The sequence below is a fragment of the Ensifer adhaerens genome (assembly GCF_028993555.1).
In the GTDB taxonomy this organism is placed as follows: Bacteria; Pseudomonadota; Alphaproteobacteria; order Rhizobiales; family Rhizobiaceae; genus Ensifer; species Ensifer adhaerens_I.
This window is the reverse complement of the sequence record NZ_CP118611.1, coordinates 2610440-2723179: the sequence shown is the minus strand read 5'-3', so window position 1 is coordinate 2723179 and position 112740 is coordinate 2610440. Positions and strand designations below refer to the sequence as shown.

Below are 112740 nucleotides of genomic sequence, written 5' to 3'. Positions count from 1 at the left end.
CGGCGATTTGACAACCGGGTGAACATTGACGCCGAGGCGGTTTTCAGGCCGGCCGCCGGGCGAAGGCTTCGACGAAACGCGTCAGGCTTTGCTCGACGAACTCCGTGACGGGGACCTGCGGATCGAAACTCCACCACAGCAGCGAACCCTGCCATTGCGCCGCCATCAGGAGGCCGAGCCCAGGGGCCGCGGCGGGAAGTCCGGCAAGACACTCGTCGAGCACGCCTGAAAGCACGTCGCGCCATCTGGCACCGCGGGCACGCAGCAGCGGATCGCGCAGATCTTCCCGGAGAATCCGGAGGTCGTCGGCATAGGATTCGATGCCGCCATAGTCACCGGAAAGGCCGACAAGGAGCGCGATCGCTCCTTCCGGCGTTCGCTGCACGCTCGCCATCAGTGCTGTCGTTTGTCCATCCAGACCATCCCAGGCCTGCACGAGCGCTCTCTGGATCAGCCGCGGCTTGTTGTCGAAGCGCTGCACCAGGGTCGCGCCCGAAAGACCGGTCCTGGCGGAAAGAGCCGCGAATGTCAGGCCATCAGGCCCTTCCGCCCGCATGATCGCAAAGGCAGCGTTCAGAACATCTTCGTCGGACATCGTCTTCGGGCGTGGCATCTTGACTCTCATTTATAAACGAACAATCATTTATATATCATAGCAGCTACCGAATGCCAGACGGCGATGGCGCCGCCAAGGAGGAAAACATGTCTCTTGAAGGAAAAGTCGCTCTGGTTGCCGGCGCGACACGGGGTGGCGGGCGCGGCATCGCCGCCGAACTCGGCGCCGCCGGCGCCACCGTCTACGTCACCGGCCGCACCACGCGGCAACAGCAATCCGAGTATCGGCGGCCCGAAACGATCGAAGAGACGGCCGACATCGTCAGCGACCTCGGCGGCAAGGGCATCGCCGTTCAGGTCGACCATCTGCAGCCGACACAGGTCAAGGCACTCATCGACCGCATCCGTAGCGAACAGGGACGGCTCGACATTCTGGTCAACGACGTCTGGGGCGGCGAATTGCTGTTCGAATGGAACAAGCCGGTCTGGGAGCACAATCTGGAAAATGGTCTGAAGCTGCTGCGCCTGGGCGTCGACACCCACCTGATCACCGCCCACTACGCCCTACCGCTGATGATCGAAAGGCCGGGCGGTCTGCTGGTCGAGGTGACCGACGGCACCGCCGAGTACAATGCCGAAAACTATCGCCTGTCGCCCTTCTATGATCTCGCCAAAGTTTCGGCCAATCGCATGGCCTGGGCGCATGCCAAGGACCTCGCGCCGCATGGTGCGACCTCGGTTTCGATCACGCCGGGCTGGATGCGTTCGGAGATGATGCTCGAGCATTATGCCGTCGACGAAGACAACTGGCGCGATGCCACGAAGGACCAGCCGCATTTCGTGATCTCGGAAACGCCGCGCTTCGTCGGTCGCGCGGTGGCGGCACTCGCGGCAGACCCGGAGAAGGCCCGCTGGAACGGTCAGTCGCTGTCAAGCGGCGGACTGGGTCAAGTCTACGGCTTCACGGATCTCGACGGCTCTCGACCGGATTGCTGGCGCTACATGCGCGAAGTGATGGAAGCAAACAAACCGGCCGACGCCACCGGCTACCGCTAAGCGAAGGATGCGGCTCGTAAAAGGTACGCGACGGCTCCAGCAAACTTGAAACGACGCGCCGCCTCCTATAGTCGGAGTTTCAGGCAACCACGCGCGCCGCCGCCCCGCACAAGGAGGCGGCAGCGCTATCGAGTGTTATTGAAAATGGCATCGCGGGATCGTTATTCAAGAAAGCTGGAATGCGCGAAATGCGGAGCGTCCGGTTTCGCCGAAGCGTCTGAAAATGACAAGGCGAAGGGCGGCAACCGCGGCTTTCTCATCGACGTGATGCCCAAGGGCTTTTCGACCGAGCGCACCTCCCCCGATCCCGCCAAGCACATGGTCCGTTGCCGCTGCGGCAACGTCTTTGCCTTCAAGCAGAAGACCGTCTACGCCCCCGGCAGCGAACCGCGGGACTGACGCGTCGGGACGATTTGGACGCCCGCGTTGAGAAAAAATTCACCATCTTGTCTCAACATCGACCCAATCGGCGGGCAGCTATGGCGGCGCGCGTTCAAGTATTGTTGATCGCGAGCGCCCGGGACACGGGCTTGCAGCCAAGGCTGCCACCGCTTAATCGCTGAACTTAAAGCTGAGCCGAAATGCGTCGAACGCATGTGGCCGGCAACGACGCCACACGAAGGATGCTTGGTGGCGACAGCATTTCCAGGAGCCCGCATGCGGCGCGAGACGACAAAGAGCCCTTCTTCCGAAACAGCCCAGACGGCCGGTTTTTTGGCGCAAGTGCACCGGATACGGCATGCTCTGGCGATCGGGGCAATGGCGCTTGCCCTTTCCGGCTGCACGGCGCTCGATGCCGACGACGTGCGCGAACCGCCGCCGATTCCGGCCAAGCTCATTGCCGCGATGGCGAAGAACGGCAGCAAGCCGGAAAGCCCGGTTCTGGTGCGTATCTTCAAGCAGGAAAGCGAACTGGAAGTCTGGAAACAGAACAAGCAGGGGCAGTTCGCTCTCTTGAAGACCTATCCGATGTGCCGCTGGTCGGGCAAGCTCGGCCCCAAGACGAAGGTGGGCGACCGCCAGGCGCCGGAAGGTTTCTACCATGTCTCGGCTGGCATGCTGAATCCGAAGTCGCAGTATTTCCTGTCCTTCAATCTCGGCTATCCGAACCGGCTGGAATCGGCGCTCGGCTATACCGGCGAAGCGCTGATGGTGCACGGCGCCTGCTCGTCGTCCGGCTGCTACGCACTGACGGACCAGGGCGTCGGCGAGATCTACTCCGTCGTCCAGCGCGCACTTGCTGGCGGCCAGGGCACCTTCCAGGTGCAGGCCTATCCGTTCCGCATGACGGCCGAGAACATGGCCAAGCATCGCGGCGATCCGAACTTCGAGTTCTGGAAGAACATCAAGCAGGGCTACGACATCTTCCAGACGACGAAGCGCCAGCCGAAGGTTTCGGCCTGCGGTCGCCGCTATGTCTTCAACACCGAGTTCGCCGATGGCGAACCGTCCGATCCGCTCGCCGCCTGCCCGGCGGTGACGGCAACGCCTGATGCTGGGCTTGTCGCAAAGCTGCAATCGGAGGACGCCAAGCTCGCCGGCCTGATGGCAAATCAGACGTCGGCCCCGCTCAGCGCCTATGTCGATGGCGGCATGCATCCGAGCTTCCGGGCGCTTCTTGAGAAAAACGGCGCCGAAAAGCTGGCCGCCAAGATCTCGGGAACTAAGTATCCTATTAGCCGACCCGAAGCGGCGCTGGCGGATCCCTACGCCGGCCTGTGATCGTTCGTCGGCTGGCGACGCACAATTGACTCAATGGGTCGATTGCATCGCCAGGAGCGAACAAGAGGACGATCGAGGGTTCCATGCCTGAAAGAGAGATCCGCCGCCGCACCTTCCTGCAACTCTCCGCGGGGATCGCGGCCGCCGGATTGGCTGGCTGCGCGTCGACCCGACCGACGGTGACGCGCTCCTATGCGCCCGAACCTGTCCCGGACACGAACGCCTTCCTTGCGGACATGTATGGCGAGAAGCCGAACGAGGCATATCCGCTGCCGGCGATCCCCTACGAGAAGATCGACTCCCGCTTCTATCGCCAGATGGTCGCCGATCCCACAGGCGAGAAGCCGGGCACGCTGGTCGTCGACGTCGGCAGCCACTTTCTCTACCGGGTCTACGAGGGCGGCCAGGCGATGCGCTACGGCGTCGGCCTGGGGCGCGCCGGCTTTGCCTGGGCAGGCCGCGGCGTCATCCAGTACAAGCGCGAATGGCCGCGCTGGAAACCGCCGAACGAGATGGTCGCGCGTCAGCCCGAACTGCAGCAATTCAGCATCGAGGCCGGCGGTATGGATCCGGGCCTCAAGAACCCGCTCGGCGCCCGCGCCATGTACATTTTCCAGAATGGCGAGGACACGCTGTACCGCATCCACGGCTCGCCGGAATGGTGGACCATCGGCAAGTCCGTGTCTTCGGGCTGCGTGCGCATGATCAACCAGGATGTCGTCGATCTCTACAGTCGCGTGCCCAACGGCACGCCGATCGTCGTCGCCGACCTCACGGGCGGCGGCATGGTAGAGTCGCAGCCGATGCCGCAATCACAACCAATTCCGGACTCTCAACCCCTGCCTCAGTCGCCGGACTATATGCAGATGGGACCGGACGGACTGCCGCTGCCTCAGCCGCTCTGAGGCAACCCGTCCGGCCAAAGCCAGGGAATCCGTAGCGCGTCAGAGAACGAGCAGCGGAGTCTTGCCTCTGACCCGATTGTAGAGATCGATCGCGTCCTGCTGCAGCATGCGGACGCAACCGGCAGAGGCGTTCTTGCCGATCGAGCGCCACTGCGGCGAGCCATGGATACGGTAGAGCGTATCCTGACCATTCTGGAAGATATACATGGCGCGGGCGCCGAGCGGATTGTCGAGACCCGGATCCATGCCGCCGGCATCGATCCCGTATTTCTTGAGATGCGGCTGGCGCGCGACCATGTCGTCCGGAACGGTCCAGCGCGGCCACTTGCGCTTCCAATGCACCACGGCGCGCCCCTTCCAGGCCCGACCGGCGGCACCGAGACCGACGCCATAGCGAATGGCGCGACCACCCGGCAGCACGTAGTAGAGGAACATCGTCTGGGTATCGACAACGATCGAATAGGGCGGCTCGTTCGTCGCATAGTCCACTTCCTGGCGCAGGAACTGCGGCTTGATCTCCGTGTACTGGATGCCCGGCACGTCGTAGCCTTCGTCCTTCACCGGCGCATAGATCGTCGCATAGTCAAAGGTCTTCGTCGGCGCGCCCGCAGCATCGGCCGCCTTCTCCGGCGAGCCACCGTCGCCGGCGATCGGCTCGATCAGCTTCGGCTTCGGTTCTGGTTTCGGGATCTGCGTGCAAGCGCTCAAGACAGAGCTGGCGATCACCGCGAGCAGCGAGCGGCGGGACAAATTCATCGACACTTTATTCTATTCCAGGTTGGGGATTTCGGTTGGAAATGTTCCAAGGAGAGGCCCAAGGCTGTTGGGCCGAACCGTGACCGAAATGTGGTGAAAATCATTCTTTGGCGTGGATCGCCGCTTGCCGAGGACACTCGTTTCCGCAGTGTTGCAGAATTCCCGCGCCACCTCTGTTGGCTGCCTTATCCAATGGCCAGATCGCCCTTCGTGGGATCCGGAATGACGACGATGGTGCTGCCGTCGCGAACCTGATCGTAAAGATAGACGACATCCTGATTGATGAGGCGAATACAGCCGGAGGAGACCGCCTTGCCGATCGAATGCGCCTCGGGGCTGCCGTGGATGCGATAGAGCGTGTCCTTGCCGTCCTTGTGAATGTAGAGCGCACGGGCGCCGAGGGGGTTCCTGATGCCCGGCGGCATGCCGCCATTGGCGATGCTGTAGGGCGCGAGTTTCGGCTGTCGCGCGACCATCTCGTCGGGCGGCGTCCAGCGCGGCCATTTGCGCTTGTGGGCGACGATCGCCCGGCCGGACCAGGCGAACCCCTCGCGGCCGACGCCGATGCCGTAGCGCATCGCCCGCCCGCCCGGCAGCACGTGGTAGAGATATTTCGCCGGCGTATCGACGATCAGCGTGCCGGGCCGCTCGTTGGTCGGATAGTCCACTTCCTGCCGCCAGAACTTCGGATCGACCTCGGCGACTTTCACCTCGGGGATCGGAAACTCTTCGTCCGGCAGCGCGTAGTACATCGGCGGCACGGTCGGCCCGGGCGCGGCTCGGACGGGTGTTGCCGCCGCTTGCACTATCGCCGGCGTTGGACGCGCCGTCGCGCATCCAGTGACGAACAGCGAGGCTGCCCCGACAAACAAGCTGCGGCGCGTGAGCGTGATGCCGGTCTTGTGATCGGCCGTGGATGGAGAAAGCTCGTTTGGTTCGGTCATATCGGGCATTCAACGATTCGATTGTTTCAATGCCGCTTCAGAGGGAAGTCCTACCTTAAGGCTGCCTTAAGGGAGCGACTTAAGAGTTCTGCTCTCAGAAATGTGAGGAATAGCAATGCGAGTCCTGATCGTCGAAGACGACGATATCCTCAGAGACGGGCTGAAGGTTGGTCTGGCCCTGGCCGGCTTCACCACCGATGCCGTCGGCACCTGCGACGCGGCGGCGACTGCGCTCGCCGCCAACAGCTTCGACGCGATCGTGCTCGACCTGATGCTGCCCGATGGTTCCGGCATGGATATCCTCAAGGATCTGCGCTCCAGCCAGAATGACACTCCCGTGCTGTTGCTGACGGCGCGCGACACGGTTCGCGATCGCGTGGCCGGTCTCGACACCGGCGCCGACGACTATCTCGGAAAGCCCTTCGACCTCGACGAAGTGGCCGCACGGTTGCGGGCGCTGTCCCGGCGGTCTACCGGCCGCGCGACGGCTGCGCTCGAATGGGCAGGCTTGCGGCTCGATCCCGCCCGGCATTCGGTGGAACAGGCCGGCAAGCCGGTACAACTGTCGCGGCGCGAGTATTCGATCCTGCACACGCTGATGGCACACCCAGGCGTCATCTTCTCGAAAACCAAGCTCGAGGACAGGCTCTACGGCTGGCAGGAGGAGATCGAAAGCAACGCCGTCGAGGTCCACATCCATCATTTGCGCAACAAGCTCGGCCCCGGCCTGATCGAAACCGTGAGAGGCATCGGCTACCGGCTGGGTGGGGCCGGCTGATGCGGTCGCTGCGCACCCGGCTCTTCGCCATCCTCTTGATCACGACAGGACTGCTGTGGCTCTCGGCGACGGTCTGGATCTTCCTGAGCACGCGCGCCGAAGTGGAGCGTGTGCTTGACGCCCGGCTGATGGAGGCCGCGCGCATGGTGAATTCGCTGATCGTCAGCCCCGACATGATGAAGGAAGAAGGCGACGCTGACGCCGACCGCCCGGCACAGAGCGCGATCAAGATCCCGCTGCTCGAGCATCCGCATTACGATCGGCAGCTCTCCTGCCAGATCTGGTCGCTGGACGGCACGCTGATCGGCAAGTCGGACAGTGCGCCCGACACGACGCTCGCGCCGCATGCGATGGGCTTTTCGGAAACCGTCATCAACGGCGAGACCTGGCGGGTTTTTGCGGTTGAGAATGCCAGCCTCGGCGTGCGCGTTCTCGTCGGCGACAACCTTCGCATCCGTGACCGGCTGGTCAACGATCTGGTCAAGGGCCTGCTGCTGCCGGCCCTGTTGATCATCCCGCTGCTTGCAGTCTTGATCTGGCTCAGTGTCGGACGCGGGCTGGCGCCACTCCGCAAACTTGCGGGCGATCTCGCCGCGCGGGAAGCCTCGGATCTGCACGCGATCGAAGATGTCGGCACGACACGCGAAATCAGCCCGGTGTTGAAGTCACTGAACGGCCTCTTCGCCCGCGTCGCCGGTGCCCGCGAGCGCGAACAGAACTTCATCGCCTTTGCCGCCCACGAGCTGCGCACGCCTCTCGCCGGCCTCAAGACGCAGGCCCAGGTTGCGCTTGCCAGCGACGACGACGAAATCCGCGAGAATGCACTCGGCCAGATCGTCGCCGGGGTCGACCGAACGGGCAAGCTGGTGCGGCAACTGCTCGACATCGCCTCCGTCGAGGCCTCCGAGAGTGCCAAGCCAGCGCGAGCCTTCAATGTCGGCGAAGTATTGACGGGCCTGAGGGCCGAACTCGCCAGCCAGGCTCACCGGGTCGACGTCGCCATCGACCCGCACCTCTTCGGCGTGAAGATCGACATGAATCCGGGCCTCTTTCGCCTGGCGGCGCGCAACCTCCTGGAAAACGCCATCAACCATTCGCCGACTGGCGCTACAGTCTCCTGTACCTGCGAGACGAAGGCCGGCCGCCTCGTCATTGTGGTCAACGACACGGGCCCCGGTATCCCCGACGAGGAGATGCCGCATGTGACCGAGCGCTTCTTCCGCGGCCGCTTCAAGACATCGGTCGGCAGCGGCCTGGGCCTAAGCATCGTCGAGCAGGCGCTCGCTCGTACCGGCGCGCAACTCGAACTCCGCAACCGGAAAGGCGGCGGTCTGGCGGCCCGCATCGTGCTGCAGCAAAGCCTCATCCGGTGACCGGCTTCAGGGCCGAAGCACAAATCTAGCTCGAAAGGAGGCGTTGACCTCAGGATCAGGCGTGACACGCTCAGGCCGGGGTTCACATCGGCCATCCGCGAGAGCTCAATCTCCGGATGGCACGAACCGAAAGGAGAAAGTCATGGCAGCGAACGGCAGCTACAACGGAAAGTGCTTCTGCGGCGCGGTCGAGATCGAAGTGAGCGGCGATCCGGCCGCCATGGGCTTCTGTCATTGCAATTCGTGCCGGACGTGGTCGGCGGGACCAGTGAATGCCTTCACGCTCTGGCCGCCGGAGAAGGTCCGCATCGTCAAGGGCGCAGACAGTCTTGTCGGCTATCAGAAGACCGCGACGAGCGTGCGCAAATGGTGCAAGGCCTGCGGCGGTCACCTCATGACCGAGCATCCGCTCTGGGGCGTGACGGACGTCTATGCGGCCGTTATCCCGGCACTGCCGTTCAAACCCGCGCTCCACGTCAATTATCAGGAAACGGTGCTGCCGATGAAGGACGGCCTGCCCAAATATCGCGACTTCCCGCCGGCATTCGGCGGCACCGGAGAATTGATCGCGGAATGATTCAGGCCGCCGCCGGAGCGGTGCTCGCCAGATAGTGCTGGAGGGCAGTGCGCGTGTTGACGAACAGGCGATCGGGGCCGAGCTGATCGGCAAAACCGGAGGCTCGCACATAGGCGAGCACGTCCGGGTTCAGCTCGGCCAGCCAGACGGTGACCCCGTGTTCGCCGATGCGACGTTCGCCCTCCATCATCATCTGCAGTGCAGAATATTCGATATCGAAGACCCGGCTCATGTCGAGCACGAGAACTTTGGGCTTGTGCTTGGCGACCAGCATCTGCGCCTGGTCTGCCACCTGCTGGGCATTGGCGAAGAACAGGCGACCCTCGGGCCGAAGGATCAGCAGCCCTTCGAACGTCTCGTCGTCAGGATGATCCGGCGACAGCGGCCGGAGCCGGTCGGCGCCGCGCTTGCGGCCAAGGACATAGACCTTCGCCGATGCCGCCTGGCGCGCCAGTCCGATGAAGGAAAGCACGATTGCGACGATGATGCCCTGCAGCGTCCCGAAGAACAGGACGCCGAGGAAGGCGGCCAGCGCCCATTGGAATTCCATTCGCCGGACCTTGCGGACCGACCAGAAATCCGCCGGTTTGATAAGCCCCATCGAATAGACGATGACGATTGCCGCCAGGACCGCTTGCGGCAGGAGACCGAGCAGCGGCGCCAGCACCAGCATCGTGGCAGCCGCTGCCGCAGCGGTGACCAGCGACGCCACCTGCGAATGTCCGCCGACAGCGCGAACGACAGCCGTCTGTGATGTTCCGCCGCCGGCACTCATGGCTCCGAACAATGCGCCACCAAGGTTTGCAGCGCCCGTTGCCAGCAGTTCGCGGTTCGCCCTGATCGGCGGGTCGGAAGGTGCGGCAAATGCACGTCCGGCGGCGATGGTCTCGGTGAAGCTCATCAAGGCAATCCCGAGAGCACCGGGCAGAAGCTCTTGAACAAGACCGAGGCTCGGAAGCGTGATCGAAGGCAACGACTGCGGAATGAAGCCGACGGTGGAGACACCAAGCGCCTTGAGGCCAGCGAACCAGGAGAGCGCAATGCCTGCCGCCACCGCCAGAAGCGGCGCCGGCGAATGCGGCCAGAGCCGTTCCATCGCAAGAAGCGCCACCAGCGCCGCAGCCGCAATCGCGAGCGTCAGCAGCGAGGTCTCGGACAGGTGGCCGGCGATGGTGAGGATATCCCGGAAAAAGCCCTCCTTGGTAATGTGGAGGCCAAGCAGCTTCGGCACCTGGTCGAGCACGATGACGAGGCCGATGCCGGCCTTGAAGCCAATCAGGACTGGCGAGGAGATAAAATTGGCGACGAACCCGAAGCGAAGAACCGAAGCCAGGATGAGAAGCCCACCGGTCATCGCCGTCAGCGTCGCCGTTGCCGTTATCAACTTGCCGGGATCGCCATCCGGAACAGCAAGCCCGAGCTGTGTTCCGGCGAGAATGGCAAGGGTCGTGGTCGACGAGACGCTCAGCACTCGGGAGGTGCCGAGAAGCGCGTAGATGATCATCGGAACGAAGGCGGTGTAGAGGCCGACACTGACAGGGAGACCGGCGACCGTGGCATAGGCCATCGCCTTCGGCAGAACCACGGCAGCAGCCGTGAGGCCTGCTATCACGTCGAGCCGGAAACCCGCGGGGACACCGCGACCGTCGCCGACAAGCGAATGCTCGTTCGATGCCATCCGGACTATCCTCTGGCAGGAGCTTTCATGAAGTCATTCTAAAGCGATAGCACCGGGTAAAATCGCTTGCAAGGAACGCCCCAACTATACGTCGGGCGTCGCTTGTCTCCCACAAAAGCTGGAGCTGGCGGGCCGCTCGACTTGCGGATATCTTGAGGACGGCGCGTGCCGGGGCGAGAGTGGATTTCAGCGGCAGGGAGCAAGCCCAAGACTGGTCGTCGCGGGACATTCGGGACGTTGGCATGGCTCGCCTCCCGACCCCTACGAGAGGGAGAATTTGCGTGGCGGAATCTCATCGCAGGCGCCAGACAAAAAGAATGCGGCGCCTGTTCTTCGTCAATCTCTACCAGCAACTTCAGCTGCTCTGGCCGATCTTTTCCGCAGTCCTGATCGTGATGACCGGTTCCGGCGTCATCATCGGCCGCATCGAGGAATGGCGGCTCGACGAAGCCCTCTACTTCACCTTTGTCACCGGTCTGACGATCGGCTACGGCGACCTCACACCCAAACATCTGAGCGCGCGGCTGCTGGCTCTGGTGATCGGCTTTTCCGGTATCGTCCTGACCGGCCTCGTCGCGGCGATCAGCGTGCAGGCGCTGGACGCAACCAGCAACGATGAAGCGGACGATCGCTGAGGAGAGCGGACTGGCCATGCAGGTCCACTCCCCCGCGCAATCCTACCGCCGCTCAGCCGGCCACGAACCGCCCCTCGGACACGATCTCGGAAAGTGCCTTGCGGGGGCTCGGCTGTTCGCGCTGCTGCAATGCCTCCGGAAGCAACGCCTTGTCGCCCAGGCGACCGACCGCGACAGCCGCTTCGATCCTGTAGTTTTCGGGAACTTCTAGTTCGGTGCGGGCGCGGTCATGGTCGATGCCGGCCATGCCATGCGCCTGCCAGCCGGAATGGGCCGCCTGCAGGGCGAGCGCGCCCCAGGCCGCGCCCGTATCGAAGGAATGGGTGTAGGAGGGCACTTCTTCGCTGGCGCCCGGCGGCAGCAGGGAGGTCTTCGACAGCACGAAAATCAGGGCCGAGGCGTGCTGCGCCCAGCTGCGGTTGAACTCGTTCAGAAGGCCGAGCAGCTTTTCCCAGTCCTGCCCACCGCGACGGGCATAGACGAAATGCCACGGCTGAGCGTTGTAGGCAGACGGTGCCCAGCGGGCGGCCTCCAGAATTTCGAACAGTTCGGCCTCGGAAATCTCTTCGCCCGAGTAGGCTCGTGGCGACCAGCGTTCGAGAAAAAGCGGATTGATCGCGTGATCCGCGATCCGTGAGTTCACATGCAATGTCATGAGGATGGTCCATTCATCGGCGACGTCTGGCCGCCGTTCGGGTTGGTCATTGGCGGCCGAAGCTTTCGTATCGGTCGCAACGACTTTTCAAGGTCGAGATCTCATCGGAGAGTTCGGCGATACGGTCCTTGAGTTCATTGGCCGTCCCGTCCTCGAAGTCGTCGAAACCGAAACAGTCCCGCGCCTCGTGAAGCTCAAGACGGCCCTGCAGGACCTCGCGAATTGCGCTCAAACGCTCAAATTGCCGCAGCATACTCATCTCGGACCTCATTTCTGCCGGTCACCGCAATCCGCGCCGACCGGAGGGCGTTACTGCCCAGCTCGATTCCTGATCGAGCCTCTCCGAGATTATCCACTCAAATAGTAGATTAAAGGAATTCTGACCCAAAGAGCGGGCGAGACGTGGAAAACTGCTCCGCCTTTGGCCGACGTGAGAGCCGCGAGTGAAGGGGCAATGAAATGGAGGAAAAGACCGCCGTGATGGTGACGCGCTCAGCGGCATGGGCGGACCTGGGCGATGGGAGGCGCGCCCAGGTCCAAAGCGATCAAGCGGTCGGGAGGTCCTGCGCATCGGGGCGATTGCCATCGAGGAAGCCCATGTCCCGCTTCAGGTGGTCCGACAGGTCTCTGACGTCGACGACGTCCAACACTCTGCGCTTCCGGGCAAACAGAAGCGCCAGCCAGGAGTGCGTGGAAAAATCGCTTGTCGACGAAAAACTACGTACTTGAATGGTTGTCATAGCCGTCTTCCTCTTCATCAATCCGTCTAATGGACGGACCTTGAAAATGGTTATGAACAGCATCACCTTCCAATCGAATATCGCGTACCATGCATAAGGCCATTTAATGCATAAGGCACTTCCGCTCCCGCCATTGACGGCGGTCCGCGTCTTTGAGGCGGTCGCCCGGCATGGAAGCTTCACCAAGGCCGCAACCGAGCTCGGCATGACGCAGGCCGCGGTGAGCTACCAGATCAAGGTTCTCGAGGATCGGGTCGGCGCACCCCTGTTTCTGCGCCGCCCACGACAGATCGCACTGACCGAAGTGGGGAAACGGCTCGCTCCGGCGGTCACGCAGGCTTTCGAGCAGCTCAGCGAAGCCTATGTCACGGCGCGCGGCGGTGCCCAGGGGACGCTTGTCATCAGTACGATAGCGACGTTTGCCTCCAACTGGCTGGCGCGGCGCCTTGGCTCCTTTCAGATCGCCCACCCTTCGCTTGCCGTCCGCCTTCAAACGGAACCTCACCTTGTCGATTTCAGCCGCGAGGAAGTTGACATCGGCATTCGCTCTGGCCGCGGCGACTGGCCGGGGCTTGTAGCGCACCGGCTTATCAATGCCGACTTCACGCCGATGCTCAGTCCGGGCCTGGCGGCAAGCATCGGCGGGATCAACGAGCCGTCCGATCTCCTGCGTCTGCAGCTGCTCGACCCCGGCGATCCCTGGTGGGCAAAATGGTTTGCGACCGCCAATGTGGCTGCCGAGGGCCTTTCAAGTCGGCCTGGAGCCAGCATGGGCGCACAGGTCTACGAGGGAAATGCGGCAGTCGCCGGCCAGGGCGTGGCGATCCTGACGCCCGCCTTCTTTGCGGCCGAACTGGCCGACGGGCGCCTCGTCCAGCCCTTCGAACTGCTCTGCAACGACGACCTGGCCTACTGGCTGGTCTATCCCAAGACGCGGCGCAATTCGCCGAAGATCAGCGCCTTCCGCCAATGGATCCTCGGCGAAATCGGTACATCATCGCGCTGAAGCTGCGGCCGAGATGTGTACCCGCACCGGATTGATCTGCCGTGGAATCTTAAAACAGCCCGGAACTCTCAGGCGTGCCCGGGAGTTGCATTCCCGAAGCGCCCATTGTGAGGGCGTGCGGGAGCGGAGATGCAACGCGAGCCGACGGAACAATCCCGTTCAGCCACGGAGAACGCCTGGTGGACCGTGTATCGCGGCGATGGACCAATCATCGGCACCGCGATCCACAACGGGCATGCCATGCGCGGCGACGCCCGGGCGTTGGTGGCGCTGGCTGACCAAGAAAGGCTGCGCGAGGAGGATCCGTTCACGGAGTTCATCATCCGCGACCTCGCCAACCGCATCGTCGTCCACCGCTCGCGCTTCGAGGTCGATATCAATCGTGCCCGCGCACGCGCCATCTACCTCCAGCCCGCACAGGCCTGGGGCCTTTCCGTCTGGCGGGAGCAGCCGTCTGCCGAGTTGATCGAAACATCCCTTGCCGTCCATGACGAATACTACGCCATGCTGCGGTCGATGCTGACGGCAATCGAGCGCCGCCATCAGCGCTTCATCGTTCTCGACGTGCACAGCTACAATCATCGGCGCCAAGGACCGGAAGCCGAACCGACCGATATCGCCGAGGCGCCCGAAATCAACATCGGCACCGCGTCCATGGATCGGGCCAAATGGGCCGACGTCATCGACACGCTGATTTCGGCTGTCGGCGCCACCACGATCGCGGGCCAGCCCGTGGATGTGCGCGAGAACATTGCCTTCCAGGGGCGCGGGGAACAGACGCGCTTCGTCCACGAGCACTTTCCCGAAACTGGCTGCGCGATCGCAATCGAGTTCAAGAAGACCTTCATGGACGAGTGGACCGGCAAGCCGGATCTCGAAGCGTTGAGGTCGCTGCGCACGCTGGTCGGATCGCTCGTTCCGGTCCTGACTGAGGCGCTGGCGAGGCAACGATGACCGACGGGAGACCCATCCTCGCGCACTCTGATCGCGAGTCGCTCGATGAAGCCATAACCCGGCTGAAGGATGGTCGCGCCGTGCGACGGGATTTCCGCGAGGGTGGGAGACTGCACATCGACCGCCTGCTCCCCTTCCTCTGCGTTCATGTCGCCGCCGGGCGCGAACAGCCTGTCGCGCGCGACATCGCCCAGGCGAATGCGGCCTATCTTCTGGCTCCGAGCGCCGATATCGCCGATATCGTCATCGAACGGGTCGGCCGCGTGATCGAAGAACGCCTGGGCATGTTCATCGTCCTCGAATTTGCCGAACTCGAAAGCGATGACCCGCCCGCCAAGGACGCCCCCTTCCTGCTGCCCTTCCTCATCGAGGTGGTCGCCGGGGAAAGCGGCGCCGAACAGGTTGCCGCGAAAGCACTGATCGAGACGGCGGCGACGATCGAGGGAAAGTTTCGAACCCCGCATGTGACACTTGTCGGACGACGGCCGGATGTACCGGTAAGCCGAAAGGCCCTTGCGCTCGACTATCCGCATCTCACCGTGCGCTTTGCCCCGATCTATTGCGAACCGGGCACCCGCCGCATCTACCCGCAATTGCGCGAGCGGCTGGTCGCAAGCGTCTTCGATGCCGGGCTTCGCGCCATTGCGGCCTTCGTGCGCGCCCGGTCCGACGACTTTCGGCTGCCGACGCACCGCGCCTTCGGCCGCAAGGCCTTCGTCGATGCAGTGGTGCGTGCGGACCGCGGCATCGACGAGATTGCCTCGGGCTTCGATTTCCTGCTCGCGGTGACGCCGATCAACGCCGAGGCTGCCTGGGCCGAATTTGCGTCAAGCGGCTTTTCGAAAAGCCCGCGCCTCTACTACCGCCCGTTGACGCTGCAGATCGAAGCGGCCAAGCGTAAACTCTTCACTCTCAATTTCGAGCATCTCGAAGATCCGCTGCTCTATGCCCTCTATCGGGAAAAGCAGCAGGAGATCGACCTACAGCTTTCAATGATTTCCGCGCGAGAGACCCGGACGTTCGTCGAGTTTGGTCGCGCCCTCTACGGCCCGGTGGAAGGCGAACTTCTCAACGCCGCCATCGACATCCTTGCACGAACCGGGGCCGATGACGGGGTGTCACCGACATCTGAAGCCAAGCGCAACTGCGACCACATAAGGGAACGTGCCCAGGCGATGATATCGACCTATCGGCGCCAATCAGCCGATTTCACCGCGTCCGTCGAAATTCGCGACGACCTGCCAGCCGGCCTGCTCGTCTCGCGTGGCCAATTGCTGATCGCCCGAAGCTCGGCGCTTGACCCTGACCGCGTGGAGGCGCTGCTCAACCATGAAGTCGGCGTGCACCTTCTGACCTATTTCAACGGCTCGGCACAGGGGCTCAGGATTCTACGTTCCGGGCTTGCTGGTTATGAGGGCATGCAGGAAGGGCTCGCCGTCTTTGCCGAATACTTGAGCGCCGGGATGACCACGGATCGACTGCGGGTGCTTGCGGCGAGGGTCGTCGCTTGCGCAGCCCTGCTCGACGGCGCCCTGTTTCCGGACACCTACCGGCTGCTCGTCGACGACCACGGTTTCGGCACCGCCGAGGCCTTCAACATGACGCTGCGGATCTATCGCGGCGGCGGTCTCGTCAAGGACGCGATCTACCTGCGCGGTCTGCTGGAGCTTCTCGACCATCTTGCCGATGGCGGCAGTCTCGAGCCTTTCTGGATGGGCAAGATCGCCGCGTCGCATTTCGGTGCGATCCAGGAACTCAATCTGCGCGGCCTCCTCGGTGCCGCGGCCGTTCGCCCTATTTTTCTCGACGACGTCAAGGCGCGCGACCGACTGCAGCGAGCCCAGCGGGGAATGACCCCGCTCGACATGGTCGCAGACTAGGAAAGCCGATGCGAATTGCCTTTCTCGTCAACTCGATCGAGGGTGAAGAGACCTTCTACGCGACGACATCGCTTGCGCTTGCAGCGCTCGCCCGCGGCCACGAGATCACCTACGTCACGCCCGGCGATTTCGTCCTGAGGCCGGATAGCCGGCTAATGATCCACGCCCTCGACCTCGGTACGGCAAAGCCGCGCAAGGCCGAAACCTTCATTGCTGCTTTGCGCAGCGGTGCCACACGGCGCGTCACCCTGGATATCACCGAGATCGACGTTCTGTTTCTGAGGAACGACCCGTCGGAAGACACCGGCCCACGTTCCTGGGCCGCTCAGGCCGGCGTCATCTTCGGGCGGCTTGCAGCCGAGCGCGGGGCAATCGTCGTCAACGATCCGGACGGACTGGCTCGGGCACAGAACAAGCTCTATCTCCAGGACTTCCCCGAAATCGTTCGACCGACCACGCTGATCTCGAAACAGATCGAGGAGATCAGGGCCTTCGTCGACGCGCATCCCGAGGGTGTCATCCTGAAACCGCTGCAAGGTTCCGGCGGCAAGAACGTCTTCAAGGTCAGCTCCAGCCACGAGACAAACCTCAACCAGATTTTCGAGGCGGTCAGCGAGATGGGCTACGTGATCGCGCAGGAATATCTGCCGGCAGCAACCGAAGGCGACGTCAGGCTGTTCCTGATGAATGGCCGGCCGCTCAAGCGAGGCGATACCTACGCTGCGGTTCGGCGCATCCCGGCGGAAGGCGAGCTGCGTTCCAACATGCATGTCAACGGCAGGCCGGCACCTGCGGTGATAACGCCCGAAATGCTCGCCGTTGCCGAACAGATGCGCCCCAAGCTGGTGCGCGATGGCATGTTTCTCGTGGGGCTCGATGTGGTCGGCGACAGGCTCGTCGAGGTGAATGTCTTCACCCCCGGAGCCTTACCCGAGATCGCCGAACTCACCTCGATCGAATTCAGCGAGGATATCGTGGTGGCGCTTGAGCGAAAGCTCGACATCAAACGGGCCAATGGCGGCGTGCTCTCCAATCGCGAGCTTGCAACCCTGTGACCTAGTGCTCGCACGACAGGCCCGCGACCGGGGAAATCCTGCCTTTCGCACTGTCAAAGCCCTGTCCGCGCGGTATAAGCGCCGCGCAGACTGGCATCCTCGTGCTCCCAAGCGAAGATCACAGCCTGCCGCCGGCGCGTCCCAAGCGACGCCCTCCCGAGGCCCAAGCTCCGGCGTCAACAACATCATAAGGTTAAACCATTGGCAGGTATCATCACCAAGGGCGCCGAGCCCACGCGCGCGGCCTCATCCGCGTCACCCGACGCGGCGGGCTATCGATTTGCCCTCTTCGCGCTCACCTCACTGTTCTTCATGTGGGGCTTCATCACGTGCCTGAACGACATTCTGATCCCGCATCTGAAGAACGTCTTCTCGCTCAACTACACGCAGTCGATGCTGATCCAGTTCTGCTTCTTCGGCGCTTACTTCATCGTCTCACTGCCCGCCGGCGCGCTCGTCAAGCGCATCAGCTACAAGTGGGGGATCGTGCTTGGGCTCGTCATCGCCGCCATCGGCTGCGCTCTCTTCGTCCCGGCGGCAAGCTACCGCATCTATGCGCTGTTCCTCGGTGCGCTCTTCGTCCTGGCAAGCGGCATCACGCTGCTGCAGGTCTCGGCCAACCCCTATGTGACGGTGCTTGGCCCGCCGGATACAGCCGCGAGCCGGCTGACGCTGACCCAGGCCTTCAACTCGCTCGGCACGACGCTCGCCCCGATGTTCGGTGCGACACTGATCCTCTCGGCCGCCGTCGTTGCCACAGCCGACGCGTCGCCGGAGCAGGTGGACGCTCTGAGGCTCGCCGAAGCAAGCGCAGTCAAGATGCCCTACATGCTTCTTGCCGCCGCCTTCCTGCTGCTTGCGGCGCTCTTTGCCGCCCTGAAGCTGCCGACCGTCGAAGTGCATGACGAGATCGAGCCGATCACCGACGGCAAGTCGGCCTGGCACTACCGCCACCTGGTTCTCGGCGCCATCGGTATCTTCGTCTATGTCGGTGCGGAGGTCAGCATCGGCAGCTTCCTCGTCAACTTCCTGAACCAGCCCGATATCGCCGGCCTCTCTGAGGCCGAAGCCGCCCATTATGTGATGTATTTCTGGGGCGGAGCGATGGTCGGCCGGTTCATCGGCGCGGTTGCGATGCGTTTCGTCGACGACGGCAAGGCGCTGGCCTTCAACGCCGCCGCGGCGATCGTGCTGTTGCTGCTCACCGTCTTTGCCGGAGGCAGCGTTGCCATGTGGTCGGTTCTGGCGATCGGGCTTTTCAACTCGATCATGTTTCCGACGATCTTCAGCCTGGCGCTCTACGGCCTCGGGAAATACACGAGCCAGGGCTCCGGCATCCTGTGCCTGGCGATCGTCGGCGGGGCGCTGTTACCGCTCGTTCAGGGCGGCCTTGCCGATACGATCGGCATCCACCTCGCCTTCCTGATGCCCGTCGTCTGCTATGCCTACATCGCCTTTTACGGCCTGAAGGGGCACAAGCCGACCTGACCTCACAAGCCGCACTTCGCCGCCTCGGCGGCGAAGTGCTCTCCAGCCTCTTGAAATGGCGCAGTTCACGTTTTCGTGGAGTTGCTTTGTCGCCTAGAGCGACTCGTCGACGATGACGACCGGGCGCCCCATCGAGCAAGCTTCCACACGCGCCTCGACGCGGTAGACGGAGCGCAGCATGTCCGCAGTGATGACCTCATGGGTCGGACCACTCGCCAGCACCGATCCGCCGCTGATGACGATCGTGTCGTCGCAATAGCGCAGCGCATGGTTCAGATCGTGCAGCGCTATCAGCACCGCCATGCCCGACTGTGCCGACAGGCGCTTCATGAAGTCGAGCACTTCGATCTGGCGGAAGAGATCGAGCGCCGAGGTCGGCTCGTCCATCAACAGCACTTCGGGCTTGCGCACCAGGGCCTGGGCAATGGAGACGAGCTGACGCTGGCCGCCCGAGAGTTCGCCGAGCCCGCGAAAGGCGAGGTCGGCGATCCGCAATTCGCCGAGCACCCGGTCGATTTCCGAGAGTTCGGCATCCTTCACCTTCCAGCCCGATCCCTGCTTGGCCGACAGGAGCACCGATTCATAAACGGTGAGCACGGCATTCGCGCCCGTATCCTGCGGCATGTAGCAGATGCCTTCGGGTCCCTTGACCGTGTCCGAAAGGTGGACGGTACCAGGCCCTGACGTCAGGTTCGCGATGCGCTTGAACAGCGTCGACTTGCCGGCGGCGTTGGGACCGATCACTGCCGTCAGGCCACCGCCCCGGAGCACACCGGTGTTAACGTCCGACAGCACCGTTCGCCGGCCATAGTTCGCGCCGACGTTATCCAGCGACAGGCTTACCATGCGCGCCTCCTGTTGGTGAAAATCAGCACGAAGAAGAAGGGCACGCCGACAAGCGCGGTGATGACGCCGATCGGCAGCACAGCGCCCGGGATCAGCATCTTGCTGACGACGGAGGTGACGGAAAGCAAGAGCGCGCCGCAGAGCACCGAGGCCGGCAGGAAGAAGCGCTGATCCTCGCCGACCAGCATGCGGGCGATGTGAGGACCGACGAGGCCGACGAATCCGATCGTGCCGACAAAGGAGACCGGAATTGCCGCAAGCAGGCTGACCGTCATCATCGCTTCGAGCCTTAGCCGGCGAACATTGATGCCGAAGCTCGCCGCCTTGTCGTCGCCGAGCCGAAGCGCGGTCAACGCCCAGGCGTGCCTTGCAAAGAGCGGCAAGGCGAAGAGGAGTACGGCGCCGGTGATCCAGACCTTCGGCCAGGTTGCCTTGGTGAGGCTGCCCATCGTCCAGAACACGACCGCGGCCAGCGCCTGTTCGGAGGCAAGGTATTCGAGCAGCGACAGCGCGGCATTGAAGGTAAAGACGAGTGCGATGCCGAGGAGCACGATCGTTTCGACCGTGACGCCGCGCATGGTGGAGGCGAAGTGGATGAAGAGCGCCGCCAGCATCGCCATCAGGAAGGCGTTGATCGGCACCATGTATTGGACAGCGACCGGAAAGACCGCGACACCGGCAACGAGGCCGAGGGCCGCGCCGAAGCCGGCAGCGGCGGAAATGCCGAGCGTGAACGGACTTGCCAGCGGGTTGGCGAGGATCGTCTGCATCTGCGCACCGGCGACCGACAGCGAGGCTCCGACCGTGACCGCCATCAACGCGATCGGCATGCGGATATCCCAGATCACCACCCGGAGCTGGTCGCTCACCGTTTCCGGACCGAACAGCGCCGCCAGCACATCGGCGAGCGGGTAGTTCGCAGGGCCAAGCGCCATGTCGACCGCGACAGACGCAAAGAGCGCGGCCAGCAGACAGAAGATCAACACCAAACGGCGCAGGACGAGCGCGCGGTAACGCCCTCGTCCCTCAATGCCGGAAACCTGGTCGGTCATGGCAACCATCACTCACCACCCTTCGGAAACGAGGCGAAGTAGCCGGGGCGATAGGTCACCGGCAGGAACTTCTCGTGAAATTCTCGGAACGTCCGGTCCGGGTCGAGGTCGGCAAAAAGTTCCGGATGGAACCACTTGGCAAACTGCTGGATCGGAATGAACTCGTAGGGCGCGCCGTAGAACTGATGCCAGACGGCGTGCACGTTATTTTCCTTCACCGCCTTTAGGCCGGGGAAGCCCGGGCGCTGCATCAGGCCACGCAAACGCTCCACGGCCGCCGCCGTATCGGCACCGCGACCGACGCTGACGAACTGGTTGAGATCGGATTCGGCCGACCAGTTGCTGCCGGTGATGATGACCTGGTCAGGATCGCTGACGATCAATTGCTCGGGATTGAGGTCGCCGAAGGTGCCCTTGATCACATCCGAGCCGATATTGTGGCCGCCGGCCTCTTCCACCATCTTGCCGAAATTCGCCGGTCCGAACGTTCGGCAGCAGACGACGTCGCCGGTGATGCCGGGCGAACGCTCGATGAAGACCTTCGGGCGCGCGATTGCCCCCGCTTTCTGCAGGCGGTCCGTCACCAGCGCGATCTGGGCGTTGCGGTATTCGATGAATTCGCGCGCCTTCGTCTCGGCACCGAAAAGCTGGCCGAGGATTTCCACCGACTTCTCGCTGTTGGCCGCCGGATCGACGCGGAAATCGAGGTAGACGACGGCAATTCCAGCGGCCGCAGCCTTATCGAAGAAACCCGATTCCTCCACCGCCTTCTCGGCTTCGAGGTTCAGGGTCAGCACGTCGGGCTTCAGCGCAATGGCCGCTTCGAGGCTGAAATCGCCCGAGGGGATGTAGCCGAAGCGTGGCAGCTTCTCGATCTCGGGGAAACGCTCGACATAGGCGGCGTAGGAATCCGGATCCTTCTTCAGGAGATCGTCGCGCCAGCCGACGATCGTGTCGAAGACATGCTCGCCTTTCAGCGCCGCCGCGACATGGATCTGCCGCGCCTCGCCGAGCAGGATGCGCTTGGCGGGTAACGCGATTTCGACCTTGCGGCCGGTGACGTCGATGATTTCCGCAGCGCTGACGGGCAGTGCCGTAAGCAAGATCGCCGCGATCATCGCCGCAGCGATTTTCCTGAAGATCGACATGGTCATTCCTTTCGATCGTGACGCCGCTGCTGCTTCTTTAAATCGCATGCGATTTAAAGACGAAAACATGCAGCAATTCAAAGTGCTACGGCGACCTTTGCGCGTCTGCTAAGACGCGCGGCGTCGTAGAGACCTCCCCCTCCGGCTGTCGGTCTGCTTACTTGCTGGTCGTCAATGAGACGAAGTATCCGCTCTTGTAGGGAAGCGGCAGGAAGCGCTCATGCAGCTCCTTGAACGTCGCTTCCGGATCGAGGTCGGCGAAAAGATCCGGATGCAGCCACTTGGCGATCTGCTGGATCGCGACGAACTGATAGGGGTTGTTGTAGAACTGGTGCCAGATGGCATGGACCTGGCCGTCCTTGACCGCCTGCACGCCGGTGAAGGCCGGGCGCTTGGTCAGGTTTTCAAGCTTGCGGGCCGCTTCCTTTTGATCGGCGCCATAACCGACGCCGACCCAGGCGCCGCCCGGCACGTAACCCTGCCAGTTGCCGCCGGTGATGATGATCTGCTGCGGGTTTGCGGCGATGATCTGCTCCGGATTGACCGTGCCGAAGGTGCCGGGAATGATGTCCTTCGCCATGTTCACCCCGCCGGCGAATTCGACCATCTTGCCGAAATTCTCGTTGCCGAAGGACATGCAGCAATCGTCGGAGTACCCGCCGGCGCGCTCGACGAAGACCAGCGGCTTCTTCGGGTTGGCCTTTGCCAAAGCGTCGGTCACCTTGGCGATGCTTTCGGCACGGAACTTGATGAACTCCTCGGCCTTCTCTTCCTTGCCGAGCAGCTTGCCCATCACGCGCATGCTCGGCTCGGTGTTTTCCATCGGCTTTTCGCGGAAGTCGACATAGACGAGCGGAATGCCGACCTTGGCGAGCTTTTCGATATAACCGGCCTCTTCCGTCGCGGTCTTTGCATCGACGTTCATCAGCACGACATCGGGCTTCAGCGCCACCGCCTGCTCGATGTCGAAGGTGCCGTCCTTCATCCCGCCGAAGGTCGGCAGCTTGGCGATATCAGGGTATTTCTCAAGATAGGCGGCGTAGCTTTCGGGATCAGCCTTGGAAAGGTCGTCACGCCAGCCGACGACGCGCCTGAATGGATCGTCACGGTCAAGCGCACCGAGGAAATAGATCTGGCGGCCTTCGCCGAGGATGACATGTTCGACCGGTACATTGACCTCGACATCGCGGCCGGTCACGTCTTTCAACGTCACGACATCAGCGAAGGCGGCCGTTGAAAAAAGCACGCAAAAACCCGTGGCGGCCACAGCCACCCTGTTGAAAAACCGCATTGTTTTCTGCTCCGCTGGGAAAATCGTGGCGATCTAATGTTTCATGACTTTATTAGTCAACATTTATCTTTTAGAACGCCTCCAAACAGAGACGGCGGTATCGACATGAGCGACGTAACGGATCGGCGGAACTACAACCTGCGGGATGAGATCAAGGCCTACTGGTCGGAGCGTGCCGCAACCTTCGATCTATCGCCGGGGCACGAGATCTTCTCGGAGGAGGAGCGCGCGGCCTGGCACGCGTTGTTTCTGCGCCACCTCGGACCGGGCGCCGGCCGCGCCGCGTTGGACCTTGCAAGCGGGACGGGCGTCGTCTCGCATCTGCTCGACGAACTCGGTTTCAAGGTGCAGGGTCTGGATTGGGCCGAACCCATGCTCGAACGCGCCCGCGAAAAGGCCCGCAAGCGTGGCCGCTCCATCCGCTTCGCCCTCGGTGACGCTGAAAATACCATGGAGCCCGACGGCCATTACGACGTGATCGTCAACCGGCATCTGGTGTGGACGCTCGTCGATCCGGCCGCAGCCTTTGCCGAATGGTTGCGTGTTCTCAAGCCCGGCGGCACGCTGCTGATCGTCGATGGCGACTTTGTGAACACCACGGCGCTCGAGCGGCTGTTCTCAAAGCTCAGCGCCTGGGGACAACGCCTCGGCCTCTTCAGGGCGGAAACGCCGACTGGCTCACCGCAGATGATGGCGACGCATCGCAGCATTCTCTCCCGCGTGCATTTCTCCAAGGGCGCCCGCGCCGAGGCCGTCGTCGAACTTTTGCAGAAGGCCGGCTTCGTCGACATCACGGTCGACAGGGACCTCCGCGAGATCCATCGCACCCAGGCCAGGAACTGGAATGTCTTCAAGGGTCTGGCACGGCAGTCCCAGCATCGCTACGCTGTTCGGGCGGAAAAACCCTAGCAAAATCCTGCCATTGGGATTGCCCGATACCGGCTGATCCCCCACATGATGGGACGGAGTTTCGACAGCCCTGTCGTGAACGATCAACTGGAAAAGGTAAGAAGAATGCGCACTACAATCTTGTTGGTAATGGTTCTGGGCCTCGCCGCATGCTCCCAAACCGGCGGTGGCAGTTACAGCGGGGACTACGAAAACGGCGACGGTGACTATTATCCCGGGATCGTCGCTCCAAAGTAGATCGTGACTCACCGTAAACCGTGATCTGGCATCCCCTCCCGCCGACATTGTGCAATCTTGCGATTGGCGGGGTGGGTTCTCAACAGCCCGTCACTGGCAAATGGCGCCATGCGGTGCACTTGCGGAAGGACGGCGCAGGATCGCCCGCCGGCGTATTGCCGCCTGCCATTCTAGCCGCCAATCCGCTCCGCCAAACGCCGCAGGCCTGGGATGTCCTTCAGCGTCAGCTTCTGCCGCCCGCCCTGGACGAGGCCCTGCCCTTCCCAGGCGCTGAGGATACGCGAGACCGTGTGCAGCGTCGTCCCGGTCATTTCGGCGATATCCTGGCGCGAGATCGGAAAGTCGATGCGGATGCCGCCGCCGTCGGGTTTGCCGGCCTGTTCGGCGAGCCGCAGCACCGTGTGTGCGACGCGGCGCTCGACCTCTTCCGTCGACATTTCACGAATGCGGGTGTGCGCCTCGTCGAGACGCTGACCGATCGTGTGCATGGCGTTGACGGCGAGGTGGGGATTCTTCTCGACGAAGACGTTCCAGAGCTCCGTCGGCCAGGCGAGAACCAGGCTCTCGGTCGCCGCCGTCGCCGTTCCCGGATAGTCGCTGCGCTGCAGCGCACGGGCAAAGCCGAAGAGGTCACCGGGATTGACGACCCGGACGATGATCTGCTGCCCGTCCTTGGTGACCTGGGTCACCTTCAGCCGGCCGTGCAGCAGCAGGAAGAAGAAATCGGCCTGCGCGCCCTGTTCGAACACGGCTTCGTTCTGCGGAACGCGCCTAACCGTGGCGCGCGTCAGCAGCGAATCCAGTTCCGTGTCGCTCATCTTCTGGAACAGAGGGAGCGATTTGACGAGTGTGCGATCGAGTGCAGCCACTTTGGCCCTACATCCTGCCGTTTGAGTTGCCTTGATCTAGCACGACCCGGGACCTCGCAAAAGGACTAGCGCGCCGAACTCCCGGCCAGGCGCGCAATGGTCGCCGCAGCACCTCGATTGCCACATGTTTTCACCCCTAGACCGGTGACGATCTAAGGGCAAAAACATGGATTGCATCCTACGCAGCCTGAGGCGTGAAAGCCCCGGCGGTTCCGCCGGCCGCGTCATCACCCGGCGCCATGGAGCCGGCGCTCGAAGGCGTAGAGGAAGCCCGAATACCAGCGGCCGTCGCGCACCAGCCGAAAGCCGAGATTGTCCGGCGGTACGCCGACGGCGCAGCCGCCGCTCTTCGGATCACGGATGAAGAAGCTCATCGACGCCCGGTGCTTGCCGTTAACGACGAAGATGCCGCAGGCAGGCGCCTCCTTCAGAACCTCGCCATCGTCACCTATGGTGACGCGGCGATGGCAGGTCTCGGTCCATTCCCAGACATTGCCGTCCAGGTCGGCAACGCCGTACTCGTTCTCGCCGAAAGCGCCCGATGGCTGCGGCAGCGGGTTCTTCGCCCGCTGCCGGCTCGCCTCGCGCTCGTAGTCCGCCAACCAACGCAGCGCCGGATTGTCCTTGCTGCCGTCGATTCCGAGCGCATCGTCGGGAAACTTCGACCCGGCGGCAAAGGCCCATTGCCGGTCGGTCGGTAGGCGCCAGACCTCACCGGTCTTTCTGGTCAGCCACGCCGCATAGTCGTTCGCGTCCGTATAGTTGACCCCGGTCATCGGTACGCCCGCCAGGCCTGCGCCGTGACCGCCCTCCGGCTGCTGGCAGCCGCCGTCGGTGATGCAGCGTTCAAAATCCTGGCGCGTCACCTGGTACTTCATGATCTCGAGCGGCTGATCGAGCGCCGCGACGACGATCGGCGCATCGACGGCAAAGCCGTTCTTGAGGAAGTGTCCCTCTGCCCGATAGCTCATTTGCCGCGGTGCGATCGTCACGGTCATGGGCGGCCTGATCGACAGGTCGACGCCGTCCTTGAGATCATCGAACAGCCCCACCTTCGCCGAAAGCACACCACCGATTGCGGCCAAAAGGACGGCCGGCGCTGCGAGCGAGAGGAGCGAAACCGCAGATTTCTTGTTGCTGGGCATGGGATGTCTCCGGGGAAAGGGCACGCGCTGACGAGCGCGTGCCTTGTTCGCGCGTGGGGCCGCGCGGTTCGGCCCCACGGTCACCTTGCTTCAGCCGTCTACATCGACGCCGGCTTGACAACCGAAGTCATGAGGTCGTCGTTCCAATCGCCGGTGACCTTGAAGTGGCCGGCAGCGCCCAGCTCGAACGCCTCGATCAGGTTGTGGTTGACGTAGGCGTACACACCCGGCTGGCGGAAGGTGTAGAAGGCAGCGCCTGCGGTTCCGCCCGGAATGAGCCAGGTTTCCTGGTCGAGATCCGGCGGGTTGCGGAACTTGCCGGTCGCCCAGACATAGTCGCCATGCCCGCCGATCAGGTGCGGCCGCGTATCGCGGTTGGCCTGCGAATGGACGACGAGGACGCGCTCGCCCACTGCTGCGGTCAGGGCGTTGTCGCCGGTCAGAGCGCCGACGGCCCCATTGAAGACGATGTGGGTCGGGGTCAGCGTGCGCATCGCCTTCACCGCATCTTCATAGGCATCGCCGGGAGTTTCGTACTTCTTGTAGTTCCCGGCTTCGTCCTTCGGCACATAGAAGTCCTGCTCGCCAACATAATAGATCTTGTCATAGGTCAGCGGCTGGCCCTTCTCGTCCTTCAGGCCTTCGCGCGGGAGCACCATGATGGCGCCGTTCATGCCCGAGGTGACGTGCCAGGGCACCATGCCTTCGGGCGCGCAATGGTAGACGAAGACGCCGGGCTTGGTGGCCTTGAAGCGGAGCGTGGTTTCTTCGCCCGGGTTGACCTGCGTCAGCGCACCACCGCCCAGCGCGCCGGTTGCGGCGTGGAAGTCGATGTTGTGCAGCAGCGTGTTGGTCGCCGGGTTGATCAGCCGAAGCTCGACATAGTCGTTCTCATGTACCACCAGCAGCGGCCCAGGCACCGAGCCATTGAAGGTCATCGCGTGGATTTCGGTGCCCTCGCGGTCGATCACCAGCTTCTTTTCCTCGATCGTCATGGTGAACTCGACGACTCGCGGTCCCGTCTTGGCGACCTGTTCATGGGCGTGGACGAAGGGCGGCTTGACGAGGTCGACCTTGACGCGGGGCAGGGTCGAGATATCGACGGGAGCTGCACCCGCTGCCGTGGCAGCGCCGGCTGCCTGTGCCTGCGCGGTATGGAGAAGCGGCGCAACCGCGCCCGCCAGGGCAGCGCCGGCAAGCATCGTCCGGCGGGTCATCTGAAGTTGTTCAGTCATCTTGCTCTCCTTCGGCGCGCTCCAGCGACCGGGATTGGCCTTCTGCGAAATGCGCCTTTATTCAACGAGTTAGAGTGGGCGGCGCCGACTTTGGCGGCCTCACCTCCGGTCTCGACCACCGGTCCCCCAGCAGTCACAAGAGAAATATATCCGCAGACGAATCGCGTCTTTGTCTTGGAACAAATCGTTTCGAGGAGATCGCTTTTCTTTGCCACTGCATGAACACACGCGGCGGAGCGGGGCAGCGATACTTGCGTTTTCGCAAAGAGCGCCTCCGAAGCCATTGATAGATCAAGCCTCATCCGCAAGTCCGTAAGGACGCACGACGAGGACGATCATCATGTTGGACAGACTCATAAGACCGAAACCGAGCGGCGGCATTCCGCGCGGGCTCTCCACCACCGGCCCGGTGCTCTTCTCCTATGGCTTCCGGCCCTTCTTTCTCGGTGCCGCCCTCTGGGCGATCGGTGCCATGGCGCTCTGGATCTCGGCACTGGTTTTCGGGATCGACCTCGCGGGCAATTATGGCGCCGCCCATTGGCACGCACATGAGATGCTGTTCGGCTTCTCCTCCGCCGTGCTCGGCGGCTTCCTGCTGACGGCAATCCCGAATTGGACGGGAAGGCTGCCGGTCTCCGGCGGCCCGCTCGCCGCCCTCTTCGGGCTCTGGGTTGTCGGCCGACTCGCTCTGCTATCGAGCACTGTCATCGGTCTGCCCGTCGCGGCAGGCATCGAAGCGCTGTTCCTGCCGGCGCTCCTGCTGATCTGCGCGCGCGAGGTAATCGTCGGCCGCAAATGGAAGGATCTGAAGGTCATTGGCGGGCTGGTGCTCCTGTCTGCCGCCAATATCTGGTTCCACCTTTCGGTGCTCCGAGACCTCGACGAGGATGCCGCAGCGCGGCTGGCGATCGCCGCCTACGCCATGCTGATCATGATCGTCGGCGGACGCATCGTGCCCAGCTTCACGCGCAACTGGCTGAACAAGGTGGGGCGCACCAACTTCCCGGTGCCCTATAACCGCTTCGACACGGCAGCGATCCTCCTCGGTGTCGCGGCGCTCGCCGCCTGGACCTTCGCGCCTGATCACATCGTCACAGGGACGATCGCGCTTGTCGCCTGCGGCTTCCATACGGTGCGGCTCTTCCGCTGGCGCGGATGGGCGACCTGGCCGGAGAAGCTGCTCTTCGTGCTTCACGCGGCCTATGCCTTCGTGCCGCTCGGCTTCCTGGCGATATCAGCCGGAGCGGTCGAACTGCTGAGCGAATACCCGGTAATGCATGTGCTGACCGTCGGCGTGATTGCGTCGATGATGCTCGCCGTCATGACCCGCGCCAGCCGCGGCCACACCGGGCGGCCGCTGGTGGGATCAGCGCTTACCAGCGCCTCCTACGTCGCGATCATGGCCGCAGCGCTGATCCGGCCGCTGGCCGAGGTGTTACCGGCGCACTATCAGCACCTGATCGCGCTTTCGGGCGTGTTGTGGATTACCGCCTTCGCGCTGTTCACGCTGGAATATGGGCCGATGCTTGCGTGCGACCGCCGCTCGCCTCGCGCGTCATCCTGACCCAAAGTTCGAACCCAAAACAAAGAGGCGCCGCATCAGCGGCGCCTCTTTTGTTGCAAGACAGCTCTCAGAAGCTGCCGCCGTGCGCCAATTCGATCACGCCGTCGGCCATCATCTCGGGCGTCCAGGGCGGCTCGTAGGTCAGGCGGACCTCGGCATATTCGACGCCTGGCACATACCAGACGCAGTTCTGTACAGCCTCCTTTAGGAAGGCCGTTGCCGGGCAGCCCTTGATCGTCGTCGTCATGGTGACGCGGGCGAGGCCGCCTTCCTGGACGTCGATGTCATAGATCAGGCCGAGCTCGACGACGTTCTTGCCCATTTCGGGGTCGATGATGATGCGCAGTGCGTCGCGGATCTTCGCTTCGAGGTCCAGGGTTTCAAACGCCGACATGGGAACGCCCTCTGCCGACGCGAATGAGGATCCGATAGGTCTCGCCAGCCGCGTCGAAATTGCCTGCCCATTTGTGACCGCGCTTGGCGAGCTCCGGATAGAGAAACAGCGGCTCGCGCGCGAGCAATGCAAAGAGTACTTCGCCCTCCGCCATCTTCTCAACCGTCGCCAGAATGCGCACCATCGGCTCGGGCGGATCGAGCTCCGTCAGGTCGAGCTGGCGGCTCGGGTCGGGCCAGGTGTCGAGATCCGTCTCGCCGGCCGAAAGCCTGATCTCGTCGACGTCTCCTTCGGGCGTGAACAGAACTTCCCAGTCGCCATTGTCGAGCGGCCGGTCCTGATGGGTGAAGCCGCGTCCCGCCATGACGCTGAAGAGCGGTACGGGCCGGAAGGTCGCGATCAGCTTCAGCGCCTGGCCCGGCGCCAGACCGTCGACGGCATTCATGATGGCCTGGAACGGATCGCTGCCGCTGCGCAGCAGCGGCCGGACGTCGAGTTCATATGGATCTTGGCTCATGGGAACCTCCGTGAGGAATGGATGGCAAAAACAGGCCTGGTCGAACGAGTCCGTCAGGCAATCGAAGTTCGGCCGGAACGTTGATCAGCCATCGTGTTCGCACGAACTCCAGGACGAGCGCATTGACGGCAATCAATTGGCCCAGGCTCGCAAGGCGAAAAACGTCGGGACTACCGATCAGCAGGGCCAGTGTGCCGACCGCGACCGTCAAATAATAAAGCCGAAACCAGCGAAGGCCCGAGGCCTCGACGACGAGATCCTGAACCCGCGGCGTCGGCACGCGCCCGAGCGCCGGCCCGTAGCATTCGAGCCAGGTCATGAACGGCACGATCTTGTAGAGCTGGGCGAGGCCCATGCCGGTCAGCCAGCCGAAGGCGACGAGATAGATGACGGCGCCCGAACCGGCGTCGAGACGACCGATCGCCAACAGCGTGACGAAAAGTGCCGTTGCGGCAATCAGCGACGCGAAGGCGCCGATGCTGGCGCGGCTGTTGAGCTCGATCGCCTTGCGGCGACGTTCCCGATAGATGCGCAGGATATCACCGACATAGATCGCCACCACGGCGGCGCCGGATCCGACGGCAAGAAGCAGGAGCGGCGTACGACCGAACGCACCGGCGAGAATGACAGGGACTGCCACCGCCAGAAGGCCGAGGCAAAGGGCGCCGAGCACGAAGACCAGACGGCTCGTCGTCCGCTCCTTGTCCGGCGACAGCATGAACATGGTCAAAAGCCGGTAGCTGACGCCCATGGTGGTGAAGCTCAGCCAGCCGCAGAGGCCGAGGGACGCATGAAGTGAAAGTCCATCGATCGTCAGGTCGATCGCAGCTTCCGTATCGATCAGCCCCGAGAGCACCCCGGCATAGATGCCGCCGAGCAGCATCGTGCCGAAAAGCGCGGCAAGACCAACCGCGACGAAGCGGGCCGGGAGCGGTAGAGGACGCGCATGCCAGAGCGTGGCCGCGAAAACAAAGCCAAGCACGGAGAAACCGAGAATTGAGACAGCCGCGCCAACTGGGAGCAGCGTCACCGGAAGATTAATCGCGCCGGAAAGGCTGACGAAGCCGAGCGTCAGACTGGCGATCCCGGTGATGAGGACGAGGAGCGCCGGCAGCGCGACGCTCGGGAAGGAAAGCGGCCGGCCGACGAGAACCGGCACGAACTGGAGCAGCGCCCCCGTCATCAACAGGCTCAACCAGCCCAGGACGACGACATGGACGAGCGCCAGGGTTTCGGGCGCCTCAAGAGCTGAGACCGGGTAGCCGTAGCCGAGAACCATCATGATCTCGCCAAGGACGAGAAAGATCAGCGCGGCCGCGAAATAGGACATCGTCCAGCGGGATAGCGTGGCAGCGAACATGGCGGTTCATCCCCTAGATCACGATGGATTTTGGTCGAGTGACCGAAAACCAAAAGCGTGATCGATTCTCGTAAGTTGGAGCAGGATGTGAGCGGAACACCGAACATCGCACACACTTTTCCTGATCCGCTCTTGAGGCGCACCGCGGAGGCTCAATGACCGCCGCAGCAGCAATCGCAGCCGGAAGATTGCTGCCGGCCGATCTCGACGCGCCAGACAGTCGGCCCCTGCTCAAGGTACTCCCAGGTGAACTCGCCGGGATAGCGCGTTTCCAACTGGTAGTGCAGCGGACGCGGATCGTGATCGTTGATGATGATGAAGGCGCCACCCTCGGCAAGCGCATTCAGCATGCCGAAGATTTTCGGATGGCGCTCCACCGGCGGAATAGTCCGCACATCGATGAAGGGCTTGTCGGTCTCTGCAATGGTCATGGTCATCCGCTTCTGAGCGCCGTCGTTTGCTGATGGTCCGGGAAACGCCGGCGCACACGCCCCGGATTTCCGCAACCTAGCGACCGCGGCGCCGCGACATTTTGTCGAAGCGCAAACAAATCCCGGTTTGGCGGAGACCACCCCCGTCCTTGACTTTCCGCAAAGAGTTGCCGGGCCGCGAGGCCTAGAAAAGCTGCATCCATCGCCACCCAGATGAGGACGAAATGTTAGCTTCCGCGCTCCTGAAATACGGTGAAATGCGCCTGCCGCGCTACACGAGTTACCCGACCGCACCGCGCTTTGCCGCAACGGTTGACGAACGCACTTACGGCGACTGGCTGAAGGCGATCCCCAGGGGCGAGGATGTGTCGCTCTATCTGCACATCCCCTTCTGTCGGTCGATGTGCTGGTACTGCGGCTGCCACACGACGATCACCAAGAAGGACGATCCGATCCTCGACTATCTTGATGTGTTGCGCGATGAGATCCGCATGGTCTCCGATACCGTCGGTCGGCCGCTGTCGGTCGCGGAAATACACTTCGGAGGCGGCACCCCGACGATCATCGAGCCGCGCGAGTTCCTGGCTCTGATGACGCTGATGCGCGAGCGCTTCGCGCTGTCGCCGTCGGCCAACGTCGCCGTCGAGATCGATCCGCGCCGGCTGACACTCGCCATGGCCGAAGCGCTCGGCGCAGGCGGCGTGAAGCGCGCCAGCCTCGGCGTGCAAAGCTTCGACCCCGTCGTGCAGAAGGCGATCAATCGCATACAGAGCGAGAAGCAGACGGCCGAAGCCGTCAGCCATCTGCGCGGCGCCGGTGTCAGCGGGATCAATTTCGACTTGATCTACGGCCTGCCGCACCAGACGGTACGCTCCTGCGTCGACACGGTCGAAGCGGCCGTCGCCATGCGCCCGGAACGGTTCGCCGTCTTCGGTTACGCCCATGTGCCAAGCTTCAAGAAGCACCAGCGCATGATCGATGAGGCGGCTCTGCCGGACAGCGCAGCCCGCGCCGAACAGGCGTTGGCGATCAGCGAGGCGCTGATCAAGGCCGGCTACCGGCAGATTGGCCTCGACCATTTCGCCTTGCCTGACGACGATCTCGTCACCGCCCAGGCGACCGGGCGGCTCCGTCGCAACTTCCAGGGCTACACGACAGACAATTGCGAGACGCTCATCGGCTTCGGCGCCTCGGCGATCGGCCGCTCGCGTGACGGTTATGTTCAGAACGAGGTGCCGCCCGGTGTCTATGCCAGCCGCATCGCGTCGGGCCGGCTCGCAACCACCAAGGGCTACCGGCTGACCGACGAGGACCGGCAACGCGCTGCGATCATCGAGCGACTGATGTGCGATTTCAGTGCCGATATTTCCGCGATCGCCGCGGCGCATGGCCGGGTCTGGCGGACGCTCGTCGAAGGCAACGGCAAATTGGCCGAACTGCGGCAAGACGGGGTGATCGATATTGCCGATGGCGTCATCACCGTTCGGCCCGAGCACCGCTTTGTCATCCGCGCGGTGGCGGCTGCCTTCGACGCCTATATCGACGAGTCCCAGAGGGTGCACAGCAAGGCGGCGTAAGGCTCCTACGCCCAGAAGGCTCCGCCACTGCGGAGCCTGCAGGTGCGTCGAGAATCGACCCACCGCTTCCACTCAGTCGTGCTCGGACGAGATACGAGCACGACGATGCAGTCCCCCTTCGCAAAGGACGCGGCGCGAACGCGTTCCTTGCACATTCTCCATCCAAACGGCCGGAAGTGGGTAAACGCCCGCATCTCTATCCGGTAGCCAAAAGGCCCGGCGATTGCCGGGCCTTTCGTCCTTCTCCTGTGTGGTCTGCCGCCTCACCCCACCAGATTGCGGTAGATCGACGGCAGCGCTGCGGGCAATCGCGAGATGTTGCCGACAACGGCATAGCCGTTCTGGCCGAACATGGCGGGGACATAGGACTTCGCTTCGCGGTCGACGGTGACGGCAAAGGTGTTGATGCCGCTACGCCGTGCCTCGGTGACCGCGCGGCGGCTGTCTTCGAGCGCGAAGCGTCCCTCGTAGTGGTCGATATCGTTGGGCTTGCCGTCGGTCAGGACCAGCAGGAGCTTCTTGCGGTTCGGTTGCCGGCGAAGCTCGGCCGAGGCGTGCCGGATCGCGGCGCCGATACGGGTGTAATAGCCGGGCTTCAGCGCCGCGATGCGCGCCTCGACCAGCGGTCCCATCGCCTCGTTGAAGGCCTTCACCGTTTCCACCCGCACCCAGTCGCGGCGCCGTGAGGTGAAGGTCAGGATCGAGTGGTTGTCGCCGCAGGCAGAAAGCCCGTGTGCAAGGATGAGCAAGGCCTCTTTTTCCACATCTAGCACGCGCCGATTGTCGGACCAGGAATCGGTCGACAAAGAAACGTCGACGAGGATCGTCACCGCCAGATCATGGACCTGCGGCCGGCTCATCAGATGAATGCGGTCGCTGCCCTGGCCGCCGGCGGCGAGATCGGTGCGGGCACGCACGACCGCGTCGAGGTCAAGATCGGCGCCGTCGAGCTGCGCGCGCAGCATCTCGTGGCGCGGGCGCAGCACTTCGAACTGACGCCGCACCCGGCGGATCAGGCTCTTGCTCTCATCCGTGAGTTCGGTCCGCTCTTCCTGGGCGGAAGCAGGCATCGCCAGCACCCGGCAATGGTCCTTGAGATATTGTCCGGTCCGGTAGTTCCATTCGGGATAGGTGAGCTCGGCCGTCAACGGCGTCGGGTCGACGGCTTCCGGCGGCAGGTCGAGGTCAAAGCGGAAGCGTGCCGAGGGACGTCCCTTGCGCTCGCCGAGCGTCATGTCGTCCAGTTCCTCGGCAGCCTTGCTATCGTGGTCGTCGCTGTCGTCGCCGGGGCGGTCGACATTGATCATCTCGGCCATGGCGAGGATCTTCTCGAACCGATTGAGAATGAAGGGACTGCGTTCGCCCTTGCGGTTCTCCGGATTTTCGCGCACCGCCACGTGACGTTCGACCTCGGCACCCGCACTCTGCGTGCCCGGCACCGCGGCGACATCCTCGTCGCGCGTGGTCGTGGTTTCGGTGCGCAAGAGCGTGTCCGGCCAAAGCGGCATCGGCAGCATCGGCAGATAACCGGGTGGCGCGCGATGAGGAAAGATCACCGGCAGCGTCGCATCCGCCTGGCCCGTGGCCTTGCGCAACAGGCGCAGGATGCGGTTTTCGAGATGCTGCTCGATCGACGGCAGCCCAGCCCTCTGCCGCTCGGCAAGGGTCGCCTCGGCCAGACGCCGATAGCGCTGCCGGAGACCGGGGAACCGCTGGAAGACTTCTTCCACCGTTTCCTGGGCGCGCGATACCAGCGCCAGGTCACGGCGGAGCGGATCAGTTTCGTCGATGGGGTCGACAGGCATCGTCGCCATATAGGCGACGAGCCAGTGATAGAGATCCCGGTTCAGGTCCTTCGTCGGAAAGATATCGATCTCGCCCGGCAGCATCAGCGATGCGTGGTCGCGCGCCGGCTGGACGAGTTTCTCTTCGCCGAGCCCCATGCGTTGCCGCCACCGCAAGCGATGGGTCGACGTGCGCCCGCGGGCCGGCACGATCTGCACCGCAGCCTCGCCCCCATGTCCACGAAAGGAGACGCCGAGCACCGGCATCATGTCGGTGAGCTTCACCGCCTGTTCCGGGTAACGTTGCCAGGTCCTGGTGTTGCCGACAAAGCGGTGCCAGGCCCGCCCGACGGTTTCTTCGAGCTCGAGGAAATCAAGCATGGTTCACCTCAGGCGATCAGCGAACCGGCAACTTCGAGAAGTGCCGCGCGCACGTCCGGCTCGTCGGTCAATGGCTCGATCATCGCGGCCCGCACCGCGTCCTTGACCGGCATGCCGGCATCGATGAGGGAGGCACAATAGACCAGAAGTCGGGTCGACACGCCTTCTTCCAGGTCATGCCCCTTCAGCGCGCGCAGCCGCTGCGCGAGGTTGACGAGCGGCGCCACCTGGCTCTCGAGCAGTCCGCTTTCCTGGGAAACGACGGCGATTTCCTCATTGCGCGGCAGGAAATCGAACTCGATCGCCACGAAGCGCTGCCGGGTGCTGGGCTTCAGGCTCTTCAAAAGGTTCTGGTAGCCGGGATTGTAGGAAACGATCAGCATGAAACTCGAGGGTGCCTCGAGCAGTTCGCCGGTGCGTTCGAGCGGCAGCATGCGTCGATCGTCGGTCAGCGGGTGCAGGACGACGGCGACGTCCTTGCGGGCCTCGACGATCTCGTCGAGATAGCAGACGCCGCCATTGCGCACGGCGCGGGTGAGCGGGCCGTCGACCCAGACGGTGTCGCCGCCCTTCAACAGATAGCGTCCGGTGAGGTCGGCGGCGGCAAGATCGTCATGGCACGAAACGGTCGAAAGCGGCAGACCGAGCTTCGCCGCCATGTGGCTGACGAAACGGGTCTTGCCGCAACCGGTCGGTCCTTTGAGGAGGAGCGGCAACTGCCGCACCCAGGCGCTCTCGAACAGCGCACATTCGTTGCCGGAGGGACTGTAGGCGGGGATATCGAGCGCCGCGCGGCTGACGGCAGTTTGGACAGGGCTCATGGCAAGTCTCCATGCTGGGATTTCGCTGGGGTGCCGGCGCGGCATGCCGCGCCGGCTGATCGGTCATTCGGCAGGCTGGACGACGCCGGCGAGCTTCGCGCTGCGCTCGCGGCCGGGGACGAGAACCGCCCAGATGAACATCAGCGCCGAGATCAGGACAACGGCACCGGAGCCCAGGCGGATCCAGTAGAACAGCGCGAGCTGGTCCTGGACGTCCATGTAGCTTTCGCCGAGCACGCGCTGCAGATGCGCCTGGAGGACACCTGCGAAGGTCAGCGCGAAGGTCATGACCGACATGGCGGTGCACATGATCCAGAAGCTCACCATCGACAGCCATTGGTTATAAGGCGCGCGGCCGCGGATTTCCGGGATGGCATAGGCCATGACCGCGAGATTCAGCATCACATAGGCGCCGAAGAAGGCGAGGTGTCCGTGGGCCGCGGTCACCTGAGTGCCGTGGGTGTAGTAGTTTACCGAGGACAGCGTGTGCAGGAAGCCCCAGACGCCGGCACCGAAGAAGGCCATCACCGAGCAGCCGATCGACCAGAGGAGCGCTGCGCGGTTCGGATGCTTGCGCCCGGCCTTCCAGGTCATCACGAAGGTGAAGACCACCATGGTGAAGAAGGGTGCCACTTCGAGTGTCGAAAACAGCGAGCCGATCCACTGCCAGTAGCCCGGCGCACCGATCCAGTAGTAGTGGTGGCCGGTGCCGAGAATGCCAGAGAAGAGCGCCAGGCCGACGATGACGTAGAGCCACTTCTCGACGACTTCGCGGTCGATGCCGTTGAGCTTGATCATCAGGAAGGCGAGCACCGATGCCATGATCAGTTCCCAGACGCCCTCGACCCAGAGGTGGACGACATACCACCAGTACATCTTGTCGAGCGCCAGGTTGATCGGGTTGTAGAAGGCGAAGAGGAAGAAGATCGCCACACCCCAGAGCCCGAAGATCAGGATGTTGGTGACGGTGGTCTTGCGGCCTTTCAGCACCGTGAGCGTGATGTTGTAGAGGAACATCAGCGCGACGATGACGATACCGACCTTGATCGCGAAGGGCTGCTCGAGGAACTCGCGCCCCTCATGAATGTGCAGGAGGTAGCCGACGACGGCGACGGCCGCGGCGATCAGGAAGATCCAGAACTGCGCAATAGCGATCTTCGTGCTGTAGAGCTCGGTTTCCGCTTCTTCCGGCAGCAGATAATAGGTTGCGCCCATGAAGCCCATGAGCAGCCAGACGATCAGCGCGTTGGTGTGGACCATGCGCACGATATTGAAGGGCAGGAGCTCGGAGAGCGTATTGGGCAAGACATAGATGGTGCCGGCAAGGACGCCGAACAGCACCTGGGCGAGGAACAGGCCGAGCGCTCCATAGAAGTAGAGCATCGCGACCTTCTGGGTTTGGTATTTCATGGTGTCACACTCCAATCGGTTCGCTTAGCCCGCCTCGTTCGGCGGCCAGTTCTGGGTCTTGATGCGGCTCGTCCATTCGAGGAAGTCGGCGAGGTCGTTCAGTTCCTGTTCGGAGAGGTTGAACTGCGGCATCTGCCGCCGTCCCTCGATGCCGGTCGGCTGGGCGGCCATCCAGGCTTTCAGCGTTTCGCGCGCGCCATCCGGGTCGGCCTCGCCGCCGAAGCGCTTCCAGACATTGCCGAGCTCGGGCGCGAAATAGGCGCCCTCGCCGAGCAGCGTGTGGCAGTTGATACAGGAGTTCTTTTCCCAGACGTGTTTGCCGCGCGCGACCGCATCGGTCAGCGTCGTCTCGTCCGTCGAGGTCGTCCGCATGTAGTAATGGCTGTGGGCCGTGAGCCCGACGAAGATTGCGAAGAAAAAGAAGGACCCGCCGTAAAAGACGTTACGGGCCCCGGTTTTGGTGAGGCGTTCTGCCATCACGTGGTCCTTTCGATTTCAGTTGGCCGCTGAGAACGCGGCCGCTGATCTGATCCCCTCCCCGTGCGGTGTCGGAACTTGCGACGCCGGCAACAATCGGGGCGAACCCATGTCTAGGGAAATCGGCGGCGGCTTCTTTGCGTTTCGGCAAACAAGTCGGCGGGTGACCTCAGATGAAGAGAGCGGTGCTCAGCACCAGCTTCGCGGCGGCAAGCATGAGGAGCGCCACAGGCCAGATCAGAAGGCCAATACGAAGGGCCGACGGTGCCTGCCTGAGCCCCATGAAATCGAGCGCGACGAACCGGCATTTGAGGACGGCGAGTCCAAGCAAGACGGCGATGACTGGGGCCGTCGGCCCGACGATCGCCATCAGCGCCATGCCCGCGATCACGACCACGGCAAGCACCAGCCAGGTGTTGAACAATTGTCGGGGATTTCGGTCAGTCATGGCATTCACACGAGATAGACGAGCGGAAACATCACGATCCAGACGAGATCGATCACATGCCAGAGCGTGGTGATCAGGGCGACGTTGCCGGGCGCCGGTCGCCAGGCGACGATGAGCAGCACCAACGCGCCGAAGGCGACGTGCAGCAGATGGAAGCCGGTGACGAGGAAATAGAGTTCGAAGAAGGAACCGTATGCAGGATCGCCGGCGACGCCGGCCTCGGTGCTGTATTCGAAGAGCTTGATCGCCACGAAGGCAAAACCAAGAAGCGCGGCATTCACCAACGCCCGCCGGCGCTGCCCGAGCGACGCGCGCGGCCTAGTCGCCAGGGCCGCCTGCCAGCCGCTGGTCAGAAGGACGAGGGTGTTGATACCGGCAAGCAGCGGATCGAGATGCAAGCGGGCGGCAGCATATGCATCCGGCTGGACGAGGCCGACGAGCAGAAAACCGGCGAGCAGAATGCCGAAGGCGGCAAGTTCGCTCCAGACGAGCACCCAGAGCAGCAGGGTGTCCGTCGTGTCTTCTTCCGCTGTCGGGGCAATCGGATGACTGCGGGCATCCATATCAGCGCCTCCGTTGAAAACTCGGCTTGAGCTAGGCATGGCCGCCCACCCTGTCTTTGCGATTACGCAAAGAAGGCGGCAGGGGGCGGGGCTATTGGCGGGAAACAAAGGAGCCTACCGATGACAGACGCACAGATCGGCCTTTCCGTTGCCACCCCCATCATCATCGTCTTCGCCCTCGTGCTCTATCGCATGGGCGTGCTTCAGCGCGGCGCGACGCTGTCGGCGATCCTCTCCTCGGTTGCAATCGCCATCGTCCTCTTCCTCGATCGCTGAGACGCGAGGGCTTGTGCGGCGCTAGCGACCAGGGGCTCATAAGTGAACTCGTAGCCATACTCACGGCCGGCTTGCCGAAGCCGGCCCCGCCCCTTTTGCGGCTGGCGGCACCGATTGAAGCGGCCCTTCGACACTGGTAAAATTCGGCTTCTTCCGCATCCAAGGTAGGCGCGTGTCCAGTAAGCGTAGCAGGCGCGGCGCATTGCAGAAGCGTTCGACACGACGAACTGCCTCTAACGGATTAGGGGAGGATCGGAGAGATGGTCGACCGATGGCTCTTCAAGAGCGAGACATACGACAATTGCAACTGCGCTATGAATTGTGGCTGCCAATTCAACCTGCCAAGTACCCACGGTTACTGCCAGTCAGCTTTCGTCGGCAACATCGTTGAAGGGCACTTCGAGGACACACCGATCGCGGGCTTGAATTGGGCGGCGATTTACAAGTGGCCGGGCGAAATCAAGGACGGAAACGGCCAGCGCCTGATCGTCATCGACGAGCGTGCGAATGAAGCGCAACGCAGCGCGCTTGAAGCGATCATCTCCGGTGACGCCGGCGAGCCATTGAGCAATCTGTTCTCCGTGTTCGCGTCGACATGTTCAGAATTCTGCCAGACATTGTTCCTGCCGATTCATCTTGAAGCAGACTTGGAACTGAGAACCGCCACAGTAGAGATCCCCGGCGTTATGCGCAGCAACGGCCGACCGATGATCAACGAGTTCACTGGTCAACCATTCCACATTGCGATGGCGCGTCCGAGCGGTAGTTTCGAGTTTACCTACGCCGAGATCGGGCTGGGGACCACCTCGGTCACCGGGGATATGGAAATGGCGTTTACCGATTCATGGGCGCATTTTTGTGTTCACCACTTCGACCAGCATGGTTTGGTGCGCGAAAGATCGCGACTCACCGCATGGCTTGAGCGCATGAGTTCCACCTCGCGCGAATGACGACAATGGGGCCAATTCCCGCTGAGGGCCATGGCTCGGGCTCCTAAGCGCCGAGACGCAATCTGGTTAAGGTGACAAGGGGCGCCGGTACGCCACTGCGTTCTTGCCAGGGTCCGCATCGCGCTGAGAGATTCCCTGATTTAAATCCGGCAAACTTGATGAATTCAGTCGTAACGTCGCGAGCGGCTGCGCCGCAGACTTTGAGAAATGTCAAAGAGGACCGTCGCCGTCGGGTGTAGTTCAGGCGCATACACCCATGGAGAAGGTTCGATGCCGATGCGTTTTTCAGGACAACAGGAGCTGGGACAGGCTTACCGCGAGCTTCTTGCTCTGTGTGATCGCCTCGAGACGCTCGCCGATTCCATTCCGCGCCGCATCGACATGACGAGCTGCCGCGTGATCATGACGGAATTGCCGGAAAAGCTCAGACGCGTCCACGCGCTCGAGGAAACGATCCTGTTTCCTGCGGTCGAAGGCCGGCGGGGGACTGATGATCGCGACGCCTTGATCGCGCGACTGCGCGCCGAACATGACCAGGACGATCGGGCCGCCGTCGAACTGGTGCGCGTGCTGAAGGCCGTTCTCGACAACAGGGCATCGCTCAGCTGGGACGCGATCGGCTACATGTTGCGGGGCTTCTTCGAAACCGTTCGCCGACATGTGGCAACGGAGCGGCTAATTCTCTGGCGCCATGCGTGAGACCATCGACATGACCTATTTTCTTCTTGCCTTCGCCGTCTTCCTGCTGCTCCATCTCGTGCCGGCCTGGCCGGCGCTGCGCCAGGGCCTGATCGACCGGCTCGGCCGCTCGACCTATTTCGTGGCCTATTCACTTCTGTCGGTTCTCGCTCTCGGCTTCGTCTTTCACGCAGCGCTTCAGCTCGATTTCATCCCGCTCTGGGAACCGGCCGCCTGGCAGGCCTGGGTAACCTTCGTTCTGGCGCCGCTCGGGATCTTTCTCGTGCTGGCCGGCCTCTTCAGCGAGAACGTGCTGTCGATTTCCATCTACCAGGGCAACGAACGCCCCGGCGCCATCGTGACGATCACCCGTCATCCCGTGCTCTGGGGCTTCCTGCTCTGGGCCGCTGGTCACATCGTGCCCAATGGCGACCTGCGCTCGCTCATTCTTTTCGGCGGCTTCGCACTGTTTTCCGTGGGCGGTTTCTTCATGCTCGAAAAGCGCGCTCGCCGGCGCCTCGGTGACAGCTGGCAAGCGGCCTCGAAGGGCACATCGGTCTGGCCCTTCGCCGCGATTGTCAGGGGTGAGACCCGTTTGCGTGCCGATCCGGTGATGGTCATCGCCGCCTTTGCCACCGTCGCCATCGCCGTCTGGCTGCTGGTCGGCGGGCACGCGGTCCTCTTCGGCGCCGATCCGCTGCTCCAGGCGAGTGCACTCGACTAGCGCCCAGTGTTCGAGTGAACTAACCTTCGCCCTGCCAGGCTATTGCCAAAGGGGCGATCGGCAGCGCCAGGAGGTCGATCGCGCGCGCGGCCAGATGATCGACGATGGCGTCCACGGTTTCAGGCCTATGGTAGAAGGCCGGCACCGGCGGCATGATGATCGCCCCCATTTCGGTGACGGCGCACATGTTGCGCAGGTGACCGAGATGCAGCGGCGTCTCGCGCGCCATCAGCACCAATCGGCGCCGCTCCTTCAGATGCACGTCGGCCGCACGAACCACGAGGTTATCGGCCATACCCGATGAGATCGCCGCAAGCGTCCGCATCGAGCACGGCGCCACGATCATGCCGGCCGTCGAAAACGACCCGCTCGCGATCGCCGCGCCGATATCGGCGTGGTCATAGGTTCGCGTTGCCTTACGCAACAGGGACGGAAGGGCGTCTGCGCCAACCTCGTGCGCAAGCGTTCGATGCGCCGCCGGCGACAGGACGAGATGCAGCTCGACGCTTTCGATTTCAGCAAGGCGCTCGGAGATGCGAACGGCGATCGCAGCGCCGGAAGCACCGGTGATGCCGAGGACGATCTTCATCTTATTCATCGTGTCAGCCCTCCAAGCCCGAGACCGGCCCACATCGCATCGACCTGACCGATGACCTCTGGCGACATTTCGAGCACCCGCCCCCATTCACGATCGGTTTCGGTACCGATCTTGTTGGTGGCGTCGAGCCCGAGCTTGCCGCCGAGACCGGAGCGCGGCGAGGCGAAGTCGAGATAGTCGATCGGCGTACCCTCGATCACCGTCACGTCGCGGCTGGCGTCAAAACGGGTGGCAAGAGCCCACATCACGTCGGACCAGTTGCGCACGTCGATATCCGGATCGACGGCGATGATCAGCTTGGTGTAGCTGAACTGCGGCAGCATCGACCATAGCCCCATCATCACGCGCTTGGCCTGCCCCGGGTAACGCTTGTCGATCGAAACGACCATCGCCCTGTAGGAACAGGCTTCCGGCGGCAACCAGAGATCGGATATCTCCGGAAATTGCTTGCGAACCAGCGGCACGAACAGCCGGTTCATCGCTTCGCCGAGCCGCGAGGGCTCGTCCGGCGGCCGGCCGGTATAGGTCGAAAGATAGAGCGGGTTGCGGCGCATGGTGATCGCCGACAGGCGCATGACTGGAAACGGCTCGACCGAATTGTAATAGCCGGTGTGGTCGCCATAGGGGCCCTCCTCCGCCGTTTCGACTGCCGAAACCGTGCCCTCCAGCACGATCTCCGCATTGGCCGGCACCGAAAGGGGTACGGTCTTGGCCTTCACAAGCTGCGTCCTGCCGCGTCTGAGCAGCCCCGAGAAATTCAGTTCACTCAGGCCATCCGGAAGCGGCATGACGGCAGCGAGGATCGTTGCCGGGTCGGCGCCGATCACGACCGCGATCGGCATATCCTGACCCAGCCGCTGCCACAGACGGTGGTGGCGGGCGCCACCGCGGTGCGCAAGCCAGCGCACGATCACACGGTCTGGGCCGAGCACCTGCATGCGGTAGATGCCGACATTGACATCCATCGGATCGTCCGGCGCGCGGGTAATCACCAGCGGCCAGGTAATGAGCGGCGCCGGCTCGCCCGGCCAGCACCATTGAACCGGCAGGCGCCCGAGGTCGATTTGCTCATCGCGCCAGACGACCTCCTGGCAGAGTGCGCGTGCCACCTTCCGCGGCCGCATATACATCGCCGATCTCAGCAGAGGCAGCCGGTCCCAGGCGTCGCGCAGGGACTGAGGCGCCCTGGGGTCGCGCAGCTCCGCCAGCTCGCCGGCCAGCGCATCGAGCCCTCCGGGCGCCAGGCCGAAACCACGTTCGATCCGGCGTTCCGCCCCGAAGAGATTGGCAAGAAGCGGGATCGGCTGCATCGCCCCCGAAGCGTCGACCGGCTGCTCGAAAAGCAGCGCCGGGCCATCGGTGGCAAGCACCCGGTGGTGGATCTCGGTGACCTCGTGCATCAGCGAAACCGGACGCGAAATGCGCTTCAGGTCGCCTTCGCGCTCAAGCGTATCGACAAAATCCTGCAGCGTTGCAAAGCCCTGGGACGGGCGGAAGGTCCTGTTCATGGGACCTGTGTGTGGCGGCGAATGATCCTTGTCTTTGACGTGGCGCAAACAACCGGCGGCGGCGGGCGACTAGCATGCGCCACATCGTCCGATTCCGCCGCTTCCACAGGTAGCCAATGACCCTTCCGCTCGCGCTCACCGCACCTCTCAGCTTGGTTCCCATCTTCGCCATCGAAAGCGTGGTGCAACGCGTCTTCGCCCGCGTGATCGAGTCCCATCCCGGCCTCTTCGAACGCTTGGCCGACCATGCCAACAAGCGCTACGCCTTCGTGCCGTCCGATCTGCCGATCGGCTTTCTCGTCGAGCCGGCCGTGCCACGTATCTCGGTCCATCGCAAGGAGCGCGCGCCGGCCTCCGACGCCTGCATGGAAGGCGAATTGGTATTGCTGCTTGCGCTGCTTGAAGGCCGCATCGATGGCGACGCCGTCTTCTTTTCGCGTGATCTCACGGTCAGTGGCGACATGGAGGCGATGCTGGCGCTGCGTAATGCGCTCGACGATTGCGAGATCGATCTTCCAAACGATCTCGCTGGCATGAGCGGGCTGCTGGCGCCGCTTGTGCGTCGCGCAGCAGAACAAATCCGCGAGCGCGCGCTCGGCCGAGTTCTCAAGGAGGAGGCCCCCCAATGGAACTGATCTGCCCCGCCGGCACGCCCGCCGCCTTCCGCGAAGCCGTCGATGCCGGCGCCGACGCGGTCTATTGCGGCTTTCGCGACGAGACGAACGCGCGCAATTTTCCCGGTTTGAACTTCTCCCGCGAGGAACTCCGGACGGCCATTGCCTATGCCAAACAGCGCAAGGTGATGACCTTCGTCGCGATCAACACCTTCATGCGCGCCGGCCAGGAAAAGCTCTGGCACCAGGCGGTGGATGACGCCGCAGCACTCGGTGCCGATGCCGTCATCCTCGCCGACTTCGGGCTGATGGCCTACACGGTCGAACGCCATCCGCAGCAGCGGCTGCATGTTTCGGTGCAGGCCTCCGCCTCCAATGCCGATGCCGTGCGGTTCCTCGTCGAGGCCTTCGCCGCCAAACGCGTCGTGCTGCCGCGCACGCTGACGATCGCCGACATTGCCCGCCTCGCCAAGCAGATCGATTGCGAGATCGAGGTCTTCGCCTTTGGCGGCCTCTGCGTCATGGCCGAGGGGCGCTGTTCGCTCTCGTCCTACGCCACCGGCAAGTCGCCCAACATGAACGGCGTCTGCTCGCCCGCAAGCCATGTGCGTTATCGCCAGGATGGACGCGAACTGGTGTCCGAGCTCGGCGACTACACGATCAACCGCTTCCCGGCCGGTGAGGCCGCGGGCTATCCGACGCTCTGCAAGGGGCGCTTCGATATTGCCGACGAACGCGGTTATGCCTTCGAGGACCCGGTTTCGCTCGACGTCATGGACCATATCGAGGCGCTGCGCAGCGCCGGTGTCAGCGCACTGAAGATCGAGGGCCGGCAGCGCGGCAAGGCCTATGTTGCCGAGGTCGTTTCGGTCATGCGGCGGGCACTGACGGCCGGCGCCGCCGAGCGGCCCGCCTTGGTATCGCGGCTGAAGGCACTCAGCGAAGGCCAGAAAACAACGACAGGCGCCTTTGAAAAGCGGTGGAGGTAATCGGCCCATGACCCAATCTGCGAGCCCATCCAAGCCCGTCCTGAGTCTCGGCCCGGTCTACTATCTGTGGGACGGCCCCAAGTGGCGCGACTTCTACTTTCGCATCGCCGACGAGGCGCCGATCACCCATGTTACGATCGGCGAGGCCGTCTGTTCGAAACGGCTGCATTTCATCGAACCGCATGTCGGAGACGTCATCGAACGGCTGGAGAGAGCCGGCAAGCGGGTAAGCCTTGCCTCGCTGGCGCTGGTGACACTGGAACGCGAAAGCCAGCTCGTCCGCGGCCTGGTGCGCGATAGCATCCATTCGATCGAGGCCAACGACCTTTCCGCACTGCACCTGCTTTCCGGCAGACCACACTCGATCGGGCCGCTGGTCAACGTCTATAACGGCGCCACCGCCCGGCTTTTGGCTTCGAGGGGGGCGACGAGCATCTGTCTGCCGCCGGAACTGCCGATGACATCGGTGCGCGGCATCATCAAGGAAAACCCCGGCGTTGCCTTCGAAGTCTTCGCCTTCGGCCGCGTGCCGCTGGCAATCTCGGCGCGCTGCGCTCATGCCCGCTCCAAAGGGCTGATCAAGGATAATTGCCAGTTCATCTGCGGTGAGGACACGGATGGCCTGACCGTCGAGACGCTCGACCGGCAGCCCTTCCTGGCGCTGAACGGCGTGCAGACCATGTCGCACACCTGCCAGGCGCTGATGCAGGAACTGCCGGAGCTTGCTGGCGCCGGCGTCTCCCGGATCCGACTGTCCCCGCAGGACTGCGACATGGTCGCCGTCGCCGAAATCTATCACGACGCAATCGCGGGTCGGCGCTCCATCGCCGAAAGCCTGGAGCGGCTCGCTTCCATCTACCCGAACGTTCCGTTTTCCAACGGCTTCCACCACGGTCAGACGGGGTCAGCGTGGGTCACATCGGCCGGCATGGCTGGCGCCTGAGGGCGCCTCACGGAGAGGCCACATCAAGGAACCGCCCGCCCTGCTTTTGGCGCACGATGCTCGAGGGGTGGCGGTGCAGCGGATAAAGCAGGCTGACCTGTTGTTCAGGCATCGGGTGGTCGGCAAGCACCGCCCGCAGCCGTCCATCGCGGATCGGTTCCGACGTGGAGGACCTCAGGCCGCCTCGCCCCAATCGTTGGCAGGCGGCACGACACCCTTGGTAAACAGGAAACAGCCGTGAAAGCGCGCTTCGCCGGTCACGATGACGCAATAGGCGCGCTTGGCCTCTTCGTAGAAGGCAAAGCGCTCGATGGCATACATCTGCGGCGCCTCGCCTTCGGCGCGGGCGATCTCAGCCTGGACCTCACGCTGGACGTCCGGCAGCTCACCCGCCTTTCCGTTCGGGGCCATACGCGCCGCGGATGGCTGCAGCGGCGTGTCGAGCGGCATGACGGAGAGTATGGCCCTGGCGGCGCGTGCCGCAGAGACATTGGCAATGGAGAGCGGCAGACCGAGCCGGGTGTGACGGGCAATCGTCTCGGCGGGAAAATTTGCGTCCACGAGCGCGATGCGGTCGCCGTGCCCCATGGAGCGCAGAGCGTGCAACACGTCGGCACTCAACGCCGGATCGATGTTCTTGAGCATCAGCCTTTCCTTTCATCAGTTTGCTCGCGTCCTGGGGAAATCCGGGCGCAAGGGCGCAACGCGCGGAGGCGCGGCCGGCCCAAGCGCGTGAGCAAGATCGTTTTCGTCGATTTGAGCGGGCGGCGAGCCGCCCGCGAGGCCTTGCTTCTCAGACGCCCGTCAGCCGCTCGCGGTACTTGTCGATGATGACGGCGAGAATGATGACGACGCCTGTTATCATCTGACGCATGAAATCGCTGAGGCCAAAGAGAATGAGGCCGTTGGCGAGCACCCCGGTGATGCAGGCGCCGAGCAGCGTGCCAATCACCGTGCCGCGGCCACCGTTGAGGCTGGTTCCGCCTATGATGACGGCAGCGATCGCGTTCAACTCAAAGCCGATGCCGATGATCGGGCTCGCGATGTTGAGCCGGGCCATGTAGACCATGGCGGCGATGCCGACGAGCGCGCCGGCAATGGTAAAGGCCGCCACCTTGTAGAACATCAGCGAGTGACCGGCGAGGCGCACCGCCTCCTCATTGTTGCCGATGCCGTAGAGTAGCCGGCCGAACACCGTCTTCGACAGCACGAACCAGGCCATGGCGACCAGTACGAGCGCGATCAGGAAGACCACGGGTATGCCGAAGATCATCTGCGATCCGAAGGCGTTGAAGCTCGGCGGGAACGAGTAGATCGTGCGCGCATCCGTCACTTGAAGTGCTGCTCCGCGCGCGATGTTCAGCATGCCGAGCGTGACGATGAACGACGGCAGCCCCCAGAAGGCGCTGATCCAGCCATTGAGGAAGCCGCAGACGACGCCGGTGACGACGGCTGCAAGCGTCGCAAGCGCCACTGCCTGGAACACGGAGAGGTCGGGGATCGTCAGCACCGTGCCGCCGACGACGGCGCAGAAGGCGAGCATCGAGCCGACAGAGAGATCGATGCCGCCGATCAGGATGACGAAGGTCATCCCGACGGCGAGGATCAGGTTGATGGTGATCTGCGTCAGGATATTCGAGATGTTGTTGGGCGTCAGAAAATGCTCGGTGCTGACCGAGAAGAAGACGATGAGCAGCAGGAGCGCCAGGCCGATTCCGGCGTCGCGCAAGAGCACCTTCGGCGACCAGTTCGCCAGACGGCGCGTGTCGACGGTTTCACCCGCTTGGGTCTTTTCGAGAGCTTGCATCTTACTGCCTCGCCTGTTGCTGCTCGCCCTGGTAGGCGTATTGCAGGATACGTTCTTCAGAGAATTCCGACCGCGCCAGCTCGCCGACGACGCGGTGCTGCGCCATTACGAGGATGCGATCCGATAGGGTCATCAGTTCCGGCAGTTCGGAGGAGACGATCAGGAGCGCCAGACCGCGTTCGGCAAACTGGCGGATCAGCGCATAGATCTCGGCCTTGGCGCCGACATCGACGCCGCGGGTCGGCTCGTCGAGAAGCAGCACCTTCGGATTGCGCGCCAGCCATTTGGCAAGCACCACCTTCTGCTGGTTGCCGCCGGAAAGCGTCGCGGCATTTTTATCGGGCCCGCCGTATTTCAGCTTGAGTTCGGCACCGAGTCGCTCGGTCACCGCAATCTCCGCCTTCTTGTCGAGGATGCCGGCACGCGAAACGTCCGAAAGCGATGCGAGCGTCACATTGGCCGCGATCGGCATGCTGAGGATCAACCCCTCTTCCTTGCGATCTTCTGTGACGAAACCGATACCGGCATTGATCGCCTCGCGCGGCGAGCGGAAGGAAACGGGGCTGCCTTCAAGGCGAAGCGCACCGGAAAGCGGCAGCTCCGCTGCCGCGATCGCGCGCAAAAGCTCCGTGCGTCCGGAACCGACGAGGCCGGCGATCCCCAGGATTTCGCCCTTGTGCAAATGCAGCGAGATGCCGTCGGCATGGGGGGATTGCGGATGGCGAAAATTGACGAGCGACAGCGCTTCTTCCGGCCGCGCCAGCGAGACCATCTCGCTCGCCATCTGCTGCTGCAGCTTCTTGCCGACCATGGCGCGGACCAGTTCGTCCTGGCTGGTCTCGGCAATCGGGCGCGAGAACACCGTCTCGCCATTACGCAGCACCGTCACCCGGTCGCAGATGCGGAAGACCTCGTCGAGATGATGCGACACAAAGACGATCGAAACGCCACGACTGCGAAGGTCGTTGATGATCTTGAACAGCCGCTCGGTCTCGCGCGACGTCAGCGTTGCCGTCGGCTCGTCGAGGATCAGGATGCGGCTTTCGGTCATCAACGCGCGGGCAACTTCGACGAGCTGGCGATGGGCGATACCGAGCCGCTCGACCGGCCAGCGCACGTCGATATCGCTGAGGCCGATGGCATCGAGCGCGGCGCGCGCGCCGGTATGCATCTCCTGCCGCCTGACAACACCGAAGGCATTGCGCGGCAGATGTTCGATGAAGATGTTTTCCGCCACTGACAGATAGGGCAGCAGGTTGAATTCCTGGTGCACGACCTGCAGGCCGTTGGCCTTGGCCTCTCGCGGCGTGGCCGGCGCATAGGGCCGTCCGGCAAGGTTGAGCGCGCCTTCGTCCGGACGGACGATGCCGCAGAGAACCTTGATCAGTGTCGATTTGCCGGCACCGTTCTCGCCGATCAGGCCGTGCACTTCGCCCGGCTGAACGGACAGACTGACACCGTTCAGCGCCTTGGTGCCGCCGAAGGCCTTCTTCACGTCGTGCAGTTCCAGAACCGGCGGCGTCGAAACGCCGCCCGCTTCCGCGCGCACAGTTTCCATATTGATCATGATGCAGCCCTTTGAAAATCAGGCAGCCTGAGACATAAGCTCTTCGCTTCGCCAAGACCGCTGCCTCTTGCCTAAGCCGCACCGGGCATCGCCCGGCGCGGTTGGAAGTCGGCTAGGGGCTACTTCACGTCGTCCTTGGTCACGAGCTTGATATCGGTCTTGACCCAGCCTTCGAGCTTGGGGCCGCCGGCAACGACTGCAAGCGCCTTGTCGATTGCGTTGGCCGCCATCTCCGAGCCGAACTGGTCGACGGTCGCGAGAAGCTTGCCGTCCTTCAGCATGGGCGCGACCGCCGGCACATTGTCGAAGCCAACGACCTTGATGTCGCTGCGGCCGGCCGCATCCAGTGCCTTGACCACGCCGATCGCCATGGAATCGTTGGCGGCAAGCACACCTTGAACATCGGGATGGGCCGTCAGCATCGTCGAGAAGACGGCGTTTGCCTCTTCCGTTTCCCAATGGGCGGTGCGGGAGTCGAGCAGGTCGAGCTTGCCGGCGGCGATTGCGTCTTCAAAACCGAGTTTGCGCTGCGCCGCGTTGTCGGCGCCGGGATTGCCTTCAAGGATCACGACCTTGCCACCGGCGCCCAAATCCTTGGCGAGTGCATCGCCCACCAACTTGGCACCGCCACGGTTATCCGGGCCGACGAAGGCAAGGTCGACGCCTGCGTCCTTCTTTGCCTGCTCATCCAGCGAAACGTCAAAGTTGACGACGACGATGCCGGCATCCATCGCCTTCTTCAGCGGCGCCACCATTGCGCGGGAATCGGCTGGCGCAATGACGATCGCATCGACGCCCTGGGTTATGAAGTTCTCTACGCCGTTCAGCTGGCTCTCGAAGTCGGTCTCGTTCTGCATGCCGATGGCCTTGAGCTCGTAGTCGCCGCGCTTCTTGGCATGCGCTTCAGCGCCTTCGAGCATGTTCTTGAAGAAGTCGTTGGCAAGCGACTTCATGACGAGGCCGACGACGGGCTTGTCGGCAGCCATGGCGATCGTCGGCAGTGCAGTGGCAACGGTGAGCGCGACGATGGATGCGAGTCGTGAAAGCTTCATGGGTTCTCCTCCGGTGAAAAAAAGATGGTCCTCCAACCACCAATGAAACGTTTCATCGCTTAGACGCAAATGAGCCGCTTCTGCCGCCAAGAAGAGCGAAACATCTCACCGCTGTCAATATGAAACGTTTCATCATTGTGAAATTTGTGCTGGAAGTCGCTTTCTGCTATCGGCTTTCTCTGATTTAAGAGGAAGAAGCCAGCCGCCACCCAAAACTCCGGGGGCTTGTGATAACGCCTTGTTCTGCTGCATGATTTCTGACTGCAGCCGATGCAGAAAAAGGATTGGAGTCTCCGCTTGAACCCGACGATCAAGGATGTTGCCCAGCGTGCCGGTGTCTCCGTCGGTACGGTTTCGCGCGTCCTTGCCAAGAACAAGACGGTCAGCGAAGACATACGCAAGAAGGTGGAAGCGACGATCGAGGCGATCGGCTACCGCCCGAACATCCTCGGCCGCAGTCTCAGGCTCGCCAAGACCGACATCATCGGGCTCGTTGTGCCCGATATCACCAATCCCTTCTTCGCAGAGCTTGCCAAACACGTCGAGATGCTTGCTTCGGCCGAAGGGTATTCGGTCCTGCTCGCCAACACCCATGACGACCCGGAAGCGGAAAGGCAGCAGATCGAGACATTGCTCGGGCGCCTGCCCGCCGGGCTGATCCTCGTGCCCGTCAGCAACAGTCTCGTCGACGGGCTTGTCGCCGGCACGCGGACGGTAACCGTCGACCGGCCCTTGAGCGGGCATGCACTCGTTGCCGTCGACAACCGGCAGGGTGGCTATCTGGCCGCCGACCATCTGCTCGCGCTCGGCCACCGCCGGCTCGGCTATATCAGCGGACCGCGTTCGACCGAAGTGTCGGGCGAACGCCGCGATGGCTTCAAGCAACGGCTCGAGGAATTCCGCGCGACCCATCCGGGCGAATACGTCGCACCGCAAGTTGTCGAAGGTCACTTCGACTACCGCTCGGGCGAAGAGCTCGGTAAGCAAATGCTGACACAGCCGGAAGCAACGCGCCCGACGGCGATTGCCACTGCGAGCGATCAGCAGGCGATCGGCCTCCTGCGCGCCGCCGGCGACATGGGCGTGCGCGTGCCGACCGATCTGTCGATCGTCGGCTTCGACGACATCCCGCTCGCATCACTGGTGCTGCCGCGCCTGACGACGATCCGCCAGCCGATCGACGAGATCGCACGGCTGGCGCTGGAGGGCGTGCTCGGCAGCCACGCGCTGCAGGAGGAGTACAAACTGCAGCCGGTCCTGATGCGCCGCGGATCCTGCGCAGCGCCCGGGACGCCCTGACCGCGAGCGTGCCCAAATGAGGCCGTGAAAATTGCGCGCATTACACGCGCGTCCCGCCGGACCAGACTAGAAGCCAAGTACGACTGCGCCTCCGGTAAGCCCGGCGCCCGCTGCGGTCAACAGCAACTTCTCCCCGCGGGCGAACGGCCGCTCTTCTCGCGCCAGCGATAATGACAGCGGGATGGTTGCGGCGGACGAGTTACCGTAATCCGCGATGGTGCGCACGGTTTTTGTCGGCGCGATGGCAAGGCGATCGCAAACGGCGTCAAAGATCCGGGCATTGGCCTGATGCGGCACGAAGCGGCTGACCGCTTGGGGAATGCAGCCTGCAGCATCCAGCGCACGGCCGGCACAGGCTGTCATCATCTCCACCGCCTGGGCGAACATCTCCCGCCCGTCGCGCATCGTCATCAGGAAGTCATCGGGCCGCAGGTCCGGTGAGAACGGTTGGCTGCTGCCGCCGGCGGCGATCGAGATCAGGTCGTAGCGGCTGCCGTCGGCGGCAAGATCAACGCCGAGCAAACCGGTCTGCGGATCATCGGAAGGCGCGACGACGACGGCACCCGCCGCATCGGCGAAGAGAACGGCGCTTGCCCTTTCCGCCGGATTGATGCGCCGGCTGAGAATGTTGGCAGCCACCACCAATACCGGCTTTCCCTGCGAACGGACAAAGCCGTCGGCGAGCGTCAGCGCATAGAGAAATCCCGAGCACGCACCCGCCAGATCGATCGCACCGGAACGGGCGAGCCCGAGACGGTGGGCAAGCAAAGGTGCGGAGGGCGGCAGCAGATGATCAGGCGTGGAGGTCGCGAGCAAGGTCAGGGCGATATCGTCCCGACGCATGTCGGCATCATCGAGCGCCGCGGCACCGGCGATCGCCGCGAGTCCCGTCAACGTCTCGCCATCCTTAACCCAACGCCGCTCGCGAATGCCGGTGCGACGCTCGATCCAGCCGGCTTCGAGGCCGAGCTTCGCTTCGATCTCGGCATTCGCGACACGCCGCACCGGCACCGCATGGCCGAAGCCGACAAGGTGGGATGACCGCGCGCCGCTCACAGCCGCCCCGCCGCGAAAAGTGATGCCGCCTCGTCGATTGCGCCGTAGGCCCGGTCGAGTTCATCGGCGGTCACGCAATAGGGCGGCATCAGATAGATGACATTGCCGAGCGGGCGGATCAGCAGGCGGCGCTCGCGGAAGAAGGCCCTGAGCCGCGGGCCGGCTTCGGAGAGATAGCCGCCCGCTGGAACCTTGAGATCGAGGGCAGCAATCGTTCCGAGCTGGCGGGTATCGCTGAAGCGTCGATCGTCGGCAAACCGGGCGATGTGCCGACGCTGCCATTGGGTGAGCGCGTCGATACGTTCCCGCACCGGCTCTCCCTTCCAGACAGCGAGATTGGCAAGTGCCGCAGCACAGGCGATCGGGTTCGCCGTATAGGAACTCGAATGAAAGAAGGTCTTGCGTCGATCTGTCGAAAGATGTGCCTCGAAAATCTCGGCCGTGCAGAGCGTTGCAGCCAGGGGCAGCGCGCCGCCGGTCAGCCCCTTCGACGTGCACAGAATATCGGGCGTGATGCCAGCCTGCTCGCAAGCAAAGAGACTGCCCGCTCGTCCCCATCCGGTCATCACCTCGTCGGCGATCAACAGGCTGCCGTGTCGTTCGGCGATCCGTTTCAACTCGGCAAGCACGGAAGCCGGGTAGGTCTTCATGCCGCCCGCGCCGAGAAGCAAGGGCTCGATCAGCAGGGCTGCGACATTGCCGGACGAGCAGAGTACCTCGAAGGCATCGAGGGTCTCCTGTTCGCGACCCGGCTCCGGAAACGGCAGCCGGTCGACGGCAAAGAGCAGCGGCGCGTAAGGCGCATTGAAGACGCCCCTTTCCCCCGCGGACATCGTGCCGATCGTATCGCCGTGATAGCCATGCTCGAGCACACAGATGCGGCCCCGCGGCCGGCCGAGATTGTGGAAGAAGCCCAGCGCCATCTTCAGCGCGACTTCGACCGCAGTCGAGCCGCTGTCGGAATAGAACACATGGGCGAGCCCCTGCGGCGCGATCTCGATCAGGCCACGCGCCAGTTCCTCCGCCGGCGCATGAGTGTATTCGGCAAAGATGATCTGATCATGTGTCTCCGTTGCCTTGCGGATCGCCTCCATGATGGTGGGGTGGCGGTGGCCGTGGGTGATGACCCACCAGGACGAAATCGCATCGAGGATCGGCGCGCCATCCTCATCGATGAGATAGGCGCCCTCGGTCCGGGCGACGCGTCGCATCGCCGGCTCCAGGCCATGCTGGGTGAAGGGATACCAGACTGCGGACGTTCTCATGCCGGCACCTCCAGGAAATCGGCGACGTTGAAATTTTCGCGGAATGCCTTCCGCAGCCGTTCCGGCGTCAACGGATCGAGCCGAGGTAGCCGTCCCAGGCGCCGGACCGCGCCCAACGCAGCGATGGTCGCCTCGCTATCGGCGTGCTCGTCGCCGATGAAAGCGACGCCCAGGACCGGGATCGCTCGGCTTCGCAGTGCTTCGAGCGACAGCAGCGTATGGTTGATCGTGCCGAGTTCGGTGCGGGCGCAGAGGATCACCGGGATCTGCCAGCGCGCGAAGACATCGGCAAAGACCGTCCGCTCGGTGAGCGGCACCAAAAGCCCACCTGCCCCCTCGATGACCAGCGGCCGGTTCACCGCAGGCGGTGAGAGGCGTTCCGGAACGATCGACACCCCGTCGATCCGCGCCGACAGATGTGGTGAAGCCGGCGTCCTCAGCCGATAGGTCTCAGGCAGGATGCGCTCGGATGGTATCTCACCGTACCGCGCTACGGCCTCGCTGTCGGTCTCTTCCTCGAGCCCCGACTGCACCGGCTTCCAGTAGCAGCCGGAAAGCGCGTCGGTCAGCGCCGCGGCGAATATGGTCTTGCCGATGCCGGTGTCCGTGCCGGTGACGACGAAGCGGGGCATCATGGCCGCTCCTCCGCCATTGCAACCTTCAAGCACTCCAGCATGCGCACGATCGTCGGCCGGTCGACATTCAACGTGATCGCGACCCGAAGCCGCGCAGTCCCTTCGGGAACGGTCGGCGGACGGATTGCCCTGACGTCGAAACCTTCGGCGCGCATCCGCGCGGCAATCCGCATGGCGCGAGCGTTGTCGCCGACCGGGACGGGAAGGATCTGCGAGCCGCTGCCTTCGATGCCGAGGGTTTCGGTAAGTGCCCGATTGGCGAAGCTCCGGAGATCATCGAATGCTGCTCGGCGCTGGGGCTCATCCACAAGTGTCTCAAGAGCCTCGCGGACCGCAGCGGCAATGAGCGGCGACGGCGCCGTGGAATAGATGAAGTTGCGGGCACGGTTGACGAGATAGTCGCAAAGCACGGCGTTTGCTCCAAGGAGAGAGCCGGAAACGCCGAGCGCCTTGCCGCAGGTGTGCAGCACGACGACATTTTCGCGACCGTCCAGGTCCGCCGACAGACCGCGGCCACAGGCTCCGAAAACGCCGGTCGCGTGCGCCTCGTCGATGACCAGAAAACCATCATGCCGGTCGGCGAGGCCGGCGAGGTCCGCAAGCGGCGCCCGGTCGCCATCCATGGAATAGAGGCTTTCGACGGCAATCCATGGATGCCCCATGCCGCCGTGCTTGCGCCACGTGCCGATCGCATCGGCAAAGGCGTCGACGTCGTTGTGCCTGACCGCAATCGCGCCGGCCCTGCTAGCGGCGATACCCTCATGTGCACTCGCATGGATCAGCGCATCGTGGACGATAATGTCGTCGCGCTGCGGCAGCGTCGAGAACAAGGCAGCATTGGCCGCATAGCCGCTGCCGAAGAACAGCGTTCGCTCCGTACCAAAGAAAGCGGCCGCCTCCGCTTCCAGCGCCTCGTGCTGCGCATGATTGCCGCGCAACAGCCGCGACCCGCCGGATCCAACCGGCACGCCGCGCTCGATCGCTGCGGCAATTGCCGCCTTCAGGCGCGGTGATCCGGCGAGCGCCAGATAGTCGTTAGAGGTGAAATCCACGCCATTGGCCCCGACAAGCTCGCGTCGGCGCCCCTTGCGTTCGAGGCCGGAAATCGTCCTCTCGTAGCGAGCAAAGAGGCTCGCGGTCATTCAGCCGCATCCTGATTTGCCGTCGCTTGTTCGGCCGAAAGTGCCATCGGCTTCAGCCCGAGGCGGCGGAACAGCGCCGCATCGTGATCCTCGCCGGGATTGTCCGCGGTCAAGAGCGTCTCGCCGACGAAGATCGAATTGGCGCCGGCAAAGAAACAGAGCGCTTGCATCTCGTCGCTCATGTCGGTGCGGCCAGCCGATAGGCGGACATGCGATTGCGGCATCAGAATGCGCGCCAGCGCGATCGTGCGGACGAAATCGATCGGATCGACCGGCGCCGCATCGGCAAGCTTCGAGCCCGGGATCGGGATCAGCATGTTGATCGGCACGCTCTCGGGGGGCACAGGCAGATTGGCAAGCGTGACCAGCATCGATATCCGGTCGTTGGCCGTCTCGCCCATGCCCAAGATGCCACCGGCGCAGACCTTGATGCCGGCGTCGCGGACGTTCGCCAGCGTCTCCAGCCGGTCGGCAAAGCTTCGCGTGGTGATGATCTCGCCGTAGAAGCGCTCCGAGGTATCGACATTGTGGTTGTAGTAATCGAGCCCCGCGTCTGCGAGCCGCTCGGATTGGTCCGGCGTCAGCATGCCGAGCGTCATGCAGGTCTCCATGCCGAGCGCCCGCACACCGCGCACCATGGCGACGATCGCCTCCATGTCGCGCTCCTTCGGGCTGCGCCAGGCGGCGCCCATGCAATAGCGCGTCGCGCCGCCATCCCTTGCCTTGCGTGCTTCTGCAAGAACCCGTTCGACTTCCATCAGCTTCGACGCCTTCAGCCCGGTCGGGTAATGCGCCGACTGGCTGCAATAGCCGCAGTCCTCGGCGCAGCCGCCGGTCTTGATCGAGAGCAGGCGGCTCATCTGGATGGCGTTGGGGTCGAACTGCGCGCGATGAACGGACTGCGCGCGATACAGGAGGTCGTTGAACGGCAAATTATAGATTTTTTGCGCTTCGGTCTGATCCCATCCGGTCTCTGTACGTTTTGCTTCAGCCGGGTGCGGCTCGATTGAACTGTTTACGTTCTGCATGCGCGTTCATTCCCCTCTTGGCAGCAAACAAAAATAGATAGAATGCAATATTATCTATAATTTCTTCAAGAGCGCGATCAGACAACCACCCAAGAGGAGAGACGTCAGAGTTGCTGCAATCACTGCGAGCGACGACGCAAGTGAACGAAGGGCAACCTCCGCACCAACAGAGCAAAAAAGCCAACACTTTCTGTGACTTGTCGTACCTTCGCCATCGGCTAATACTCACCCCGAGAGACACTGAGCATTCCGTTTTCCGGCGCATTTAGCCGTCCGCAACCCGCCCCGCCACTACCGAGGAGGTCACCAATCGGCACCATGAAACACAACACGGCGCAGTCATTCTAAATTTTATAGATAATTTTCAGCCCGAAGCGCCAACACGCGGTAGCAATCGCAGCTCTTGACAAAATCCGGTCCAGCCGCTCAGTTTGACGCATTCACCAGGGGTGTCCCGGCAAGGGGCTGAGATTCTGCTATGCGGTTTCCGCGGCGCAGTGACCCGTTGAACCTGATCCAGTTCATACTGGCGTAGGGACGGTGCAGACATCGCTGCCGCATTCGCGTTCGCGCGAGCTACCCGGCAAGGCGTCCTTCCTTCCCTTCCGGGCTCGAATTGGGTCTCCAACAATGGAGCCTCGGCAATGCGTATCATCATCGCAACTTTGCTTCTTTCGGGCCGACTTTCGGCTCGCCACGGCTGGGCGCGATGACCTTGCGCGTCCTGATCAAAGGCGCCGGCGTCGTCGGGCTGACCTTGGCGCATGAGCTGATAGGCCACGGCGTCGAGGTGGTCATTGCCGAGCGGCAGCCGGGTTTTGGCGGAGCGGCCTCGTGGTTTGCCGGCGGCATGCTTGCGCCCTGGTGTGAACGCGAGAGCGCCGAGGAAACGGTGCTGACGCGCGGCATCGGCGCCATCGACTGGTGGGACCGCACGCTTCCGGGTGAAGTGTCGCGCAACGGCACGCTCGTCGTCGCCCCGCCGCGAGACGCCGGCGAACTCAAACGCTTCGCTTCGCGTACCTCCGGCTTTGAATGGCTCGATGGGGAAGCGATCGCGAGGTTGGAGCCGGCGCTTGCCGGGCGCTTCCGAGAAGCGTTGTTCTTCCCCGGCGAGGCGCATCTCGACCCTCGTCGAGCGATTGCCTTGCTGCGCCAAAAACTCGTCGAGCACGGCGCAACCTTCATCGACGAGGCGGATAGCAACGGCGACAGCGATCTGATCGCCGACTGTAGCGGCGCTTCGCGCATCGGCACCATCGCCGGTTTGCGCGGAGTGCGCGGCGAGATGCTCTATTTGCAGACCGGCGAAGTGGAATTGTCGCGGCCAGTCCGTCTCATCCATCCGCGCATCCCGCTCTACATCGTGCCGCGCGGCAACGGCCTCTTCATGTGCGGGGCGACCATGGTCGAAACCGACGACGGCGGCCCGATCACCGCCCGTTCGCTGATGGAATTGCTGAACGCCGCCTATGCGCTTCACCCTGCCTTCGGCGAGGCGCGGCTGCTTGAAACCGGGACCGGCGTCCGGCCGGCCTTTGCCAACAATCTGCCGCGCATCATTCGTGCTGGAAACACGATCACGCTCAACGGGCTCTACCGCCACGGCTTTCTGCTTTCGCCGGCCTTGGCCGAGGAGGCGGCGGGCATTGCCCTTGCCCGGAACCTGAAGGGAGACGCCGCATGAAATTGACCGTCAACGGCGAGGATCACGACCTCGCAGTCGCGACCCTTGCCGAGCTTCTAGCCGCACTCGACTTCGAAGGCGACTGGCTTGCCACCGCCGTCAATGGCGAGTTGGTGCACCGGGCCGACCGCTCGACCCATTCCCTCAACGATCGCGACCGGATCGAAATTCTCTCACCGATGAAAGGAGGCTGAGACATGCTGAGACTTTACGGACAGGAACTGCGCTCTCGCCTGCTTCTGGGCACCGCCCGTTACCCCTCGCCTGCCGCGCTTGAAGACGCGGTTCGTTCATCGGCAACCGAGATCGTCACGGTCTCGCTGCGTCGCGAAACTGCCGGCGGCCGTCAGGGCGGTGCCTTCTTCGAACTGATCCGGTCGCTCGGCGTGCACGTATTGCCGAACACCGCCGGCTGCCACTCGGTGTCGGAGGCGGTGCTGACGGCCAAGATGGCACGCGAGGTCTTCGGCACCAACTGGATCAAGCTCGAAGTCATCGGCCACCATGACACGCTTCAGCCCGACGTGTTCGGGCTGGTCGAGGCAGCACGCATTCTCTGCGCCGAAGGCTTCGAGGTCTTTCCCTATACGACCGACGATCTCGTGGTCGGCGAACGTCTCGTCGAAGCCGGGTGCAAGGTGCTGATGCCCTGGTGCGCGCCGATCGGCAGTGCCATGGGGCCGCAGAACATTCCCGCGTTGCGAGCCATGCGGGCGGAGTTTGCCGACATGCCACTGATCGTCGATGCCGGCATCGGCCGGCCGTCACACGCAACGACGGTGATGGAACTCGGTTTTGACGCGGTTCTGCTCAATACCGCCGTCGCCGGGGCGGCGAAGCCGGCCCTCATGGCCGCCGCCTTCGCTGGCGCAATCGATGCCGGACGTGACGCCTTTAAGGCCGGCATGCTCGAACCGCGCGACTTTGCCGTTCCCTCCACGCCCGTCATCGGAAAGGCGGTGTTCGCATGAAACTCGATCCCTTCTATCTCATCGTCGACAGTGCCCGATGGATCGAGCGGCTGGTACCGCTCGGCGTCAAACTGGTGCAGCTTCGCATCAAGGATCGTCCGGAAACAGAACTCCGCGACGAGATCCGCGCCGCCAAGGCGACCTGTGATCGTCATGGCTGCCAGCTCATCGTCAACGATTACTGGCGCCTTGCGATCGAGGAAGGCTGCGATTTCGTCCATCTCGGCCAGGAGGATCTCGCGGATGCGGATCTTGCCGCAATCCGCGCTTCCGGCCTGAAACTCGGCCTCAGCACCCACGACGAAGCAGAGCTGGAGACAGCCCTTTCCGCCAGCCCCGACTACGTCGCGCTCGGACCGATCTATCCGACGATCCTGAAGCAGATGAAATGGGATCCGCAAGGGTTGCCGCAGCTCGCTGCCTGGCGGAAACGCGTCGGAGCGTTGCCTCTCGTTGCGATCGGCGGCCTCAACATTGAGCGGATCGCCGGCGTCTTCGAACATGGCGCCGACAGCGCCGCCGTCGTCACCGATATCACCCTGAATGCCGATCCCGAGGGGCGGACGCGGGAGTGGATTGCGCGCACTGCGCCGTGGCGCTGATCGGGACGCGATCGTCGACGCTGCGGCTTTGTCTCAGGCAATCGCCAGTTCGGAGAGCCAGGCCGAACCCAAACCGTGCTTGTCGCAATAGGCGGTGAGCCGGTCGCGCGTTTTGCCCGGCCGGTCGAGACCGAGAAAACGGGACGCATTCCTCCAGAAGATGTTTTGCTGATGCTCATCACTGACGCTTGCCAGCGTCAGTTGCTCGGCAATCCTTGAGACATAGGCGTTGTAATCCTTCTCCAGCGCCATCATCGACCAGTCGGTCCCGAACATGAGATGGCGGGCGTCCGGGTCGTAGTCATCAAGCCATTTGTCCAGCAGTTGCCGGATCTGAGCGTGAAGATTCTTGTCGTCGCTGCTGACCAGTTCGCTGAGATAGCTCAGATCCGCAAACAGGTTCGGGCGGCGCTCGTGATCGATCGTCCTGCCAATGATCTCTTCCCAGGTCGGCGGCCCGGAAAACTTGTCCTGGGCACAGGAGACCATCACGCCCGTCGGCGCGCCCGGGCGTATGACTTCGTCGAAGGCACCGAAATGCGCCAGGTTGATCCGCAGCTCGTCATATTGGTTCGTGTCGAGCAGCTTCTTCCAATAGGCAGGGCTTGCCAGATTACCATAGCCGCAGCCGGCGCCGATGCTGTTTTCCGCATGGGCCATGATCGGCACGTCGTGGTCACGGCACCAGACATAAAGCCGCTTCAGCGCGGCATCGATCGCCGGGTCCGCATTGCCCCAGGCCTTGAAACCCATCGGCGGGTAGATCTTGACGCCGATGAAGCCCTTTTCCATGATCGCATATTGGACATTTGCCAGCGACGAACCCGGCCTCTGCGCTTCCCGATGCGGATCGAAGCCGACGAAGCTGTGCATGCGGATGCCGTGCTTCCTGGTGACGATCTGCTGGACCTCGTCCATGACATCGACCTGGTCGCGCTGTGGCGATGATGTCCCGTGGAGCGATTTATCGAAGTCCAGGATGCTCGGCGTAATCAGCGAGAGCCGGCATTTGGACGCGAAGATCTTGATATAGGCCTCCGCCAGATTCTCCCGATAGTCCTGCATCAGCCGGACGAAGGAAAGATAGGTGCCGATCTGGTCGTGCGCTTTTGCGGCTGTGGCGACGGTATCGACATCCGCTTCACTCACGCCGCCGCCCGAACGCCGCTGGAATGTCTGCGGCAGTTCGGGCGCTCCGCCGAGCTGGCGCAGCAAGCCGTCATAGTCAGGGGATTCGCCGACACTGCGCCGCGAAAACGTCGAGCGTTGCTCGCCTGCGCGCGCGATCAGATCCCTTACCGCGACGCGCAATTGCTCGTCCTTGCGCCGCGCGAGCTCGGCGTCGGAAAGGCGCCGCGCTCCTTTTTTCAGGACGGCGAGTTCATGCTTGGCTTTGGGCGCGACATCGCCAAGTGCTGTCACGAGAAAGACCACCAGGGCATTTTCCAGCCCCTTCGCCTCCGCAGCGTTCGAGGAGAGCCTTTTCTCCGGCATCTTCTCCCGCAACGCCACGTAGCGAACCAGTCCATCCACCGGCACATCGGCCGCGTTGAAGAAATGGCAATGGACGTCGATGATCGGGTGACTGAGGCTGCAGGCGCCCGGCGAAGGCAGATGCCGGCATCCGGAAAGCACATTTGCAAGCACGCCCGCCGAAACCAGCCGCAAGACATCGCGGCGCGTCACGGCGGCAACCGGACCAACCCAGTCGACCCCCATCGTCCCCTCCTGTTACGAGACCCCCTCGAACAATCGGGGAAACATTACTCCGTCCGAAAGCCTCGCGAAACAGCTATTTACTTGCCGTTACTGGTGTTCCGTAGATCAGCGCGAGTCGACTTTCAGTGAGACAGGAGGCGTGTTACTCTAAAATCTTGGGGAGAATTTTGCGTGGTTGGTGGCGCCGGCAAATATGAGTTCCAACGTTACCTGTCCGGAGCCCTTGTCCAATGGTCCTCCCCGGCAGCGACGGAATCGGCTGCCCCCGCACGGGAAGACTTCCTCGGCTCACTGCTATTCGCCGATATTTCCGGCTTCACGCGCCTGACCGCCAAATGGTCCGAAAGCGACCGCGCCGGCGGCGCCGAGCGTGTCAGCCTGCTTCTGAATGCCTTCATGGGCGAACTCATCAACCACATCGAGGAGCATGGCGGCACGGTCTTGAGCTTCGCCGGCGACAGCCTGATCGCCGGCTGGCGGGCGCCTTCACCTGAAGAACTCGAACAGACCGCCTGGCGCAGCTGTTACTGCGCCGAACGGATCCGTGAGCAAATCGGCGGGCCGGGCACCCCCGAAGATGCGCTTCAACTGCGCATCGCCGTCGGTGCGGGCGCCATAACGCTGCTGCATCTGCTGCCGCGCGTCGACCAGCGTTGGCTGATCGTCGGCGGCGACTGCATGGCCCAGGCCGATCATTGCGGACAACTGAGCGATGCCGGCGAAATTCTGGTCTCCGATGCCGTGTGGCAATTGGTCGGCAAGCGCGCCAAAGGAGGACCAAACCGGGAAGGGACCGCGCGCCTCGATAGCATCGAGCCCTGCTCGACCACGAAGGAAGCGCCCGGCACTCAGCCGGGCACCGCAACCGACCGGCTTGAGGCCTATTTGCCCCTTTCGCTGCGCAGCCGCCTACTTTCACCGCTTTCGGAATGGCTCGCAGACCTCAGAACCGTGACCGCGCTTTTCGTGCATATCGTCGGGCGCGATCTCGATACGGATCTTGACCGGCTGAACAAGCTCATAGCCCGGTCGATTGCCGTCGTTGGCCGCCCCGGCGGAGAGATCCTGCACACGGCGCTTCACTCGGGCGGGCTTGAGGTCTTCGCCGTCTTCGGCCTGCCCGGCAAGAAACATGCGGACAATGCGCGCCGGGCGATCATCGCTGCCCTGCGCCTGTCGAGCGAACTCGACGAACCGGACCTCGGTCTGTCGGCCGGCATCTCGACCGGCGAGAGTTTCTGCGGCGCGCTCGGCACGATCCATCGTGCCGACTATACTGTCGTCGGCGCTGCCGTGAACATGGCCTCCCGGCTGGCGAGCGTTGCGGCGGGCCGCATTCTCGTCGACCAGGCGACGGCGAAGGAGACTGCCGGCCATATCGCTTTTTCCGGTCCCTGGAAACTCGCGGTGCCCGGCATGCGCGGTGGCGTGGTCGCCTTCGCGCCGATTGCCGAAACGGTCGCGACGATCGACAACAAATCCCCCATTCTTTTCAACCGGGCCGCTGAACTGGCGGCACTCAACGCCTATGTCGAGCGCGCCGGCAGGGGGCAGGCCGCCGGCGTGATGATCGTCAAAGGCGAATCCGGCGTTGGCAAATCGGCGCTGCTTCGCGCCTTCGTCGAAAACTGCCGTGACAATGGCAGCCAGGTTCTGGTCGGTAATGCCGACGATATCGAAAGCGACGTGCCCTATTTTGCCTGGCGCGGCGTAATCCGCGACCTGCTCGGCATCGGCGACCTGCGTGGTGCCGAAGCCTCGGATCAGGTAGTGCAGTTCTTCGACCATCGACCGGACCTCGCACATCTGGCGCCACTGCTGAACGATGCCATCCACCTCACCTTGGCAGACACGGTCGAGACCCGGGCAATGTCAGGCGACGGGCGGTCCCACCGTCTGCGTGAATTGCTGCGCGACCTCATGGCTGACAGCCTTTCCTGGGGGCGTGGCCTCGTGGTGCTCGAGGACATCCACTGGCTGGACGAGGCATCCGGTCAGTTGCTCGGCCGCCTGGTTTCCGGAACGGCACCGATCCCGGTCGTTGTCTCAACCCGAACGGCCAGGACGCAACAGGACATGACGCGGTGGACCGGACAACACCACAATGGCGCCCAGACACTTGATCTCTTGCCGCTCGACTTCGAGGGCACGATTTCACTCGTGCGCGCGTCGATCGGCGGCAGTTCCCCGGCAGACGGTTTCTGCGAAGCGGTCTATGCCCAGTCGGCCGGAAACCCGCTGCTCATACGCGAAATCTGCCGTATGATCGGCGAACGGCGATTGCCGAAGGCTGCAGAAACCCAGGCACCGCTGTCGCTTGCCGAAACCCGTTCGAACGAAGCGACCTTGCTCAATACGGCAAAGGTCACCGTGATCGCACGAACCGACCAGCTTCCGGCCGAACTCCAGGCTCTCCTGAAGATCGCAAGCGCCATGGGCGCGACCTTTTCCGCCGCCGAACTCCAGGCGCTTCCGCCGATCAGGAAGTCCGCCTTGAATATCGAGGCAAGCATCGATCGGCTGCAGGCGGCCCACCTGGTCAAGCCCATGGACGACCGTCCAGGCCGCTTCACATTCAGCCATGCCGTCATCCGTCAGGCCATCTACGACAGCATGCTGTCGGAACAGCGCCGGGAGGCGCATCGCGCCATCGCCCAGGCGATGGAGGAAAGCAAACAACCCGACAACGCGGAAAACCTGCCGCGCATCCTGAGCCATTGGGAGCGCGCTGGAGATGCAGCGCTGGCGTTCAACTATCTGGATCGTGTCGCCGAGTTGCGTCTGCGCCAGTTCGACAATGCCGCAGTGGTCGACCTGATCGAGCGCTTTTTCAAGACTGCGCACGAGCTCTCGATCGCGATCACGCCTGCCCGACGGGCAGCCGCCTGTTTCCTGCTCGGGGAGGCTAGTCTCAATCTCGGCCGCGCCGAGGCTGCGAGGCATGCCTACGAAGAAGGCCTTCGGCTTTCCGGCCTGCCGCTTCCGCGCACATCGGCCGGCCTCGCGCTGCATCTCGTTCTCGACCTTGCCGAACAGGTGTGGCGTCGCGTGACCCATGGGGACAAGGACTGGATTCTGGAACGCGAGATCTCGCGGTCACCGTCCGACCCATTCCTTCTCGCCGCAAAGGCACATGAGGACCTGACGCGGATCTACTACTTCACCAGCGAGAAGCTGCGGTTGATCCATGCGACGCTTCGGGCGACGAACCTTGCCGAAAGAAACAAATATGTTTCGCCGACGACCGCCACCAACTACGCGAGCCTCGGCGCCATATGTGGCGTGATCCCACTTCACAAACAGGCCGAGCACTACAGCCGGCTGGCGGCCGCGCTTTCGGAGCGTGTGGATCAGCTGGGAACGCGCGTGCGCGTCGACCTTCTGTCGGGCATGTACCAAATCGGCATCGGCCATTGGCGTGAGGGCAAGCAGGCGTTCGAGGCCGGCCTCAACAATGCCTCGACCGTCGGCGACTTAAGGCGTTGGTGCGAAGTGGCAGTCGGCCTCGAGACGATTTCCGGTCCCTGGCTGCTGACCTCCGCTTTCGAGGGCATCGCCCCCTGGGAGATCCTGGTTCAGCGGATCTGCGAAGAGGGCCGCAGGCGCGGCGACACCCAGGTTCTTGGCTGCGGCCTGCTCGGCCGGCTCAGGGGCCATGCGGCGCTGGGCCGATGGGCCGCCATCGAAGCCGACCTCGATGAACTCAGGCAGATCATCACAGTAAAGGCCGACGGACTGGAACTCGTGCACTGTATCGAGGGCGCATCGCTTCTGGCGGAAGCCGCTCAACGGCAGGGCGACACGCGCGAAGCAAAAGCCTGGTTCGAGCGCGCACTCGCCTGGTGCCATACGCTCAACCCGGCGATGAAGACACGGACGCTTCCGGCACTTGCCCGGCTGTTTGACGTCGCGAGCAGCACGGAGGGCGGGGACCCGGCAGCTGCACAGCTCGTCCTGCGAAAGCTCGAGCGGTTCGCGCGCGTCTACCCGATCGGTCGCCCGGCTGCAGCGCTCGGCGAAGCGACCCTTCTCCTGCATCACGGCCAGCAGCGACGCGCCGAGCGGGTGGCGCGATACGCCTTCGCCGAGGCGATACAATTGGAGATGCCGGCCGTGGCGCTTGCCTCGCTGCACCACCCGGCAGGGCCGAAAGATGCCGCGGCGTGGCAGGCACTGGAAACGATGTTCGCTGTTCGCCAAAACACCTGGAGCGAGGTCCTCCAGCTCGATCCGGCCGAGTTTTCGACCCATGTCCCGATTGTTGCGTTCGAGGGAGGTCATGCATGAATCAGCTTCGAGTGCCTCGCGTCCTGATCGTGCTTGCCCATTTCGACGAAACCAGAAATCCGGAAGGTCGTCCCGATTTCATCCCGCAGGGTACCGGCCACCTGTTCCTGGCAGGCGCCTTTGCGCGCGATCGGGTAAGCCTCCGCGCCTACAGCGAATTTCACGACGGGCCGCTCGTCGACGAGGCGGCCTTCGCGGAACTCGACATGCTGGTGCTGACCGGCGTCACCGCCGCCTTCGACCGGATGCGCCACCTGACCGCCTATGCCCGCACGAAATCGCCTGGCTGCGTCATCGTCGCCGGCGGGCCGGTCGTCCGTAACCTGCCAGTTTCGAGCGCCGAAACCTTCGACTACGCCTGCGACGGCGACGTCGAGGAGATGCAGGCGGTCATCAAGGAGGTCTTTGGCGAATGGGCCGTCTCCGAGACGATCCTGCCGCGCTTCGACCTCGCCGGCTGGGGTGGCCCGGTCAGCTATGTCGAGACGAGCCGCTACTGCAACTTCAAATGCAGCTTCTGTGCGCTCACGGCCGAAAGCCGGCGCTATCTCAGCTATGACCTTGGCTATATTGAAGCGCAATTGCGCAATGTCCCGGCCAGGAAATACGTGCTGTTCATCGACAACAACTTCTACGGCAACAGCAGGGATGCCTTTTACGCCAAGCTCGAGCTGATCCGCTCGCTTTGGAAAGAGGGGCTGTTTCAGGGGTGGATTGCGCTCGTCACCGGAGATTTTTTTCGCGATCCCGACAATCTCGAAGCGGTGCGCGCGGCCGGCTGTCTCGGCCTCTTCAGTGGTGTCGAGACGCTGAACGAAGCGCAGTTGAAGCGCTACCAGAAGAAACAGAACCTCGTGGTGCCTCAATTGGAAGCCATTCAGACCTGCCTCGAAGCCGGCGTCGCCTTCCAGTACGGGCTAATGTTCGATCCGTCGTCGCAGACAATGCAGGCGATGCAGGACGAACTCGCTTTCATTACCGGCGAGAGCAGAATGCCGCTGCCAGCCTTTCTGAGCCTGACGATCCCGCTTTTGGGCACCCCCCTGTTTGACGAATGCGCCGCCGAGGGCCGGTTCCTTCCTTCCGCCAAACTGCGCGACATGGATGGCTTCACGCTCATGACCCGTCCGCTCGACAACCTTGACGATGTCGCCTTGTTTGCGCGCAAGCTCTCGCGTCTCGACGGCAACCGCACTCGCATCCTGCGCCATTGCCTGGGCTTCTACCGCAACTACCGCCGCTCGCTTTCGGGCCGGCAGATGGTCCATCTGCTGGCCAACAGCCTGCGCCTCGCGCTTCCCTCGGTCATGCATCGCCACGGTCTTCCGACGCGTTCGGGCAGCGACGACAATCTCACCTACGTCACGACCACCCAGCCACTCGGACCGCTCTACACGCCGGCCTTCCAGGTCGCCGAAGACTTCCGCTCGCATTTTGCGCCAACGATGATCACCGACGCCTCCGGTGCGCTTGACGAGACCATTGGTCGCAATCTCGAATTTCGGACCAGCCAGCGGCAACGAACGAGCCTCGGCGCCGAATATAGCTCTGGTTGAAAGCGTGCCCGTGCCTGCGTCAATCTGCCCCCTGATTGCAACCTCCAGTGCATGAAGTTGGGTCGGCTTGGTAAGATTGGATTCAAACTTTTTGGGTAAGCTTCCGTTAGCTATTTCACACCTGTCGGCCGGCGACTGCCGTCGACCTTGTTTTGCGTACGGGTGCCCATGCGTCTTTCAGCTGCGACCGCAATCATCTTTGCCGGCCTTGTTTCTGGCTGCTCTTCCAGTTCGAGCCTGGACACGATCGCACCGCGGCCCTCGCGCGAAACGACCAGTTCCGTCGTGCTTTCGGCCGCGCCGGTACCCGCCGCCAATGTCGGCGCAAAGGTCGCGCAGGCAACGCCGTCGCAGAACGTCCAATCCGCACCGCCGCAGGAAATGCTCGCCTGGGCCGGACCGGTTCCGGAACCGGAAGCCTTCGCCCCCGCGGCCAATACCACGACGACAACGACGACGCTCGCCACGCCCGTTCCGGGCGCGCGCCCGGTCGCCTTCGTCGCGCCGGACAATCCGGTGACTCAGGCGATGCCGCAGGGGCGTTCGCGGATCTACGGTCACCGTTTCCGCGACGCCAAGCCGATCAACTTCGGCCGCGCCAAAAATCCACGCAAGATGGCCGTTCACGGCGTCGATGTCTCACGCTGGCAGGGCGAGATCGACTGGGCGAAGCTGCGCACTCAAGGGGCCAACTTCGCATTCATCAAGGCGACGGACGGCGGCGACCACCTCGACCCGATGTTCAAGAAGAACTGGCGCGCCGCCAAGGCGGCCGGGATGCGCCGCGGTGCCTATCACTTCTTCTACTGGTGCCGCACCGCCGGCGAGCAGGCCGACTGGTTCATCCGCAACGTTCCGCGCGAGCCCGGCGCGCTGCCGCCTGTCATCGACGTCGAATACAACGGCGAATCCAGCTGCAAGCGGCGCCTGTCGCCCGAACGCGTGCGCGAGAAGATGCAGGTCTTCATGGACAAGCTCGAGGCGCATTACGGCCAGCGCCCGATCATCTACACCGCCCCGGACTTTTACGCAGACAACCTGCAAGGCGCGTTCAAGCAGTATCCGTTCTGGCTGCGCGCAGTCGCCCAGCACCCGTCCATCGTCTACCCGAACCGCAAGTGGCTGTTCTGGCAGTATTCGGGCTCGGGCCTGTCGCAAGGCGTCGATGGCAAGATCGACCTCAACGTCTTCCATGGCAGCGAAGACGACTGGCACGACTGGTTGGAAGCGCGGGCGAGTTGAGGCTTGGCCACACCCTACAGCGCCGCGCGTCTTACTAGACGCGAAAGGTCGCTGTAGCACTTTGATTTACCGCATATCTTTGTCCTCAAATCGAGTTCGATTTAAGGACAAAGATATGTAGTTGCACCATGAGGTCACGATAGTCAGCCCCGGCAACTGCGACGTTAGCGCCTCTCCTCGCGTGTCAGGAAGAAGAGCGTGCCGCCAAGTTCGGAGATGACGATCTGCTTGATATCCCAGACGAGGATGGAAACCGGTCGCGTCAACCCACTGACCACCGTCTCCCGGCGGCCCGTCACGTTGTCGAACCGCAGCAGCCGACCGCTTCCTGACCGGAACCCTTGCTGCTGGTCGTATAGGCCGTGTTCAAGGATGAGCATCTTTCCATCTTCGTCGAAGGCAATGGCGACCGGTGCATTCAGGCCTTTGACGTCGTGCCGCGGCTCCGTGCCCTCGCCTTTCTCGGGAATTGAAACGACCTTTCCGGCACCGGCGAGGAAGGGAAAGCCGCCGAACAGCGCGACATAGAGGCGCCCCGCGCGAAGCGCGATACCGGTCGGCACGGCGTCGACCTCATAGCTGTCTTCACCCTTGAACTCCGTCGGCGAGAGCGTCTTGAGCGCGGTCGCCTGTTGCCGCAGGCGACGGAAGCTCATGATCGTCTGCTTGCGGCCATCGACCCCAAGACGCTCGACGCTGTTGCGCGCCGAGTCGACGACGTAATAGGTATCCTTGCCGGCGACAAGGTCGAACGGGTTCCAGAAATCGGCGCTGATGACGTGGAGTCCGCCGGCACTGTCGATCGCGATGAGCCCGTGGTCATAGGGTCCCTCATCGCCGTTTACCGGCGTCCAGCCTTGGGCGACGATCAGTTTGTCACCGACGCGAAATACGCGATAGGGACCGGTCGGATCGCCGATCACATCGAGCCCATGGGGAAAGACCGGACCGAACGTATCGAAATCGCCGCCCGGCGTACCGCGATAGAGCCGGCCGCTCGCCAGATCGGTAACGAGAAGAGCCTCGCCGTCGCGGGAAAGGCCGCCGAAGGCAGCACCGGCCTTGCTGAAGCTTTTAAGCCGGTAACCCGGCGCGACCGTCGGCTCGGCAGCGGCACCTGCTACCAGAAGCAAGAAAGCGACGAGGATCGTCATCTGCCGGAACGGACGCATCGAAAACCGCCATTGGCCGAGAACCGGAAATCCGGATCATAAGCCAAACGATAGGTTGTGGTAAGATGTGCGGGATCGCTGTTCCAGGACCCGCCGCGCAGTACGCGATACGATTTGACGCCGCTGATCGCGGCCTTGGCGGCATAGGGTGCATAAAGATCGTTCGTCCATTCCCAGACATTGCCGACGAGGTTGAGTACTCCTTCGCCGCTTTCGCCGTCGGCAAAGGACACGGCGGGCGCGGTCATCGGATAACCGTCGCCCGCATCGCCCGAGCAGCAAATCGCCGCGCCGGCATTGACGCGGCGACCATCCGCAGGCGTGGTGCCCCAAGGAAACGCCTGCCCCTCGGTCCCGCGTGCCGCCCTCTCGTATTGCTGCTCCGAAGGGAGAGTGAGGCCATAGTGGTGGCAAAAGGCATCGCCATCCGCCCAGCCTACGCCGACCACCGGATGGTCGTCCAATCCGAGAAGCGGGTGACCGGCATAGAAGGCGGGACGATGGCCGGTCGCTTCGACGAAGGCTTGATATTGCCGATTGGTGATTTCGGTGCGGTTGATGGCGAAAGCGCGGCCCTGCACCAGGTGGCGCGGACGTTCGTTGTCCGGGCCATCGTCGCGGCCGAACACGAAAGTGCCGGCGGGTATGTCTACGAGCGGATTGCCGGCGATTGGGCCGTCATCGGCGGTGGCCGCCCCCGCCGCAAGCGTGAGCGTGGTCGCCACAGCCACCACCCGGAGATTAGAGGTCGACACGACGCTGAGACTCGCCATCGAACAGAAACACCCGGTCGACCGCGACCTTGATGCCGATCGGCTGGTCGATCTGGCCGGCGAAATTCTTGTCTGCCCGTAGGGTCAGTAATTGGGCACCGAGCCGCAGGCTAACAAGCGTGTTCTCACCGGTGAGTTCGACCGAATAGATTGGGGCCACCAGATTGGCATCTCCGTCTTCGGCTCCCGTCGCATGGATGTCCTCCGGGCGAACGCCGAGGACGGCGCGGGGAACACTCGCCTGGCCAAGTCCGCCGACCTTCAGCCCAGCGCTCGTGAAGATGCCGTCCCGCGCCTCTCCCGGAATGTGGTTCATCGGCGGCGAGCCGATGAAGCCGGCGACGAAGAGCGTACGCGGATCGCTGTAGATTTCCCGCGGCGTTCCCAGCTGCTCGATCACCCCCTTGTTCATGACCGCCACCCGGTGTGCCAGGGTCATCGCCTCGATCTGGTCGTGCGTGACGTAGATCGTCGTGACCTGCAGCTCGTGCTGGAGATGTTTCAGCTCCGAGCGCATCTGGGTACGCAGCTTCGCGTCGAGATTGGAGAGCGGCTCGTCCATGAGAAAAACGCGCGGCGTGCGCACAATCGCGCGGGCAAGCGCGACGCGCTGGCGCTGGCCGCCCGAAAGCTCTTTTGGCAGGCGCGACAACATGGTCTCGAGTTCCACCCGACGCGCGACTTCGGCGATGCGCCGTTTGCTTTCCTCGGGTGGCACTTTGCGGATCTTGAGAGGGTAGCCGATGTTCTGCTCGACGGTCAGGTGCGGGTAGAGCGCATAGGACTGGAAAACCATCGCGACGTCGCGATATTTCGGCAGGACGCCATTAATGCGTTCCGCATCGATGTAGATATCGCCGGATGTCGCCTCCTCAAGACCGGCAACCATGCGCATCGTCGTGGTCTTGCCGCAGCCGGAAGGGCCGAGGAGGACCAGGAATTCCTTGTCCCGAACCTCCAGATTGAAGTCGGCCACCGCGACGAATTCGCCGAATTTCTTGGAGACATTGGTGAACGTGACGGACGCCATGGCCTCACCCCTTGACCGCCCCGAGAGACAACCCCCGGACCAGATGCTTCTGAACGATGAAAGCGAAGATGACGATCGGCACGCAGGCCATGAACCCGGCGGCGCTGATTTCCCCCCAATAGGTCTTGTACTGCGTCACCCGCCCGGCGATGCCGATCGGCAGCGTCTGCGACTGCTCAGTGAGCGTGATGATCAGGGACAGCAGGAACTCGTTCCAGGAGATGATCAGGCAGAAGATGGCCGTGGCCGCAAGCCCTGGACGCGCGAGCGGCAAAGCGACATGCAGGAATGCGCCCCAGCGTGTGTCACCGTCGACGATCGCGGCTTCTTCCAGTTCGACCGGCAAGTCCTGGAAATAGCTCTTCATCATCCAGGTGGCGAAGGGCAGGTTGAAGGCGGTGTAGGCGATGATGAGCGCCGACTTGGTGTTAAGCATGTCGAAGTAGTTGAAGAACAGGTAGAGCGGGATGATGCTGACGATCGGCGGCATCATCCGCGTCGACAGTATCCAGAACGAGATCTGCTTGCGCCATTGCCAGGGATAGCTGAACCGCGCCAAGGCATAGCCAGCCATCGCGCCGAAGCCGACGGAAATGATCGTGGTTCCGACCGCGACGAGCAAGCTGTTCAGTGCGTAGCGCAGGAACGGACGCTGGATGAACGCTTCGTCGTAGTGCTTCAAGGTCGGGTTGCGTGGCAGCCATTCGGGCGGCACGGCGAAGATGTCGATGTCGAACTTGAACGAATTCGCCGCGATCCAATAGACGGGAAACAGCGTCAGGATCAGCGCGACGAGGATCGTCAGATAGGCGGACAGGCGGAGAAGCATTTCCCGGCCACGGCTGCGTGTTCTTATCGTCGCCATCGTCGCCTCACTCCGCCAGTCGCATGCGCTTCATGAACCAGGTGCTCAGCAAGATCGTCACGAACAGCACAAAGAGAGAAATCGCCGCCGCGTAGCCGGGATCGGCGAAGCGGTAGGCGACCTGGTAGATATAGAGGCTCAGGACCTTGGTGCGATCGGCCGGACCTCCCCCGGTCAGGATGAAGACGAGATCGAAAAGGCGCAGCGCATCCATGACGCGCAGCAGCAAGGCAATGGCGATCACCGGTTTGAGGAACGGCAGCGTGAGGTCCCAGAACTGCCGCCAGGACGACGCGCCATCGAGCGCGGCCGCTTCGTAGGGCTCGACCGGGAGACTTGCCAGCCCCGCCAGCATCAGAAGGAATATGAATGGCGTCCACTGCCAGACGTCGGCGACGATGATGGAAAACATCGCGAGATTCACGTCGCCCGCCCAGGCCTGCAATGGAAGACCGAGACGGAACATGATCTCGTTCAGTACGCCAAACTGTGGCTCGTAGATGATCTTCCAGGTAATCGCGACGGCGATCGGCGGCAGCATCATCGGGATCATCAGCACGGTTTTGAGAAAGGTCAGCCGGCGGATGAACTTGTCGAGCAGCAGCGCCAGGCCCAGTCCGAGCAGGAATTCAAACGTCACCGCCACGATCGTGAACACCACGGTGTTGCGCAGTGCGACGTGAAACTGTGCGTCGGTCAACAGCCGCGCGAAATTGCCAGCGCCGACGAATTCCCAGGGCAGGTCGGGATTGGGGCTGATCCTGTGAACCGCCGCATAAAACATGTAGAAGCTGGGGAAGATCGTCAGTGCCAGAAGGATGAGCATCGTCGGTGCAAGCATCAGGTAGCGCAAGTGACGCTCAGTCCAATGCTCGAGCGCGCCACCCAGTCTGAGCGACGCCGTCGGCATGCCTTTGTCGGGCCTCAACATTGGCTCCTCCCGCAGGCGCTACTGCATGTATCCGTACCCGTTTTGAGGATACAAACATGCGCGATTCAACGTGCTACGGCGACTGTTGCGCGCCTGATAAGACGTGCGGCGCTTTCGCTGTACTGACCTCGGATGCGACCCCACCGGTTGGATCCGGTGCGGCCGCAAGGGCAGAGCCTGTGGCCCCACCGATACATGCGTCCGGCTATTTAAGGCCGGTGATTTCTTCGACCGCTGTCTGTGAGTTCTTCAGCGCTTCCTCAGGCGTGATCGTGCCCGCGACCACCTTGGAAAGCTCGATCCCGAAGGCATTTTCGATCTCCGGCCACTTCGGATGGCGCGGCCGTGGCGTCGAAGCCTGGATCGCCTCCATCAGCACCGGGTAATGGCGGAATTTCTCCTGCTTGGTCAGTTCAGGATCGGTAAAGACCGAGGTCCGCACCGGTGGGTTGCCGCGCTCGGCGGAGATCTTGATCTGCTCGGGTGAGGTCGCCCACAGCATGAAGTCGAAGGCTTCCTGCTTGTTCTTGGACGCTGACATGATGCCCATGGTCCAATGGCCGATTTCGGAACTGCCCGGTTTCGTGCCCGCCGGGATCGGGCTGTAGGATATCTTGCCGACCATTTTCGATTGGCTCGGATCCTCAAAGGTCGCAACCCAGTTCGGCCAGTTGATTGACGAGGCGGCGGTGCCGGCGGCAAGCGCAGTGCCGACCTCGTTGGCGTTGTAGCTCTCGATCCCCTTCGGAGAAACGTCGCGGAGCGCCATGAAGGTCTTCATCGCGGCCGCGCCTTCCGGCGTATCGATCGTCACCTTCGTGCGATCCTCATTGAACATATTGGCGCCGTAGGACCAGAAGATCGGCATGAAGTCGGCAACGACCGGGTTACCCTGACCGCCGCGGAAGACGTAGCCGAAGTAGCGGCCGCCGCCGTCCTTGGTCAGGGTCTGGCTCGCCTTCAAGACGTCATCCCAGGTCTTGGGAGCGTCTACACCAGCTTCCTTGTACTTGGCGGCGTCATAGAAGAACATCTGGGCGTTCCCCACATAGGGCAGGCAAACATAGGGACCGGTATTGTAAGGGTTGCGGCAGATCGCCAGCGACTTCGACAGGAAATCGGTGTCCGGCCCCTCCAAGCCGGCCTTCTTGAAGAACGGCGTCAGGTCCTCCAAATGCCCGTTCTCGGCGAAAAACGGAATCCACGGATCATCCATCAGGATGATGTCGAATACGCCGGATTTGGTTGCCCCCGCATTGGCGCCTTGCTCGAACACATTGGCATAAGGCGCCTGCACGATCTCCACCTTCGTGCCCTTCATCTTCGAGTAGTCGGCGGCGGCAGCCCTAAGGCCGTCACCCTCGCTGCTCGATGGCACAAGGACCGTGAAATCGGCCCATGCGGCCCCGTTGATCGCAAGCGCGGACGCCGCGGCAGCCAAAACGAGAAACAGTTTGCGAACCATTGTACACCTCCCAATCCGAGTTGCTGGTCAAAGGCCACGTCGCACAGGGGCCCGGCCTTGCCCGGCATGGTGGAGACGCTGCCTCGACATCCACAAACGATTGAACAGCAAGATGAAATGGAGGCCGGCATCTCCTTAGCCGGCTGTTACTCCCGCGATGAGTTTATCACATCAAAAGCCTTATTCAGAGAGGTTGCATTAGTATTTACTGTTATTTGAGATTGCGTGAGCGCCAATTCGACAAGGCGCTGATACGCCCATCCGTGGTGCCCCGCCTGATGCGATCCAGGAACCGCTGGTATCCTGGATGCGCGCGCAGCAGGCTCCGTCCGAGGCCCGAGAGAAAATCGACGTCTTTCGCCTCCAGGCTCAGCCGGTTGTGCAGCCCGAGGATCCGGTGTGCCAGCGCCGGGTCGGCTATGTCCGACAGCGCCAGCCTGACGATGCCGATATCGAGATCGCCGCAGCCCCGCTTCGCGCTGTCGAGACTGCACCGCCACTGCACGAACCTGTCCCGCCAGCTCGGCAGATGGTCGCGCAAGGCGTCATAGCTCTGAAGATTGGGGATGTTGATCATCGCGTCGATCGCCGCGACGATCGCATCCGGCGCCTTGGGGCTGCGGGCGGTTTTCGACAACTCCCCTCCGATCCGGGTAGACGCATCGACGACGATGACCATTACGTGCCTGAGGTTGAGGGCCCGCTCCGGCGGAATGGGTTCAGGTGCCGCGCGCCCCATCAGGTGGAGCAGGCTTTGCGTTCCGACGCCGTCGACCAGACCGCCGTCATAGAGCTTGAGATAGTTGAGGTCGCTCGCCGTTTCGTAGCGCCTGAGTGAATCGGCGTATTCACGCGCGACGAGCGAACTCCGCTGCCTCGACCGCGCCTCTTGTGTGCTCGCCTCCGGCAAAACCTCGCAGCCCGTCCGGAAGTTCCGCAATGTCAGCGGCGCGAAAACGACCGGCACCGCCGCCGAGGCCGCAACGGCATAGGCGAGCGGATAGTCGTCATAGTTGCTGCAAATCGCGGTGAAGGAACTACGATCGAAAATGAATGGCGCGCGATTGTAAAGGTCGGTCGCGTGGATCACCAGGCGCGGATGACCCGGGCGTGTGACTGTACCGAGGGTTGCGCCTTTGAACAGGTTCGCGTCGAGCCAGGCGGGGAAGCCGGACAGATCGTTCACCCCGCCCCGATAACCGCGCAGGATATTGGGCGGCGAAAAAGACATCCGAAGCGATGCCTCGACGTCGCGCCCGAGAAACTGCTCGCGGAAATCGCCAAGGCCCTCCCGGCCGTAAAGGGCGAAGTAGGACGCGAGCACAGCCCCGCCGGAAACGCCGGCGACAACGGCGACATCATCCGCGAGACGGCGTCCCCTCCCTCCCGGTGATGGCTCCTCCGCCAGGGCCGACAACACGCCGTAGCCGAAGGCCGCAGAGCGAGCCCCGCCTCCGGAGAAGGCAAGGATGATGGCGGTTTCGCCGGAATCGAGTGTCCGCTGCTGCGGTGGCACGGCTCCGGTTGTCAATTCGAGGCGCCTGTTTGTGGGTGTCGCATCCGGGCCGACGCAACCGGCCGCAACAAGCGTGAGTGCCAGCGCTGCGTGTCGCACGAGCGCTCTTGTGGGCACAATCACAACCTGCCACACGGTGTAGCGGCGAATAGCCCCTTCTCCGTTCTCGTTGGTTGAGTGCCGCATTCGATTGCTGACCTTCATGCGTCCTGATCCGGTTGGCTTGCCCGCGAGAACTGATGTTCACGAGCAATTGCCGCCCAGCCTAAGGATCAACATTGAGACAGCATGTCATGGGCGGCGTTCGCAACGAATGATTGTGCGGTGGCCGCGATCGGGATTAGTTTGTGGCAGGATGACAGGTTCCCTCAATGAAGCAGCGCTAGGGTCGCGCGCGTAGGCACATGGCACGGGGTAAATCGCATTCATGCGGGTCTTGCTGGTCGAAGATGAGAAGGAACTCGCCGGTGCGTTGAAGGCCGCATTGAGCCATCACCGGATGATCGCGGATCATGCCCGCGATCTCGCCGAAGCCGCCTTGATCCTGAACGATGCCGTTTATGACGTGGTGGTGCTCGACCGCAAGCTGCCCGATGGCGACGGACTCTCGCTCATTCCCACCATACGCGCGCGCGGCAACACCGTGCCGATCCTGATGCTGACCGCACTCGACGACCTCGCCGACCGCGTTGCCGGGCTCGATGGCGGCGCCGACGACTATATCGGCAAGCCTTTCGCCTTCGAGGAATTGCTGGCGCGGCTGCGGGCGTTGGCACGGCGACCGGTCCCAGTGCAGTCCGATGTCGTCACCGTCGGGCGTCTCTCCTTCGATCTCGCCCATTGCGAGGCAAGCATCGCCGGCGTACCGCTGAAAATGCCGCGCCGCGAGCTTCTGGTGCTCGAAACGCTCACCCGGCGCATGGGACGGATGGTGCTGCGTGCCGCCCTGATGGAAGCGGTGTTCGGCCTTGACGACGAAATCCAGTCCAACGCGCTCGACACCCACATCTCACGCGTTCGACGCAAGCTCGCGGATGCCAGCGCCGGAGTGATCATCAACGGCATTCGCGGTGTCGGCTATCTGCTCAGGGAAGATCAATGAACGGCAGCGCCTCGCATTCGTTCAAATGGCGCCTCGTCGGCTGGCTGGTGCTGTTCGAAACGGTCGCAACCGTCCTGGTAATCGCCCTTGCCGTCGGGCTGCTTTGGGTGACCGGCTATCTCATCGACGGCTATGAAAACGGGAATGTCGACGTCCTGAAGGACGCCATCACCCGCAACACTCAAGGCGATCTCGTTCTTCAGGAAACGCCGGAGCTGAAACGGCTGAGACAACAGGCCGGAAGCATCTGGTTCATCGCGCGGGACAAACAAGGGCACAGCCTCTCGGAAGGCACCGTCCCTGAAGCCTTCGCCTTTGCGACCGCCGGCCTCGAGCACATGAACGACGCCCGTTTCAGGCTTTCCCCAGATAAGAACGCACGCCCGGAAGCCGTCGTCAAATGGCTAGACTCGCCGGCCGGCAGCATCCAGATTTTCAGCGGCACTGAGGGGGAGCTGACCCTTGGCCGGTTGCTTCTCAGCACCACCGGCGCCTTTCTCTCGATCTTCGTGCCGATGCTGCTGCTTCTGGCCTTTGCCACCGTTATCGTCACGCCGATCGTGGTGAAGCGGATGCTTTCCGGCCTTTCCCATGCGGCCGCGCATGCGGCGCATATCGAGTACGACCGGCGTGGAATCCAGATGCCCGTTGCTGGCGTTCCCAACGAGTTCCTGCCGCTGGTGACGGCCGTCAACGACGCACTGGTGCGGCTCGATGACGGCTACTCGAGACACAAGCGTTTCCTGGCGCAAGCGGCCCATGAACTGCGCACGCCCGTTGCGATCCTCGGTGCCCGCATCGCCTCGCTGCCTCCGGGACCGGACAAGTCACGCCTGAATGAGGACGTGACACGTCTCTCGATCCTCGCCGGACAGCTTCTCGATCTCGAGCGGCTCGATGCGCAGAAAGACGAGTTCAAGCCCGTCGATCTCGCCGCCCTAGCAGAGCGGGTGATCGTTGCGCTCGCACCACTTGCCTTTGGCGCCGGTTACGAGATGACCTTCGAGGCGGACCAACGCCCTGTCATGGCGACGGGAGACGAGGCCTCGCTGGAGCGGGCGCTCACCAATCTCGTACAGAACGCCATCGACCATGGCGGCCGGCGGGGCACGATCACGGTCAAGGTCGACCCACATGGGGCGATCGATGTGTGCGACGACGGCGATGGCATACCGCGCAGCGAAACGGACCGGATCTTCGAACCGTTCCAGCGGCTACGCAAGGATGGCAAGGGGGCGGGCCTGGGTCTCAACCTTGTGCAGAGGATCGTTCACCTGCACGGTGGCTATGTCGACGTCGCGCGCTCGGCCTCCGGCGGCGCCTGCCTGCGCATCGTGCTGCCTATAGCGCAAGCGGTCGAAATATAGCAAAAGGACAAGCCCCGGAACGTGGGGTTCCGGGGCTCGATCGCAGCTTAGCCGGGAGAAAAAGCTAAGCCGCCTGGACCTTCTTCGAGACGCGCGCCCATTCCGGGATCCAGTCGCGATGAGCGATGAGCAGATCGTCCACGAGCGACCAGATCTGGTCGAGATCCAGTTCGGCTGCCGTGTGCGGATCCATCATCGCCGCGTGATAGAGATGCTCGCGGTTCTCGGTTACGAGTGCCTGGACCGTCAGTTCCTGGACATTGATGTTGGTGCGGATCAGCGCGGTCAGCTGCGGCGGCAGGTCGCCGATGAAGGTCGGCTGGATGCCGGAGGCGTCGACGAGGCAGGGCACTTCCGCGGCGCAATTTTCCGGCAACGAGGTAATGCAGCCGTTGTTGCGGAGGTTGCCGTAGATGACAGAGGGTTCGCCGGTCCAGACCGAGTTCATGATCGAGGAGGCGTATTCGTGGCTCTCGGCCACTTCGATCTTTTCCGCCTCCTTGAAGGCGGCCGCCTGCCCCTTCCAGCGCTCGATCTGCTCGACGCAGCGCTTCGGGTATTCGTCGAGCGGGATACCGAATTTCTCGATCAGATCCGGCCGGCCATCCTTGATGAAATAGGGCGTGTATTCGGCGAAATGCTCGGAGCTTTCGGTGACGAAGTAGCCGAGCCGCGTCAGCATCTCGTAGCGCACCTTGTTGGGGCAGCGCGGGTTCCAGTGGCTGGGCTTGGGGAACCGCCCCTCGCGGTAGCCGCGCACCAGATCCGGATAGAGATTGCGGAAGCTGCCGTCAGCCTGTTTGTGCTCAAAGGTCAGGTAGAAGGCCATATGGTTGATGCCGGCGGCGCGGTAGCGGATTTCGGACACCGGGATATCGAGATCGCGGGCCAGCTCGAAAGCCGTGCCCTGGACCGAATGGCAGAGGCCGACCTGGCGGATCGTCGGATACTTCGCCGAGATCGCCCAAGTGTTGATCGCCATCGGGTTGACGTATTGGAGCAGGATCGCGTTCGGGCAGACCTGAAGCATGTCCTCGCAGATCTTCCAGAGATGCGGCACGGTGCGAAGCCCGCGCATGATGCCGCCGACGCCGAGCGTGTCGGCGATTGTCTGGCGCAGGCCATACTTCTTCGGCACCTCGAAATCCGTGACCGTGCAGGGCTCGTAGCCGCCGATCTGGAAGGCGACGACGACGAAATCGGCTCCTTCGAGCGCCTTCTTCTGGTTGGAATGGGTTTCGATCTTCGCCTTGACGCCGAGCGTGCGCACCAGCTTGCCGGCGACGATCTCGCTTTCGCCGAGACGCTGAGGGTTGACGTCCATCAGCGCGATGGTCGCTGACGACAGCGACGGCCGCTGCAACACGTCGCCGATGATGTTCTTCATGAAGACGGTGGAGCCGGCGCCGATGAAGGTGATCTTGGGTTGTCTGGTCATGGATTGCCTCTCAGTTCTAGCGGTCATGCTGCCACATCGAAGGCGGCCCGTACGAGCCTTTCGGTGTAGGCGGTCTTGGGATTGGAAAGGATTTCGCTCACCGGCCCCTCCTCGACGATCTTACCGTCCTGCATCACCACCACACGGTGGCAGAGCGCGCGCACGACCTTGAGGTCATGGGAGATGAAGAGATAGCTCAAGCCCCGCTCGTCCTGCAGCTTACGCAACAGTTCGATGATCTGGGCCTGGACGGAGAGATCGAGCGCCGAGGTCGGCTCGTCGAGCAGGATGAATTCCGGTTCGAGCGCGATCGCCCGGGCAATGGCGATGCGCTGGCGCTGGCCGCCGGAGAATTCATGCGGGAAGCGCGACAGGATGTTGCCGGGCATGCCGGCGGCGACAAGCGCATCGACCACCCGCTCGACCCGTTCCTTGCGGTTCTGGCCGATGCCGTTGACGACCAGGCCTTCCTCGATGATCTGGCCGATCGACATGCGCGGGTTAAGAGACGCAAAAGGGTCCTGGAAGACGATCTGGATGCGCGAGCGCAGAGGCCGCATGGCGGTGCGGTCCTTGTCGTGGATCGGGATGCCGTCGAAAAAGATTTCGCCGCCATCGGCATTGAGTAGCCGGATCAGCGCCTGGCCGAAGGTGGTCTTGCCGGAGCCGGATTCGCCAACCAACCCGAGCGTCTCGTGCTTGCGCAAATTGAGGCTGAGCTTGTCCACCGCAACGAGCTCGGAAAACTCGGACCGGAACAGGCCGCCCTTCTTCAGCATGAAGGAAACTTTCACATCCCGTCCGTCAAGCATGATCGGCGCATTGTCGGGCAGTGGCCTCGCGGCGCCAGACGGTTCCGACGAGAGCAGCCGTTTCGTGTAGGCATGCAAAGGGTTGGCAAAGAGCGCAGCCGTCGTGTTGTGCTCCTTCACCTCGCCATACTGCATGACATAGACGTAATCCGAGAATTGCCGCACCACCGTCAGGTCGTGGGTGATCAGGATCACCGCCATGCCGAGCTCGCGCTGCAGGTCGCGGATCAGGTTGAGGATCTGCGCCTGGACCGTGACGTCGAGCGCCGTCGTCGGCTCGTCGGCGATCAGCACATCAGGATTATTGGCAAGCGCCATCGCGATCATCACCCGCTGGCGCTGGCCGCCGGAGAGCTGGTGCGGATACTGGTTGATCCTGAGCTCCGGATCCGGGATCTTCACATGGCGCAACAGTTCGAGCGCCCGCTCGGTCGCGGCGCGTCGGCTCATCCTGCGGTGCGCCCTGATCGCCTCGATGATCTGCGTGCCCACTGTGTACACCGGGTTCAGTGAACTCATCGGCTCCTGGAAGATCATCGCCAGCCGATTGCCGCGCAAACCGCGACGTTCGCGTGGGGAGAATTTGAGCACGTCTCTACCGTCATATTCGATGCGCGATTGCGGGGCGATGGTAGCGCGTTTCGACAGCAGCCCCATGACGCTGCGGGCCGTTACCGATTTGCCCGACCCGGATTCGCCGACGATGGCGATGGTCTCGCCGCGGTAGAGCTGGAAGGACACGTCCTTCACCGCCTCCACCGTGCCATGCTCGACCTTGAAACGGACCGCGACGTTGCGGGCGTCGATGATCGGTTGGCCGGAGCGTTCGGAAAGGTCCTTGCGCTCAGCAGCAGCGGCGGCGAGGACGTCGATTGTTTCTGTCATGAAGCGTCCTCCTCAATAGGGGTCGATGGCATCGCGCAGGCCGTCGCCAAGCGCATTGAAGGCGAAGACCGTGACAAGCACGAAGGCGACCGGCGAGAGGATCCAGGGATAGGATCCGATGACCGAATAGGTGGAGGTGTCCTGCAGCATCAGCCCCCAGGAGATCAGCGGCGGCTTGACCGCAAACCCTAAGAACCCGAGGAAGGATTCAAGCAGCACCACCTGGGGGATCGACAGCGTCACGGCAACGATCACGTGGCTCATCACGTTCGGCAGGATGTGCTGTAAGATGATGCGCCGGTCGCTGGCCCCGACAGCGATTGCCGCCCGCACATAGTCGATGCGGGCGAGCGCCAGCGTCTTGCCGCGCACCTCCCGCGACATCTGCGCCCAGCCGAGCGCCGACATGACGATGATGACGAAGGCGAGGAAGACGTTGGTCGGCGCCGTCACCGGGATCAGCGAGGTCAGCGCCAGATAGAGCGGCAGTTGCGGAAAGGCGAGCACCAGTTCGACAAAGCGCTGGGTCCAGACATCGAAACGGCCTCCGAAATAGCCAGACGCCATGCCGACAGTGGTGCCGACGACGGTGACGATCGAAACGACGACGAGCGCAATCATCAGCGAGATGCGCGATCCGACGAAGATACGCGAGAGTACGTCGCGACCGAACTTGTCGGTTCCGAGCAGATGCACCGCCGAGCCGTCGACCGCGCCGAAGAAGTGACGCTCGGCCGGGATCAGGCCAAAGAGACGGTAAGGCGCACCCTTGACGAAGAAGCCGAGGATCTGCGGGTTGTCGTAGTCGGGGCCGATGATCGGCTGGAAGGTGATCGGGTCCAGTTCCGTGCCCTCGGTCAGCGGATAGCTGCGCGGCGTAAAGACGAAATTGCCGTCTTTGTCGCTAAAGCTGATCGCCTGCGGCGGCGCGAAGGCCACACCTGTCGCCTTCGGATCGACCGGCGACAGGAAGTCGGCAAAGATAGCCATGAAGATCAGCAGGCCAACGAGAACGAGGCCGAGCATGCCGGTCCAGGAGCGCTTCAGCCGGCGCCAGACGAGCGCGGAATAGCTTTCGTTGTGCTGTTCATGTTTCGGCTCGGCGGCGAGCGGAAAGGTGGTCTCAATCTCGACGGTCATGCCGGGGCTCCTCCGAGACGGACGCGCGGATCAAGCGCTGCCAGCAGCATGTCGGCGATGATGTTGCCGACGATCAGCGTTGCCGACAGCACCAGCATGAAGGTGGCGGTGACATAGACGTCGCCCACCCACATGGAGCCGACGATGGCCGGACCGACGGTCGGCAGAGCGAAGATGATCGCGGTCTCGATCTCGCCCGTCAGCATGTAGGGCAGGACCACGCCCTGGTACATGATCAGCGGATGCAGGGCGTTCGGGACCGCGTGGCGCATGACGACGGCACCTTCGCTCAAGCCCTTCGCCCGCGCCGTCTCGACATACTGGGCGTTCAGCGTGTCCAAGAGATTGCCGCGCATCACCCGCATATTGTAGGCGAGGCCGCCGAAAGTGGCGATCGCGACGACCGGCCAGACGTGTTTGACGAGGTCGACGAATTTGTCCCAGGACCAGGGCGCGCCGCCGTAGCGGGCCGAGTGGAAGCTGTTGATCTCGCTGACGTTGAAGTGGAAGACGAGGATATAGACGATGATCAGCGCCATCAGGAAACGCGGCACCGTCATGCCGAGGAAGGACACGGTCGAAAGCAGGCTGTCGATCCAGGAATATTGCCTAGTCGCGGCGATGATGCCGAAGGAAATGCCGATCACCGACGCCAGAATGTGGCAGACCAGCGCGAGCGCCAGCGTGCGCGGCAGGCGCTCGCCGACGACATCGGCGACGGGCTTGTTGTAATAGAGGCTGTGGCCGAAATCGCCGCGCGTCAGGATGCCGGTCATCCAGTTGACGTATTGCACCGCCATCGGCTGATCGAGGCCATGTTCCTTGCGGTAGGCCTGCGCCTGGGCTTCCGCTTCCTCATAGGACGCGCCGCCCTGGTTGATCAGCTGCGAGCGGATGTAATCGCTATAGTCTCCGGGGGGGGCCTGGATGATGGCGAACGTCGCTACGCTCAACACCAAAAGCACCGGAATGGCAGAGGCGATGCGGACAAGCAGAAACCTGAACATGCCGTTTCCTTCTGTCGTTGGGGTGATCGAGCGCTCCTCCGGCCTTTCAACCGGAGGAGCGGTTGCTTTAGTTGCTCAGGCCCTTCTCACCGGGCTTGCCCGGGAGCTGCTCGGCAAAGAGCTCGAAGTCACCCTGCTTGTCGGATGGAACGAACAGGCGCTCGCGCATGATCGTGTCCTCCGCCCAGTTGAACATGAAGATCGGCGCGCCCGTCGGAACGTTGGCGAAACGCTTGTTGATGATCAGCGCGCCCGGATATTCGGTAAGGCCGATCGTATCGAGGTTCGTCGTCGCGATCTTCTGGTACTCTTTCATCAGCGCCACGCGCTCGGCATTGTCGTTGCTGGCGATGAACTTGTTGATGGTGTCGACAAGCTCCTTTTCGAACGGCATCAGATCGACCTCACCGCCCTCCGGCGCGCGGTGGTGCCAGCTGGTGCGCGGACCCGTTGCGCCAAGCTGCGGCGTGTTCTGCACGACGGATGCGTATTCCGGCCCATTGCGATGAACCATCCAGTCGAAACGACCGGCATAGTTGGCCGCGTCACGCTGCTTGCCGTCGAGCGAATTCAGGACGACACGAAGGCCGAGCTTTTCCATCTGGCCGATAATGCCTTCGGCGAGGTTGCGGTCGGTCGCATAGCTGTTGTCGATCAGCAGCACGATTTCGACGTCCTTGCCACCGGCCTTGCCCTCCGGGAAGTTGACGAAGCCGTTGCCGTCCGTGTCCTTCAACCCCGCCTTGTCGAGCAGCGCCTTGGCGCCGTCGAGGTCGAAGGGGTAATAGACGGTCGATTGCCGGTCATAGAAGCTGGTGCCTGACGAAAGACCGCCCGGATAGATCGCCGTGAACGGGCCCTTCACCAGGGCTTCGCCGAGCTTCTTGCGGTCGACCGCCATGGTGACCGCCTTGCGGAAATCCTCGTTGCGATTGAGTTCGCGCACGGCCTGGGCCCGCTCATCCGGCTCGCCCCAACCATTGGCCGAGAAGTTCATGTGCAGATTGTAGCCGATGAGGCGTGGGCCGAAGGCAAGACGGGCGGGTGCGGTGTCCTGCGCCGCGCGCTTCAGCGATTCGACGAAGTTTTCCGGCTGCTCGAGGTTGGAGAGATCGGCGGAACCGGCGATCGCCTGAACGTCGCGGTCGGCCCAGGTCGAGAGCTTGTAGTGAAGCTCGTTGATGTAGGGCAGCTGGTTGCCGGCCTCGTCGACCTTCCAGTAATAGGGATTGCGGCGCAGCACGATGATATCGTCAGGGCGGTAGGCGACCGGAACCCAGGCGCCCATGACCGGGATGTTCATGTATTCCGGCGGAAAGGCGTTCTTGTACTGGTCGTAGGTCGTGCCGGCATATTTCGGGTGCTTGGCTTTGAGGATATGCGACGGGCCGGGGCAGAAGGTGCCATAGGCCATGGCATAGAGATGCTGGCGCGGGAAGGCCTCCTTGAAGGTCCATTCGACCGTGTACTGGTCGATCTTTTTCAGCGTCGTTCCAACGCCGAAGGTCTCGGGCGTCGCGCCGTTGAGCGGGCTGACATTCGGGTCGAGAACGTTGTCGTCCCAGTAAAACATCACGTCGTCGGCATCGAAGAGGTCGCCGTCGGACCACTTGGCGCCTTCGACCAGATGCATGGTCAGCTTGTGTCCGTCAGCCGACCAGTCCCAGCTCCTGGCGAGGTTCGGCAGCGGCTCGACGTCGTTCGCCTCCACCTGGAAAAGCGGTGCGGTGCGGGTCAGGCATTCCGACATGCCGATATCGATGCCGCCCCAGCCCTGGCTCTGGCCGGCCGAGTAGTTCCAGCCCTCGGGACGGCCACCGATGACGTGGCGCAGCGTGTCGCCATAGACGCCGACGCCGTCGGGCATGTTGCCGGTCTTGAAGACCATCGGCTCCTTCGGCAGACGCTCGGCGACCGGCGGCAGCTTGCCGGCCTTGACGTATTTCTCGGTGACCCAGGCCGGCTCCTTGTATTCCGGCAACGCCTTGAACTCGGCGATCGAGTCGCGCGGCACATAGGTGATTTTACCCTGGGCCGGGAACGGCGGCTGCTCCGGCACGACAGTCGGATCAGACGCCGCTGCCTGAAGCGCGAAGGTCGAGATGCCGACGAGCAGCAGGCTCGCCATTTTCGTCAGTCTGTGGCTGGTCATTGGCTCAGATTCTCCCTCATCTGTTTGCCGCCCGAAGACGGTCTCCTCCTTGAAAAGTCTGCAGTCACGGCAGCGCGAGCGCGCGTCTCCTCACGCGGGCAGGCGCTGCGATCGACTACCCGGCGGCGCGGGCGGCCTGTCGCTCGGCACGCAGCTCGTCGGGCGAGCGCACCTGCCGGCGTGCGGCACCGTTCCAGTCACGTGTGGTGACGGTGGCGCTCCTCAGCCGTTCCTTGGCGCCGTCGATGGCATGGGCGTATTGCGGCAGCCACTCAGCCTGAGCGACCACCATTTCGTCGACCATCTGCCAGACCTCCTCCGGCGTGCAGATCGCGCCGACGAGCGGGTCGTGCAGCATCGCCAGTTTCAAAAGGTCGAGGTCGCCGGTGACAGCCGCATGCACCGACATGCGCTGGACGTTGATCGACGACAGGCAGGTCGCGGCACAAGCCTCAGGAAGCGTGATGCCCGAGACCATGTTGATGCCGAAGCGGTCGACGAAGCCGGGCGATTCGATGATCGCGTCGGTCGGCAAATTGGTGATGACGCCAGAATTCTTGACGTTGAAATGGCCGCGATAGACACGCCCCGTTTCCAGCGCCTCAAGGATATGGCTCGCATGCTCGTTCGAGCGACGGCTGTGATCGAGCGGCTTTCCGGCGGCTTCCAGGAACTGCGGAAACTCGGTCTCGAACCAGTTGCGGGTCTCGGTCGAATGGCGGAGATAGCCGCCGGTCTCGCCGTGAATCCAGTCCGACATGTCGATCCAGCGGGAAATTTCCTCCGGGCGCTTGCGGTACCAGGGCAGGTATTCGGAGAGATGGCCGTTGCTTTCGGTCGAATAGACGCCGAAGCGCTTCAGGACGTCGATCCGGAGCTTCTCCTGCTGCGAAAACACCGGGTGCGCCTCGAAAGCGGCGACAAGTTCGTCCTTGCCTACCTTTCGGCCCTTGAGCCTGACATCGACGAACCAGGTCTGGTGGTTGATGCCGGAGCAGATGTAGTCGAGCTCGCCTTCGCCGGCGCCGAGGATCTCGGCGATCTGTTCGCCACCGTGCTGGACACCATGGCAGAGGCCGACCGTATCGACCTTGCCGTATTCGATCGCCGCCCAGGTGTTCATCGCCATCGGGTTGGCATAGTTCAGGAACTTCGCGCCCGGCTCGGCGACAGCACGAATGTCCCTGCAGAAGTCGAGGATGACGGGAATGTTGCGCTGGCCGTAGAGGATCCCGCCGGCGCAGATCGTATCACCGACGCATTGGTCGACGCCGTACTTCAAGGGAATGCGGATGTCGTCGGCATAGGCTTCGAGACCGCCGACGCGAACGCAGCTGATGATGTAGCGCGCGCCTTCGAGCGCCTTCAACCGATCGGTCGTCGCCGTTACCTTCGTCGGCAGGCGGTTGACCTCGACGATCCGGTCGAGGATCGCCTTGATCATCTCGAGATTGCGGGCGCTGAGGTCGGTCAGCGCCACCTCGATATCGCGCAACTCCGGCACGGCGAGGATGTCGGTGAAGAGCTTCTTGGTGAAGCCTATGCTGCCGGCGCCGATGATGGCGATCTTGAATGTGGCCATGCCCTTTCACTCCTCATGAACTGCACGCGTCTCTGACAAAGGGTAAAATCAATTCACGGTTTTTCGCCGTCTATGCCCGCAACCTCGACGCAGCCCCCTCATTTCTTACGGGCCGAAAGCACCGCCTGTTGCGCTGTTGGCGGTCATTATGTGTATAATCACCGACCCCGCCAGAGCGGTATTGTGCTTTCATGGGTAATTTTATGCTGCAAGATTTGATCGACAACGGCCCAGTGATGCGCACGGTTTCCTTGCCCAGGGGACGCCAGAGCCTGCACACCATGCCGACCAGCACCGGCTATGAAATCCGTTCCAACGCGACCTATGACTGGGATGGGCGAAAGCGTGGCAACACGCCGTTTACTGTGCTGCAGCACACGATCGCGGGCGCCGGGAACCTGCGTTACGAAAACCGGAGCTATCGGGTGCGGGAGGGCGAGACGCTGCTGTTGCTCGTGCCGCACAATCACCGCTACTGGCTGGAAGACGGCGGGCGCTGGGAGTTCTTCTGGATCTCGATGAACGGCGACGAAGCGCTGCGCATCCACCGTGCAATCCTCGCCGTCACCGGACCGGTCCTGAAGCTGCAGCCGGAGACGATCGAGCATCTGGCCGACTGCAGCTTGCGCCTGATCCGCGGCGGCGAGACGCCGGGGCGCGCGTCTGCGATCGCCTATGAGGCGGCGATGGCGCTCTATGACGACGTCTTCGGCTCGCACCCGGTGTTCAGCCAGGAGAACCGGACGATGCACCGGGTGGTCGACCACATCATGAACAATCTGCAGAACCCGCTTCCGGTGGAGGAACTGGCGCGCGTCTCGGGCTTAAGCCGCGCCCATTTCTCCCGCGTCTTTGCCGCCAGCGAAGGCATGGCGCCGGCCGAATACGTGCTGCAAAAGCGCTTGCAACGTGCGGTGAAACTGCTGACGAAAACAGCGAGCCTGCCGGTCAAGGAGGTGGCGATCCTCTCCGGCTTCGAAGATCCCAACTATTTCGCCAAGGTCTTCCGCCGGTCCTTCGGGCTCAGCCCCACCGAATTCAGAACGACCGGCATGTATGCGAGTGTGCCGGCCGGCTCCGTGGAGCAACCGTCCGACACACCTGAGGAGGCAATGGGCGCGACGTAGGCCGGAGGTCCTTCGTCACCCGGCCAATTGCTGCCGAAATGCTGGCGTTTTCGGGAACACCGTCCGGACATCGGCGTGCATCGCCCGCGCGATCACGCGAAAATCGCGTTCGCTGATGGCGAGATAGCCGAAACGAAGCTTCTGATCCCAGTTGCGGTTGCCTTCGGCAAATTCCAGGCTGTCGAGCCACGGCCGGACCGGCGCCTCGATGCTGTCGGCCCAATCGACGTCGCCGCGGTGGGGAGCAACACCGCCCATGGCAAAGAAATAGGGAAGGCGCTCCTTGATCGTCCCGATGGCGGTGAAGCAAGGAAGCGCGCCTCTGCCGCAGAAAGCGGCGTTCGGCGAATAGCCGACGAAACCGTCGCCTGCCTTGACGCGCGTCATCGACTGGACATTGCCGAAACCGTAGCGCGAGAGGCCACTTTCGTATGCGTCATGCATATCGTCGCCGGAGACCGCGCCGATCCAGAAATTGCGCTCGCCCGGCTTAGCCGCACCGCCTGTCTGAAACAAATTCGCCGACATGGTCATCCCTCGATCTCTGATCATGGGACTACTTTACGCGCGACCCCTGCCAGATTCTGTCAGCATTGATTTTGAGGAAATGAGGCAACGCGGCTGCACAGGAGCGGGGCTCACGCTTCGTTCACAAGGCCGCACAAGGCAAAAGCGCCCGCAGGAGATGCAGGCGCTTGGGCAAGTTACTCAGTCTGTGTAGATCGCCTTAGCGGGCGAAGGCCGTGCGTGCGACGCGGTCGATGTCGGCGCGTTCGATGCCGAGGTCACGAAGTTCCCGGTTCGACATGCGGCCCAGCTCGGTGACCGTCTGACGATACTTGCGCCAGTTGTTGATGGAGCGTGCGATGTTCATTTGATCCCCCTTTCAATGGGCTTTCGAAGCCTGGCAGCCAGTCCGTGGCGCCTCGTTTCGCTTCGATGAACACCTTATAGCTCAGGCTCTTGGTAAGTTGCAGCGCTCAAAACTCAGCGCTCCCATGTGGCAAATGCATGGGTCGGCCCGCTTGTTGCTGCAGGCCCGTCTCCAGGCCGCCTGGGGGTAACCACCGATCCCGCGGCCCCGGGGCGTTGCGGTCCCACGCGACTCTCCGCAGAGTGTGGCGCAACGATGATGCACGCATTCGGATATTCGCGCTTGCCCACCAATCGCCCCGCCAAACCCTGTTGATCCTGACGACAGAGACAAGTATTTCTTTTGTCGACAAAGGAATCTGACATGACCGATATCGATACCGACAACAGCCCCATCCCCGAACGCAAGCGCGGTTCCGGCGTGAAGATGGTCTATGACCTCCTGCGCGACGAAATCCTCGATCTGGTCCTGCCGCCAGGCAGCCCGATCGACGAGGTGCAGCTAGCAGAGCGGCTGAAGATGTCGCGCACGCCGATCCGCGAGGCGCTGGTGCGGCTCGCGGGCGAAGGGCTGATCGACACCTTGCCGAACCGCTCGACGATGGTGGCGAACATCGACTTCCTCAATCTGAACCCGTTCTTCGACGCGCTGGTGTTGATGTACCGCGTCACGACACGGCTTGCGGCGCAGAACCACCGGCCGGAAGACCTGCCGATCATTCGCGGCTTCCACGAGGATTATGCCGCAGCCGTCCAGTCGCGCGACGCACTGGCGATGATTGCCACCAATGCCGCCTTCCACGCGGCAATCGCCGAGGCCGGCCGCAACCCCTATTTCACCAGCCTGTTCCGCAGGCTGCTGGACGAAGGCCGACGCATTCTGCGGCTCTACTACCAATCCTACGAGGAGCAGTTCCCGCAGCGCTTCGTCGACGAACACGCGGAGATCATCGCGGCGATCGCGGCGCGCGATATCGAGGCCGCGGATCGGCTGGGCAAGGCGCATGCGGAACAGATCGTCGAGCAGGTGCAGAAGCTTTTTGCCCGCAACAACAAGCTCGATATCGCTTTGTAGCAGTCTTTGTATTTTTCTTGTCGACAAATAAAATACAAAAGGCTATTGTCTAGATCAACGGCAAGGGCGCACGTGCGCCATTGCCCCGAAGACAAAGCCGAGAGGAGTTTCAGATGAAGGCTCAGATTTTCACCGGCGTCATCCCGGCGCTGATGACCCCCTGCAAGGAAGACCGCACCCCCGATTTCGACGCGCTGGTGCGCAAGGGCAAGGAACTGATTGCTCAAGGCATGTCCGCCGTCGTCTATTGCGGCTCGATGGGTGACTGGCCGCTCTTGACCGACGCGCAGCGCATGGAAGGCGTTGAGCGCCTGGTCAAGGCCGGCATTCCGGTTATCGTCGGCACCGGCGCCGTCAACACCGCTTCGGCCGTTGCCCATGCCGCACACGCCGAGAAGGTCGGCGCGCAGGGCCTGATGGTCATCCCGCGCGTCCTGTCGCGCGGTTCGGTCGTCGCCGCCCAGAAGAACCACTTCAAGGCCATTCTTTCGGCCGCTCCGAGCCTGCCGGCTGTCATCTACAACAGCCCCTACTACGGCTTTGCCACCCGCGCGGACCTGTTCTTCGCGCTGCGCGCCGAACATCCGAACCTCGTCGGCTTCAAGGAATTCGGTGGCGCTGCCGACATGCGCTACGCGGCCGAAAACATCACCAGCCGTGACGATGGCGTCTCGCTGATGATCGGCGTCGACACGGCCGTGTTCCATGGCTTCGTCAACTGCGGCGCAACGGGTGCCATCACCGGCATCGGCTGCGTGCTGCCGAAGGAAGTCATCCACATGTGCAACCTGTCGCGTGCGGCCGCCGAAGGCGATGTCGATGCACGCCAACGCGCACTCGAACTGGAGCAGGCGCTCGCCGTGCTCTCGTCCTTCGACGAAGGTCCGGATCTCGTCCTCTACTTCAAGCACATGATGGTGCTGAAGGGCGACAAGGAATACACGCTGCACTTCAACGAGAGCGACGTGCTTTCGGACAGCCAGCGCGGCTATGTCGAAACCCAGTTCAAGCTGTTCAACAGCTGGTACACCGAGTGGAGCAAGCTCCCGGGCGCCGTCCAGAAGTACAAGGCCTGATCGCCGGTTGACCGCACTCTAGAGCGAAGACCTCCCCGCAGGAGGCTCGCCAAAGTGTGAAATCTCAGGTGACGTTGCTGACCCCCTATATCGCAAGGATATAGGGGGTTTGTTTTTGCGCGGAATCTGAACGAGGCGAGAGGCAGCATCTGCCTCGCTCTTAAACCTCGGATTCCTGCGACGCCTGATTTTGAATGATCGACGTCAACTGCTCACCACAGATCTTCAGGGGAGCCACGGACTGGGATGCTTTCGCCATCGCCATCGCACCGGAATAGGCTGCCACCACCAGGGTTGCCATCGCCTCAGCGTCGAAATCGTCGATCCGATCTGCACGAAGGTCTGCCCGCAGCTTCTCGGCGATGGCGGTCCTCCAGCGCAAGAAAACCGCTTCGATCGCGGCTTGGAAGGCCTCGTCCTCGCGCGACAGTTCAAGCGCGAGGTTGTTCAACGGGCAACCCGACACAGCCCCGTTGCGCTCCAGTTCGGAAATGATCGTTGCAAATACGGTCTGGATGCCATCGGCCGCCGTCGCCGCAGTTCTGACCGGCATGATCCAGGTCGATTCAACGGCTTCCGCCACACGATCCTGAATGACGGCAAGGCCAAGGGCCTTCTTGGTCGGGAAGTGATGGGCAAGCGCTCCACCCGTGACGCCCGCATCGCGCTTCAAGTCATGCAGCGCACTGGAATGGTAGCCACGCGTCGTGAAGGCAGCATAGGCCGCATCCACAAGCCGCTGCCTTAGCCCCTCCGGATCGTTCGTGCGCCGGTGCGGCGAGGTCGGTCGTTCCCCCATGAGTTCCCTCCATTCTTTCCGATCTATAGCAGATTGACAAAACAGGACAAGTGTCCTGTATTTAAAACAGGACACTTGTCCTGTTTTGTGGAGGAATGCACGTGACTGTCATGCATGAGGAGCAATCAATAGCGCGGGCTGCGCGCGACAGAGCCGACGCGATCATTGAACTGCGGCGGTATCGGCTTCGACCGCACGCCCGGGAAACGCTGATCGACTTGTTCGACCGCGAGTTCATTGAAACCCAGGAGGTGGAGGGAATGTCGGTGATAGGGCAGTTCCGCGACCTTGATGATCCCGACAGCTTCGTATGGCTAAGAGGCTTCAGCGACATGCCGTCCCGTGCCGCAGCGCTGAACGCGTTTTATAGCGGGCCTGTTTGGGCCGCTCACCGCGACCGGGCGAACGGCACGATGATCAATTCGGACAATGTTCTGCTTCTGCGGCCGGCATCGCCCGACGTCGGCTTTGCGCCATTAAACGCCGCGCGCGCCCAGCCCGGCGCGGCAGGCGGAGAGCGCGGCCTTGTGGTTGCGACTTGCTGTTATCTCGCACCACGCACGGAGGAGGCATTTGCCACGTTCTTTGAGACCAGTGTGAAGCCACACCTGGTGCAAGCCTCGGCCATCGCGTTGGCCGCCTTGGTCACGGAGCGGAGCCCGAACACGTTTCCGAGACTGCCGGTTCGCGAGGGGGAGACGGTCTTCATCTGGTTCTCCGCATTCCCCAGTTTGGCCGCGTACGAGGCCCACCTGGCCGCGCTCGCGCGCTCCGAGACCTGGATGACAGAAGTCGTTTCGGAGATGGAGCGGCGGACGTGGCGGCAGAACGAGGTCTTGCGCCTAACGCCAACAGCACGATCGTTGCTGCCGTGATGCAGTTCGTCGGAGGATGCCCCGTCGAACGCTCCCTCGACGGGGCCGCGGGAGGCTCGCGGTGTCGATACCGGATGCCCTTTGCCTCGCAAGCTCTCAAAATGCGGAACCGGAGCAATCCGGTTCCGCACTTTGATAAGAGCCGCCCCCGGGGAGAGGCGTATGTTTTGCCCAGCGCCAGAAGGCCGGCTGTCTTGCCCTTGGGCTTACGCGACGGCATCCAATCCAAGGGCGAGCAGCCGGTCGAGCTGTTCCGTCTCGGCCTGATTGAGTACGACACCTTCGGCTTCCGATTTGGCGCGCGCGACGAAGCGGCGCTGCGACGGCAGGCGGGCGCCCTGGCCGACGATCGCCTCGAACAGTACTTCGGCACGGGCAAAGGGATCGCCCGGACGGCCGGCTGCGAACTTTTCCGGCGAGAAGGCGACGATCAGTTCGCCATGGAAAGGTGCAAGCGTCGTTGTGCCGAGGTATTCGAGAACTTCCGGGCTCGTGAGGTCGCCGATCATGATGCCGGCGAGAAGCTCGACCATGGTGCCGATCGCCGAGCCCTTGTGGCCGCCGAAGGGCAGCATGGCGCCGGCGAGCGCCGCTTCCGGATCGGTGGTCGGATTGCCCTCGGCGTCGATCGCCCAGCCCTCGGGCAAAGGCTTGCCGGCGCGGCGGTGCAGCTCGATCTCGCCGCGGGCGGCAACCGAGGTCGCAAAGTCGAAGACATAGGGCGACTTGCCCTGGCGCGGCCAGCCGAAGGCGAACGGGTTGGTGCCGAGCAGCGGCTTGTTGCCGCCGGTCGGCGCAACCGTCGCATAGCTCGGGCACATGACGAGGCCGGCAAGGCCTTCACCGGTCAAGCCTTCGACCTCTGGCCAGAGGGCGGAGAAATGGGTGCAGTCGTTGATGACGAGGGCGGCGACGCCGAGCGTACGGGCGCGCTCGGCAAGCACCGGCAGGCCAAGCTCGAAGGCTGGGTTCGCGAAACCGCCTTTGGCGTTGACCTTGACGATGGCGGAACCTTCACCCGCATCGAGTTCAGGCACCGCATCCGGCTTCACCTTGCCGGCCTTGACCGTGCGCAACGCGCCTTCGATGCGGTAGATGCCGTGCGACTTGCAGGCATCGCGTTCGCCGGCGACGATGACGCGCGCAAGCGCGCCTGCCTGGACGTCGTTCAGGCCCGCCTTGCGGAAGATTGCCTCGACGCGCGTAAACAGCGCTGCGATCGTCAGAGTATTGGTCTCGCTCATCTCTCTCCCTTTTCCTATAGACGCCTGATCCAGATAGCCCAGTCAGACGATTGATGTTCTGCATACATATAGTATACAAAGATCCGACAAGTGCAATTCAGCCATGATCTCCTCTGCCATAAAAGGCAATCCGGGATCGAACGAAAGGATCGCAAGATGGCCTTCACCCCCAAAGGAAAACACCTGGTTGCCGGCGAATGGCTCGACGGCGCGGGCACCTTCGCTTCCGCACCCGCCCATGGTCCGGTCCACCAGTTCGCCACGGGCACCGTCGATCTCGTCAACCGCGCCGCGGAGGCCGCCGAAGAAGCGTTCCTGAGCTACGGCTATTCGACCCGCGCTGAACGCGCCGCGTTCCTGCGTGCGATCGCCGACGAAATCGAAGCACGCGCCGAGGCGATCACCGAGATCGGCAGCCAGGAAACCGGCCTCCCGGAGGCCCGCCTGCAGGGCGAACGCGGCCGCACCACCGGCCAGCTCAGGCTTTTCGCCGACCACATTGAGAAGGGCGAGTACCTCGACCGTCGCTTTGACGCGGCCCTGCCCGAGCGCCAGCCGGCGCCGCGCCCGGAAATCCGCCTCATCCAGCGGCCGATCGGCCCTGTCGCCGTCTTCGGTGCATCGAATTTCCCGCTCGCCTTCTCGACCGCCGGCGGCGACACGGCTGCGGCATTGGCTGCCGGTTGCCCTGTTGTCGTCAAGGGCCACTCGGCCCATCCGGGCACCGGTGAAATCGTCGCTGAGGCTGTCGAAGCCGCAATCCGCAAGACCGGCGTTCACCCGGGCGTCTTCTCGCTGATCCAGGGCGGCAACCGCCAGGTCGGCGAAGCGCTGGTGCAGCATCCGCTGATCAAGGCCGTCGGCTTCACCGGTTCGCTCGCGGGTGGCCGTGCGCTCTTCAATCTCTGCGCCGCACGCCCGGAACCGATCCCGTTCTTCGGTGAGCTCGGCTCGGTCAACCCGATGTTCCTGCTCCCGGAAGCGCTGAAGGCACGCGCCGAAACGCTCGGCCAGGGCTGGGCCGGTTCGCTGACCATGGGTGCTGGCCAGTTCTGCACCAATCCGGGCATCGCCGTCGTCGTCGAAGGCGATGACGCCGATCGTTTCACGTCCGCCGCCGTCGAGGCGCTCGGCAAGGTGGCACCGCAGACGATGCTGACGGACGGCATCGGTAAGGCCTATCACGACGGCAAGGCGCACTTCGAAAGCCGCAACGCCGTCAAGCCGCTGCTGACGACCGAATCCTCCGGCCGCTCCGCTTCGCCGAACCTCTTTGAAACGACCGGTGAGCAATTCCTCGCCGACCACGCGCTCGGCGAGGAAGTCTTCGGTCCGCTTGGCCTCGTCGTCCGCGTCGGCTCGACCAGCGAAATGGAACAGCTTGCCCGCGGTTTCCAGGGACAGCTGACGACCACCATCCACATGGACGATGCCGATCTCGAGGCGGCACGCCGCCTGCGTCCGATCCTGGAACGCAAGGCCGGCCGCGTGCTCGTCAACGGCTTCCCGACCGGCGTCGAAGTCGTCGATTCCATGGTTCATGGCGGCCCCTATCCGGCTTCGACAAATTTCGGCGCGACCAGCGTCGGCACCATGTCGATCCGCCGCTTCCTGCGCCCGGTCTCCTACCAGAACATGCCGGAAGCGCTGCTGCCCGAGGACTTCCAGGGCTAAAGCTGGACGAGGAAATGTGCGGGCGGCCTTCCGCCCGCACGCCATCTGCCCTCAAGGGCCAAGACAGATCGCTGCGTTAGGCGCCCATTTGACGAAACAAATGGGACGTTTGCGTTCGCCCCGCGTTATCATCTTATACTTTTTGTATACTAATTGTATTTTTCTATTGATTTACGCTCTCTAAAACGGAATAGTGCGTCAGCCGTCAAACGGCACACCACCTCAGGGAGAGAGATAATGAAGACTTCGGTGCTTGCGCTCGGCCTCGTTGCGGCCGCAGCTCTGACCAGCCAGGCCCATGCCGACAAGCTGGATGACGTGATCGGCTCGGGAACGCTGCGTTGCGCAGTCGTGCTTGACTTCCCGCCGATGGGTTCTCGCGACGAGAACAACAACCCGATCGGCTTTGATGTCGACTACTGCAACGACCTCGCCAAGGCACTCGGCGTCACCGCCGAAATCGTCGAGACCCCGTTCCCGGAGCGTATCCCCGCTCTGATGTCGGGCCGCGTCGACGTCGGCGTTGCCTCGACCTCCGACACGCTCGAGCGTGCCAAGACCGTCGGCATGACGATCCCCTACTTCGCCTTCGAAATGGCCGTGACCGCCAACGACAAGTCGGGCGTCAAGTCCTTCGAAGATATGAAGGGCAAGGTTGTCGGCGCCACCGCGGGCACCTTCGAAGCGATCGCGCTCGAGAAGCAGGTCAAGGAATGGGGCGCCGGCGAGTTCCGTCCGTACCAGACGCAGGCTGACGTCTTCCTCGCCCTCAGCCAGGGCCAGATCGACGCAACGGTTTCGACCTCGACGGTTGCCCAGGCCAACATCAAGGGCGGCAAGTTCGCCGGCATCTCCGTCGTCGGCAAGGCTCCGTTCGACACCGACTACGTCGCGCTCTTCACCAACCGCGAAGAATACGGCTTCGTCAACTTCCTCAACCTCTTCATCAACCAGCAGGTCCGCACCGGCCGTTATGCTGAGCTCTATGAAAAGTGGGTTGGCGGCGAACTGCCCGACCTTACGGCAAAGGGCGTTTACCGCTAATATGCCGTCCATCTGGCGGCGCGAAGTGTAGCTTCGCGCCGCTATTCGTTTCCGAAGAGGTGAGACGAAACATGTTCAGTTATACCTTCCATTGGAACCAGGCGCTGAAAGCCCTGCCGCAGATGCTCGATGGAGCGCTGGTCACCTTGCAGGTGGCTCTGCTCTCGATGGTCATCGGCCTGGCACTGGCGCTGGCGCTGACGGCCTGCCGCCTGTCGGGCAACCGCATCCTCGGTGGTTTTGCCACCGCCTGGGTCGAGATCGCCCGCAACACGCCGGCCTTGTTCCAGATCTACATGGCGCATTTCGGCCTCGGCAATTTCGGCATTCACCTGAGCCCCTATACGGCGCTGCTCGCCGGGATCGCCTTCAACAATGCCGGCTATCTCGCGGAGAATTTCCGCGGCGCGCTCAAGGCCATTCCCGACACCCAGACGCGCGCCGGCCGCTCGCTGGGAATGACATCGGTTCAGGCCTTCCGCTACATCGTGCTGCCGCAGATGCTGCGCATCGCGTTCCTGCCCGTTACCAACCAGATGGTCTGGGCAATTCTGATGACGTCGCTTGGCGTCACCGTCGGCATGAACACCGACCTTGCCGGCATCACCCAGGAGCTGAACGCGCGCTCGTTCCGCACCTTCGAATTCTTCGCCATTGCGGCAGTGATCTACTACCTGATCGCCAAGGCCGTGACGCTCGGGGCACGTCTGCTCGCCGCGCGCATGTTCCGCTACTAGGAGAGGTGAGAGATGTTCAATACCGCCCTCACCCTCGCTGATCTCGGCTTCCTGCTCCAGGGCGCCCTGATGACGCTTGCGGTCACCGCCGTCTCGGTTACCGCCGGCACGGTGCTCGGCATCATCTTCGGTGTCGTGCGCAACCAGGTCGGCCCCTACTGGGCCGCACCGCTCACTTTTGTGCTCGACATCTTCCGCTCGGTGCCGCTGCTCATCCAGCTGGTGCTTGCCAATGCCTTCCAGGCGATCGCCAAGCTCGGCTGGGCGCCGTTCACGACCTCCTGCGTGGTGCTGTCGCTCTATACGGCCGCCTATTGCACCGAGATCGTGCGCGGTGGCATTTCCTCGGTGCCGCCGACGACGCGCCGCGCCGCCCGCTCGCTCGGCATGACCTGGTGGCAGGACATGCGCTACATCGTGGCGCCGCTTGCGACCCGCGTCTCGCTGCCCTCCTGGATCGGCCTGACGCTCGGTGTCATGAAGGACTCGGCACTCGTCCTCTGGCTCGGCCTGATCGAGCTGCTGCGCGCCTCGCAGGTGCTCGTTACCCGCCTGCAGGAACCGCTGCTGATCCTTCTGATCTGCGGCGCCATCTACTTCCTCATCAGCTTCCCAATCGCCCGGCTCGGCGGTTACCTTGAAAAACGGTGGTCCAATGATTGAGATCCAAAACGTCCGCAAATCCTTCGGTTCGCTGGAGGTTCTCAAAGGCATCGACCTCACCGTCAACAAGGGTGAAGTCGTCACCGTCATCGGCGGCTCCGGCTCCGGCAAGTCGACGCTGCTCACCTGCATCAACGGCCTCGAGCCGATCGATGCCGGTCGCATCCTGGTCGACGGCACCGAGGTCCACGCGAAATCGACCGACCTCAACAAGCTGCGCGCCAAGGTCGGCATCGTCTTCCAGCAGTGGAACGCCTTCCCGCATCTGACCGTGCTCGAAAACGTCATGCTGGCGCCGCGCAAGGTGCTTGGTCTTTCGAAGGAGAAAGCCGAGGAGATCGCCGTCAAGCAGCTCACCCATGTCGGCCTCGGCGAGAAGCTCTCGGTCTACCCGACCCGCATGTCGGGCGGCCAGCAGCAGCGCATGGCGATTGCCCGCGCGCTTGCCATGTCGCCGGAATACATGCTGTTCGACGAAGTGACCTCGGCGCTCGACCCGCAGCTCGTCGGCGAAGTGCTCGACACGTTGCGCATGCTCGCCTCCGAAGGCATGACGATGATCTGCGTCACCCACGAGATGAAGTTCGCCCGCGAAGTCTCCGATCGGGTCGCCTTCTTCCACAAGGGCGTGATGGCGGAAATCGCGGCACCCGAGGCGCTCTTCGGCGCGCCGAAGGATCCGGAACTGCAGAAGTTCCTGGCAGCGACGCACTGAGCCGATCATGAAGGATGCAGCTCAGCCTGACGTCATCGTCATTGGCGCCGGCGTTGTCGGCCTATCGGCGGCCATCGCCGCCCAGGCACGGGGGCTTATTGTCACCGTGCTCGACCGGGAAGGTCCGGCAGCGGGAGCCTCGGCGGGCAATGCCGGGGCCTTCGCCTTCACCGACATCCTGCCGCTCGCCTCGCCCGGTATCCTGAAGAAGGCACCGAAGTGGCTGCTCGACCCACTGGGTCCCTTGAGCGTTCCGCCGGCTTACGCTGCGCAGATCGCACCGTGGATGTTCCGCTTCTGGCGGGCCTGCTCGCCAAGCCGCGTCGCCCATTCAACGAAGGCGCAGACCGCGATCATGGACTTGTCCAAGGCCGAGCTGGAGCCTTTCCTTTCCGCAACCGGCACGCTGCCAATGCTGCGCAAGGAAGGCAACCTCCAGGTCTATGAAAGCGAAGCCGAACTGAAGGCATCGCTTCCCGGCTGGTTCGCCCGCGCCGAGCACGGCATCGAGTTCCGCCATATGGGCGCGGCCGAAATGGCCGAGATCCAGCCTGGGCTGGCGCCGCGCTTCACCCACGGCACGTTTACGCCCGGCTGGTACTCGATCGCCGATCCCAAACTCTACACCTTGGCGCTCGCCGATCACTTCCGCGCCAAGGGCGGTGTCATCGAACGCGCCGAGATCACGGCACTGAAGCCGATCGGCGGCGGTGTAGAGCTGACGACCAAGGAAGGCACGTCGCGGCGCGCCAGCCAGGTCGTGCTTTCGGCCGGTGCCTTCTCGCACCAGGTCGCCCGCACGCTTGGCGAGCGCATCCCGCTTGAAACCGAGCGCGGCTACAACACCACGCTGCCGCAGAGCGCCTTCGATCTGCGCACGCAGGTCACCTTTGGCGGTCATGGCTTCGTCGTGACGAGGCTTTCGACGGGGATCCGCGTCGGCGGCGCCGTCGAACTCGGCGGTCTGAAGCTGCCGCCGAATTTCCGCCGCTCCGAGGCCATGCTGAAGAAGGCCCAGGCCTTCCTGCCCGGTTTCAAGAGCGAAGGCGGCGTACAGTGGATGGGCTTCCGTCCATCACTGCCCGACAGCCTGCCGGCGATCGGCCGCGCCCGTGCGACGGATCGCGTCGTCTATGCCTTCGGCCACGGCCATCTCGGCCTGACGCAATCGGCCGGCAACGCCCGACTCGTCGCCGATCTCCTGACCGGGCACCAGCCGGCGATCGACATGCAACCCTTCTCGCCGCAACGTTTCTGACAGAGCATAAATCATGGCCAACCATACCTTCTCCTGCATCGACGGCCACACCTGCGGCAATCCGGTCCGCCTCGTTTCCGGCGGCGGACCGCGGCTCGAAGGCGCCAACATGCTGGAAAAGCGCGCGCATTTCCTGCGCGAGTTCGACTGGATCCGCACCGGCCTGATGTTCGAACCGCGCGGCCATGACATGATGTCGGGCTCGATCCTCTATCCGCCGACGCGGCCAGACTGCGATGTCGCCGTCCTCTTCATCGAAACGTCCGGCTGCCTGCCGATGTGCGGCCACGGCACCATCGGCACGATCACCATGGCGATCGAGAACGGCCTCATCACCCCGCGCGAACCGGGCAAGCTCTCGATCGACGCGCCGGCCGGCAAGGTCGACATCACCTACCGGCAGGAGGGCCGCTTCGTCGAGGAAGTCCGCCTCACCAACGTGCCGGGTTTCCTTTACGCCGAAGGACTGACGGCTGAGGTCGAGGGCCTCGGCGAGATCGTCGTCGATGTTGCCTATGGCGGCAATTTCTACGCCATCGTCGAGCCGCAGAAGAATTTCCGCGACATGGCCGACCACACGGCCGGCGAACTCGTCGGCTGGAGCCCGAAGCTGCGCGCGGCACTCAACGCCAAGTACGAATTCGTCCATCCGGAGCACCCGGAAATTCAGGGCCTCAGCCACATCCAGTGGACCGGCAAGCCGACAAAGGCCGAAGCGCATGCGCGCAACGCCGTGTTCTACGGCGAAAAGGCCATCGACCGGTCGCCCTGCGGCACCGGCACCTCGGCCCGCATGGCCCAGCTTGCCGCCAAAGGCAAGCTGGGGGTTGGTGACGAGTTCGTGCACGAGTCGATCATCGGTTCGCTGTTCAAGGCCCGCGTCGAGGCGGCGACCAAGGTTGCCGACCGTGACGCTATCATCCCTTCGATTGCCGGCTGGGCCCGCATGACCGGCATCAACACCATCTTCATCGATGACCGCGACCCCTTTGCTCATGGATTTGTTGTAAAATGACCCAAGCAGTCTCCGCCCGCAGCATTCTTTCCGGCTCCGCCGATGGCCCCGTCATCGCCACCGAGGAGGCGCTGAGTTTCTGGGGCGGGGTCGATCCGGCAACCGGCCGGGTGATCGATGTGCACCACCCGCTGCACGGCCTCTGTCTGACCGGCGGCATCCTGATGATGCCGTCGAGCCGCGGCTCCTGCACCGGTTCGGGCGTGCTGCTCGACATGGCGCTGACCGGCCGCGCCCCGGCCGCTCTGGTCTTTTCCGAGGCCGAGGACGTGTTGACGCTTGGCGCGTTGATTGCAGCCGAGATGTTCGGCAAGTCCTTGCCCGTCCTCAGGCTTTCCCGCGAAGCCTTCAAGGCGCTCGCTCAGGCAAAATCGGCGCGCATCAGCGACGCGGCGATCGAAGCCGACGGCCTGACGATCTCGGTCGAAGCGCCAGCGACGGCAGCACTCGACCTTACTGACCACGACCGCGCCATGCTCGATGGCCGCGACGGCATTGCCGTGCAGCAGGCGATGCGCATCATTTCGGCGATGGCAGCACAGCAGGGCGCGGAAAAGCTCGTCGACGTGGTTCAGGGCCATATCGACGGATGCATCTACGCGAGCCCCGCCAATCTGACCTTCGCCGAGAAAATGGCCGACATGGGCGCCAAGGTTTGCGTTCCGACGACCATGAACGCAATCTCGGTCGACCGCGCCAACTGGCAGGCGCAGGGCGTGCCGGAAAGCTTCGGCGACCCGGCAGCAAGACTTGCCGACGCCTATGTGCGCATGGGCTGTCGGCCGACCTTCACCTGCTCACCCTATCTGCTCGACAGCGCGCCGAAGGCGGGCGAGTCGATCGCCTGGGCCGAATCCAATGCGGTGATCTTCGCCAATACGGTGCTCGGCGCACGCACGGCGAAACATCCTGACTTCCTCGACCTCTGCATCGCGCTGACCGGCCGCGCGCCGCTCTCGGGCGTCTATCTCGACGAACCGCGCAAGGCAAAACGCGTCATCGACGTCGAACTGCCTGAAAATATCGACGATGCCTTCTGGCCGCTGATCGGCTATCTCGCCGGCAAGGCAGCACCCGACCGCATCCCGTTGCTGCGCGGGCTCGCTTCGGCGAAGCCTTCGCGTGACGACATGAAGGCTCTTTGCGCCGCCTTCGGCACGACCTCGGCCGCCCCCATGCTGCATGTAGACGGTGTGACGCCGGAAGCGGACGGCGCTGCGGCCGACGACGCCGATCACACGACGATCACCCGCGCCGACATGACCGCTGCCTGGTCGCTCCTCAACGACGGTCCTGCCGAAGTCGAGCTGGTTGCGATCGGCAGCCCGCATGCCTCGCTTGAGGAATGCCGGGCGCTTGCCGACGCCTTCGACGGCCGCAAGCGGGACGGCGATGTGGCCGTGATCGTCACCGCCGGACGGGATGCGATCGCGGCAGCGCGGGTAGAAGGGGTTCTCGCCCGGCTTGAGGCAAGCGGCATCCAGGTGCTGCCCGATCTCTGCTGGTGCTCGATCTCCGAGCCTGTCTTCCCGACGAAGACCCGGGCGCTGATGACCAATTCCGGCAAATACGCCCATTATGGCCCCGGCCTTTCCGGCCGCGCCGTTCGCTTCGGCAGTCTCGCCGATTGCGTCGAGGCGGCGCTGACGGGCCGTGTGCCGGCGCGGCTTCCGGCCTGGCTCTCCTGAGGGCTCGCTTCGAGCCCGTGCGCCGCTAACCGGCGGCGCCGTCGAAGGCAGCGTGGCATCAGATGACGGGCGTGCCGACGACACCGTGAGCGGGTAGAGAGCAGGTTACGCCGAGACGCTCGCCGCCCCTATCGTTTCGGACATGCCGCCGGGGGCGTCGTCCTTCTTGACCGGCATCGAGATGTCCGACCATGCGCAGGCCCTCCTCGCATTCGCGGTCACCATCTTCCTTTCAGCCACGCCTACCTGAAGGCGACGAGAGCGCCCCTCCGGCGCGGTATTTCGACCGTGCGGATCAGGATTTCGTGAGCCCGCAGTCACGATTTTTCATTCATCGAAACAACCCCTTCGAGAATCACCAGAAAGCGAGTACTCTGAGGGAACATTGCGCATGGGACGCCGTTTATTCGAATGAGCGAGCCGATAAGCAGCGATCCCCGTCTCAGCCAGCGGCCGCGGGAGAGCATGATGCAAAAGAGCGAATGCGACGTTTTTGATCTCTTCTCGGAGATCTATACCAGTGCAGCGCAAGAAGAAATCAGCCTTCAAGAATACCTTCTCGCATGTCGCGACGACAAAAGTATGTACGCCACCGCACAGGAGCGGATGGTTACTGCGATCGGTAATCCAACCCTGATCGATACCAGCGCGGACGAACGTCTCGGCCGCATCTTCTCAAACCGAACCGTCAAGATCTATCCATCCTTCGCCGACTTCTACGGCATGGAAGACACGATCGAGCGGATCGTCGGTTACTTCCGCTACGCCGCCCAGGGGCTCGAGGAGCGCAAGCAGATCCTCTATCTGCTCGGACCGGTCGGCGGCGGCAAGTCGTCACTCGCCGAAAGGCTGAAGAAGCTGATGGAACAGCAGCCGATCTACACGCTGGCCGTCGGCGGCAAGATCAGCCCGATCTTTGAATCGCCACTCGGTCTCTTCCATCCCGACCGGATGGCCGACCTGCTCGAAGACAAATACGGGATCTCCAGGCGCCGCCTGACCGGCCTGATTTCTCCCTGGGCGACGAAGCGCCTCGATGAGGTGGACGGAGACATTTCCAAATTCAGCGTCGTCAAGCTGATGCCTTCGCGCCTGCGCCAGGTGGCCATCGCCAAGACCGAACCTGGCGACGAGAACAATCAGGACGTTTCCTCGCTGGTCGGCAAGGTCGACATCCGCCAGCTCGAAAACTACAGCCAGGCCGACCCTGACGCCTATTCCTACAGCGGCGGCCTCAACCGCACGACCCAAGGGTTGCTCGAATTCGTCGAAATGTTCAAGGCACCGATCAAGGTGCTGCACCCGCTGCTGACGGCAACCCAGGAAGGGAACTACAACGGCACTGAAAGCTTCGGCGGCTTCCCCTATCAGGGCATTGTCGTTGCGCATTCCAACGAGTCGGAATGGCTGCAGTTCAAGAACAACAAGAACAACGAGGCCTTCCTCGACCGCATCCTCGTCGTCAAGGTTCCCTACTGCCTGCGGGTCACCGAGGAACGGCAGATCTACGAGAAGCTGCTGCGCGAAAGCGAGCTCACCAAGAGCCCTTGCGCACCGGAAGTGCTCGAGAGCCTCAGCCGCTTCACCGTTTCAACCCGCCTTGCCCGCCACGAGAACTCGCCGCTCTATACCAAGATGCGGGTCTATGACGGCGAAAACCTGAAGGACACCGATCCCAAGGCGAAGTCCGTTCAGGAATATCGCGACGCCGCCGGCGTCGACGAAGGCATGACCGGCATCAGCACCCGCTTTGCCTTCAAGGTGCTGTCCGAGACCTTCAACTACGACACCAAGGAGGTTGCGGCCGATCCGGTGCACCTCATGTATATCCTGGAACAGGCGATCCGCCGCGAACAGTTCCCGAAGGAGACCGAGGCGAGCTATCTCGACTTCATCAAGTCCGAGCTTGCTTCGCGTTACGCCGAGTTCATCGGCCACGAAATCCAGAAGGCTTACCTCGAATCCTACAGCGAATACGGGCAGAATCTCTTTGACCGCTACATCGCCTATGCCGACGCCTGGCTCGAAGACCAGGACTTCAAGGATCCTGACACGGGGCAGATCCTCAACCGGGAGATCCTCGACAGCGAGTTGTCGCAGATCGAAAAGCCGGCCGGCATCGCCAACCCCAAGGACTTCCGCAACGAAGTTGTGAAGTTCACCCTGCGCGCCCGCGCCAAGAACCATGGGAAGAACCCCTCCTGGACGAGCTACGAGAAACTTCGCGACGTGATCGAGAAGCGCATGTTCGGCCAGGTCGAAGATCTGCTGCCGGTCATCAGCTTCGGCTCGAAGAAGGACAGCTCCACCGAGAAGCAGCATGCCGAATTCGTCCAGCGCATGACCGAGCGCGGCTATACCGAGCGTCAGGTCCGACGGCTGGTCGATTGGTACATGCGGGTCAACAAGGCGGGCTGACGATGCCGGAGCAGGGGATTGGTATATGCCGAATTTCATCGACCGGCGGCTCAATCCGAAGGATAAGAGCCTCGGTAACAGACAGCGTTTTCTGAAACGGGCCCGCGAGGAACTCAAGCGGGTCATCAAGGAACAGGTCAAATCCGACAGGATCATCGACGTCGATGCCGCCCACGGCGTGCCGATGCCGACCGACGGTGCCAACGAGCCGACGTTCCAGCCGGCCCGCGGCAGCGGCGCGCGCAACTATGTGCTTCCCGGCAACAAGCAGTTTTCGGCAGGCGACCGCCTGCCGAAACCGGAAGCGGGTGGGGGTGGAGGCGGCAAGGGCCGCCCCGGGACAGGGGAAAGCGAAGACGACTTCCAGTTCATCCTGTCGCGCGAAGAGGTGCTGGATCTCTTCTTTGAGGATCTGGAGCTGCCCGACATGGTCAAGCTCAGCCTCAAGGAAACGGTGACGTTCAAGCCGCGTCGCGCAGGCTTTGCCACCGCCGGCACGCCGACCAACATCAATGTCGGGCGGACCATGCGCAACAGCTTCGGCCGGCGCCTGGCGCTGCATCGACCGAAGGAAAAGGAGCTGACTGCCCTCACCGAAGAGATTGCGCGGATCGAGGCGGCCCCGGAGATTTCGCCGAAGGACCGCCAAAGGCTCAGCGAACTGCGCAGCGAACTGGAAAAGATCGAGAAAAAGCGAAGGCGCATACCCTATGTCGACCCGGTCGACATCCGCTTCAACCGCTTCGAGCAGCAGCCGCTGCCGAATGCCAATGCGGTGATGTTCTGCCTAATGGACGTCTCGGCCTCCATGGGCGAACGCGAGAAGGACCTCGCCAAGCGCTTCTTCGTGCTGCTGCACCTGTTCCTGAAGCGGCGTTACGAACGGATCGACATCGTCTTCATCCGCCACACGGACGAGGCCCGCGAGGTCGACGAGGAGACATTCTTCTACAGCACCCAGAGCGGCGGCACGATTGTCTCGACCGCGCTCGAGGAGATGATCAGGATCATCGAGGACCGCTACCCCTCGCAGATCTGGAACATCTATGCTGCGCAGGCCTCCGACGGCGACAACATCATCGGCGACAGCGAGCATTGCGCCGCGCTCCTCCGAGAGAAGCTGACGAAACTCTGCCAGTACTACGCCTATGTCGAGATCATCGACGAGCGCGAGACGGAAATCTTCGGATCGACGGACAACGGCACCGCGCTCTGGCGCTCCTATCGCACGGTGGATGGCGAGAAATCGAACTTCCAGATGACCCGGATTGCCAAACCCGCCGACATCTACCCGGTCTTCCGCAGGCTCTTTGCCCGGCAGCCGGCTACACGCACCCGGAAATGAGGGAACGACCGGATGGCTCGACGTGCGACTTCAGGTCTGCTGTTCCAGGGCTCGGACTGGAACTTCGCGACCCTTTCCCGTGCCTATGACGCAATCGAGACGGTGGCGCTCGAGGAAATGGGTCTCAGCGTCTACCCGAACCAGCTGGAGATCATTACCTCCGAGCAGATGCTCGACGCCTATTCCTCGGTCGGCATGCCGCTGATGTACCAGCACTGGTCCTTCGGCAAGCGCTTCGCCTATGAGGAGCACCACTATCGCAAGGGGCACCGCGGCCTTGCCTATGAACTGGTGATCAATTCCAATCCCTGCATCACCTATCTCATGGAAGAAAATACGATGGCGATGCAGGCGCTGGTCACGGCGCACGCCGCCTTCGGCCACAATCATTTCTTCAAGAACAACTACCTCTTCCGTCAGTGGACCGATGCCGGCGCGATCCTGAGCTACATGGATTTCGCCAAGAAATACGTGAGCAAATGCGAGGAGCGACACGGCACCGCCGCCGTCGAGGCGATCCTCGATTCGGCGCATGCACTGATGGACCAGGGCGTCTTCCGCTATCGCCGGCCGCCGCGGCTCTCCTCCGAAAAAGTTCGGGAACGGGCGCGGGAACGGCTGGAGTATGAGGAACAGACCTACAGCGATCTCTGGCGGACGCTGCCACAGACGGCCGAGAGCCATGACCCGGCCGAAGCCGAACGGGACGCTTCCGAGCGCAAGAAGGTGCTCAACCTGCCGGAAGAGAACCTGCTCTATTTTCTCGAGAAACACAGCCTGATCCTGGAACCGTGGCAGCGGGAACTGCTGCGGATCGTCCGGGTCATCGCGCAATACTTCTACCCGCAGCGGCAGACGAAGGTCATGAACGAGGGGTGCGCGACCTTCGTCCACTACACCATCATCAACCGGCTCTACGACCAGGGCCGGATTGGCGAAGGCCACATGCTGGAATTGCTGCAGAGCCACTCCAACGTCGTCTTCCAGCCGGATTTCGATGATCGGCGCTATCCCGGCATCAACCCCTATGCGCTTGGCTTTGCAATGATGCAGGACATCCAGCGGATCGCCACCGAGCCGACGGATGAGGACCGCGACTGGTTTCCGTCCTTTGCCGGAAACGGTGACTGGATGGAGACGCTACGCGACGCCTGGGCCAACCACCGCGACGAATCCTTCATTCTGCAGTATCTGAGCCCGGCCGTGATGCGCAAATTCCGGCTGTTCCATCTCGCTGACCGCGCGTCCGAGCGTTTTGTCGAGGTCGCTTCGATCCACAACGAACGCGGCTATTCGGCCGTCCGCTCGGCGCTTGCCAACAGCTACGACGTCGCCGCCAATCAGCCTGATATTCAGGTGATGGACGTCGATCTTCTCGGCGACCGGCATCTTCGATTGCAGCACAATGTGAAGAACGGAATCCTGCTGGAGGAAGGCAGCCGCGACGCGACGCTGCGCCATGTGCGCCACCTCTGGGGCTACGAAGTCAGCCTCGCCGGCGTCGACCCACAAACCGGACGCACACTGTATGAATGTTCGACTGCAAAGCATGCCTGAGCAAGACGCAAGCGGGCCGCCTCTCCCCGTCAATGCCGGCAAGGCGCTCTGGGCAACGGGCATCACAAGAATTCAGGGCAGGCATTAGAATTATTGAGTCTCAGGCATGCCCTCGGGAGCAGCGCGCTGCGTCCGCAAGACCGGACCGCCCCGCGAGACAGAATCCCGGTTTATTCTTCGGAAGAATGGATCTTCCGTCTCAGCCGGCAAGCGCTTGTGCCGCGGGCGATGTCAAGGCCGCTGCCTCCGGCGCCGCCACGGCGGCGAGCCATTCGCTGAAGGCTTTCATCGCCGGCGTGACAGGACGCGACTTCAGCCGCGTCAACCAATAGCTGCCCATAGAGGTGTGGGCGTCGAACGGCTGTCGGATCGTGCCGTTCGACAAGAGCCGCGAGAACATCAGCGGCGGCGCGAGTGCAACGCCGATCCCCTGGGCCGCAGCCTCCATCATCGCCAGCGAACTATCGAAGACGATGCCCTTCAGCAGCGGCGCCGGATAGGCGATGCCGGCCGCTTCGAACCAGTTTACCCATTCATCGGCCCGATAGGACCTGAGCAGCGTTTCGTCCAGGAGATCGGCCGGCGTCTTCAGCCGATCGGCGATCTCGGGAATGCAGAGCACGGAAAGCGGCGCCTCGAAGAGCCTGACAGCCTCGATGTTGTGCCAGGAGCCGCCGCCAAAGCGGATGGCGAAATCGAGACCTTCCGCGGCCATGTCGACCCGGTTGTTATTGGTCGAGAGCCGGACATCGATGAAGGGATATTTGGCCTGGAAGTCTGCAAGCCGCGGCAACAGCCAACCGACCGCAAAGGTGCCGACGGCACCGATCATCAGCACTTCGCGAATATGGCCGGCCTCGAAGCGTTCTAGCATATCCGCCATGCGATCGAAGGAATCCCGCAGCACCGGCAGCAATGCCTCGCCCTCGGCCGTGATCATCAGCCCGCGCGGCAACCGCTTGAACAGGGTGACGTTCAGGCGGCCTTCAAGCAGCTTGACCTGATGGCTGACCGCCGCCTGCGTCACGCAGAGCTCGATCGCCGCGCGGGTAAAGCTCAGATGCCGCGCCGAGGCCTCGAAGGCGCGCAGCGCATTGAGCGGAAGATATGGCCTGACCATGAATGCCCTAACTCATCTAATGGGTCTCGCAAATAAACGTGGTTTGTTGCTCCGGCACAATCCCTTTACGGTGAACTTGATCGGCTGACGCGGCTGTAACTTAGCAGCGTCGGCTCAGGAAGATGCGGCTGATTGCGCCGCTTACGGGGATCGATCCCATGCGCCGTTTCGCCTGGCCGTAGCGCCTGATCGCATCGTCGCCGCAGCCGACATCTCGGATGCCGGCGAAACCAACTGCCGTTCCAGACAGGCCGCGGGCCGCACGGACAATCGTGCCGGCCAGGCTGTCTATTGCCCCAAAGGTCCGCTCCGCCCTCATGAAATTCATCGCAAATCTGCTTGGCACATCCCTCAACCTCGCGACCGTCGTCGCACTCGCAGCGGCCACGGTCGTCGCGGCGCTGACGCGACACCTGCCCGATCACCGCACGCTCGCGAACTGGGAACCGGCAGTCACCACCCGCCTCTATGCCGGCGACGGCACGATGGTCGGAGAACTCGCGCGCGAACGCCGGCTGTTCCTGCCGATCGGCGCGATCCCCGCGCGCATCCGCCAGGCATTCCTTTCGGCGGAGGACAAGAATTTCTACGTCCACCCCGGGATCGACGTTACCAGCATCGGCACGGCCCTCCTGTCCAACCTCGCCAACTACGGCTCCGGTCGTCGCATGATCGGCGGCTCCACGATCACGCAGCAGATCGCCAAGAACTTCCTCCTGTCTGCAGACCGCACGGTGGAGCGCAAGCTGCGCGAAGCGATCCTTTCGCTGCGGATCGACCAGACCTACTCCAAGGACCGTATTCTCGAACTCTATCTCAACGACATCTATCTCGGCCGCGGCGCCTATGGCGTGGCGCAGGCAGCGCTCACCTATTTCGACAAGCCGGTCAGCGAACTCTCGATTTCGGAGGCCGCCTTCCTCGCCGCCCTGCCGAAGGCGCCCAACAACTACGATCCCGATCGCCAGGCGGAACGCGCGACAGGTCGCCGCAACTGGGTCATCGACCAGATGCGGCAGAACGGCTTCATAGACGCCACGGCGGCTGCCAAGGCGGCCGCCGCCCCGCTGGGCGTCGACCCGCGCGCGCCCTCCGCCGCAGTCGCAGCGGCCGACTATTTCACCGAAGAAGTCCGCCGCCAGCTCAACGCCCAATATGGCGATGCGGCACTTTACACAGCCGGCTTTTCGGTGCGCACAACGCTCGACCCGCGGCTGCAAGAGGCGGCGATGAAGGCGCTGCGCAAAGGTCTCGTCGCCTATGACCAGGCGAAAGGCTACCGCGGCCCGGTCGCCAAGCTGCCCTCGATCAAGGACTGGGCTTCAGAACTGGCCAAGCTCCGACCACTTTCGGACGTGCCGGAATGGCGGATGGGCGTGGTGCTTGCGACAGGAAGGGCGGACGCAGAGATTGGACTTCGCCCTGAGGGCAAACCGACAAACGGGACCGCCCCGGTAGAGATCATAAATCTTGCTCAGAAAGGCTCGCCCTGGGCGCTTTGCCGTTCTGCCAAGGGCAAGCGAAATTGTGCCGCAGGGATCGATGGCGTCCTGTCACCTGGCGACGTCGTCTATGTGGAGAAGCAGGAGGATGGCTACGTGTTGCGGCAGCCGCCGCTCGTTCAGGGCGCGCTCGTTTCCATGGACCCGAACACCGGTCGCGTGCTCGCAGTCGCCGGCGGCTTTTCTTATGCCCAATCAGAATTCAACCGCGCGACCCAGGCCTATCGCCAGCCCGGCTCCTCCTTCAAGCCCTTCGTCTACGCGGCCGCGCTCGACAACGGCTGGGC

The 112740-nt window shown here is 63.0% G+C and carries 104 protein-coding genes and 1 riboswitch (1 of these 105 running past the window's edge); of the genes, 49 read left to right on the top strand and 55 right to left on the bottom strand.

Annotated features, from left to right (window positions below; genetic code table 11):
• Nucleotides 1-43 precede the first annotated feature (43 nt).
• The gene (locus PWG15_RS32480; RefSeq protein ID WP_275025742.1) at nucleotides 44-613 is read right to left on the bottom strand and encodes a TetR/AcrR family transcriptional regulator; all 570 of its coding nucleotides are present in this window, start codon (nucleotides 611-613) and stop codon (nucleotides 44-46) included.
• An 89-nt stretch (nucleotides 614-702) separates the two neighbouring features.
• Between PWG15_RS32480 and PWG15_RS32475 the strand changes: the two genes are divergently transcribed.
• The 4 genes from PWG15_RS32475 to PWG15_RS32460 all read left to right on the top strand — a co-directional run bounded on the left by PWG15_RS32475 (nucleotide 703) and on the right by PWG15_RS32460 (nucleotide 4238).
• Nucleotides 703-1611 (top strand): SDR family oxidoreductase, encoded by a 909-nt coding sequence (locus PWG15_RS32475; RefSeq protein WP_275025741.1) that lies wholly within the window; start codon nucleotides 703-705, stop codon nucleotides 1609-1611.
• Between the two features lie 144 nt (nucleotides 1612-1755).
• Nucleotides 1756-2010: a hypothetical protein gene (locus PWG15_RS32470; RefSeq protein WP_058322872.1), complete on the top strand. Its 255-nt coding sequence runs from the start codon at nucleotides 1756-1758 to the stop codon at nucleotides 2008-2010.
• 360 nt (nucleotides 2011-2370) lie between these two features.
• Nucleotides 2371-3333, top strand: coding sequence for a hypothetical protein (locus PWG15_RS32465; protein ID WP_425536839.1), 963 nt, complete (start codon nucleotides 2371-2373; stop codon nucleotides 3331-3333).
• Nucleotides 3334-3416: 83 nt separating this feature from the next.
• Nucleotides 3417-4238: a L,D-transpeptidase gene (locus PWG15_RS32460; RefSeq protein ID WP_275025739.1), complete on the top strand. Its 822-nt coding sequence runs from the start codon at nucleotides 3417-3419 to the stop codon at nucleotides 4236-4238.
• Between the two features lie 39 nt (nucleotides 4239-4277).
• On the opposite strand, the gene PWG15_RS32455 is transcribed toward PWG15_RS32460, so the two are convergent.
• Both PWG15_RS32455 and PWG15_RS32450 read right to left on the bottom strand, forming a co-directional pair.
• Nucleotides 4278-4994 carry a L,D-transpeptidase gene (locus tag PWG15_RS32455; protein WP_275025737.1) on the bottom strand — a complete coding sequence of 239 codons (717 nt, stop codon included), beginning with the start codon at nucleotides 4992-4994 and terminating at the stop codon, nucleotides 4278-4280.
• Between the two features lie 185 nt (nucleotides 4995-5179).
• Entirely contained in the window at nucleotides 5180-5938 is a 759-nt protein-coding gene (locus tag PWG15_RS32450; RefSeq protein WP_275025736.1) for a L,D-transpeptidase, read from the bottom strand.
• 115 nt (nucleotides 5939-6053) lie between these two features.
• Between PWG15_RS32450 and PWG15_RS32445 the strand changes: the two genes are divergently transcribed.
• The 3 genes from PWG15_RS32445 (at nucleotide 6054) to PWG15_RS32435 (ending at nucleotide 8666) form a co-directional block, all read left to right on the top strand.
• Nucleotides 6054-6716: a response regulator gene (locus PWG15_RS32445; RefSeq protein WP_275025735.1), complete on the top strand. Its 663-nt coding sequence runs from the start codon at nucleotides 6054-6056 to the stop codon at nucleotides 6714-6716.
• Entirely contained in the window at nucleotides 6716-8089 is a 1374-nt protein-coding gene (locus tag PWG15_RS32440; protein ID WP_275025734.1) for an ATP-binding protein, read from the top strand. Before PWG15_RS32445 ends, PWG15_RS32440 begins: the two co-directional genes overlap by 1 nt.
• 142 nt (nucleotides 8090-8231) lie before the next feature.
• Complete coding sequence (locus PWG15_RS32435; protein ID WP_275025733.1) at nucleotides 8232-8666, top strand: GFA family protein; 435 nt, start codon at nucleotides 8232-8234, stop codon at nucleotides 8664-8666.
• 1 nt (nucleotide 8667) lies between these two features.
• Here the strand turns inward: PWG15_RS32435 and PWG15_RS32430 are convergent, their stop codons facing one another.
• Nucleotides 8668-10344 (bottom strand): SulP family inorganic anion transporter, encoded by a 1677-nt coding sequence (locus tag PWG15_RS32430; protein WP_425536794.1) that lies wholly within the window; start codon nucleotides 10342-10344, stop codon nucleotides 8668-8670.
• A 317-nt stretch (nucleotides 10345-10661) separates the two neighbouring features.
• Between PWG15_RS32430 and PWG15_RS32425 the strand changes: the two genes are divergently transcribed.
• Nucleotides 10662-10979 carry a potassium channel family protein gene (locus PWG15_RS32425; protein WP_275027293.1) on the top strand — a complete coding sequence of 106 codons (318 nt, stop codon included), beginning with the start codon at nucleotides 10662-10664 and terminating at the stop codon, nucleotides 10977-10979.
• Between the two features lie 52 nt (nucleotides 10980-11031).
• On the opposite strand, the gene PWG15_RS32420 is transcribed toward PWG15_RS32425, so the two are convergent.
• The 3 genes from PWG15_RS32420 to PWG15_RS32410 all read right to left on the bottom strand — a co-directional run bounded on the left by PWG15_RS32420 (nucleotide 11032) and on the right by PWG15_RS32410 (nucleotide 12374).
• Nucleotides 11032-11628, bottom strand: coding sequence for a nitroreductase family protein (locus PWG15_RS32420; protein WP_275027292.1), 597 nt, complete (start codon nucleotides 11626-11628; stop codon nucleotides 11032-11034).
• Between the two features lie 52 nt (nucleotides 11629-11680).
• Complete coding sequence (locus PWG15_RS32415) at nucleotides 11681-11893, bottom strand: hypothetical protein (RefSeq protein ID WP_275025732.1); 213 nt, start codon at nucleotides 11891-11893, stop codon at nucleotides 11681-11683.
• A gap of 286 nt (nucleotides 11894-12179) precedes the next feature.
• Nucleotides 12180-12374, bottom strand: a complete 195-nt coding sequence (locus tag PWG15_RS32410) for a hypothetical protein (protein ID WP_275025731.1) — start codon at nucleotides 12372-12374, stop codon at nucleotides 12180-12182.
• A 106-nt stretch (nucleotides 12375-12480) separates the two neighbouring features.
• On the opposite strand from PWG15_RS32410, the gene PWG15_RS32405 reads away from it, so the two are divergent.
• The 5 genes from PWG15_RS32405 (at nucleotide 12481) to PWG15_RS32385 (ending at nucleotide 18757) form a co-directional block, all read left to right on the top strand.
• On the top strand, nucleotides 12481-13380 hold the full coding sequence (locus tag PWG15_RS32405) for a LysR substrate-binding domain-containing protein (protein ID WP_275025730.1): 900 nt from the start codon (nucleotides 12481-12483) through the stop codon (nucleotides 13378-13380).
• 129 nt (nucleotides 13381-13509) lie between these two features.
• Nucleotides 13510-14334, top strand: a complete 825-nt coding sequence (locus tag PWG15_RS32400; RefSeq protein ID WP_275025729.1) for an N-formylglutamate amidohydrolase — start codon at nucleotides 13510-13512, stop codon at nucleotides 14332-14334.
• Entirely contained in the window at nucleotides 14331-16214 is a 1884-nt protein-coding gene (locus PWG15_RS32395) for a flavohemoglobin expression-modulating QEGLA motif protein (protein ID WP_275025728.1), read from the top strand. Before PWG15_RS32400 ends, PWG15_RS32395 begins: the two co-directional genes overlap by 4 nt.
• Nucleotides 16215-16222: 8 nt before the next feature.
• Nucleotides 16223-17269, top strand: a complete 1047-nt coding sequence (locus PWG15_RS32390; RefSeq protein WP_275025727.1) for a glutathione synthetase — start codon at nucleotides 16223-16225, stop codon at nucleotides 17267-17269.
• 213 nt (nucleotides 17270-17482) lie between these two features.
• A complete protein-coding gene (locus tag PWG15_RS32385) occupies nucleotides 17483-18757 on the top strand; it encodes a sugar MFS transporter (RefSeq protein WP_275027291.1) in 1275 nt (424 codons plus the stop codon).
• A gap of 93 nt (nucleotides 18758-18850) precedes the next feature.
• On the opposite strand, the gene PWG15_RS32380 is transcribed toward PWG15_RS32385, so the two are convergent.
• From PWG15_RS32380 to PWG15_RS32365, 4 genes are all read right to left on the bottom strand, one after another.
• Nucleotides 18851-19603 (bottom strand): ABC transporter ATP-binding protein, encoded by a 753-nt coding sequence (locus PWG15_RS32380; protein ID WP_275025726.1) that lies wholly within the window; start codon nucleotides 19601-19603, stop codon nucleotides 18851-18853.
• Nucleotides 19597-20664 carry a FecCD family ABC transporter permease gene (locus PWG15_RS32375; protein ID WP_275025725.1) on the bottom strand — a complete coding sequence of 356 codons (1068 nt, stop codon included), beginning with the start codon at nucleotides 20662-20664 and terminating at the stop codon, nucleotides 19597-19599. Before PWG15_RS32375 ends, PWG15_RS32380 begins: the two co-directional genes overlap by 7 nt.
• Entirely contained in the window at nucleotides 20664-21773 is a 1110-nt protein-coding gene (locus PWG15_RS32370; RefSeq protein ID WP_425536838.1) for an ABC transporter substrate-binding protein, read from the bottom strand. Before PWG15_RS32370 ends, PWG15_RS32375 begins: the two co-directional genes overlap by 1 nt.
• A 187-nt stretch (nucleotides 21774-21960) precedes the next feature.
• The gene (locus PWG15_RS32365) at nucleotides 21961-23094 is read right to left on the bottom strand and encodes an ABC transporter substrate-binding protein (protein WP_275025723.1); all 1134 of its coding nucleotides are present in this window, start codon (nucleotides 23092-23094) and stop codon (nucleotides 21961-21963) included.
• A 105-nt stretch (nucleotides 23095-23199) separates the two neighbouring features.
• On the opposite strand from PWG15_RS32365, the gene PWG15_RS32360 reads away from it, so the two are divergent.
• Entirely contained in the window at nucleotides 23200-24003 is an 804-nt protein-coding gene (locus PWG15_RS32360; protein ID WP_275025722.1) for a class I SAM-dependent methyltransferase, read from the top strand.
• A 407-nt stretch (nucleotides 24004-24410) separates the two neighbouring features.
• Here PWG15_RS32360 and PWG15_RS32355 read toward each other — a convergent pair whose 3' ends face one another.
• The 3 genes from PWG15_RS32355 to nirK all read right to left on the bottom strand — a co-directional run bounded on the left by PWG15_RS32355 (nucleotide 24411) and on the right by nirK (nucleotide 27489).
• On the bottom strand, nucleotides 24411-25109 hold the full coding sequence (locus PWG15_RS32355) for a Crp/Fnr family transcriptional regulator (RefSeq protein WP_275025721.1): 699 nt from the start codon (nucleotides 25107-25109) through the stop codon (nucleotides 24411-24413).
• A gap of 227 nt (nucleotides 25110-25336) precedes the next feature.
• On the bottom strand, nucleotides 25337-26254 hold the full coding sequence (locus PWG15_RS32350) for an SUMF1/EgtB/PvdO family nonheme iron enzyme (RefSeq protein ID WP_275025720.1): 918 nt from the start codon (nucleotides 26252-26254) through the stop codon (nucleotides 25337-25339).
• Nucleotides 26255-26352: 98 nt separating this feature from the next.
• Entirely contained in the window at nucleotides 26353-27489 is a 1137-nt protein-coding gene (nirK, locus tag PWG15_RS32345; RefSeq protein WP_275025719.1) for a copper-containing nitrite reductase, read from the bottom strand.
• 340 nt (nucleotides 27490-27829) lie between these two features.
• Between nirK and PWG15_RS32340 the strand changes: the two genes are divergently transcribed.
• On the top strand, nucleotides 27830-29053 hold the full coding sequence (locus PWG15_RS32340; RefSeq protein ID WP_275025718.1) for an NnrS family protein: 1224 nt from the start codon (nucleotides 27830-27832) through the stop codon (nucleotides 29051-29053).
• 67 nt (nucleotides 29054-29120) lie between these two features.
• Here the strand turns inward: PWG15_RS32340 and PWG15_RS32335 are convergent, their stop codons facing one another.
• From PWG15_RS32335 to PWG15_RS32320, 4 genes are all read right to left on the bottom strand, one after another.
• The gene (locus PWG15_RS32335) at nucleotides 29121-29447 is read right to left on the bottom strand and encodes a metal-sulfur cluster assembly factor (protein ID WP_275025717.1); all 327 of its coding nucleotides are present in this window, start codon (nucleotides 29445-29447) and stop codon (nucleotides 29121-29123) included.
• Nucleotides 29434-29964 carry a DUF2249 domain-containing protein gene (locus PWG15_RS32330; protein ID WP_275025716.1) on the bottom strand — a complete coding sequence of 177 codons (531 nt, stop codon included), beginning with the start codon at nucleotides 29962-29964 and terminating at the stop codon, nucleotides 29434-29436. Before PWG15_RS32330 ends, PWG15_RS32335 begins: the two co-directional genes overlap by 14 nt.
• On the bottom strand, nucleotides 29945-31324 hold the full coding sequence (locus tag PWG15_RS32325) for a hypothetical protein (RefSeq protein ID WP_275025715.1): 1380 nt from the start codon (nucleotides 31322-31324) through the stop codon (nucleotides 29945-29947). The genes PWG15_RS32330 and PWG15_RS32325 overlap by 20 nt, the downstream gene beginning before the upstream one ends.
• 152 nt (nucleotides 31325-31476) lie before the next feature.
• A complete protein-coding gene (locus PWG15_RS32320; protein WP_275025714.1) occupies nucleotides 31477-31755 on the bottom strand; it encodes a DUF2249 domain-containing protein in 279 nt (92 codons plus the stop codon).
• Between the two features lie 224 nt (nucleotides 31756-31979).
• On the opposite strand from PWG15_RS32320, the gene hemN reads away from it, so the two are divergent.
• Complete coding sequence (hemN, locus tag PWG15_RS32315) at nucleotides 31980-33332, top strand: oxygen-independent coproporphyrinogen III oxidase (protein WP_275025713.1); 1353 nt, start codon at nucleotides 31980-31982, stop codon at nucleotides 33330-33332.
• Nucleotides 33333-33595: 263 nt separating this feature from the next.
• Here the strand turns inward: hemN and PWG15_RS32310 are convergent, their stop codons facing one another.
• The 6 genes from PWG15_RS32310 to PWG15_RS32285 all read right to left on the bottom strand — a co-directional run bounded on the left by PWG15_RS32310 (nucleotide 33596) and on the right by PWG15_RS32285 (nucleotide 39216).
• Complete coding sequence (locus PWG15_RS32310; RefSeq protein WP_275025712.1) at nucleotides 33596-35497, bottom strand: nitric oxide reductase activation protein NorD; 1902 nt, start codon at nucleotides 35495-35497, stop codon at nucleotides 33596-33598.
• A gap of 8 nt (nucleotides 35498-35505) precedes the next feature.
• The gene (locus PWG15_RS32305; RefSeq protein ID WP_275025711.1) at nucleotides 35506-36318 is read right to left on the bottom strand and encodes a CbbQ/NirQ/NorQ/GpvN family protein; all 813 of its coding nucleotides are present in this window, start codon (nucleotides 36316-36318) and stop codon (nucleotides 35506-35508) included.
• Nucleotides 36319-36381: 63 nt separating this feature from the next.
• A complete protein-coding gene (locus PWG15_RS32300; RefSeq protein WP_275025710.1) occupies nucleotides 36382-37728 on the bottom strand; it encodes a nitric-oxide reductase large subunit in 1347 nt (448 codons plus the stop codon).
• 24 nt (nucleotides 37729-37752) lie between these two features.
• Nucleotides 37753-38205 carry a c-type cytochrome gene (locus PWG15_RS32295; RefSeq protein WP_275025708.1) on the bottom strand — a complete coding sequence of 151 codons (453 nt, stop codon included), beginning with the start codon at nucleotides 38203-38205 and terminating at the stop codon, nucleotides 37753-37755.
• 169 nt (nucleotides 38206-38374) lie between these two features.
• Nucleotides 38375-38653 carry a cytochrome C oxidase subunit IV family protein gene (locus PWG15_RS32290; protein ID WP_275025706.1) on the bottom strand — a complete coding sequence of 93 codons (279 nt, stop codon included), beginning with the start codon at nucleotides 38651-38653 and terminating at the stop codon, nucleotides 38375-38377.
• A gap of 5 nt (nucleotides 38654-38658) precedes the next feature.
• Nucleotides 38659-39216 (bottom strand): cytochrome c oxidase subunit 3, encoded by a 558-nt coding sequence (locus tag PWG15_RS32285; protein WP_275025705.1) that lies wholly within the window; start codon nucleotides 39214-39216, stop codon nucleotides 38659-38661.
• 120 nt (nucleotides 39217-39336) lie between these two features.
• Here PWG15_RS32285 and PWG15_RS32280 point away from each other — a divergent pair, with 120 nt between their 5' ends.
• From PWG15_RS32280 to PWG15_RS32265, 4 genes are all read left to right on the top strand, one after another.
• Nucleotides 39337-39492, top strand: a complete 156-nt coding sequence (locus PWG15_RS32280) for a hypothetical protein (RefSeq protein WP_089044838.1) — start codon at nucleotides 39337-39339, stop codon at nucleotides 39490-39492.
• Nucleotides 39493-39752: 260 nt separating this feature from the next.
• A complete protein-coding gene (locus PWG15_RS32275; RefSeq protein ID WP_275025704.1) occupies nucleotides 39753-40442 on the top strand; it encodes a DUF1326 domain-containing protein in 690 nt (229 codons plus the stop codon).
• Between the two features lie 270 nt (nucleotides 40443-40712).
• Nucleotides 40713-41141: a hemerythrin domain-containing protein gene (locus PWG15_RS32270; protein WP_275025703.1), complete on the top strand. Its 429-nt coding sequence runs from the start codon at nucleotides 40713-40715 to the stop codon at nucleotides 41139-41141.
• Between the two features lie 10 nt (nucleotides 41142-41151).
• Nucleotides 41152-41844 carry an NnrU family protein gene (locus PWG15_RS32265; RefSeq protein WP_275025702.1) on the top strand — a complete coding sequence of 231 codons (693 nt, stop codon included), beginning with the start codon at nucleotides 41152-41154 and terminating at the stop codon, nucleotides 41842-41844.
• A gap of 19 nt (nucleotides 41845-41863) precedes the next feature.
• Here PWG15_RS32265 and PWG15_RS32260 read toward each other — a convergent pair whose 3' ends face one another.
• Together PWG15_RS32260 and PWG15_RS32255 are read right to left on the bottom strand one after the other, a co-directional pair.
• Nucleotides 41864-42442: a UbiX family flavin prenyltransferase gene (locus tag PWG15_RS32260; protein WP_275025701.1), complete on the bottom strand. Its 579-nt coding sequence runs from the start codon at nucleotides 42440-42442 to the stop codon at nucleotides 41864-41866.
• Entirely contained in the window at nucleotides 42439-43950 is a 1512-nt protein-coding gene (locus tag PWG15_RS32255; RefSeq protein WP_275025700.1) for a UbiD family decarboxylase, read from the bottom strand. The genes PWG15_RS32260 and PWG15_RS32255 overlap by 4 nt, the downstream gene beginning before the upstream one ends.
• A 116-nt stretch (nucleotides 43951-44066) precedes the next feature.
• Between PWG15_RS32255 and ubiT the strand changes: the two genes are divergently transcribed.
• From ubiT to ubiV, 3 genes are read left to right on the top strand one after another with little or no spacing between them, the layout of a single operon-like run.
• Entirely contained in the window at nucleotides 44067-44585 is a 519-nt protein-coding gene (gene ubiT / locus PWG15_RS32250) for a ubiquinone anaerobic biosynthesis accessory factor UbiT (protein ID WP_275025699.1), read from the top strand.
• Nucleotides 44576-45553 (top strand): ubiquinone anaerobic biosynthesis protein UbiU, encoded by a 978-nt coding sequence (gene ubiU, locus PWG15_RS32245; protein WP_275025698.1) that lies wholly within the window; start codon nucleotides 44576-44578, stop codon nucleotides 45551-45553. The genes ubiT and ubiU overlap by 10 nt, the downstream gene beginning before the upstream one ends.
• A 7-nt stretch (nucleotides 45554-45560) precedes the next feature.
• Entirely contained in the window at nucleotides 45561-46496 is a 936-nt protein-coding gene (gene ubiV / locus PWG15_RS32240) for a ubiquinone anaerobic biosynthesis protein UbiV (protein WP_275025697.1), read from the top strand.
• 174 nt (nucleotides 46497-46670) lie between these two features.
• Here the strand turns inward: ubiV and PWG15_RS32235 are convergent, their stop codons facing one another.
• The 4 genes from PWG15_RS32235 to PWG15_RS32220 form a co-directional block, all read right to left on the bottom strand.
• Entirely contained in the window at nucleotides 46671-47141 is a 471-nt protein-coding gene (locus PWG15_RS32235) for an RbsD/FucU family protein (RefSeq protein ID WP_275025696.1), read from the bottom strand.
• A gap of 148 nt (nucleotides 47142-47289) precedes the next feature.
• Nucleotides 47290-48303 (bottom strand): ABC transporter permease, encoded by a 1014-nt coding sequence (locus PWG15_RS32230; RefSeq protein ID WP_275025695.1) that lies wholly within the window; start codon nucleotides 48301-48303, stop codon nucleotides 47290-47292.
• A gap of 1 nt (nucleotide 48304) precedes the next feature.
• Nucleotides 48305-49870 (bottom strand): sugar ABC transporter ATP-binding protein, encoded by a 1566-nt coding sequence (locus PWG15_RS32225; protein ID WP_275025694.1) that lies wholly within the window; start codon nucleotides 49868-49870, stop codon nucleotides 48305-48307.
• Between the two features lie 119 nt (nucleotides 49871-49989).
• The gene (locus PWG15_RS32220; protein WP_275025692.1) at nucleotides 49990-50922 is read right to left on the bottom strand and encodes a sugar ABC transporter substrate-binding protein; all 933 of its coding nucleotides are present in this window, start codon (nucleotides 50920-50922) and stop codon (nucleotides 49990-49992) included.
• Nucleotides 50923-51219: 297 nt separating this feature from the next.
• On the opposite strand from PWG15_RS32220, the gene PWG15_RS32215 reads away from it, so the two are divergent.
• Entirely contained in the window at nucleotides 51220-52221 is a 1002-nt protein-coding gene (locus tag PWG15_RS32215; RefSeq protein ID WP_275025691.1) for a LacI family DNA-binding transcriptional regulator, read from the top strand.
• Nucleotides 52222-52287: 66 nt separating this feature from the next.
• Here the strand turns inward: PWG15_RS32215 and PWG15_RS32210 are convergent, their stop codons facing one another.
• From PWG15_RS32210 to bioB, 5 genes are read right to left on the bottom strand one after another with little or no spacing between them, the layout of a single operon-like run.
• Nucleotides 52288-53277: a 3-oxopimeloyl-[acyl-carrier-protein] synthase BioZ gene (locus tag PWG15_RS32210; protein ID WP_275025689.1), complete on the bottom strand. Its 990-nt coding sequence runs from the start codon at nucleotides 53275-53277 to the stop codon at nucleotides 52288-52290.
• Complete coding sequence (locus PWG15_RS32205) at nucleotides 53274-54542, bottom strand: adenosylmethionine--8-amino-7-oxononanoate transaminase (RefSeq protein WP_275025688.1); 1269 nt, start codon at nucleotides 54540-54542, stop codon at nucleotides 53274-53276. Before PWG15_RS32205 ends, PWG15_RS32210 begins: the two co-directional genes overlap by 4 nt.
• Nucleotides 54539-55177, bottom strand: coding sequence for a dethiobiotin synthase (bioD, locus tag PWG15_RS32200; RefSeq protein WP_275025687.1), 639 nt, complete (start codon nucleotides 55175-55177; stop codon nucleotides 54539-54541). The genes PWG15_RS32205 and bioD overlap by 4 nt, the downstream gene beginning before the upstream one ends.
• Nucleotides 55174-56319 (bottom strand): 8-amino-7-oxononanoate synthase, encoded by a 1146-nt coding sequence (locus tag PWG15_RS32195; RefSeq protein ID WP_275025686.1) that lies wholly within the window; start codon nucleotides 56317-56319, stop codon nucleotides 55174-55176. The genes bioD and PWG15_RS32195 overlap by 4 nt, the downstream gene beginning before the upstream one ends.
• On the bottom strand, nucleotides 56316-57347 hold the full coding sequence (gene bioB / locus PWG15_RS32190; protein WP_275025685.1) for a biotin synthase BioB: 1032 nt from the start codon (nucleotides 57345-57347) through the stop codon (nucleotides 56316-56318). The genes PWG15_RS32195 and bioB overlap by 4 nt, the downstream gene beginning before the upstream one ends.
• A gap of 435 nt (nucleotides 57348-57782) precedes the next feature.
• Nucleotides 57783-57903, top strand: a riboswitch (TPP riboswitch).
• 159 nt (nucleotides 57904-58062) lie between these two features.
• Here bioB and thiO point away from each other — a divergent pair.
• From thiO to PWG15_RS32170, 4 genes are read left to right on the top strand one after another with little or no spacing between them, the layout of a single operon-like run.
• The gene (gene thiO, locus PWG15_RS32185; RefSeq protein ID WP_275027290.1) at nucleotides 58063-59034 is read left to right on the top strand and encodes a glycine oxidase ThiO; all 972 of its coding nucleotides are present in this window, start codon (nucleotides 58063-58065) and stop codon (nucleotides 59032-59034) included.
• Nucleotides 59031-59228 (top strand): sulfur carrier protein ThiS, encoded by a 198-nt coding sequence (gene thiS, locus PWG15_RS32180; protein ID WP_275025684.1) that lies wholly within the window; start codon nucleotides 59031-59033, stop codon nucleotides 59226-59228. Before thiO ends, thiS begins: the two co-directional genes overlap by 4 nt.
• A 3-nt stretch (nucleotides 59229-59231) precedes the next feature.
• Complete coding sequence (locus PWG15_RS32175) at nucleotides 59232-60005, top strand: thiazole synthase (RefSeq protein ID WP_275025683.1); 774 nt, start codon at nucleotides 59232-59234, stop codon at nucleotides 60003-60005.
• The gene (locus PWG15_RS32170) at nucleotides 60002-60607 is read left to right on the top strand and encodes a thiamine phosphate synthase (RefSeq protein WP_275025682.1); all 606 of its coding nucleotides are present in this window, start codon (nucleotides 60002-60004) and stop codon (nucleotides 60605-60607) included. Before PWG15_RS32175 ends, PWG15_RS32170 begins: the two co-directional genes overlap by 4 nt.
• Before the next feature lie 33 nt (nucleotides 60608-60640).
• On the opposite strand, the gene PWG15_RS32165 is transcribed toward PWG15_RS32170, so the two are convergent.
• Nucleotides 60641-62326, bottom strand: a complete 1686-nt coding sequence (locus PWG15_RS32165) for an amidohydrolase family protein (protein ID WP_275025681.1) — start codon at nucleotides 62324-62326, stop codon at nucleotides 60641-60643.
• 171 nt (nucleotides 62327-62497) lie between these two features.
• On the opposite strand from PWG15_RS32165, the gene PWG15_RS32160 reads away from it, so the two are divergent.
• From PWG15_RS32160 to PWG15_RS32150, 3 genes are all read left to right on the top strand, one after another.
• A complete protein-coding gene (locus PWG15_RS32160) occupies nucleotides 62498-66613 on the top strand; it encodes an AAA family ATPase (protein WP_275025680.1) in 4116 nt (1371 codons plus the stop codon).
• Nucleotides 66610-68169 carry a B12-binding domain-containing radical SAM protein gene (locus PWG15_RS32155; RefSeq protein ID WP_275025679.1) on the top strand — a complete coding sequence of 520 codons (1560 nt, stop codon included), beginning with the start codon at nucleotides 66610-66612 and terminating at the stop codon, nucleotides 68167-68169. The genes PWG15_RS32160 and PWG15_RS32155 overlap by 4 nt, the downstream gene beginning before the upstream one ends.
• A gap of 168 nt (nucleotides 68170-68337) precedes the next feature.
• Entirely contained in the window at nucleotides 68338-69411 is a 1074-nt protein-coding gene (locus PWG15_RS32150; protein WP_275025678.1) for a glycoside hydrolase family 25 protein, read from the top strand.
• A gap of 164 nt (nucleotides 69412-69575) precedes the next feature.
• On the opposite strand, the gene PWG15_RS32145 is transcribed toward PWG15_RS32150, so the two are convergent.
• The 7 genes from PWG15_RS32145 to PWG15_RS32115 all read right to left on the bottom strand — a co-directional run bounded on the left by PWG15_RS32145 (nucleotide 69576) and on the right by PWG15_RS32115 (nucleotide 77349).
• The gene (locus tag PWG15_RS32145; protein WP_275025676.1) at nucleotides 69576-70583 is read right to left on the bottom strand and encodes a ScyD/ScyE family protein; all 1008 of its coding nucleotides are present in this window, start codon (nucleotides 70581-70583) and stop codon (nucleotides 69576-69578) included.
• On the bottom strand, nucleotides 70562-71356 hold the full coding sequence (locus PWG15_RS32140; protein ID WP_275025675.1) for a formylglycine-generating enzyme family protein: 795 nt from the start codon (nucleotides 71354-71356) through the stop codon (nucleotides 70562-70564). Before PWG15_RS32140 ends, PWG15_RS32145 begins: the two co-directional genes overlap by 22 nt.
• A complete protein-coding gene (locus PWG15_RS32135; RefSeq protein WP_275025674.1) occupies nucleotides 71325-72386 on the bottom strand; it encodes an ABC transporter ATP-binding protein in 1062 nt (353 codons plus the stop codon). Before PWG15_RS32135 ends, PWG15_RS32140 begins: the two co-directional genes overlap by 32 nt.
• 4 nt (nucleotides 72387-72390) lie before the next feature.
• Nucleotides 72391-73251: a carbohydrate ABC transporter permease gene (locus PWG15_RS32130; RefSeq protein WP_275025672.1), complete on the bottom strand. Its 861-nt coding sequence runs from the start codon at nucleotides 73249-73251 to the stop codon at nucleotides 72391-72393.
• Between the two features lie 7 nt (nucleotides 73252-73258).
• Nucleotides 73259-74182, bottom strand: a complete 924-nt coding sequence (locus PWG15_RS32125; RefSeq protein ID WP_275025670.1) for a carbohydrate ABC transporter permease — start codon at nucleotides 74180-74182, stop codon at nucleotides 73259-73261.
• Nucleotides 74183-74387: 205 nt separating this feature from the next.
• Nucleotides 74388-75647 carry an ABC transporter substrate-binding protein gene (locus tag PWG15_RS32120; protein ID WP_275025669.1) on the bottom strand — a complete coding sequence of 420 codons (1260 nt, stop codon included), beginning with the start codon at nucleotides 75645-75647 and terminating at the stop codon, nucleotides 74388-74390.
• Nucleotides 75648-75858: 211 nt separating this feature from the next.
• Nucleotides 75859-77349 (bottom strand): patatin-like phospholipase family protein, encoded by a 1491-nt coding sequence (locus PWG15_RS32115; protein ID WP_275025668.1) that lies wholly within the window; start codon nucleotides 77347-77349, stop codon nucleotides 75859-75861.
• Between the two features lie 241 nt (nucleotides 77350-77590).
• On the opposite strand from PWG15_RS32115, the gene PWG15_RS32110 reads away from it, so the two are divergent.
• Together PWG15_RS32110 and PWG15_RS32105 are read left to right on the top strand one after the other, a co-directional pair.
• Nucleotides 77591-78265, top strand: a complete 675-nt coding sequence (locus PWG15_RS32110) for a response regulator transcription factor (protein ID WP_275025667.1) — start codon at nucleotides 77591-77593, stop codon at nucleotides 78263-78265.
• A complete protein-coding gene (locus PWG15_RS32105) occupies nucleotides 78262-79632 on the top strand; it encodes a sensor histidine kinase (RefSeq protein WP_275025666.1) in 1371 nt (456 codons plus the stop codon). Before PWG15_RS32110 ends, PWG15_RS32105 begins: the two co-directional genes overlap by 4 nt.
• Nucleotides 79633-79696: 64 nt before the next feature.
• Here PWG15_RS32105 and PWG15_RS32100 read toward each other — a convergent pair whose 3' ends face one another.
• The 6 genes from PWG15_RS32100 to PWG15_RS32075 all read right to left on the bottom strand — a co-directional run bounded on the left by PWG15_RS32100 (nucleotide 79697) and on the right by PWG15_RS32075 (nucleotide 88648).
• Complete coding sequence (locus tag PWG15_RS32100; protein WP_275025665.1) at nucleotides 79697-81070, bottom strand: alpha-glucosidase/alpha-galactosidase; 1374 nt, start codon at nucleotides 81068-81070, stop codon at nucleotides 79697-79699.
• A 23-nt stretch (nucleotides 81071-81093) separates the two neighbouring features.
• Nucleotides 81094-82767 carry an ABC transporter ATP-binding protein gene (locus PWG15_RS32095; RefSeq protein ID WP_275025664.1) on the bottom strand — a complete coding sequence of 558 codons (1674 nt, stop codon included), beginning with the start codon at nucleotides 82765-82767 and terminating at the stop codon, nucleotides 81094-81096.
• Between the two features lie 12 nt (nucleotides 82768-82779).
• Entirely contained in the window at nucleotides 82780-83907 is a 1128-nt protein-coding gene (locus PWG15_RS32090; protein ID WP_275025662.1) for an ABC transporter permease, read from the bottom strand.
• Entirely contained in the window at nucleotides 83904-84914 is a 1011-nt protein-coding gene (locus tag PWG15_RS32085; protein WP_275025661.1) for an ABC transporter permease, read from the bottom strand. The genes PWG15_RS32090 and PWG15_RS32085 overlap by 4 nt, the downstream gene beginning before the upstream one ends.
• A 67-nt stretch (nucleotides 84915-84981) precedes the next feature.
• A complete protein-coding gene (locus PWG15_RS32080; protein WP_275025660.1) occupies nucleotides 84982-87066 on the bottom strand; it encodes an ABC transporter substrate-binding protein in 2085 nt (694 codons plus the stop codon).
• Nucleotides 87067-87181: 115 nt separating this feature from the next.
• A complete protein-coding gene (locus PWG15_RS32075; protein ID WP_275025659.1) occupies nucleotides 87182-88648 on the bottom strand; it encodes an alpha-glucosidase/alpha-galactosidase in 1467 nt (488 codons plus the stop codon).
• A gap of 191 nt (nucleotides 88649-88839) precedes the next feature.
• Here PWG15_RS32075 and PWG15_RS32070 point away from each other — a divergent pair, with 191 nt between their 5' ends.
• The gene (locus PWG15_RS32070; protein WP_275025658.1) at nucleotides 88840-89775 is read left to right on the top strand and encodes an AraC family transcriptional regulator; all 936 of its coding nucleotides are present in this window, start codon (nucleotides 88840-88842) and stop codon (nucleotides 89773-89775) included.
• A 15-nt stretch (nucleotides 89776-89790) separates the two neighbouring features.
• On the opposite strand, the gene PWG15_RS32065 is transcribed toward PWG15_RS32070, so the two are convergent.
• Both PWG15_RS32065 and PWG15_RS32060 read right to left on the bottom strand, forming a co-directional pair.
• Nucleotides 89791-90303, bottom strand: coding sequence for an EVE domain-containing protein (locus PWG15_RS32065; protein ID WP_275025657.1), 513 nt, complete (start codon nucleotides 90301-90303; stop codon nucleotides 89791-89793).
• A gap of 199 nt (nucleotides 90304-90502) precedes the next feature.
• A complete protein-coding gene (locus PWG15_RS32060; protein ID WP_064817045.1) occupies nucleotides 90503-90649 on the bottom strand; it encodes a DUF1127 domain-containing protein in 147 nt (48 codons plus the stop codon).
• A gap of 363 nt (nucleotides 90650-91012) precedes the next feature.
• Between PWG15_RS32060 and PWG15_RS32055 the strand changes: the two genes are divergently transcribed.
• Together PWG15_RS32055 and PWG15_RS32050 are read left to right on the top strand one after the other, a co-directional pair.
• Nucleotides 91013-91723, top strand: a complete 711-nt coding sequence (locus tag PWG15_RS32055) for a GntR family transcriptional regulator (RefSeq protein WP_275025656.1) — start codon at nucleotides 91013-91015, stop codon at nucleotides 91721-91723.
• Between the two features lie 113 nt (nucleotides 91724-91836).
• Entirely contained in the window at nucleotides 91837-92799 is a 963-nt protein-coding gene (locus PWG15_RS32050; protein ID WP_275025655.1) for a dihydrodipicolinate synthase family protein, read from the top strand.
• Between the two features lie 160 nt (nucleotides 92800-92959).
• Here PWG15_RS32050 and PWG15_RS32045 read toward each other — a convergent pair whose 3' ends face one another.
• The gene (locus tag PWG15_RS32045; RefSeq protein WP_275025654.1) at nucleotides 92960-93598 is read right to left on the bottom strand and encodes a TetR/AcrR family transcriptional regulator; all 639 of its coding nucleotides are present in this window, start codon (nucleotides 93596-93598) and stop codon (nucleotides 92960-92962) included.
• A gap of 110 nt (nucleotides 93599-93708) precedes the next feature.
• On the opposite strand from PWG15_RS32045, the gene PWG15_RS32040 reads away from it, so the two are divergent.
• The gene (locus tag PWG15_RS32040; RefSeq protein ID WP_275027289.1) at nucleotides 93709-94473 is read left to right on the top strand and encodes an NIPSNAP family protein; all 765 of its coding nucleotides are present in this window, start codon (nucleotides 93709-93711) and stop codon (nucleotides 94471-94473) included.
• Between the two features lie 206 nt (nucleotides 94474-94679).
• Here PWG15_RS32040 and PWG15_RS32035 read toward each other — a convergent pair whose 3' ends face one another.
• Nucleotides 94680-95717: an Ldh family oxidoreductase gene (locus PWG15_RS32035; protein WP_275025653.1), complete on the bottom strand. Its 1038-nt coding sequence runs from the start codon at nucleotides 95715-95717 to the stop codon at nucleotides 94680-94682.
• Nucleotides 95718-95873: 156 nt separating this feature from the next.
• Here PWG15_RS32035 and PWG15_RS32030 point away from each other — a divergent pair, with 156 nt between their 5' ends.
• From PWG15_RS32030 to PWG15_RS31980, 11 genes are all read left to right on the top strand, one after another.
• Complete coding sequence (locus PWG15_RS32030) at nucleotides 95874-97391, top strand: aldehyde dehydrogenase (NADP(+)) (RefSeq protein ID WP_275025651.1); 1518 nt, start codon at nucleotides 95874-95876, stop codon at nucleotides 97389-97391.
• A gap of 237 nt (nucleotides 97392-97628) precedes the next feature.
• The gene (locus PWG15_RS32025; RefSeq protein ID WP_275025650.1) at nucleotides 97629-98435 is read left to right on the top strand and encodes an ABC transporter substrate-binding protein; all 807 of its coding nucleotides are present in this window, start codon (nucleotides 97629-97631) and stop codon (nucleotides 98433-98435) included.
• Nucleotides 98436-98506: 71 nt separating this feature from the next.
• Nucleotides 98507-99172, top strand: coding sequence for an amino acid ABC transporter permease (locus PWG15_RS32020; RefSeq protein ID WP_275025649.1), 666 nt, complete (start codon nucleotides 98507-98509; stop codon nucleotides 99170-99172).
• Nucleotides 99173-99184: 12 nt separating this feature from the next.
• A complete protein-coding gene (locus PWG15_RS32015) occupies nucleotides 99185-99835 on the top strand; it encodes an amino acid ABC transporter permease (protein WP_034798414.1) in 651 nt (216 codons plus the stop codon).
• The gene (locus PWG15_RS32010; protein WP_275025645.1) at nucleotides 99828-100550 is read left to right on the top strand and encodes an amino acid ABC transporter ATP-binding protein; all 723 of its coding nucleotides are present in this window, start codon (nucleotides 99828-99830) and stop codon (nucleotides 100548-100550) included. The genes PWG15_RS32015 and PWG15_RS32010 overlap by 8 nt, the downstream gene beginning before the upstream one ends.
• Before the next feature lie 7 nt (nucleotides 100551-100557).
• Complete coding sequence (locus tag PWG15_RS32005) at nucleotides 100558-101808, top strand: NAD(P)/FAD-dependent oxidoreductase (protein WP_275025644.1); 1251 nt, start codon at nucleotides 100558-100560, stop codon at nucleotides 101806-101808.
• Between the two features lie 13 nt (nucleotides 101809-101821).
• Nucleotides 101822-102823, top strand: coding sequence for a 4-hydroxyproline epimerase (locus PWG15_RS32000; protein ID WP_275025642.1), 1002 nt, complete (start codon nucleotides 101822-101824; stop codon nucleotides 102821-102823).
• On the top strand, nucleotides 102820-104511 hold the full coding sequence (locus PWG15_RS31995; protein WP_275025640.1) for a cis-3-hydroxy-L-proline dehydratase: 1692 nt from the start codon (nucleotides 102820-102822) through the stop codon (nucleotides 104509-104511). Before PWG15_RS32000 ends, PWG15_RS31995 begins: the two co-directional genes overlap by 4 nt.
• A gap of 468 nt (nucleotides 104512-104979) precedes the next feature.
• Nucleotides 104980-106929 carry a PrkA family serine protein kinase gene (locus tag PWG15_RS31990; protein WP_275025639.1) on the top strand — a complete coding sequence of 650 codons (1950 nt, stop codon included), beginning with the start codon at nucleotides 104980-104982 and terminating at the stop codon, nucleotides 106927-106929.
• A 25-nt stretch (nucleotides 106930-106954) separates the two neighbouring features.
• Entirely contained in the window at nucleotides 106955-108274 is a 1320-nt protein-coding gene (locus PWG15_RS31985; protein WP_275025638.1) for a YeaH/YhbH family protein, read from the top strand.
• A gap of 12 nt (nucleotides 108275-108286) precedes the next feature.
• Nucleotides 108287-109831: a SpoVR family protein gene (locus PWG15_RS31980; RefSeq protein ID WP_275025637.1), complete on the top strand. Its 1545-nt coding sequence runs from the start codon at nucleotides 108287-108289 to the stop codon at nucleotides 109829-109831.
• Nucleotides 109832-110030: 199 nt separating this feature from the next.
• Here PWG15_RS31980 and PWG15_RS31975 read toward each other — a convergent pair whose 3' ends face one another.
• Nucleotides 110031-110951 (bottom strand): LysR family transcriptional regulator, encoded by a 921-nt coding sequence (locus tag PWG15_RS31975; protein ID WP_275025636.1) that lies wholly within the window; start codon nucleotides 110949-110951, stop codon nucleotides 110031-110033.
• A gap of 100 nt (nucleotides 110952-111051) precedes the next feature.
• A complete protein-coding gene (locus PWG15_RS31970; RefSeq protein ID WP_275025635.1) occupies nucleotides 111052-111279 on the bottom strand; it encodes a hypothetical protein in 228 nt (75 codons plus the stop codon).
• Here PWG15_RS31970 and PWG15_RS31965 point away from each other — a divergent pair.
• On the top strand, nucleotides 111269-112740 hold the 5' portion of the coding sequence (locus PWG15_RS31965) for a penicillin-binding protein 1A (protein ID WP_275025634.1). The gene runs 982 nt beyond the window's last position; the window shows 1472 of its 2454 coding nt (coding positions 1-1472); the start codon lies at nucleotides 111269-111271; its stop codon lies beyond the right edge, outside the window. The two genes, PWG15_RS31970 and PWG15_RS31965, sit on opposite strands and share 11 nt — an antisense overlap.

Coding starts and splice junctions, on each gene's coding strand:
- PWG15_RS32480 (WP_275025742.1), bottom strand. CDS start 613: ATGCCACGCCCGAAGACGATGTCCGACGAAGATGTTCTGAACGCTGCC.
- PWG15_RS32230 (WP_275025695.1), bottom strand. CDS start 48,303: ATGCAAGCTCTCGAAAAGACCCAAGCGGGTGAAACCGTCGACACGCGC.
- PWG15_RS32155 (WP_275025679.1), top strand. CDS start 66,610: ATGAATCAGCTTCGAGTGCCTCGCGTCCTGATCGTGCTTGCCCATTTC.
- PWG15_RS32455 (WP_275025737.1), bottom strand. CDS start 4,994: ATGAATTTGTCCCGCCGCTCGCTGCTCGCGGTGATCGCCAGCTCTGTC.
- PWG15_RS31995 (WP_275025640.1), top strand. CDS start 102,820: ATGACCCAAGCAGTCTCCGCCCGCAGCATTCTTTCCGGCTCCGCCGAT.
- PWG15_RS32065 (WP_275025657.1), bottom strand. CDS start 90,303: ATGTCGGCGAATTTGTTTCAGACAGGCGGTGCGGCTAAGCCGGGCGAG.
- thiS (WP_275025684.1), top strand. CDS start 59,031: ATGAAATTGACCGTCAACGGCGAGGATCACGACCTCGCAGTCGCGACC.
- PWG15_RS32460 (WP_275025739.1), top strand. CDS start 3,417: ATGCCTGAAAGAGAGATCCGCCGCCGCACCTTCCTGCAACTCTCCGCG.
- PWG15_RS32390 (WP_275025727.1), top strand. CDS start 16,223: ATGCGAATTGCCTTTCTCGTCAACTCGATCGAGGGTGAAGAGACCTTC.
- PWG15_RS32375 (WP_275025725.1), bottom strand. CDS start 20,664: ATGGTTGCCATGACCGACCAGGTTTCCGGCATTGAGGGACGAGGGCGT.
- PWG15_RS32285 (WP_275025705.1), bottom strand. CDS start 39,216: ATGGATGCCCGCAGTCATCCGATTGCCCCGACAGCGGAAGAAGACACG.
- PWG15_RS32020 (WP_275025649.1), top strand. CDS start 98,507: ATGTTCAGTTATACCTTCCATTGGAACCAGGCGCTGAAAGCCCTGCCG.
- PWG15_RS32205 (WP_275025688.1), bottom strand. CDS start 54,542: ATGAGAACGTCCGCAGTCTGGTATCCCTTCACCCAGCATGGCCTGGAG.
- PWG15_RS32370 (WP_425536838.1), bottom strand. CDS start 21,773: ATGATCGCGGCGATCTTGCTTACGGCACTGCCCGTCAGCGCTGCGGAA.
- PWG15_RS32395 (WP_275025728.1), top strand. CDS start 14,331: ATGACCGACGGGAGACCCATCCTCGCGCACTCTGATCGCGAGTCGCTC.
- PWG15_RS32150 (WP_275025678.1), top strand. CDS start 68,338: ATGCGTCTTTCAGCTGCGACCGCAATCATCTTTGCCGGCCTTGTTTCT.
- PWG15_RS32290 (WP_275025706.1), bottom strand. CDS start 38,653: ATGACTGACCGAAATCCCCGACAATTGTTCAACACCTGGCTGGTGCTT.
- bioB (WP_275025685.1), bottom strand. CDS start 57,347: ATGCAGAACGTAAACAGTTCAATCGAGCCGCACCCGGCTGAAGCAAAA.
- PWG15_RS32060 (WP_064817045.1), bottom strand. CDS start 90,649: ATGAACATCGCACGCTCCATCAACAACTGGCGCAAGTATCGTCAGACG.
- PWG15_RS32100 (WP_275025665.1), bottom strand. CDS start 81,070: ATGACCAGACAACCCAAGATCACCTTCATCGGCGCCGGCTCCACCGTC.
- PWG15_RS32340 (WP_275025718.1), top strand. CDS start 27,830: ATGTTGGACAGACTCATAAGACCGAAACCGAGCGGCGGCATTCCGCGC.
- PWG15_RS32450 (WP_275025736.1), bottom strand. CDS start 5,938: ATGACCGAACCAAACGAGCTTTCTCCATCCACGGCCGATCACAAGACC.
- PWG15_RS32175 (WP_275025683.1), top strand. CDS start 59,232: ATGCTGAGACTTTACGGACAGGAACTGCGCTCTCGCCTGCTTCTGGGC.
- PWG15_RS32000 (WP_275025642.1), top strand. CDS start 101,822: ATGGCCAACCATACCTTCTCCTGCATCGACGGCCACACCTGCGGCAAT.
- bioD (WP_275025687.1), bottom strand. CDS start 55,177: ATGATGCCCCGCTTCGTCGTCACCGGCACGGACACCGGCATCGGCAAG.
- ubiT (WP_275025699.1), top strand. CDS start 44,067: ATGACCCTTCCGCTCGCGCTCACCGCACCTCTCAGCTTGGTTCCCATC.
- PWG15_RS32275 (WP_275025704.1), top strand. CDS start 39,753: ATGGTCGACCGATGGCTCTTCAAGAGCGAGACATACGACAATTGCAAC.
- PWG15_RS32305 (WP_275025711.1), bottom strand. CDS start 36,318: ATGAGCCCTGTCCAAACTGCCGTCAGCCGCGCGGCGCTCGATATCCCC.
- PWG15_RS32300 (WP_275025710.1), bottom strand. CDS start 37,728: ATGAAATACCAAACCCAGAAGGTCGCGATGCTCTACTTCTATGGAGCG.
- PWG15_RS32310 (WP_275025712.1), bottom strand. CDS start 35,497: ATGCTTGATTTCCTCGAGCTCGAAGAAACCGTCGGGCGGGCCTGGCAC.
- PWG15_RS32170 (WP_275025682.1), top strand. CDS start 60,002: ATGAAACTCGATCCCTTCTATCTCATCGTCGACAGTGCCCGATGGATC.
- PWG15_RS32415 (WP_275025732.1), bottom strand. CDS start 11,893: ATGAGTATGCTGCGGCAATTTGAGCGTTTGAGCGCAATTCGCGAGGTC.
- PWG15_RS32400 (WP_275025729.1), top strand. CDS start 13,510: ATGCAACGCGAGCCGACGGAACAATCCCGTTCAGCCACGGAGAACGCC.
- PWG15_RS32005 (WP_275025644.1), top strand. CDS start 100,558: ATGAAGGATGCAGCTCAGCCTGACGTCATCGTCATTGGCGCCGGCGTT.
- PWG15_RS32325 (WP_275025715.1), bottom strand. CDS start 31,324: ATGTTCGCTGCCACGCTATCCCGCTGGACGATGTCCTATTTCGCGGCC.
- PWG15_RS32220 (WP_275025692.1), bottom strand. CDS start 50,922: ATGAAGCTTTCACGACTCGCATCCATCGTCGCGCTCACCGTTGCCACT.
- nirK (WP_275025719.1), bottom strand. CDS start 27,489: ATGACTGAACAACTTCAGATGACCCGCCGGACGATGCTTGCCGGCGCT.
- PWG15_RS32050 (WP_275025655.1), top strand. CDS start 91,837: ATGAAGGCTCAGATTTTCACCGGCGTCATCCCGGCGCTGATGACCCCC.
- PWG15_RS31990 (WP_275025639.1), top strand. CDS start 104,980: ATGCAAAAGAGCGAATGCGACGTTTTTGATCTCTTCTCGGAGATCTAT.
- PWG15_RS32105 (WP_275025666.1), top strand. CDS start 78,262: ATGAACGGCAGCGCCTCGCATTCGTTCAAATGGCGCCTCGTCGGCTGG.
- PWG15_RS32365 (WP_275025723.1), bottom strand. CDS start 23,094: ATGCGGTTTTTCAACAGGGTGGCTGTGGCCGCCACGGGTTTTTGCGTG.
- PWG15_RS32095 (WP_275025664.1), bottom strand. CDS start 82,767: ATGACAGAAACAATCGACGTCCTCGCCGCCGCTGCTGCTGAGCGCAAG.
- PWG15_RS32430 (WP_425536794.1), bottom strand. CDS start 10,344: ATGGCATCGAACGAGCATTCGCTTGTCGGCGACGGTCGCGGTGTCCCC.
- PWG15_RS32270 (WP_275025703.1), top strand. CDS start 40,713: ATGCCGATGCGTTTTTCAGGACAACAGGAGCTGGGACAGGCTTACCGC.
- PWG15_RS32330 (WP_275025716.1), bottom strand. CDS start 29,964: ATGAGCCAAGATCCATATGAACTCGACGTCCGGCCGCTGCTGCGCAGC.
- ubiV (WP_275025697.1), top strand. CDS start 45,561: ATGACCCAATCTGCGAGCCCATCCAAGCCCGTCCTGAGTCTCGGCCCG.
- PWG15_RS32475 (WP_275025741.1), top strand. CDS start 703: ATGTCTCTTGAAGGAAAAGTCGCTCTGGTTGCCGGCGCGACACGGGGT.
- PWG15_RS32055 (WP_275025656.1), top strand. CDS start 91,013: ATGACCGATATCGATACCGACAACAGCCCCATCCCCGAACGCAAGCGC.
- PWG15_RS31980 (WP_275025637.1), top strand. CDS start 108,287: ATGGCTCGACGTGCGACTTCAGGTCTGCTGTTCCAGGGCTCGGACTGG.
- PWG15_RS32130 (WP_275025672.1), bottom strand. CDS start 73,251: ATGGCGACGATAAGAACACGCAGCCGTGGCCGGGAAATGCTTCTCCGC.
- PWG15_RS32140 (WP_275025675.1), bottom strand. CDS start 71,356: ATGGCGAGTCTCAGCGTCGTGTCGACCTCTAATCTCCGGGTGGTGGCT.
- PWG15_RS32115 (WP_275025668.1), bottom strand. CDS start 77,349: ATGCGGCACTCAACCAACGAGAACGGAGAAGGGGCTATTCGCCGCTAC.
- PWG15_RS32070 (WP_275025658.1), top strand. CDS start 88,840: ATGGGTAATTTTATGCTGCAAGATTTGATCGACAACGGCCCAGTGATG.
- PWG15_RS32195 (WP_275025686.1), bottom strand. CDS start 56,319: ATGACCGCGAGCCTCTTTGCTCGCTACGAGAGGACGATTTCCGGCCTC.
- PWG15_RS32110 (WP_275025667.1), top strand. CDS start 77,591: ATGCGGGTCTTGCTGGTCGAAGATGAGAAGGAACTCGCCGGTGCGTTG.
- PWG15_RS32280 (WP_089044838.1), top strand. CDS start 39,337: ATGACAGACGCACAGATCGGCCTTTCCGTTGCCACCCCCATCATCATC.
- PWG15_RS32045 (WP_275025654.1), bottom strand. CDS start 93,598: ATGGGGGAACGACCGACCTCGCCGCACCGGCGCACGAACGATCCGGAG.
- PWG15_RS32465 (WP_425536839.1), top strand. CDS start 2,371: ATGGCGCTTGCCCTTTCCGGCTGCACGGCGCTCGATGCCGACGACGTG.
- PWG15_RS32445 (WP_275025735.1), top strand. CDS start 6,054: ATGCGAGTCCTGATCGTCGAAGACGACGATATCCTCAGAGACGGGCTG.
- PWG15_RS32470 (WP_058322872.1), top strand. CDS start 1,756: ATGGCATCGCGGGATCGTTATTCAAGAAAGCTGGAATGCGCGAAATGC.
- PWG15_RS32085 (WP_275025661.1), bottom strand. CDS start 84,914: ATGTTCAGGTTTCTGCTTGTCCGCATCGCCTCTGCCATTCCGGTGCTT.
- PWG15_RS32405 (WP_275025730.1), top strand. CDS start 12,481: ATGCATAAGGCACTTCCGCTCCCGCCATTGACGGCGGTCCGCGTCTTT.
- PWG15_RS32440 (WP_275025734.1), top strand. CDS start 6,716: ATGCGGTCGCTGCGCACCCGGCTCTTCGCCATCCTCTTGATCACGACA.
- hemN (WP_275025713.1), top strand. CDS start 31,980: ATGTTAGCTTCCGCGCTCCTGAAATACGGTGAAATGCGCCTGCCGCGC.
- PWG15_RS32380 (WP_275025726.1), bottom strand. CDS start 19,603: ATGGTAAGCCTGTCGCTGGATAACGTCGGCGCGAACTATGGCCGGCGA.
- PWG15_RS32010 (WP_275025645.1), top strand. CDS start 99,828: ATGATTGAGATCCAAAACGTCCGCAAATCCTTCGGTTCGCTGGAGGTT.
- PWG15_RS32135 (WP_275025674.1), bottom strand. CDS start 72,386: ATGGCGTCCGTCACGTTCACCAATGTCTCCAAGAAATTCGGCGAATTC.
- PWG15_RS32165 (WP_275025681.1), bottom strand. CDS start 62,326: ATGGGGGTCGACTGGGTTGGTCCGGTTGCCGCCGTGACGCGCCGCGAT.
- PWG15_RS32350 (WP_275025720.1), bottom strand. CDS start 26,254: ATGCCCAGCAACAAGAAATCTGCGGTTTCGCTCCTCTCGCTCGCAGCG.
- PWG15_RS32125 (WP_275025670.1), bottom strand. CDS start 74,182: ATGTTGAGGCCCGACAAAGGCATGCCGACGGCGTCGCTCAGACTGGGT.
- PWG15_RS32410 (WP_275025731.1), bottom strand. CDS start 12,374: ATGACAACCATTCAAGTACGTAGTTTTTCGTCGACAAGCGATTTTTCC.
- PWG15_RS32030 (WP_275025651.1), top strand. CDS start 95,874: ATGGCCTTCACCCCCAAAGGAAAACACCTGGTTGCCGGCGAATGGCTC.
- PWG15_RS32295 (WP_275025708.1), bottom strand. CDS start 38,205: ATGGCAGAACGCCTCACCAAAACCGGGGCCCGTAACGTCTTTTACGGC.
- PWG15_RS32145 (WP_275025676.1), bottom strand. CDS start 70,583: ATGCGTCCGTTCCGGCAGATGACGATCCTCGTCGCTTTCTTGCTTCTG.
- PWG15_RS32035 (WP_275025653.1), bottom strand. CDS start 95,717: ATGAGCGAGACCAATACTCTGACGATCGCAGCGCTGTTTACGCGCGTC.
- PWG15_RS32120 (WP_275025669.1), bottom strand. CDS start 75,647: ATGGTTCGCAAACTGTTTCTCGTTTTGGCTGCCGCGGCGTCCGCGCTT.
- PWG15_RS32320 (WP_275025714.1), bottom strand. CDS start 31,755: ATGACCATTGCAGAGACCGACAAGCCCTTCATCGATGTGCGGACTATT.
- PWG15_RS32425 (WP_275027293.1), top strand. CDS start 10,662: ATGCGGCGCCTGTTCTTCGTCAATCTCTACCAGCAACTTCAGCTGCTC.
- PWG15_RS31975 (WP_275025636.1), bottom strand. CDS start 110,951: ATGGTCAGGCCATATCTTCCGCTCAATGCGCTGCGCGCCTTCGAGGCC.
- PWG15_RS32335 (WP_275025717.1), bottom strand. CDS start 29,447: ATGTCGGCGTTTGAAACCCTGGACCTCGAAGCGAAGATCCGCGACGCA.
- PWG15_RS32015 (WP_034798414.1), top strand. CDS start 99,185: ATGTTCAATACCGCCCTCACCCTCGCTGATCTCGGCTTCCTGCTCCAG.
- PWG15_RS32080 (WP_275025660.1), bottom strand. CDS start 87,066: ATGACCAGCCACAGACTGACGAAAATGGCGAGCCTGCTGCTCGTCGGC.
- PWG15_RS31970 (WP_275025635.1), bottom strand. CDS start 111,279: ATGAATTTCATGAGGGCGGAGCGGACCTTTGGGGCAATAGACAGCCTG.
- PWG15_RS31985 (WP_275025638.1), top strand. CDS start 106,955: ATGCCGAATTTCATCGACCGGCGGCTCAATCCGAAGGATAAGAGCCTC.
- PWG15_RS32255 (WP_275025700.1), bottom strand. CDS start 43,950: ATGAACAGGACCTTCCGCCCGTCCCAGGGCTTTGCAACGCTGCAGGAT.
- PWG15_RS32265 (WP_275025702.1), top strand. CDS start 41,152: ATGACCTATTTTCTTCTTGCCTTCGCCGTCTTCCTGCTGCTCCATCTC.
- PWG15_RS32075 (WP_275025659.1), bottom strand. CDS start 88,648: ATGGCCACATTCAAGATCGCCATCATCGGCGCCGGCAGCATAGGCTTC.
- PWG15_RS32235 (WP_275025696.1), bottom strand. CDS start 47,141: ATGCTCAAGAACATCGATCCGGCGTTGAGTGCCGACGTGTTGCACGCT.
- ubiU (WP_275025698.1), top strand. CDS start 44,576: ATGGAACTGATCTGCCCCGCCGGCACGCCCGCCGCCTTCCGCGAAGCC.
- PWG15_RS32260 (WP_275025701.1), bottom strand. CDS start 42,442: ATGAATAAGATGAAGATCGTCCTCGGCATCACCGGTGCTTCCGGCGCT.
- PWG15_RS32435 (WP_275025733.1), top strand. CDS start 8,232: ATGGCAGCGAACGGCAGCTACAACGGAAAGTGCTTCTGCGGCGCGGTC.
- PWG15_RS32360 (WP_275025722.1), top strand. CDS start 23,200: ATGAGCGACGTAACGGATCGGCGGAACTACAACCTGCGGGATGAGATC.
- PWG15_RS32040 (WP_275027289.1), top strand. CDS start 93,709: ATGCATGAGGAGCAATCAATAGCGCGGGCTGCGCGCGACAGAGCCGAC.
- PWG15_RS32090 (WP_275025662.1), bottom strand. CDS start 83,907: ATGACCGTCGAGATTGAGACCACCTTTCCGCTCGCCGCCGAGCCGAAA.
- PWG15_RS32225 (WP_275025694.1), bottom strand. CDS start 49,870: ATGATCAATATGGAAACTGTGCGCGCGGAAGCGGGCGGCGTTTCGACG.
- PWG15_RS32025 (WP_275025650.1), top strand. CDS start 97,629: ATGAAGACTTCGGTGCTTGCGCTCGGCCTCGTTGCGGCCGCAGCTCTG.